The sequence below is a fragment of the Hyphomonas polymorpha PS728 genome, from assembly GCF_000685315.1.
Taxonomy (GTDB): Bacteria; Pseudomonadota; Alphaproteobacteria; order Caulobacterales; family Hyphomonadaceae; genus Hyphomonas; species Hyphomonas polymorpha.
Genome location: NZ_ARYM01000011.1, coordinates 55,410 through 152,903 on the forward strand (window position 1 = coordinate 55,410; position 97,494 = coordinate 152,903).

A 97,494-nucleotide genomic window follows, 5' to 3' on the forward strand; every position below is an offset into this window, starting at 1 on the left:
TGCCGCCGCGCCGGGGATAAGCCGCTGATAGGCACGGCGCGACAGCTCCGTTCCGGCGAGAAATGCCAGCATCGCCGCGCCCAGCGGTAGCCAGAGGCCGCTTTGTGAACGCAGGGCAAAACTGTACAGCCCGGCGGCTAGCGCGAACAGGATCAACCAGGGCGCGGTGGACACAAGAAGGCGGCCCGCGACGCTCCAGGCGGCCGAAATCAGGGGAAAAACGGCAAGGCGCGTCGTCATCTCGTCTCGTCTCATCTCGGGGCGCACACCTAAAGCCTCCCGCCCTGCCCGGCAAACGCTATCTTGACGCGCCGGAGCGGCGGCCTCATGTCCGCGGCATGACCCTGAAACCCATCCATGTTATCGGCGGCGGCATGGCCGGCTCCGAAGCGGCCTGGCAGATTGCCTCTGCTGGCGTGCCCGTGATCCTGCACGAAATGCGCGGCGTGCGCGGCACCGACGCCCACCAGACCGACAAGCTGGCCGAACTCGTCTGCTCCAACTCCTTCCGCTCGGACGACCACACGACCAACGCCGTCGGCGTGATCCATGAAGAGATGCGCCGCGCAGGCGGCATCATCATCACCACCGCGAAGGACCATCAGGTACCCGCCGGCAGCGCGCTCGCGGTAGACCGGGAAGGCTTCTCGGAGGCCGTGACGGCCAAGCTGGAAGCCCATCCCCTCGTCACCATCGTGCGCGAGGAAATCGCCGGAATTCCGCCCGAGGAGTGGGACAGCGTGATCGTGGCCACCGGGCCGCTGACCTCGATTGCCCTGGCCGAAGCGATCCGCGCCCATACCGGCGAGACGGACCTCGCCTTCTTCGATGCGATTGCGCCCATCGTCTATTTCGACTCGATCGACATGGACAAGGCCTGGCGCCAGAGCCGCTATGACAAGGCCGGCCCTGCAGGAGATACAGCCGCCTATATCAACTGTCCGATGACGGAAGACCAGTATAACGCCTTCCTCGATGCCCTGCTCGCCGCGCCGAAGACAGAGTTCCGCGACTGGGAAAAGGACACGCCTTACTTTGAAGGCTGCCTCCCCATCGAAGTGATGGCCGAGCGCGGGCGCGAGACGCTGCGCTTCGGGCCGATGAAGCCGGTCGGCCTCACCAATCCGCATAACCCCACCGTCAAGGCCCATGCCATCGTGCAGCTGCGGCAGGACAATGCGCTGGGCACGCTATGGAATATGGTCGGCTTCCAGACGAAGCTGAAATATGCAGCGCAGACGGACATTTTCCGGATGATCCCCGGCCTGGAGAAGGCCGAGTTCGCCCGCCTTGGCGGCATCCACCGCAACACCTTCCTCAACTCGCCCAAGCTGCTCGACCGGCAGCTCCGGATGAAGTCCATGCCGCGCCTGCGCTTTGCCGGCCAGGTGACCGGTGTGGAAGGCTATGTGGAGAGCGCCGCGATGGGCTTGCTCGCCGGCCGCCTCGCCGCCGCCGAACGCCTTGGCCTGAAGCTCGAGCCGCCCCCACCCACCACCGCCATCGGCGCCCTCGTCAACCACATCACCGGCGGGCATCTCGCCGAAGGCCAGACCTTCCAGCCGATGAACGTCAATTTCGGCCTCTTCCCGGACATCGAAGAGTATGACCGCAAGGGACCGGACGGCAAACGCCTGCGCGGCAAGGACAAGGGCCGCGCCAAGAAGGCCGCCCAGGCGATCCGCGCACTGAACGACTTTGACGCCTGGCTGGCGGGCGAAGCGGCCATAGCGGCGGAGTAGACATCATGGCCGACACCTCCCTCTCCCCCGTCCTGCCGCTGTTCGCGAATACGCCCTCCAGCGTCAGCTTCAAGAAGCTGCGCAAACGGCTGGTGCGCGGGGCGCTGGAGGTGATCGATGCCTATGGCCTGGTAGATCGCCGCGCCATCGAAACCGGCGAAAAGCCGCGCCCGAAATGGCTCGTCTGCCTTTCCGGCGGCAAGGATTCCTACGGGCTTCTGGCCGTGCTGCTGGATTTGCAATGGCAGGGCGCGCTTCCGGTAGACCTCATCGCCTGCAATCTCGATCAGGGTCAGCCGGGTTTCCCCAAACACATCCTGCCTGACTGGCTGACGAAAAACGGCGTGCCGCACAAGATCATCACAGAGGACACCTATTCCATCGTGACGGACAAGGTGCCCGAGGGGCGCACCTATTGTTCGATGTGTTCCCGCCTGCGCCGGGGCATCCTTTACCGCGTCGCGCGCGAAGAAGGCTGCGAGGCCATCGTGCTCGGCCACCACCGGGATGACGCGCTCGCCACCTTCATGATGAACCTCATCCATGGGGGGCGTCTTGCGGCCATGCCGGCCAAGCTGCTCAATGATGAGGGCGATGTACAGGTATTCCGCCCCCTGATCACCGCCGCTGAAGACGATCTGGCAAAGTTTGCCGAGGCGATGGAATTCCCGATCATCCCCTGCAATCTCTGCGGCAGCCAGGACGGCCTTCAGCGCGTGGCGATGAACCGCCTGCTGACGGAGTTGGAACAGAAGAAACCGGGCACGCGGCAAGTGATGGCCCGGGCGCTCACGAATGTGCGCCCGAGCCATCTGCATGATCCCCGGGTGTTCGACTTTGCCGGGCTGATGCTGGGGGGCAAAGGCGAAGACGACCCGAACGTCCCCTTTTGATCATGCAATCTCGCGCGCAGGCGGCCAGGCAATGCCAGTCTCCGGCCGGTGTGCGGGATAATCGGGCGCTTCCCGGTATTTCTTCAGTTCATTGCGGGCAATCGCGCGCAGGTGAACCTCGTCCGGCCCGTCCGCGAGGCGCAGCGTGCGGATACCGGCATAGAGTTCAGCCAGGCCGAAATCATCGGTAACCCCTGCCCCGCCATGGGCCTGAATGGCGTCGTCGATCACCTTCAGTGCGGCGCGCGGAGCGGCCACCTTGATCATCGCAATCTCGTTGGCCGCGCCCTTGTTGCCCACCGTGTCCATCATGTAAGCCGCCTTCAGCGTCAGCAGGCGCGTCATCTCGATGTCGAGGCGGGCTTCCCCGATCCTCTGCTCCCAGATGGACTGCTGATAAAGCGCCTTGCCGAAGGCAGCCCGCGTCAGCACGCGGCGGGAGAGTTTTTCCAGCGCCACTTCGGCGGCCCCGATGGTGCGCATGCAATGGTGGATACGCCCCGGCCCAAGGCGGCCCTGCGCGATTTCAAATCCCCGCCCTTCGCCAAGGATGAGGTTTGCCACCGGCACGCGGACATTCTCCAGCAGCACCTCGGCATGGCCATGCGGGCTGTCATCATAGCCAAACACAGGCAGCATACGGAGAATCTTCATCCCCGGCGCGTCCATCGGCACCAGGATCTGGCTCTGCTGGCGGTGGCGCTCAGCGGCGGGGTCTGTCTTGCCCATAACGATGGCCACCTTGCAGCGCGGATCCCCCACGCCGGAAGACCACCATTTACGCCCGTTGATCACATATTCATCGCCCTCGCGGACGATGGATGTCTCGATATTGGTTGCGTCTGAAGAGGCGACCAGCGGCTCTGTCATCAGGAAGGCCGAGCGGATTTCTCCGCGTAGCAGCGGCCCCAGCCAGCGCTCCTTCTGGAAGGGCGAGCCATAGCGGTGCAGCACTTCCATATTTCCTGTGTCAGGCGCCGAACAGTTGAATACTTCGGAGGCAAAGCCCACGCGCCCCATGATTTCCGAAAGCGGCGCATATTCGGCGTTCGTCAGCCCGGCGCCGCGGAACATGCCCTCATCATGATCCGCGTTCGGCGGCAGGAACAGGTTCCAGAGCCCTTCCGCCTTCGCGCGCTCCTTCAGCCCTTCGAGCACTGGATTGACGCCCCACCGGTCTTTCTCGTGATGAGCCTTGTAAGCAGGCACGGCGGGATAGACATGCGCGTCCATGAACTGGGTGACGCGGGCCATGTATTCCTTCGTCTTCGGGCTGTAGTCGAACTGCATCATCTTTCTCCGGTCTCACTGATCCGGATCAGCCTGCGCTGGCGGGGGAATGGGGGGAATACGGATGTTTGCGGATGCGCCCGCGTCAGCTCGCCGCTGCGCGCGGCGCCATCTGTCCCATCAGGCGCGGCCAGTAGAGCGCCAATGCCCCGGCGCGGTAGACATAGCTCAGCAGAAACGCCGTCCATACGCCCGCATTCGCGAAGGACGGCGCCAGCAGAAGATCGCTCGCCAGATAGGCGAGCATGGCCATCACGCCGGCATTGCGCACCGCCTCCCCCTGCGTGGTGCCCAGGAACAGCCCGTCCAGCTGCCAGGCCGCCACACCGATCAGCGGCACAGCTGCGCACCAGGGCAGATAGGTCAGGGCCGCTTCCCGCGCCGCCGGGTCCAGTATGAAGGCCTCGATCACGGCGCCCCCGCCCAGCCAGAAGATCAGCGAAAACGCCGCGCCGCAGACGACCGCGATCTCGCTCGTCACGCGCATCGCCCGCTTGAGCCTTGCCCTGTCCCGCGCGCCATAGGCGGCGCCTGCCTCCTTCTCCGCCACAAAGGCAAAGGCATCCAGCACGAAGGCGGAGACAGCGATAAACTGCAACAGCACCTGATTGCCCGCCAGTGCCGCTGTGCCCTGCCTTGCGCCGGAATTGACGAACCAGGCGAAAGTGAAGAGCAGCGCCAGCGTACGGATCATGATGTCGCGGTTGGCGTTAAACAGCGCCAGAAGTTTTGCCCGGTCAAAGAGGCGCGCGCCGGAGCCAAGGCCTTTGCGCACGATGACCAATCCGAAACCGAGCGCTGCCCATTCGGCAATCGCCGTGCCCGCGCCGATGCCGGTCGCGCCCCAATCCCAGATCGCCACGAAGGCATAGTCGAGCCCGGCATTGATGCCATTGAGCACGATCTGCATGGCCAGCAGGGCGCGCGTGCGTCCCGTGCCGATCAGCCAGCCGGAAATGGCATAACCCATCAGGATGGCCGGCGCGCCCCAGATCCGTGCCCAGAAATATCCCGATGCTTCGATCTCGACGGCGCTCTCTGCCTGGAACAATGCCAGCGCGATCCGGGAGGTCAGCGGAAAGGAGAGGACGAGGAGGACGCCAAGGCCTGCGCCCAGCATCAGCGCGCGCATCAGGATCGCGCGCACTTCCAGCCCATCCCCTGCCCCATCGGCCTGGGCGGTGAGGCCGGTGGTCGCCATGCGCAGGAAGCCGAAGCCCCAATAGAGGAAGCTGAACACCACCGCGGCCAGCCCCACGGCGGCCAGCTCAACCGCCGTGCCATAGCGCCCCATCACGGCGGTATCGACAATGCCGGTTGTCGCCATCGCCACCTGCGCCAGCATGATCGGCCAGGCAAGCGCCAGCACGCAGGAACGGGTGAGGATGGCGGCAGTCATGCGCTGGCGGGATTATCCGGTTTGTGCCGCGCAGGAAAGCCGCTCAGCCGCCCGCCTCCAGCATCAGCGTGTAGGGGATGAAGATTTCCAGTTCCAGCGGGCCGGAGGGCTGGGTGATGATACGGCTTTCAAGTCCCGTCAGCGTCACTTTCGATCCGTTCGGGCCAAACGCCGTCTGCAAGCCGGACACCTCCCGGGCGATGTCCGCGATCAGATCCGCGCGATGCTTGGCCACGTCGCGCGCCCCGATATATTGCGTATCGCCAAGATAGGCCTCCGCCCGGCCCTGGGCTTCGATAGACGTCACAAACTGCTGAGCCCGCTTCATCAGCGCCTCGAACGACTCCTCCGGTTTGGTGTCAATGCTCAGCGTCAGCGTGAAGCGGCCGGTGCCGGAATAATCACTGCCATAGACATCCGTAAACAGAACGGTATCGATATCTGCCATCGAGCGGCCCAGCGTGCCGCCAGCCAGGCTGAAGCCCTCGGTTCTGGAGGCGCGTGCCTTCAGCCGGTCAAACATCGTTTCCAGTTCCTTGCGCCGCTCGGCGGCGTCCCGCGTCGCGCTCTGATAAGTGATGGCGACCATAACGAAATCGGCCGGTATCTGCCGGTAGATGGCCGGCGCACTGATCCGCGCGCTTTCCTCCACCTGATTGGACGTCACCATCATCCGCTCCATACCCTGGGCGCTGACCGGCAAGGCCACCCCCGAAGCGATGGCGGCCAGCATCAGAAAACCAAACATCCTGCGCATGAAAAAACCCTCCCTGTGCGTACAGGGAGGGTCTGCTTCTTGGGTTTGCCTGTCAATCAGGCTGAAATCCTATTTCCGCCAGATTGCGGCCAGCGCCGGATCTTCCACGCCGCCTTCATACTTGCGCAGCTCGTGGCGGCCAACCACCATGTGGTGAACTTCATCCGGGCCGTCTGCCAGGCGCAGCGTGCGCTGGCTGGCATACATCCGGGCGAGCGGGGTCCACTGCGACACGCCGGTCGCACCATGGATCTGGATCGCATCGTCGATGATCTTGCAGACACGCTCGGGAACCATGGCCTTCACCATCGAAATCCAGATGCGGGCTTCCTTGTTGCCCAGAACATCCATCGCCTTGGCAGCTTTCAGAACCATCATGCGCATGGCTTCGATCTCGATGCGGGCGCGGCTGATGATCTCGGTGTTACCGCCGAGCTTGGCCAGCGGCTTGCCGAAGGCTTCGCGCGACAGGCCGCGGATGCACATCAGGTCAAGCGCGCGCTCGGCCTGACCGATGGAGCGCATGCAGTGGTGGATACGGCCGGGGCCAAGGCGCAGCTGCGAAATCTCGAAGCCGCGGCCTTCGCCGAGCAGCATGTTTTCCTTCGGCACGCGGACGTTCTCAAAGCGCAGATGCATGTGGCCATGCGGCGCGTCGGGCTCACCGAACACGTGCATCGGACCCACGATGGTCACACCCGGATGCGGCAGCGGCACCAGGATCTGCGACTGCTGGCGGTTGACGTCCGGGCCGTTGTTCGAGCGGCACATGACGATCATGATCTTGCAGCGCGGATCGCCGGCGCCGGAAGCGTAGTATTTCTCACCGTTCAGCACATACTCGTCGCCCTCCAGTTCGCACTTCATCGACACGTTCTTGGCATCCGAAGACGCCATGTGCGGCTCGGTCATCACATAGGCGGAGCGGATCTTGCCTTCGAGCAGCGGCTTCAGCCACTTCTCTTTCTGGGCCGGTGTGCCGACGCGCTCAAGCACTTCCATGTTGCCGGTATCAGGCGCCGAGCAGTTCATGGTTTCCGAGGCCATCGGGTTCTTGCCCAGTTCGGCGGCGATATAGGCATAGTCGAGGTTCGACAGACCCTCGCCGGTTTCGGCGTCGGGCAGGAAGAAGTTCCAGAGGCCCTGCTTCTTGGCTTCGTCCTTGGCCTTCTCGAGGCATTCGAGCTGGCCGGGGGCGTAGCTCCAGATGTCCTTGTTGCCTTCGCCAAGCTTGTGGAACTCGACGCTCATCGGGTTGACGGTTTCCTCGATGAACTTCTTCACATGGTCGTAAAGCGGGCGAACGCTTTCGGACATGCGCAGGTCGTTCAGCTCGGCATAGGCGTCGGGCGTGTGCTGGGTATCAGCCATGGCTGTGTTTCCTCTCTGGATGGGTGTGCTTGTTACTTTTCCCTGAGATCAGGGTAGCTGAGATGAGGGGGCGCGTGCAAATTCTTTCGCCCCCTCGTGAGGCGGAATAAAATGCGCTAAGGCGCGGAGCATGAGCCCGGTCACCGCCCTTGTCCTGCTGATCACCATACTGATCACATCGTTCATCTCGGGCGTTTTCGGCATGGCGGGCGGTCTGATCCTGATGGCCGTGCTGACCGCGATTGTGCCAGTGGCCACCGCGATGGTCGTTCACGGCGCGGTGCAGATGGTGTCCAACGGCTACCGCGCGATCCTCTGGCGCAAGTATATCGACTGGGCGATCTTCCGCCGTTACGCCCTCGGCTCGGTTGCGGCGATCCTGCTTCTGTTCGCCATTTCCTGGCGCCCGGAAGCCACCGCCGTTTACCTGCTGCTGGCAGCCGCCGCCTTCACCGTCTGGATTCCCAAGGCCTGGATCGACATTGACGTCCAGCGCCGGGGCCAGGCGGAAGTGGCCGGTTTCCTGCTGCAGGCCATGAATACGCTCGCCGGCGTCACCGGCCCGCTGCTGGATATCTTCTTCGCCCGCACCGTGATGGACCGGCGCGCGGTGGTCGCCACCAAGGCGATCACACAGGTGTTTGCCCATCTGGTGAAAGTGGCCTTCTGGGGCTCGGCCCTCTGGGCGGCTGAAACGATGAGCTCCCTGCCCCCGCTCTGGTTCTTTGTGGCGGCTGTGCCGCTGTCGATGCTGGGCACGACGCTGGGCGGCAAGCTGCTGGAAAGAATGACGGATATCGATTTCCGCCGCTGGATGCGCCTGCTGGTCACCGCGGTTGGCCTGTTCATGCTGGCGCGCGCTGCTGGCTGGCTCTGAGACAGGCATGGCGCCGCCTTCCGGCAGCCTTGCAGAGCAAACAGGCAGGGACATCCACATCACAGTTGCGATAATGCGCCCCGCAAGACTATTCGGCTACTTTATTTTATGAAACAATATCATCACTCACCGTGATAACTCTCCTGTTCCTCCCACAGGTTGGCCATGAACCTTCGCGCGCTTGATCTCAATCTCCTCCCCGTGCTGGAGGCGATCTATGCCGAACGCAGCCTGACCCGGGCGAGCGAGATGCTGCACATCACCCAGCCTGCCGTCAGCAATGCCCTCTCCCGCCTGCGCCTGCATTTTGAAGATCCTCTCTTCGTGCGCGAAGGCCGCGGCGTGAAACCCACCGCGATGACCGAAGCGCTGATGCCGGCGGTGCGCGAAGCACTCGACAAGCTGCGCAATGGCCTTGAGCCGCGCTCGGTGTTTGAGCCCTCACGCTCCACGCGCGTGTTCAACATCTCCTGCCGCGATGCCAGCGCGCTTATCCTCGCCCCGCCCATCGCCCGCCGGCTGGAAACCCAGGCCCCCGGCATCCGCATCGCCTGGAGCCAGCTTCACCGCTCGGCCATTTCCAGCGAGCTTGCCTCCGGCCGGCTGGACCTTGCCATCGACATCCAGGACCTGCGCGGGGCAGACCTTGAGCGCGTGCTGCTCTCGTCGACCGATTACACCTGTGTCCTGGCCGCCGATCATCCTCTTGCCCAGGCGCCGCTGACTGTCGAAGGCTTCTTCAGTATGCGCCATATCGCCGTTTCCAGCCGCCGGGAGGGGCGCAGCCTGATCGAGGAAATGGCGCGTTCCATGGGCCAGCGGATCACCCCGGTCCACCGCCTCCCCCATTACCAGCCGGCTCTGGAGATCGTCCGCTGCACCCAGCTTGCGCTTGCTGCGCCAAAGCCCGTTGCGGCCGGATCGGGTCTCGCCATGCTGGAGCTGCCCTTTGATTTCCACTCCCCCGGCTCGATGCTCTACTGGCACCGGGAGTTTGCCCAGGATCCGGCGCTCACCTGGCTGCGCGGCCTGATCCGGGATATTTCCGTCACGCTCTGAAGCCGGGTCAGGCCCGCCGGTATTCCTCGTCCCTTATCAGGGCGAGCCGGTCGCGCACGGTCTCTGGCTCATAGCCGAATGCCTCCAGCGACATGCCCCCCATCTGCAGGCCGGATTCTACCGCTTCGGGCACCACATGCCCCGCTCCGGCTGCTTCCAGCTTGTCGGCATGTTCCCCGTCATGCGCGCGCGCCAGGATGAGGATGTCCGGATGCAGCCCCCGCGCGCAGCGCACCATCGCCTCGGCCCGCTCCGGATCGTCTACGGTCACAATGAACTGATCGGCTTTGGCAATACCCGTCAGTGTAAGGATTTCCGGGCGAGAGGCATCGCCGACAAAGGCAGCAAGGCCGTCCAGCCGCGCGCGGTGGATCTTCTCCGGGTCACGGTCAAGGGCCAGCAGGGTGACGCCCTCCTGGCGCAGCACATGCGCCACCGCCTGCCCCACACGGCCATAGCCGGCGAGGATTACATGGTTCTGCAGCTCTGCAGCCTCGGTCAGCGCCATCTCGCTCGTCGCCTGGCGCCGGGAGGGCCGCCCGGCCAGCCGCCGCCCGAAATCGCCGAGCAGCGGGGTCAGCAGCATCGAGAGCCCGGCGATCGCCGCCACGAAGGCGGCCAGCTCCGGCGTCACCGCCCCGCCCGCCTGCGCGGCCGTCAGCACAACAAACGCGAACTCCCCTGCCGGCGCCAGCAGCAGCGCCGCCTCCAGTGAAACGGGATGCCCGCCGGCAAACACGCGGCAGGCCAGATAGGCAATCACCACTTTCAGGACGACCAGCCCCGCCAGCGCGGCCAGGATCCAGCCAATCTGACTGGCAATCTGCGGCAGGTTCAGGCCCATGCCCACCGTCATGAAAAAGAGGCCCAGCAGCAGCCCCTTGAAGGGCTCAAGGTCCACTTCGGTCTGATGCTTGAACTCGGTCTCCCCCACCAGCAGGCCGGCCAGAAACGCGCCCAGCGCCACCGAAAGCCCGGCGCTGTAGGTGATCGCGGCAGACCCCACCACGGTCAGCAGGGTCAGTGCCATCAGGAAGTCCCGCCCGCCGCTGGCCGCCGCCAGCCGGAATATCCGGTCCAGCAGGAAGTTCCCGATCACCCAGATGATGGCAATGGCAATCAGTCCACGGATCAGCGCGTCCAGCAGCACCCCGCCGATATTGGCCCCGCCTTTCAGCGCCGCAAAACCGACGAAGATCAGGATCGGCGCCACCATCATGTCCTGGAACAACAGCACGCCCAGAGAGGTGCGCCCAACAGGCTGGGCGGCCCGGCGCTCCTCCACCAGCACCTGCATCACGATGGCCGTCGAGGAGAGCGCCAGCGCAAGGCCGATGATCATCGCTACCGCCAGATCCAGCCCCAGCGCCCAGCCCACCGCGGCAATCGCCGCTGCGCTCAGCCCGGTCTGCACCGAGCCTGCCCCCAGCACCACCCGGCGCAGCGACCAGAGACGCTGGAAGGAAAACTCCACGCCCAGAAGAAACAGCAGGAACAGCACCCCCAGCTCGGCAAAGGGCAAGGCCGCTTCCGGCTCGGTAATCGAGAAATATTCGAGGATGGGATAAGCCTGCGCAAAATGCCCGAGCGCAAACGGCCCCAGCGCGATCCCCGCCAGCATGAAGGCAATGATTGTCGGCATCTTCAGAAGCCGCAGCACCGGCACAAGGATGCCTGCCGCCAGCAGGAAGACCAGAAGATCCTTGATCAGGGTCGGGCTCGGCCCGTGTGCTACGCCATGTTCCATAGGCAACCTGTCCCCTGCTTACCGGGTCCAGTAATGGCGCGCTGCTCGCGCCTTGTCAGCCCCGGCGTTGCCGGAAGAAATCGCGCAGCAGGTCTGCCGCCTCGGCTTCGTGCAGCGGGTCCTGCCGCCATTCGGGCCGCCAGTGACAGGTCGGCTGCTCGAAGAAACGGGGCCCATGCATCACCGCCCCGCCCTTGATGTCGGCCGCCGCAAAGATCAGCCGCCCGATCCGCGCAAAGCTGATCGCCCCGGCGCACATCGCGCACGGCTCCAGCGTCACATAAAGGTCCAGCCCCGGCAGCCGGTAATTGCCGAGCTTCTGCGCCGCCGCACGGATCGCCACGATCTCGGCATGGGCGCTGGGGTCATGGCTGGCGACGGGGCGGTTATACCCCTCGCCGACAATCTCCCCCGTCTCCGGATCCACAACCACCGCGCCCACGGGCACCTCGCCCGCTGCCGCCGCCTCACGCGCCAGTTCCACCGCGCGGGCCATCGCCTCAACCTGTATAGTCATAAGGCAGCAGATTGCGTCTCAGCCCCTGAAAGTAAAGGGAAATCCGTCAACGGATTGCAGCCGGGAAGGCCCGCCTCACCCCTCCAGCGTCGGCGCAATCAGGTCAATCGCCGGCTGGCGCGCCAGTTTCTTGTTGCGCCCATACGCATAATTCGCAATCGGCAGCAGGCGCTCGGCCTCGGCCATCGCCGCGCTCATCACCTCGCCCGGCTCCACCACCTGGTCCACCCAGCCCACCGGCACCGCCTCATCCGGCGTGTAGAGTTTCGCCTGCGCCAGCGCCTGCGTCAGATACATCGGGTTCAGCCGCGCCCGCGGCAGCTCCACCCCGAAGCCCGGCAGCGTCATGCCATTGACCGTCTCGTTCGCGCCGATCTTGTAGGCGCCGCGCGCCGCAATCCGGCTGTCCCCGCCCAGCAGGAGGAACGCCCCCATGGCAATCGCATGGCCCGTACACGCAATGACGATGGGCTTGTCAGAGGTAAACAGCCGGAAGGCCAGCTTGCCCCCGCCCATCACCAACCTGCGCACCTGTTCCGGCTCGGACGAAGCAAGAAACTTCAGGTCAAACCCCGCCGAAAACCGCTCCGGCCGCCCGGCCAGCACGATCACCTTCGCTGACGCTTCCGCCTCATCCAGCGCCGTATTCACCGCGTCCAGCATGGTCAGGCTGATGGCATTTGCCTTGCCATCATCCATGGTGATCACGGCAATCTCGTTCTCTATTTTAACGCTGGCGGTCATCGGCGGCACATCTCCCTGGTTGAATCCAAGATAAAACTCTAGTCAGAGTAGAAATCAAGCCTTCGCGTTAGGTCAGCAGGCGAGCGGAACGAGGAACAGCGCAGCGACCACGACCCCTTGAGCCAAGAACCACGCCGCAAGGCTCTTGCGCCTGTAATCCCGGACCACGCACACGAAAAATCCGTCAGCTGTTCCGTATTCCGGATTCTTCTCGATCACTTGGCTCATCACACCCGTGCCAGCCCCAGATAGGTACAACCGCAGCAAATGGGCCGCCACATATTGCATTCGGGTCTTGTGGGAGGCGCGTCTCAGCCACAATGTTTGAATGAGAACGGCTGCCATCATTGAAGCGAACCATTGCAACCACGCGATAGCGTGAGCTGACGTCAGCATTCCGGAGCCACACGCCCGGATGCCGCCCCAGAGCCAGACGGCGGCAAGATACACAAAAGGAATTAGGATTATCGCGAGCAGGAAAGTTGTTAAGGCCGAAACAAGCACCAACCCCGACCACGCACTAAACGCATCCTTCGATCGCGGAACTTCCGCTGCAATCTCGGCTGCCATTTCGCGCGGTATGCCGCTGTTGAGAAGCCGTTCTTCGACGCTAGGAAACTCGCCCATCCCCTTCCAATTCCCCGCCAGCTCGAATATGTGCCCCAACCATGCGCATCATAGCCGGACAGCACAAGGGCCGCGCCCTCTCCGCCCCCAAGGGCATGACCACGCGGCCGACCAGCGACCGGACGCGCGAGAGCATTTTCAACATCCTCGCCCATGCGCCTTGGGCCCCGCCGCTGGAAGGCGCCCGCGTGATCGACCTGTTCGCCGGCTCCGGGGCGCTCGGCCTTGAGGCGATGAGCCGGGGCGCCGCCTTCTGCCTGTTCGTGGAGACAGACCATGGCGCGCGCGGCGCCATCCGAGACAATATCGAAGCCCTCGGCCTTTTCGGGAACACCCGGCTTCACCGCCGCTCGGCCACAGACCTCGGCGAGAAGCCCGCCGGCGTCGGCAGCCCGTTCAACATCGCCTTCCTCGACCCGCCCTATCACAAGGGCCTCGTCGCCCCCGCGCTAGACTGTCTGATAAAAGGCGCCTGGCTCAGCGAGGACGCCATCGCCATGGTCGAAACCGGCTCGGACGAAACCCTGATATTCCCCGGCTGGGAGGCCATCGACACGCGCGACTTCGGCGCCGCCCGCGTGCAATTCCTCAGGCGCGCCTAGCCTACCAGATCACTCGTGATGCACTTCTTCACGCCGCGCTCGATCTTGTTGGCATGGAAGGCCGCCCCGCCGCCGACGGGCCGGAACATATAGCCCCTGGGCGCGCGCTGGCCGCGAAAGCAGGAGGTCCCGGTGCCCGGATAGGTGAAACAGGCCTCAGCCTTGTCGGTCACCTCCAGCAGGCCTTCAGACCGGTATCCCTCAAACTCATACAGCGTGCGCCCGCCCGGCTCGATACATTCGCTCCAGCGCTGGCCCGTCTGCACCACGATGCCGGACATCTGTATACCGAACAGCTCCGCCTTCATGGCCTCTGCCGTCAGCGGCTCGTTCCCCACAGGCTTGGAATCGGCAACGGCGCCGCCCGCAACCAGCCCGCCCAAAAGAAAAGACATCAGAAAACGCTGCATGGACGTATCCTTTCCGCGCCAACTCTACCCGAAACCCCAACACGGCCAAGCCGCTTATTCAGGCTCCGGCAAGCGGTGGTCTCCGCCTCACCCCTCCAGAAACTCTTTCCGGATATCAAAGCTCGACGTTTTCGTGCCCACATGCTGCGCGCAGCTGGAGAGCCACCGATCTGCCGCGGCCCGCCCCCTGTCGCGCAGTTCCAGCAGGAACCGCCAGCGCGCCTCATATTTGGTCGCCATCCCATAGCTCAGCAGATCCTGCCCGCCGCGAATGGCATGAACATTCAGCCTACGGTATTTCTTCAGCATCGGCTCTTTCAGCATCCCGTCATCAATCAGCCGCTGCACAAAGGCAATCGCCCGCAACTCGCCAATCAGCGAAGCATTGAAGCTGATCTCGTTCAGCCGCTCCTGAATTTCGGCGGCGCGCTTGGGCACGCCCGGCCGCACCAGCGGATTAAGCAGCACAAGGAGCACATCCTGCGGCGCCCCCGAATAGATCAGCGGAAAGAGGCTTGGATTGCCCATGAAGCCGCCATCCCAGAACACTTCCTCGCCTATCTCCACCGCCTGGAAAGTCTGCGGCAGGCAGGCCGAGGCTAGCACCGCGTCTGCAGTAATCTCATCCTTGGAGAAAACGCGCACCTTGCCCGTCTCCACATTCGTCGCCGAAAGGAAAAGCTTCAGGCCGGAGGCATGCACCGCCTCGAAATTCACCTGCCGCTCCACCACCCGGCGCAGCGGATTGAAGTTGAAAGGGTTGAAATCATACGGGCTGGCAAAGTTCTGCCACGCACTCGCCATCTGGAAGCCTGCCGCGCCGAACACATTCATGCCCGCCCCGGCATCGGATACAGCGCGCCATATCTGCTCCAGCGAGGCGCGCGCGCCCTCCGGCCCGCCCGCCGCGAGCCCTGCCGCATAAGCCACGGCGTTGAGCGCCCCGGCAGAGGTCGCCGAAATCGCCTCGATCGCCAGGCTCTCTTCCCCGCTCAGCCGGTCCAGAATGCCCCAGGTATAGGCCCCGTGCGCGCCCCCGCCCTGCAGGGCCAGGCTGACCGGCCGCGCTTTCCCGTTGCCATTGGCTTTTGCCATGTTGCGGCTCCTTCCGGCTGCGCCCTCTCCCTGCTAACGGAGGAAGCTGACAATCACCACCCCCACCCTTCCAGGAAACCGGATGTCCGCCAGCCCCGCCCGCACGCTGACCATTGATCATGCCGGTGCCCAGGGCGATGGCCGCGCGCGCGAGCAGGAACGTTGGGTGTCTGTACCTTTCACCCTGCCCGGAGAGAGTGTGGAGGTCAGCGGCGAAGGCGACCGACTGAAGCTCGAGCGTATCCTCACCCCCTCACCGGAGCGCATCGCCCCGGCCTGCCGTCATTTCACCCGCTGCGGCGGCTGCACGCTGCAGCATATGGCGCCCGCGCCCTATGCCGCCTTCAAGCGTGATCTGATGATCCGCTCCCTGAAGGCTCGCGGACTGGAGGCAGAGGTGGCAGACACATGGGTCACCCCGCCCGCCTCCCGCCGCCGCGCCGCCTTCGCCGCGCGCAAATCTGGCAAGGCCGTTATTCTCGGTTTCCATGGCCGCAAGAGCCATGATCTGATCGCGCTGGAAGAATGCCCTGTCCTGCGCCCGCCGATTGTCGCCGCCATCCCGAAGCTGAAAGACATCCTCGCCCTCCTCTTTACCGGCAAGGAAGAATTGAGCGTCCTCGTCACCGACACTGCCACGGGCCTGGACCTCCACATCACCGGCATTTCGAAAGAGGCCAAACCCCTCGCCCGCGCCGAGGCAAGCAGCGCGGCCCTGCGGGCAGGCTTTGCCCGCGTGTCGCTGGAAGGCGCAGACGTGCTGACCGAGCGCGCCCCGCGCCTTCCGGTTGGCGCCGCCAGCCTCCTGCCCCCGCCAGGCGGCTTCCTTCAGGCCAGCGCCGAGGCTGAGGCTGAAATGGCCCGGCTGGTTCTCGATCACATCAAAGGCGCAAAGCGCAGCGCAGACCTTTTCTCCGGCTGCGGAACATTTGCCCTGCGCCTGGCTGAGCATATGCCCGTCTATGCCGCCGAAAGCGGGCGCGCAGCTATCGACGCCCTGCGCGCCGGCGCCAGCGCTGCGCCGGGCTTGCATCCGGTCACCGCCGAAGTGCGCGATCTTTTCCGCAACCCCGTCTCCGCGCCGGAATTTGCCCGGTTTGACGCCCTGGTGCTGGACCCCGCCCGCGCAGGCGCGGCCGCCCAGTCTGCCGAAATTGCAAAATCCGCCGTGCCGCGCGTGGCCTATGTCTCGTGCGACCCGGCCACCCTGGCGCGCGATCTGCGCACGCTGGCCGATGGCGGCTACCGCCTGCTGCGCGTTCATCCCATCGACCAGTTCCTCTGGTCGGCCCATGTCGAAGCCGTCGCGCTTCTGGAGAAGCCATGACCGCCCCACCCTCTGCGCCCGCGCCCGGCCGCCCCACCCCCGCCGTCGGCACGGTCTGCTTCCGGGGAGACGACGTGCTGCTCATCCGGCGCGGCACGCCCCCGCTCGCCGGAGACTGGTCGCTGCCCGGTGGCCGTATCGAGTTTGGCGAGCGAACCGAGGCCGCTGCCCTGCGCGAACTCAAGGAAGAAACCGGGGTGGAGGCCCGCCTCATCGGCCTGGTCGATGTGGTTGACGCCCTCTTCACCTCCCGCCGCTCAGGCGAGGTCGCGCGTCATTATGTATTATTTGATTTCGCCGCCGTCTGGCTCTCGGGCGATCCCGTCGCGGGCGATGATGCGGCCCACGCCGAATGGATTTCGCCAGACCGCCTCGCCACCCTGCCCCTCTGGGACGAGACCCGCCGGGTGATCGAAAAGGCCCGCGCGATGGCCACCGGCCGCTGAAAAACGCCGCCCCGTTGGTTCGCCGTTGGAGTTTTTGCGCCATCGGTTGGAGGAATGGTTGGGGTTTTTTGCGGCCCTTATCCCCCATTTATTTTTCTTGACCCGCCCCTGCGTCAGGTCTGTCTGTACGCTCCAGTCATCCAGAAGATACCAGGGAGGAATCAGGTTCATGGTCTACAAACCCTTCGATTTGAGCGGCAAGGTCTGCGTCGTCACCGGCGGCAACAAGGGCATTGGCCTCGGCATGGTGGAGGCTCTCGCCGCCTCGAACGCCGATGTCGTGATCTGGGGCCGCAAGACGGCTGACAACGACGCTGCCGTGAAAGCTGCCTCCGGTCTCGGCACCGGCAAGGTCAAGGCCTGGGCCGTCGATGTCGGCGAAGAGTCTCAGGTTATCAAGGCAATGAAAGAGGCTGAGGAAGAGTTCGGCCGCATCGATTGCTGCATCGCAAACGCCGGCGTCGGCCGCGGCGCTGCCTCTTTCGAAACCATGACGCTGGAGACTTGGGAATATAACGCCCGCATCAACTCCGTCGGCGCCTTCTTCACCCTGCGGGAAGCGGCCAAGTCGATGGTTGCCCGCGCCAAGAAGGGTGACCTTGGCGGCAGCCTCGTCGGCACCGCCTCCCTCGCCGGCATCGAAGGCGCTGGCCGCAACCAGGCCTATGCCCACACCAAAGGCGGCCTCATCGCCATGATGAACGCCTGCGCCGTGGAATACGGCCGTTACGGAATCCGCGCCAATTCCATCCTACCCGGCTGGATTGCGACCGACATGACTGAAGGCGCCCAAGGCCAGGAAGTGTTCACGTCCAAAGTCATCTCCCGCGTTCCGATTCGCCGCTGGGGCGAGCCGGCAGACTTCGGCGGCATGGCCGTTTACCTTGCTTCCGACGCCTCGAAATACCATTCGGGCGACACGCTGGTTATCGACGGCGGCTACGCAAAATTCTGATTCTGCGCCGGGGCGCGGGGGCCACGCCCTTTGCGCCCCGAAGCGGTCCGTATAAGAATTAACCTTAAAAGAAAAAGGCCGCCTCCCGAGGGAAGCGGCCTTATCTTTTTAGCCGATCAAGCCGGCCCGCAGGTTACTGCGGAGCAACTTCTTCGACAGCTTCTTCGGTCGCTTCAGCAGCTTCTTCAGCAGCGCCTTCGACAGCGTCAGCAGCTTCGACAGCAGCTTCTTCAGTTGCTTCGTATGCCTCGACGACTGCTTCTTCAGTGGCTTCGCCAGCTTCAGCAGCAGCTTCTTCGACGGTCGCCGGCTCAGCTGCCGGAGCAGCTTCTTCGGTGGCGCCGCAAGCGGCCAGAACGAGCGCAGCAGCGCCGATCAGGAACAGATTTTTCATGTTGGTAGTACCCCTGTTGTGTTCTTGCGAACGGCCGGTGCTTTAGCACCATTGTCCCGTTACTGAAAGTTCATTCTTCAGATCGGGAAGGCCTTTCGCGGGTTGTTTACGGAAAAGCCCCCTCCCGCTACGGGAAGGGGCGATTATCGCAATCTTTGCCTGCTTATTCAGCAGTCTCGTCAGCGGCTTCTTCAGCTTCTTCGGCGGCCTCTTCGGCAACGTCAGCAGCTTCTTCAGCTTCTTCGGCGGCTTCTTCAGCCACCTCTTCAGCAACTTCAGCGGCTTCTGCGGCTGCTTCTGCTTCAACCGGCGGCTCGGCGGCAAAGGCCACACCGGCGACGAAAGCTGCAGCGGCAACACCTGCGAAAAGTTTCTTCATAAGAGCTTCCCCTCTTAAAGTTTATTGTCTGATGACACCCGTTACCCGGATCAACCCGGCCAACGTCCAAAACTCTGGCGGGCGATCACGGCCAGATTGCGGCAAAGTGGCGGCAAAAAAGGCAAGATTGGCACTTCGCTTCTGCTCTTGCGTTGACGCTGCGGCGGCAGTTTAGCCCTCAACCCAAGCATTCGCTCCGGTAAAGGGATAAAGAAGATGGCCATCAAGACACGCCTCACTGATCTGCTAAAAGTTCAGCACCCAATCATGCTCGCTGGCATGGGCGGGGTTTCCTATGCGGAAGTTTGCGCCGCCATGTGCAATGCGGGTGGCTATGGCGTCCTCGGCATGGCCGGCACCTCGCCGGATTTCATTGCCGGGCAGATGAAAAAGGTGCGCCAGCTGACCGACAAGCCGTTCGGCGTCGACCTTCTGGCCGCCAGCCCGGAAAGCCTCGAAGAATCGGTCGATGTGATCATCAATGGCGGCGCTGACAGCTTCGTTGCCGGTCTTGGCGTGCCGATGCCGATCATGGAGCGCCTGAAAAAAGCCGGCCTGAAAGTCATGGTCGTTGGCGGCGCCGTCAAACATGCCATCAAGGCCGAGCAGGCCGGGTGCGACGCCGTGATCCTGCAGGGCGGCGAAGGCGGCGGCCATACCGGCCTCGTCGGCACCCTTCCGCTCGTTGCCCAGGCCGTCGAAGCGGTGAAGATCCCGGTTATTGCTGCCGGCGGTATCTATGATGGCCGCGGCCTGGCCGCCTCCCTCGCCCTTGGCGCCCAGGGCGTCTGGATGGGCACGCGCTTCATCGCCTCGGCCGAAGCGCACGCCGCCAACATGTACAAAGACGCCGTCGTCACGGCAGACGACACCGACACCACCCGCACCCGCTGCTATTCGGGCAAACCGATGCGCTGCCGCACGAACGACTACATCAATGATTGGGAAAGCCGCCCGCAGGACATCAAGCCCTTCCCCTTCCAGGCGATCCACTCCACCCAGACCGGTGTTATCGGCGGCATTGGGGGGATCACGGATGAAGCCAAACTCTCGATGGACAAGTCCTGCTTCGCCATGGGCCAGTCGGCCGGCGGCGTGAAGGAAGTGAAGCCTGTTGCCGAAATCGTTGCCGACATCATGCGCGACGCGGAAGCCACCATCGACCGCATGTCAGCGCTCCGTGTGAAGACGACAGCCTGATCCCTTCAGGGCGCGGCGGGCCTAAAGCCAGCCGCGCCACTTGAAGAACTGGTAAGGCACGATGGCCGAGAGGATCATCAGGCCAATCGCCATCGGATAGCCGTAAGGCCAGGAAAGTTCCGGCATGTATTCGAAGTTCATGCCGTAGATCGACGCGATCAGCGTCGGCGGCAGGAAAACCACCGCCGCTACCGAAAAAATCTTGATGATGCCCGTCTGCTCGATATTGATCATGCCGAGCGTGGCATCGAGCAGGAAGTTGATCTTCTGTGTCAGGAAGGTTGTGTGATCGCTCAGCGACTGCACATCGCGCGACAGGGTGCGGATGCGCCCTTCATATTCCTTGCCCGGCTTACGGCTGGCGGCAATCTCGGCGCCAAAAGCCAGGAGACGCTGAAAAGAAACCAGGCTTTCGCGCACTTTCGACAAGAGATCCCCCTTGCGGCCAATCTGTTCGAGCACGGACTGGTAATTGCGCGGCTTGCGTTTTTCCGGCTTCGCAGGGTTTCTCGCTGGCGCAGCCTCTTTCGTCTGGGGCTGCGGGATAACGAAAATATTGTCGGAGAGATCGTCAAGCTCGTGCCCTGTCCGCTCAAGCACATCCCCGATCCGCTCGATCAACCCTTCCAGCAGGCCGGTCACCACGCCGTCTGCAGTATAGGTCGCGTTTTTCTGGCACCGCGCGATGAACGCGTCGATGGAGCGCGGCTCGGCATAGCGTACGGTCACCAGCTGTTCCCCCTTCAGGATGAAGGTGATGGGGGAGAGCATCACGTTGTCCCCATCGGTGTGCGACAGCATCATGGTGGTCATGAAGGTGGCCCCGTCCTCCGTGTAGAGACGGCTGGACACTTCAATCTCGCTCATTTCCTCGATGGTCGGCACATCAATGCCAAGCGCGCGCTCGACGGCGCTTTCTTCGTCCCTGCTCGGCCGCAGGATATCCACCCAGACGGCTCCATCCAGATGTTCGAGCGTATCGCCGGAATGGACGAAGCGGCCATCGGTATTGGTGAATGTGCGGATCATGGGCGGCCCCCGGGAACTGGTCCGCCCATGTCTGCTCAAAGTCGCGCCGGATGGCAACCGCCCGGCTAGTTGCTGGCAGGCGTCAGGCGGATCAGACGGCCATTATCGCCATCTTCCAGCACATAGATCGCCCCGTCCGGCCCTTCTTCCACCTCGCGGATACGCTTGTCCCAGCTATACCGCCCGCCTTCCGAAGCGCTCGCGGTCTCCTCATCGATCTCGACGCGGATCAGCGCCTGCGAGGAAAGGCCGCCGATGAACGCATTGCCGCTCCAGTCCGGGAACACGCCGCCATAATAGATGACGAGCCCAGCCGGGCTGATCGCCGGCACCCAATAGACTGCCGGCGCGGCAAATTCAGGCCGTGTGTCATGGTTGGGAATCTTGCGGCCATCATAGTGATCGCCATTGGAGACTTCCGGATAGCCGTAATTCTCACCGCGCACGATGAGGTTCAGCTCATCCCCATGCGCCGGGCCCATCTCCTGCGCCCAGAGGCGGCCGGAACTATCAAAGTCGATGCCCAGCGGGTTGCGATGGCCCAGTGTCCAGACCTGCGCAGCAACGCCGCCTTGATCGGCAAACGGATTATCCGCCGGCACACTGCCATCCAGATTGAGGCGGACGATCTTGCCCATATTGCTGTTCATGTCCTGCGCGGGCGTGAACAGCTGCCGGTCTCCCGAGGTGATGAAGAGGTGCCGGTCCGGCGAGACAACCATCCGGTGGGCGTAGTGCCCGCTGCCGGTATGCTTGGGCGTCTGCTCCCAGATGACCTTCCGCTCACTGAGCGCGCCGCCCGTTTCTGTCAGGCTCAGCCTGGCAAGCTCCACCACGGCATTCGACTGTTCCATGTCTTCGGGCTCGCGCGCCGAATAGGAAAGATAGATTTCGCCGGTCTCGGCAAAGTCAGGATGAAGGATCACGTCAGCAAGTCCGCCCTGCCCCCAGGGCTGGACTTCCGGCCCGCCGGTGATCTCGCCCGCCTTGGTGCCATCGCTGTTCAGCAGCCAGAAGGTGCCCGCTTTCTCGGTCACCAGCGCGCGCCCATCGGGAAGAAATGTCATCGCCCAGGGCGCATCAAAGGTTTCCAGCGGGGTGGCCGTCAGCTTTACCCGGTCAGAGCCTGTGACGGCAAAACTGCCCTCCCCGCCGGCAGCTGAGTTTTCTGCAGGTGTCGCGCAGGCGGCAAGTGCCATGCCCGCCGCAAGGGCCGCGGCGGAAACAAGTTTCAGATGTCGCATAGGGGTAACTCCTCTGTATCCGGATCAACCGGTCACAAAGGCAGACCGGTCTACGAGATGCTTCAACGTTTCATTGTCCAGATAGTGCCGCAGGTTGGCAAGAAAAGTCTCGTCCCCGCGCGCAATGGTTCCGGGCGTATCGGAGCTGTCATGCGGCGTGATCACGATCTTGTGATGTCGCCAGAGGGCGCTTTCAGCCGGCAGAGGCTCGATCTGCGTCACATCCAGCGCCGCAAAGGCCGGCCGCCCGGCGTCCAGCGCCGCCATCAGTGCCGCCTCATCCACCAGCGCGCCGCGCCCCAGATTGAGGAACAGGGCCTCGGGGTTCATCGCCGCAAAGAAGCCGGCGTTCGCCATGCCCTCGGTCTCCGGCGTATGCGGCGGGCAGAGCAGCACGACATCCGCCCCGGGCAATTCCGCCATCAGCGCATCTGGCGGCGCAATCCGCGCGGCGCCCTCGGCCGGTCCCGGCGTGCGCCGCATGCCCGTCACCACCCCGCCCAGCGCGGTCACCCGCTTGCCCACCGCCTGGCCGATCGAGCCATAGCCCACGATCAGCCAGCGCGAGCCGTTCATCTCCCGCACGCGAATGCGCTCCCATTTTGCGATGGCCTGGTTTGCCCGGTGCCCCGGCCCGTCCCGGAAGAAATCCAGCGCCTGCCAGAGTGCCCATTCAGCCATCGCTTCGGCCTGGGTATGGTTGGTTGTGTAGCGCTTGGCCTTCTGGCCGATGGCCACCAGGGCCGGGTTTTCAATGCCGGCGGCGGCCGACTGGAACCAGTCAAAGTCGGGACTCTTGAGGATCGCCGTCATGAATTCCCGCACAGACGGAGAATAGAAGGCATCAATGTTGCCAAACGCCAGATGCACCTCCGGCGGCGTCTCCAGGGCGGTGGAGGTCCAGGCATCATGGAAGCGTTGGGCGTCGTCCACCGTCACGATGTTCAGAGCGGCGTTCAACCCCTTGAGCCGGGGCGCGATGCGCGCGAAAGTCCGCGCATGAAGAAGAAGCGTTTTCATGCCTGCCTGCTTAGCTTGGCCCTTGCGGCCAGCACAAGCGCGCTGCCTGCCCTGCCGCAGGGAAACCTGCCCGTTCGGGGGCCAGATTATTTCCGCGACGCCGCCGATCTGGCAGGCGTTCTGGGCGGGGCCCATGCCATCCGCGTGCTCTGCAATGGCAATGAAGACCAGTACTGGCGCCGCTATATGGCCGACCTGCTGGCCGTGGAAGCGCCCGAGCCTGGCAATCTGCGCTCCTCGCTCGTTTCTGCCTTCAACCAGACTTACAGCCAGACCAGCGACCAGTTCCGCATCTGCGATGGCCGCGCGGTCGAGGCAGAAGCCCGCTTTGCCCGCACCGGTGAACAGATCGCCGGGCGCCTTGCCAGCCATTATTTCCCGAAAGACGCCCGCCGTGGCGGAGGAGGATTCGAGTGAAACCCGCCCTGTTGCCCACCCTCATCGGCGGCGCCTGCGCCTTTGCCCTTTCCGCCTGTGCCCAGACGCCGGCGCCCACCCCGGAAGCGGCCCCCGCCGCGGCTGTCAGCCCGGCGCCAGATGCTGCGCCCCAGCTCGACAACGCCGCCTTCCCGATGACCGGCCAGCGCCCCGAAAGCGGCCGCCCCATCGCCACCCGCTCTGCCGTGGTCGCCCCCAATGGCGCCGCCGCCACAGCGCACCCGCTGGCCACGCAAACCGCAATTGACGTGCTGAAAGCCGGCGGCTCGGCCGTTGACGCCGCCATCGCGGCCAACGCCATGCTTGGCCTGGTCGAGCCGACCGGCAACGGCATTGGCGGGGATCTCTTTGCCATCGTCTGGGATCCGCAAACGCAGAAGCTCTATGGCTATAACGGATCGGGCCGTTCCGCGATGGATGCCACACTGGCAGACGCTCAGGCCAAGGCAGACCAGTTCGAGGACGGAAAGAAACTGCCCAAATACGGTGCCATCACCGTCACCGTGCCGGGCACCGTCGATGGCTGGTTTGCCCTGCATGAGAAGTTCGGCAAGCGTCCGATGGCGGACAATCTTGCCCCTGTGGTCGGCTATGCCCGCAGCGGCGCCCCGATCCCCGAAATGATCGCCTGGTACTGGTCGCGCGGCGAGAGCCGTTTCGAGCCCGCCTTTGAGCGCGGCGAACTGGAAGAATACGCCAACGCGAAGAAAACCTATTTCAGCCCCGCCCCGGTGGCCGGCTCCCTGTTCCAGAATCCGGACCTCGCGAATACGCTGGAAACCCTTGGCGCCAAAGGCCGCAACGAATTCTACAAGGGCGTCATGGCCCGGAACATGGCAAACTATCTCGGCCGCGCCGGCAGCAAGCTCGACTATGATGATTTCTCCGCCCACAAGGGCGAGTGGATTGAGCCGATCTGTATCGAGTATCGCAGCGAAGTGAAGGTCTGCGAGCTTGGCCCCAATACGCAAGGCGTCGCCGCCCTGCAGATGCTGGAAATGCTGGAAACCTTTGATCTGAAATCCATGGGCTTTGGCTCCGCAGATACGGTCACGGCGATGGTCGAGGCCAAGCGCCTTGCCTTCGCCGACCGGGCGCTCGGATATTCAGACCCCGCTTTCTCCGGCGTTGATCCGTCAATCTTCGTGGCCCCCGGCTATAATGCCAGGAAAGCTGAGCTGATCGACCCTTCCCGCGCCATGCCGGAGGTTGCTCCGGGCACGGAAGTCACCGATGCCGTCCTGCGCCAGGGCGACACCACCTACCTCACCGTCACCGACAAGGACGGCATGATGGTCTCCCTGATCCAGTCCAACTATCGCGGCATGGGGTCCGGTCTCGTGGCCGATGGCATGGGCTTCATGTTCCAGGACCGGGGCGAACTCTTCAGTCTTGATCCGGATCATCCCAACGTCTTCGAGGGCGGCAAACGGCCCTTCCACACCATCATCCCGGCCTTCGCCTTCCGGAAAGACCTGCCTGGCTGCCAGGTCCGCGCCACCGCGCCGGAGCTTGCCTGCCCCTATGAGCCCTGGCTCAGCTTCGGCCTGATGGGCGGCGCCACCCAGCCGCAGGGCCATGTCCAGATCATCACCAACCTGATCGACTTTGGCATGGGCCTCCAGGAAGCAGGCGACGCGGCCCGTTGGGAACATGATGGCGGCTGTGAGCCCACCAACGCCCTCGGCGATGATTGCAACACCGGCGCCGGCAAGGTCATGCTGGAACGTGGCTTTGCCGGCATTGCCGATGACCTCGAAGCCCGCGGCTATGAAGTCGCCTGCTGCGAAGCCAATTATGGCGGCTACCAGGCCATCATGCGCGACTTCCGCTCCGGCGCCTGGATCGCCGCCACAGAGATGCGCAAGGACGGCAGCGCGGACGGATACTAACCCCTGAAACCCCTTCTCCCCCCGGGGAGAAGGGGTTAAGAGGCGGCCATGAAAAAAATCACCGCCGCCCCTGAAGCCCCTCGCGACTGCCCCCTCTGCCCGCGCCTTGTGGCCTACCGCGAAGCGGTGCAGGCCAAGGAGCCCACCTGGTTCAACGGGGCCGTGCCCAGCTTCGGCAAGGACAACGCAGAACTGCTCATCGTCGGCCTCGCCCCCGGCGTAACCGGGGCCAACCGCACGGGCCGTCCGTTCACGGGCGATTGGGCGGGGGATCTGCTCTATGCCACGCTCGACAAGTTCGGCTTCAGCGAAGGCACCTTCGCCGCCGATCCCAATGACGGCCTGAAGCTGACCGGCGCCATGATCACCAACGCCGTGCGCTGCGTGCCCCCGGAAAACAAGCCCGTCGGCGCCGAGATTAACCAGTGCCGCCCCTTTCTGGAAGCGCGCATTGCTTCCCTGCCTAAGCTCAAAGTGATCCTCTGCCTCGGCAAGATCAGCCACGATTCCACGCTGCGCGCGCTGGGTCTCAAGGTTGCTCAATATCCGTTCGGCCACGGAACAAAGTATGAGGTTGCGGCAAACGGCAAACCCGTCACCCTCCTCTCCTCCTATCACTGCTCCCGCTACAACACGAACACCGGCCGGCTCACCCCGGAAATGTTCGAAGCCGTCTTCGCTGAGGCCCGCAAGGCGGTGGCATGATCCTGCAGCTGCGCCCCTGCTATGAAGGCGAGAGCTATCCTGGCCGGCACACCCCGTTTCATTTCCTTGATGGCAGCATGCCCCCGGAAGCGCTGTCTGCTTTCCTCATCGCCCTCTTCGACTATGGCAAGGAACACGATGAGGAAACCCCCGCCACCCTGCCCGCCATCGCGGTCGGCCTGCTTGCCCGCGAGGAACAGATCCTTCCCGGCGGTCTTATCCTCCTGAAGGGCGATTACATGATCGAGCCGTCCTGCTGCTGCGGCCTGGAAAGCTGGCGGGAATGGTATTGGGCGCTGGAAGGCGAAGGCACGCCCTGGCTCGGCCATGATCCCTCTCCCGGTGTCGAGCCCCTGCCCAGCGGTCTCCTTCTGCATACGGACATGGACAATGAGGCAGAGGATGAAACCCTCCCGATCACCTATGATGAACTCGCCGCCGCGCTGGAACGGGCCGAAGAAACCTTCAGCGAATTTGCCCTGCGCCTTGACGCCTGGCTGACGGATATTTCCGGCGCCGAGGGTCAGGCGCTCGCGGTGAAGATATGTGACTGGTTCCGCATCGGCCCGGACCACGCCTGAGGCAGATCCCCCCGCCCTCAGGGCGCCCGCACGATCGCCACCATGGTTGCCACCAAATGCTGCAGGATCGCAGGCCGCGACCAGGTGGGATGGGCCCGGCTCGTATCGGCCAGCCGCGCCTCCCGCGCTGCCAGCACAGAGCCGAGATAGGATTCCAGAAACACGATCCGCTCGGTCTGCTTGGCCCGTGGCAGATGCCCCATGAAGCCACGCAAATGCTCAAGGCATCGCTTGAAGCCGGAGTTCCACTGTCCCCCCAGCGCCTCCATGAACAGTGCCCGGTGCGTCATCGAAAAGAGGACGATGAACCGGTTATAGCATTCCTCCTCCCCCTCCGGGGTGAGGTCCACGGACGGATAAACGATGATGCCCAGCACATCTTCCAGCGTCAGCGTCTCGCCAGACGCCTCCAGCGCGTCCAGCGCCGCGTTGCGCCGGTCGTTGATCAGCTTTGCCCCGTCCACGATCAGCGCCCGGATGAGATCAGCCTTCGAGCCGAAGTGATAGCCCACCGCGCCATGATTGCGCTGCCCTGCGGCGGCGGCGATCTCCCGCACGGTCACCCCGTCCACGCCCCGCTCGGCAAACAGCTTCATCGCGGCGCGTTTCAGCGCTTCAACGGCGTCACTCTCGGTTTTTTCGTGCAGGCGGACCATACGGCATGCTTGCAAAAAGCCGTGCTTTCAGTCAACCATATTATCCAATTGATTTAAAAGAATAACCGCGGGGAGGAAAATCGTGAGCAATCCTGTAGATCTCGCTGCGCTGGCGGCGTGGATGGACAGCCAGGGCCTCGGCAGCGGCCCCATCGAGAATGATGTTCGCCTCGCGGGCGGCACGCAGAACATCCTCCTGAAATTCATGCGCGCCGGGCGCACCTATGTGCTGCGCCGCCCGCCCCCCGTGCTGCGGGTCAATTCCAACGAAACAATGCGCCGCGAAGCCCGCATGCTGGCCGCCCTGAAGGGCACAAATGTCCCCCATCCCGGTCTGATTGCGGCGTGCCCGGACGAAACAGTCCTCGGCGCTGCCTTCTATCTGATGGAACCCATCGACGGCTACAACGCCACCACGGGCCTGCCCCAACCCTTCGCCTCCTCGCCAGAGCTGCGCCACCAGATGGGCCTCTCTCTGGTCGATGGCATCGCTGCCCTTGGCGCGCAGGACTATATCGCCCTCGGCCTTGAAGGCCTGGGCAAGGTCGACAATTATCTCGAACGCCAGGTCGGCCGCTGGAAGGCGCAGCTGGAAAGCTATGCCGAAATCCCCGAATGGGACGGCCGCAAGGACATTCCCGGCATAAACCGCGTGGGCGACTGGCTGGACGCAAACCGTCCCCGGAGCTTCCAGCCCGGCATCATCCATGGCGACTATCACCTCGCCAATGTCATGTTCCGCTTCGATGCCCCGCGCCTTGCTGCCATCGTCGACTGGGAACTGACCACGATCGGCGATCCGCTGCTCGATCTCGGCTGGCTCCTCGCCACCTGGCCGGATGAAGCCGACAGGTCCAGCGCCGGCACAGTCGCCGTCCAGCCCTGGGAAGGCTTTCCGTCAGCGGACGAACTCGTCGCCCATTATGCCGGGCAGACCACCCGCGACCTCTCAGGCCTCCACTGGTACAGCGTGCTCGCCTGCTACAAGCTCGGCATCATCCTTGAGGGCACCTATGCGCGCGCCTGCGCCGGCAAGGCCCCGAAGGAGACCGGCGACGATCTCCACCGCCGCACCATCTGGCTGCTCGAACGCGCCCTGCGCTGGATCAGCTGACACCCCTTCCCCACAAGAAACGAAAACGCAGACAGGATCACCCCATGCAGTTTGAACATAGTGCCAAGACCAAAGACCTGATTGCCCGCCTGGAGGCCTTCTTCGACAAGCACGTCTACCCCTCCGAGCAGGAACAGGTAGACTGGAACGATGATCCGGAAAATCTCTGGAAGCGCTGGCCGGGCATTGACAAGCTGAAGGATATCGCGCGCGGCGAAGGCCTGTGGAACCTCTTCCTGCCACATGAATATGGCGAGTTCAGCCCCGGCCTCACCAATCTGGAATATGCTCCGCTGGCGGAAATCATGGGCCGCGTGCCGCATTCCTCGGAATTCTTCAACTGCTCGGCGCCTGACACCGGCAATATGGAAGTCCTCGCCAAGTTCGGCTCGCCTGCCCAGCAGGAGCGCTGGCTGAAACCGCTGCTCGAAGGCACCATCCGCTCGGCCTATGTGATGACCGAGCCGCAGGTCGCCTCCTCTGACGCCACAAACCTTGAGCTCACCATCATGCCTGATGGCGACCATTACGTCCTCAACGGCCGCAAATGGTGGATCTCCGGCGCGATGAACCCCAATTGCAAGATCTGGATCGTCATGGGCAAGACGCTGCTCAACAATCCGCGCCACGCCCAGCATTCACAAATCCTGGTGGAGCCCACCACGCCGGGCATCACCATCGTCCGCCAGCAGACCGTCTTCGGCTCGAAGAACTCCCCCGGCGGCGAGTGCGAACTGCGCTTTGAGAATGTGCGCGTGCCGAAGGAAAACCTCATCCTCGGCGAAGGCCGCGGCTTTGAAATCGCGCAAGGCCGCCTCGGGCCGGGCCGCATCCACCACTGCATGCGCTCCATCGGCCAGGCCCAGCGCGCGCTGGAAATCATGGCCCGCCGCGTCGAAAACCGCGTCGCCTTTGGCCGCAAGCTCGCCGACCAATCCTCCATCCGCCAGGATGTTGCCAAAAGCTTCTGCGAAATCGAGATGGCCCGCCTGCTCACGCTGAAAGCGGCCGACGCGATGGACCGCTATGGCAACAAGGTCGCCAAGGATCTCATCGCCGCCATCAAGGTCATCGCCCCGCAGATGGCGCAGACCGTGTGTGACCGCGCCATCCAGGCTCATGGCGGCATGGGCGTCAGCGGTGATACGCCGGTGGCAGACTTCTTCACCCTCAACCGCTTCCTGCGCATCGCGGACGGCCCGGATGAAGTCCACATGTCCCAGCTCGGCAAGATGAAGATCCAGGAATACAACGCCCTTCCGGCGCGCTGATCCATCCGCTCAAGGAGAAGTTTCCCATGAAAGCCCTCGTCTATCGCGGCCCCCGCGACATCGCCTATGAAACGATGCATGACCCCGAGCTGCACGATGACCGCGACGCGATCATCAAGGTCGACAAATGCGCCATCTGCGGCAGTGACCTGCACATCTATCATGGTGAAACCTTCTCCGAGGATACCGGCTATTGCGTCGGCCATGAGGCAGTCGGCGAAGTGGTTGAGGCTGGCCGGGGCGTGCGCCAGCTGAAAGCCGGCGACAAGGTGATGATCTCGGCGGCCGTCGGGTGCGGCCAGTGCCGCGCCTGCCTCGCGGGGGTCGTCAACCGCTGCGAATACAATGCCAGCGGCTGTTACGGCCTCTCGTCAAAGCTGCAGGGCTGCCAGGCCGAATTCGTCCGTGTGCCCGCCGCCGATTTCAACGCCCAGAAAATTCCGGACGGTGTCAGCCTCGATCAAGCCCTGATGATGACCGATGCCCTCGCCACCGCCTGGTTCGGCGCGCGCAATGCCGATATCCAGCGCGGGGCTACCGTCGCCGTCGTCGGCCTCGGTCCCATCGGCCTGCTGGCGGCAGAAGCGGCCTTCATCATGGGCGCTTCGCGCGTCTTCGGCATTGACCTTGTGGAAGAGCGCCGCGCCGCCGGCCGCGCCATCGGCCTTGAAACGCCAGACCCGGCAGACGCACGCGCCATCATCCAGGAGGCCACAAAGGGCCGCATGTGCGACAGCGTCATCGAAGCGGTCGGCCACACCGCCACCATCCGCGCCGCCCTCGGCCTCTCGGGCAAACGCAGCACGGTCTCGGTCATCGGCGTCGCCCAGGATCGCACAATGGAATTCCCCATCTCGAAAGCCTTCGGCATGGGCCTCACCTTCCGTATCGGGACATGTTCAGTCCCGCAGGAATGGCCGGAACTCATCCCGCTGGTCCAGTCCGGCCGCATCAAGCCGGAAAAATACATCACCCACAACCTTCCGCTCTCAGACGGCGCCCGCGCCTACGACATCTTCGACAAACGCACCGAAGGTGCCATGAAAATGGTCTTCGACCTCACGCTCTGAGGCCCAGCCCAACAAATCATTGCCAGCGTGCTCTCTTCATATTCAGTAGTGATAACTACTGAATATGGGGAGGCAAGCTGCCATGTCCGACATTTCCTCGCTCACCAGCCTCGAATCGCTCGGCTTCCTGGGTGGCCGCGACAGTTTCCACGCCTTCTGCGCGCGGATTTTTGCCGATGACACGCATCGTCTCCTGCGCACCGAAGCGGGCGAACTCGTCGTCTTCCGCCATGGCGACCTGCGTGCTTTCGGTGCCCTGCCCGAGGTGGGCGCCCTGCCACCCGGCGTGATGTTTCCCGGCCTCCACCAGCTTCCCAATGGCGCGGCCCCGCCGCCCGGCGGGGGCATCGGTGGGGTCATCTCGCATCAGGTGTTCACGGCTAATCCGCCCGTCCACATGCCGGTGCGCATGACGCTGCTGCGCCAGCTCAATCCCAAACAGGCCACCCTGCTGGAGCCGGTTGCGCGCGAGGTTGTCCGCGAGCTTCTCGCCGCCGCTGAAACGCGCCCCGAGATCGACTTCGTGGAAGACATTGCCGAGCCGCTCACCGCCCATTTCTGGGGCCGCCTCATCGGCATGACGGATACGGAAATGGCCGAGACGATCATTGCCGTGCGCGGCATGACCGCCATGTTCCTGATACAGATGACACGGGAAGACCTGCATCTGGCAGACACCTCCACCGCCGCCTATGGCCGCCTCGTGGAAACCGCCGCCCTGCGCAGCCTGTCACAAGGCGCCCATCCTTTCGTCAGTGAACTGGCAGCAGACCTTGCCAGGGTGGACGCGTCCGACGATCCGGAAGAAGCGGGCATCGTGCCCCCCGATGTCGGCAAGCTGCTCGCAGGCAATCTCGTGGAAGGATTCCACACGGCCGCCGTCGGCGCCGTGAACACCCTCTTCGCCCTGCTGCATAATCCCGCCGCCTATGCAGACGTGCTCGCCGCGCCGGAAAAACTGCCCGCTGCCATCATGGAGGCGCTCCGCATCGAACCGCCGGTTGTCTTCCTCAAGCGCTACATCCTGCGGGACACAGGCTATGCCGGTGTCAGCATTCCGAAGGGCACGCCTGTCGTCATGCTCTGGGCAGCGGGTAATCATGATCCGTCCGTATTCACCGATCCGGCTAGTTTCCGGCTGGACCGTGACCATCGCGGCATCACCACCTTTGGCGGCGGCGCGCATATCTGCCCCGGCCGCCATGTCGCGATGATGCTCATCCGCCTGCTGCTGGAAGAAATCGCCGCCCGCAGGCTGGCCTTCTCCTTAACCGACGCCCCGTATGACTGGCTCGGCAACCACGCCATGTCCCAGCTGCCCCACATGCGGCTACAGGTTCAGCGGCAACACGCTGCCTGAGGGCTCAGCCCGCCTTCAGGATCCGTGCCTTCTGGCGTTGCCAGTCGCGCTTGGCTTCGTTCTCGCGCTTGTCATGGGCCTTGCGGCCGGTGGCGACGCCGATCAGCAGTTTCGCGCGGCCCTTGTCGTTGAAATAGAGTTTCAGCGGCACAATCGTGCGCCCGGCCCGCTCCACTTCCTGGGAAAGCTTTGCCAGTTCGCGCCGGGAAACGAGCAGCTTCCGCTTGCGCCGCGGCTCATGGTTAAAGCGGTTGGCCCCGCCATAGGTCTGGATCTCGGCATTGATCAGCCACAGCTCGCCCTGCTCCACCGAGGCATAGGCTTCGGCAATGTTCGCCCGCCCCTCGCGCAGGGATTTCACTTCCGAGCCGACCAGCATGATGCCGGCCTCCAGCGTATCCTCCACGGAATACTCGCGCCGGGAGCGGCGGTTCTCCGCCACCAGCCCGTCGGTGCGCCCTTTGATCTGCTCGTTCTTCTTCGTCGCCATACGCGCTACTTAGGGATTGATCCCCGCCAGCGCCATGGCGGCTTCGATCTGCGCGCGCGCAGCTTCATCCGGCCCGGTCAGCGGCAGGCGAACCTCCGGCGCGCAGAGGCCCAGGCGTGAGAGGGCATATTTCGCCGGCCCCGGCGAAGGCGAGCAGAACATTGCCCGGTGCAGGGCGATCAGCCGCCGCTCGATGGCGCGGGCGCTTTCCAGGTCGCCGTCACGGAACGCCGCATGCATCGCCGCGCACATTTCGGGCGCCACATTCGCGGTCACCGAGATGCACCCCGCCCCACCCATGGCCAGATGGCCCAGAGCGGACGGGTCATCGCCCGAGAGCTGAACGAACTGTTCGAGGTCCCCGATCAGCGCGGAGTGATAGGTCACCCGGTCCATATCGCCGGTGGCATCCTTGATGCCGACGATGTTGGGCAGCTCGGCCAGCCGCGCCACGGTTTCCGGTTTCAGGTCCACCACCGTCCGGGTCGGCACATTGTAAAGCACCACCGGCAGGGCGACCGCGTCGTTGATCGCGCGAAAGTGAGCGTACAGCCCATCCTGATTGGGATTGTTGTAATAGGGGCACACCACGAGGGCCGCGTCCGCCCCGGCAGCCTTGGCATGGGCCACGAGATCGATTGCCTCATCGGTCGAGTTAGAGCCCGCCCCGGCGATCACGGGCACGCGTCCTGCTGCCACCTCTACACAAAGCGAGACCACCCGCTTGTGCTCCTCGGTCGAGAGCGTCGAGGTTTCGCCCGTCGTGCCAACGGGCACAAGGCCGGCCGATCCGCCTGCGATCTGGCGCTCGACCAGCGCCGCAAACGCGGTTTCGTCGATCGCGCCGTTCTTGAAGGGTGTTACAAGGGCTGGGATTGAGCCGTGAAACATTTTAACGTGCCGTTCAGGGATTGGTTGGGATTTGCGTGCTAGGCTCTGTCTTCAGACTTGTCACGCTTTGGCGCAGAAATAAACTTGGGTGAGCCGAACCATGCTCCGCATTTCCGCTGTTTTTGTGGCGATTTCTTTCCTGATTGCGGGCACATCGGCCGCCTCCCGGCCCGAGAGCCCCAGTCTGAAGCCGCGCGCCGATTCTTCGCCCTCCCCGCCGGCTCCGGTTATCGCGCAGGCTGAGGAAGCCACGCCCGCCCCGGTGCTGCGCGCCCTCACCCCTGGTGTTCAGCTGCCCGGCGCCGCTCCGGCCAGCCCGGGCGCCGCCCCGCTCGCCACCCCCACAGGCGCGCCCGCCCCGCTGCCCGCCGCCATGCCCAGCCTGCTGCCGGCCCAGCCGGTCAGCCCGGCCAGCATTGCCCAGCTGCAGGCCGCCTTCACCGCCATCAATCGCGGCGCCTGGAGTGAGGCCTCCCGCCTCCAGTATGACGCTGCCGACCCCACCGTGCGCGACCTCATCCTCTGGAAGCGCGCCGCTGACGGTGTGCCCGGCACCACTTTCGACGAGCTGAACTTCGCCCTCACCACCCTCTCCACCTGGCCGCAGACCGACAAGATGCGCCGCCGCGCCGAGGAGATCATCGACGACAGCTCGCTCTCTGCCGAAGCCAAGGTCAAATGGCTCACCGAGTCCGGGCCCATCACCGGCGCCGGCAAGGTCGCCCTGGCCAATGCCCTGCGCCAGACCGGGCAGAGCGCGAAGGCCGAAGAGGTGATCCGCGATGTCTGGCGGAGCAACACGCTGGACTCCTCGCTTCAACGCACCGTGCTTGCCCGCTGGGGCCAGTCCCTCAGCCAGGACGACCACCGCGCCCGCGTCGATTTCCTCCTCTGGACCGGCCAGCGCTCGGACGCTGAAGCCCTTAAGCCTCAGCTCACGACCGACTATCGCCAGCTCACCGATGCGCGCCTCGCCCTGATGAAGCGCGCCAACAATGTCGACGCCGCCATCCGCGCAGTGCCGGCCAATCTCGAAAACCATCCGGGCCTGCTCTATGAGCGCGCCAACTGGCGCCGCGCCAAGAACATGGACGATGCTGTCGCCCCGCTGCTGACCCAGATCAACGGCAAGGACGTGCCTGCCGCCGGGCGCAGCCGTCTCTGGCGCGAGCGCGCCATCGCCGTGCGCAATGATCTCAAAGCCCGCAACTATGCCCGCGCCTACAGCCTCACCGCGCCGCATGGCATGTCCAGCGGCTCTGACTTTGCCGAGGCCGAATGGCTCGCCGGCTGGATCGCCCTGCGCCTGAACGGCGACGCCACCCGCGGCGTGAAGCATTTCGAGACGATGACCAACGGCGTCTCCTCGCCCGTCAGCCTCACGCGTGGCCAGTACTGGACCGGCCGCGCGCGCGACGCCCTCGGCCAGTCAGACCAGGCCCTGATCGCCTACAGCGCCGCCGCCGCTCATAAATACACCTATTACGGCCAGCTCTCGGCGGAGCGGATCGGGGACCGCAAGATCCATTTTGGCCCGCCAATCGTTCCGTCGCCGGAAGAAATCGCCGCCTTCGAGGCAAACCCGATGGTCCGCGCGCTGCGCCTCATCGGCGCCACCGGCGAGATGGGCACCTACCGCACCTTCTCCCACCATCTCGATGACGTGCTCTCCACCCCGGCGGAGTTCGAGCTGCTCGCCCAGCTCAATCACCAGATGGACCAGCCCGATACCGCCGTGCGCGCCGGCAAGGCGGGGCTGTTCAAGGGCGTGCTGGCGCCCGAAGCGGCCTATCCGGTGCTGATGCATCCCCTCTCGCGCCAGCCCCAGGTGGAGCGCGCCTTCATGCTCGCCATCACGCGCCAGGAGAGCGAGTTCAACCCCAACGCCCGCAGCCCCGTCGGCGCCCTCGGCCTGATGCAGTTCATGCCGTCCACCGCGCGCAACGAGGCCCGCCTGCGCGGCATGCCCTATCAGCAGTCCTGGCTCACCACCGACCCCGCCTACAACATGACCCTGGGCGGCCTGCACCTCGATACCCTGCTCAGCCAGTTCGGCGGCAGCTACATCATGACGGCGGCCGCCTACAATGCCGGCCCCTCCCGGCCCAACCAGTGGGTGCGCGATTATGGCGACCCCCGCACAGGCCAGATCGACCCGGTTGACTGGGTGGAGTTCGTCCCCTTCTCCGAGACCCGCAATTACATCCAGCGCGTCCTCGAAAACATCCAGGTCTACCGCCACCGCATCTCCGGCCAGGAAGCCGACATCCAGATCACCGAAGACCTGAAACGCGGCCGCCGCTGACCCCCTGCTAGCCCCCTCTTCCGGGGGAGAGGGGGTTGGGGGTGAGGGAGCGCAAGATAACGACAAAACACCCCGCACGTGGTAATCTCCTGCGCATGTCCCGCAGGCCCATTATCCACAGTGCCAGACGTCTGAGACAGTCGGCAAATCCCCCGGAAGACATAGCCTGGCAAGCGCTCCGGGAGCTGAGGAAATATGGATACGCCGTCCGGCGGCAGCATCCTATCGGACCTTACATTGTCGACTTCGCCGTTCAGAAGACCATGCTGGTGATAGAAATAGATGGCGGCATTCATAATCATGATACCGTGCAGCTCCGCGATGACCTGCGTCAAGCAGATCTCGAGCTACGCGCCCGGCTGACAGGCAGCGTCCCCTCACCCCCGGCCCCTCTCCCAAGGGAGAGGGGAGATAACGCCCCTGATCGGGTCAGATACCTTCTCCCGCGCGCCCTTCCCGGCCATCAGTGCTTGCGCCCTCGCCCCGGCGATGCTCAGAAACAGGCAGGGTAAGCCGGGAGCCAATCCATGTCCTTTCTGAAATCGCTTTCCGCGCAAGTCCTCGCCGCCTTGCTGCTCGGCCTTGTCGGCGGCGCGCTGGTCGCGGGCACGGGCGATGTGCCCGAATGGCTGCCCGAAGCGGCCCAGGCCGTCGGCTCGGTCTGGCTCGGCTGCCTTCAGATGACGGTCATCCCGCTGGTCTTCTCCCTGCTGGTGGTCGGCGTGGCCGCCGTCTCCGATGCCATGACCGCCGGGCGCCTCGCCATGCGGGCCATCCTCTGGTTCTCGCTGCTGCTTGCCGGGGCCACCGTGCTCACCTTCATCGGGGTCGAAGCGGCTCTCGCGGCCTTCCCGGTGGATGAGGCAAGCGCCAGCGCCCTGATCGCCGGAGCCACCGGCGGCGAAGTGGCCGCGCCCCAGACAATCAACTTTGCCGCCTGGCTCACCTCGCTCATCCCGTCCAACCCGCTCGCGGCCGCCGCCAGCAATGCCATCCTGCCGCTGGTGATCTTCGCCCTCTTCTTCGCCTTCGCCGTCACCCGCCTGCCGGAGGAACAGCGCGTCCTGCTGGTGAAGTTCTTCGATGCGGTGGCCGATGCGATGATCGTCATCGTCAAATGGGTGCTGCTCGCCGCGCCCATCGGCGTCTTCGCCCTCGCGCTCACGCTCGGCCTGCGCGGCGGCCTCGGCGCCACCGGCGCGCTCTTCCATTATGTGGTGCTTGTGTCGGCAGGCTGTATCGCCGTGGTGCTGATCTGCTATCCGCTCGCCGCCCTCTTCGGCGGCGTCGGCCCGCTGCGCTTTGCCCGCGCCGTCTCCGAAGCGCAGGTCGTTGCCTTCTCCACCCAGTCCTCCATCGGCACCCTGCCGGTCATGGTGGAAACTGCCCGCCGCAATCTCGGCGTGCCCGAACATGTCGCTGGCCTCGTCCTGCCGCTCTCGGTCGCCGTCTTCCGCCTCACCAGCCCGGTGGCCAATCTCGCCGTGGTTCTCTTCATCTGCCATGTCTCCGGCATCACGCCATCGCCCGGCCAGATGATCGCCGCCGGCCTGGTGGCCTTCGCGGTCTCCATTTCCTCGGTCGGCCTGCCCGGCCAGGTCAGCTTCTTCGTCTCGATCGCCCCCATCTGCTTCGCCATGGGCGCCCCGATCGAACTCCTCCCTCTCCTCCTGGCCGTAGAGGTCATCCCCGACATCTTCCGCACGGTCGGCAACGTGACCGCAGACCTCGCCGTCACCACCATTCTGAATAAGAACGACAAGGGCGTGCGCACCATCGCCTCCGAAACGGCCTGAGCTCTCCGCGCAAAAAAGCGCCGGCAGGTCTCCCCGCCGGCGCTTCCGATATAATCAGCTTACGGCTTATTTCTTCATCCGGCCCTTCACCTGGGCGCGATACTTGTCGCCATAGGGCGGGCGCATCATGGCCAGAAGTTCGCTCTTGGTCTGGGTGTAGATCGCCTTCTTGTGGCTGAATTCGAGGAAGCCCTCCCGGCCATGATAGGAGCCCATGCCCGACGGCCCGATGCCGCCGAAGGGCAGCTCTTCCTGCGCCACATGGAAGATCACATCATTCACGGTCACACCGCCCGACGTGGTGTTGTTCAGCACAAAGCTCTTCTCGCTCTCGTCCTCACCGAAATAATAGAGGCCCAGCGGACGGTCATGCTTGTTGATATAGGCCACCGCGTCCTTGGCATCGCCATAGGATTTGATCGGCAGGATCGGCCCAAAAATCTCATCCTGCATAACCCGCATGTCATCGGTCGGGTCCACGATGATTGTCGGCGGGATCTTGTGGTGGGGCTGCTGGGAGAAGTTCTCGCCCTTGGGGTTGATCTCGATCACCTGGGCGCCCTTGGCGCGGGCATCTTCGACATAGCCGTTGATCCGGTCATAATGGCGCTGATTGACGATCGAGGTGTAGTCGTCATTGTCCTTGAGGCCGGAGGCATACATCGTCTCCACCGCCTTGGTCGCGGCCATCACGAAGTCCTGCGTCTTCTCCTTCGGCACGAAGGCATAGTCCGGGGCCAGACAGATCTGACCCGCATTCAGCGTCTTGCCGGCCATGATCCGGTTGGCCGCCTTCTGAAGATCGGCCGAGCGGCCGAGAATCACCGGGCTCTTGCCGCCCAGTTCCAGCGTCAGCGGCACCAGATTGTCAGCCGCCGCCCGCATCACATGCTTGGCTACCGAGGTCGCCCCCGTGAAGAGGATGTGATCGAAGGCGAGCTTCGTAAACTCCGCCCCCACATCCGGCCCGCCGGTGACGACGACGCATTCCTCGGACGTATAATATTTCGCGATCAGCTCTTTCATCAGCTCCGAAGTCGCCTCGGTGAATTCGGACGGCTTGATCATGCAGCGGTTGCCGGCGGCAAACACGCCCGCCAGCGGCGTGAAGGTCAGGTTCACCGGGAAGTTCCACGGGCTGATCACGCCGATCACGCCCTTGGGCTGGAACTGCAGCTCCGCCTTTGAGCCCAACAGCCCCAGCGGAAACTCCACCTTGCGCTTCTCCGGCTTCACCCATTTGGCCACATGCGCCTTGGCATGTTTCAGCGCGCCGATGGAGCCGGCAATGTCGGTCAGGTTAGACTGATCCTTGGAGCGGTGGCCGAAATCAGCCGCCATCGCATCGTTCAGCGCGGCGCCATGCGTGGCCAGAAGATCAATGGACTTGTCGAGCCATTCGATCCGTTTCTGCACCGACGGAATCCCGTCCCGCAGATGCGCGGCCTTCTGTTTCGCGAGCAGTGCATTCATGCCGGAAGCCGGCGCGGCGTCGAGGGCCATGTGTTGATATCTCCCAATCCCTTGTGTTCGTTGAACAGTGTAGCGCCTGTTCAGCGTTTCCCCAAGAGGCATCGAAAACCGCTTACCCGGCGTGAGGCGTTCACGGACGCAAAGCTTGCCTCTAGAACCTTGCCAACAAGACCGGATTTACAGAGGGAGACGCCAATGGCGACGTACGAAAAGATTTCCTATGAGCGCAATGGCGACACCGCGATCATCGCCTTCAACGATGACAAGACGCTGAATGCCTGCGGCGTCGACACGGCCATCGAGCTGCTGCACGCCTTTGAAGTGGCCGCCAATGAAGCCCGCTGCACCATCTTCACCGGCAAGGGCCGCGGCTTCTGCTCGGGCGCCAATCTCGGCGGCATGGGCTCTGGCCCCGAAATCGCCTACCCCGGTTCCAAACCCGACGCAGGCAAGGCGCTGGACGCTTTCTACAATCCGCTGGTCACCGCCATTCGCGAACACCCCCATCCGGTCATCACGGCGGTCAATGGTGCCGCCGCTGGCGTCGGCTGCGCGCTCGGTCTGATGGGCGACCTCGTGATCGCTGGCAAGAGCGCCTACTTCCTCCAGGCCTTCCGCCGCATCGGCCTTGTGCCCGATGGCGGCTCCACCTGGCTGCTCGCCCGCACCATCGGCCGCGTCCGCGCCATGGAAATGGCCCTCCTCGGCGAGAAAGTCTCCGCCGATCAGGCGCTGAGCTGGGGTCTCGTCAACCGGGTCGTCGATGACGCCGAACTGCTGCCGACGGCGCTGGACTTTGCCGGCAAGCTCGCCGCCGGCCCGACGGTGGCCCTCGCCCTCACCCGCAAGATCATCTGGGACGCCAGCGAGGCAGACTTCGGCGCCGCCCTGCACAATGAGCGTGTTGCCCAGCGCACGGCTGGCCGCACGGACGACTTCAAGGAAGGCGTCAGCGCCTTCCTCCAGAAGCGCCCTGCGGAGTTCAAAGGCAAGTAACCTTTGATTGCTTAAATTAAATCTGTTGCACCTTAAGGATTATGCAACCTTGTCCCCATAGGGTTCGCGAAAAATCGAACCTCTTGGGGACGAGATAAGATGGATTTCAGGCTGTTACACTTCAATTGCGTGCGCCCGCTCGGGTCGTTCACGCTTGAAAACCCTTATGTCGTGACCTTCCTGTCCATTCTGCCGCGCATCTTTGCAGATGCCGATCAGTTTGAAGGCCTGCACTATCACGAACACGGCCTGCGCTGCCCGGATCAGAGCTGGCGGACGTACAAGGACGCCTTCCCCTACCCCGATGACTGGCGCTCGCCTGAAGTCTCGACCATGGCCGTCTGGCGCTCGCTCGAAGACCTGAAAGCCTTTACCTATAATGGCCGCACCCACCCGCCGGGCATGCGCCGCCTTGGTCAGGAGATCGACCGCAGCGACGGCCCCGGCTTCGTCATGTGGTGGGCCCGCAAGGGCGAGCGCTTCACCCTGGAAGACGGCTTTCAGCGCCTGCAGCATCTGCGCCGCCACGGATCGTCCGACCACGCATTTTCCCTGGATCAGCCCGCCCTGCGCCCAGCCGTCGCCTGAGCTTACGCCGGTTTCGGCTTGCGCTTCTTCGGCGGGCTCTTGGCCTTTGCTGCCCGCGCCGCGCTCAGCGCCCGGCGCGCCCAGAGGGCGGCCTCATCCGGATCATCCATCGCTGAAGACGGCAGGCTGACATAGCCAAGGTCTATCGGCCTGGCATCGCTTGAGCGCAGATAGAGAAAAGGCGCGCCCCCTTCCGCCGACAGATCATCCCGCAGGGCCGGATCTACCTTCAGGAAGATCTGGTCATCGGCGAGAAGCGCGAACATCACGCCATCCTGATAGACGCCTGCCCCGCCGAACATACGCCGGATGTTGACCGGTCCAACGCCGGAAAACAGTTCCAGCACGAATTCGTGAAACGGGTCGGGCGGCTTCGGCATCCTCAGCCTCCGGAAGCGGCGCCGATCACCTTGCCCGGCAGGCCGATCCGGTAGACGCCCTTGAAGGTCTCGGGGTCCACCGGCTTGCCCTTCCGGTAGATCGCGATCACGCCATCTTTCGCAAGGCGCACAGCCTCGGCGCGCACATCCGGCAGCAGCTTCTGCCACCGGTCTGCGCTCACCGCCTTGGCCGCATCTTCCGGCGCAATCGTTCCGCCCACGCCGCGTTCGGCCGTCAGCTCAAGGATGGCTTCCCGAACAGGGTTTTTTGCTTCCTCGCTCACCAGTCGATCGCCGCATAGACAAGTTGCTGAAGCTGCATCCGCATCGGATAGGTCGATGACGGCATCAGCTGGGTGGCCTGGACCGCGATCAGCTCCTCTTCCGGATCGATCCAGAAGAAGGTGGAGGCAAGGCCGCCCCAGCTGAATGTGCCATCGCTACCCGGCTGGCGGGTCTGCACGATATCGGTGACAACCGATCCGCCCAGCCCGAAGCCTACGCCTTCGGCCATCACCTCGGTGAATGCCGAGCGCCCCATGCCGCGCATGGTCTGCCCGCCGGGCAGATGGTTCTGGCGCATGAACTCCCACGTCTTGGGACTGATGATCCGCGCGCCGTCCAGCGTACCCCCGCGCAGCAGCATCAGGGCAAAGCGGTGATAATCCCGCACCGTGGAAGCAAGCCCGCCGCCACCATTCAGCTGAACCGGGCGCTTGGCATAGAGTTTCGAGGCCGCGCCGCCGGGATCAGCCAGCGTGGTTTCGCCGGTCTTGGCGTCTTTCTGATAGCAGGCCATCAGCCGGCCGATCTTGTCTTCCGGCACCCAGAAATCGGTATCGTTCATCTGCAGCGGACCAAAAATCCGCTCCCGGAAGAACACGTCCAGCTCTTGCCCGGTGATGATCTCCACAATCGCGCCGAGCACATCGATCGAATGGCTGTAGCGCCATTCGGTTCCCGGTGAGAAGGCCAGCGGCAGGCCCGCCATTTGGCGCGCCATTTCCTGCAGCGTCTGCTTGTGATTGCCAACCTTTTCGCGGCGGTAGATCTCGTCGCTTTCATCCTGCATCAGGAAGCCATAGGTGAGGCCCGCCGTGTGCGTGATCAGATCAAGGATCGTCATCTCGCGGTCTGGATCCTTCAGCTTCGGCGCCGCCGCCGTGCCGCCCGCCCAGACCTTCACATCCTTGTATTCAGGAATGTACCGGCTGACGGGATGTTCGAGGCGCAGCCTGCCCTCCTCGAACAGCATCATGATGGCCAGCGTGGTGACCGGTTTGGTCATCGAATAGATGCGGAAGATCGTCTCGGAATTGATCGGCTGGCTGCCGCCCATCTCGGTCGCGCCGATATAGCTTTCATGGGCAATCTCGCCCCCGCGCGACACCAGCGTAGCCATGCAGGGGATCTTGCCGCTGTCGATATAGTTCTTCTGGAAGAAGTCCGGAATCGCGTCCAGACGCTCCGCATTCAAACCAACTTCACTTGGATCAGTCAGATCATGTTCAAACATCAGAGGCTCCCCGCTTTGGCCGCGCGGGCCAGTTCACGCGCGATGATTATCTGTTGAATCTGGCTGGTGCCTTCATAGAGGCGGAAGATGCGCACATCGCGGTAGAACCGCTCGATGCCGTAATCGGCCACATAGCCTGCCCCGCCGAAAATCTGCACGGCGCGGTCGGCCACGCGGCCGCAGGCCTCGGTGGCAAAAAGCTTCGTGCACGAAGCAAGCATGGTGATGTCCTCGCCCGCGTCGCGGCGGCGCGCGGCGTCCAGGATCATGCATTCGGCGGCATAGGTTTCTGCCTGGCTGTCAGCGATCAGGGCCTGCAGCATCTGATGCTCGAAGATCGGCTTGCCGAACTGGCGGCGCTCGAGGGCGTAATTGACCATCTCGCGGATCAGGCGTTTGGAAACGCCGGTCGCCACGGCCGAGATGTGCAGCCGGCCTTTATCCAGCACACTCATGGCCACCTTGAAGCCCTCGCCTTCCTTGGCGATCATGTTGGCGGCGGGCACGCGGGCGTTCTCGAAGATCACGTCGCAGATATGGGCGCCCTGCTGGCCCATCTTCTTCTCCGGCTTGCCAACCGAGAGGCCGGGCGTGCCGCGCTCCACGATGAAGGCAGAAACCCCCTTCGCGCCGGGCTCGTCCTGATTTGTCCGTGCCATGACGGTGAAGAGATCGGCCTTGTTGGCGTTGGTGATATAGCGCTTGGTGCCATTGAGGATGTAATAGTCCCCATCCCGCACGGCTTTGGTCTTCAGGCCGGCCGCGTCAGAGCCGGCTTCGGGCTCAGTCAGGGCGAAAGAGGCGATCAGGTCGCCCGAGGCGATGCCGGGGAGCCATTTCTGCTTCTGCTCAGGGGTGCCGAAAAGGACGAGAGCCTGGCTGCCGATGCCGATATTGGTGCCGGCAACGGAACGGAAGGCTGGCGAAGTCTGGCCGAGTTCCATGGCGACCAGGCATTCGGTTTCCATGTCGAGATCGAGCCCGCCGAACTCCTCCGGTACGGCAACGCCGAACAGGCCAAGCTCCTTCATGGCGTCAACCACATGCTGAGGCACTGCGTCTTCTTCTGAGACCTGGGCCTCCACGGGCACGCAGGTTTCGGTCACAAAGCGGCGCACCTGCTCGATCAGGGCGGCGCGGGTTTCAGCATCAAAGGCCATGGGTTTCTTCTCCCGTCATTTCTCTTCGGCGCGCACTCTATGCCCCAATGCGGCGCTTGTCGAAGGGGCGCATGACGGTAAGGTGCCGCAGTCAAAAAAGAGATGGAGCCCCATGTCCACAACGATTGTCGAGAGCGGTGAGTTTGCAGGCTGGACTACATGGGCCGAGGAGCCCTTCGAGCATGAAACGGCCGGCCCGTTCTATTTCCGGGTCGATGAGAAAGGCCCGGTCGCCGCGTTCCGGGTGGCGCGCAAGCATATGAATGCCGGGGGCGTGGTGCATGGCGGCTGCCTGATGACCTTTGCCGACTTTGCCCTGTTCGCGATTGGCCATGAGGCCATGGAAGGCTCTTACGGGGTCACGGTGGCGTTTACCGCCGAATTCATCGACGGGGCACTGGAAGGAGAACGGCTGGAGGCGCGTGGGGACACGCTGCGCAAAGGCGGGTCTCTCAGCTTTGTGCGCGGACTGGTGACAGGCCAGGATGGCCGGCCAGTGCTGAACTTTTCGGGCACTATCAAGAAGCGGAGGAAACAGGCATGAGCCGGATTGGCGCTCTGCTGGCAGGACTTGTGCTGCTGATCTCGCCGGCGACCGCTGCGGCCCAGGACCTGTTTGCTGGCATCCCCGATCTTGCCGATCACGGCGTTGTCGATGGATGGCGGGCCGGAAAGATCGACAGCGACGATATCTGGCTGGGACAGGCCTGCGTCCTTTACAAGACACTCACCAAGGACCCCAGCCCTATTTATGTCACCTACAGGTTCGAGCCGGGTGAGGAGGAGACGGCGGTTGTCTTCGCCGTGCCCCGGGCTGAGTCCGTGCCTGATCCTGATGAGATTGACTGGGGTTACCTTGAACCCACCGATCTCATCTATGCCCTCAACGGCACCGATGCCCGCAGGGCGCCCGGCCATGTGGGCTGGGAGTATATCGACGCCAATTCGGTCTATGTGACCCTGTCGATGGACGCGGATCGGGCGATGGTGGACCAGATCGCCGCCGCTGACTGGGTTGGGATCGCCGTAGACGGCGCCGCCGAAGGGATGCGGTTCGATACCGGCAAAGCCACAGGGGCGGTGGCCTGGGCCCGCCAATGCCTGGCGGGATTCAACTAACCAGCAGGATCAATACGGGGAGGATGGCCGGCCAGTGCGGACCTCCTCCGGAAACATAACGAAACGGAGGAAACAGACATGCGAGAGCAGCCACCCTATCAGGAATTATCCAGAAGCATCAAAGGCAAGACGGCGCTGATCACCGGCGCGGCCAGCGGCATGGGGCGGGCGACGGCCCACCTCTTTGCCCGTGAGGGCGCGAATGTGGCGGTGACCGACCTGCGCCAGGAAAACGTCGACAAGGTCGTCAATGAAATCAAGGCAGCCGGCTTCGATCATGTGAAAGGCTGGGCCCTGGATGTGGGCGATGGCGCCGCGATCAAGCGGGTGGTGGATGAGGCGGCGGCGCATTTTGGCGGGATGGATATCCTCGTCAACAATGCAGGGTTCGCCATCCCCGGCCAGGTTGGAGAGGAAAGCTATGAGGACAGCTGGGGCCCCTCGATCAACGTCATGCTGACCTCGCACCAGCGGGCGATCCGGGCGGCCCTGCCCTATATGCGCAAGAATGGCTGGGGGCGGATTGTGAACATCGCGTCCACCGAAGGGCTGGGGGCAACGCCGGGCAATTCCCCTTACGTGGCGGCCAAGCATGGCGTGATCGGCCTGACGCGCGGCCTGGCGGTGGATCTGGGCCGGGAAGGCATCACGGTCAACTGCATCTGCCCGGGCCCGATCATCACCGGGATCACCGCCGGAATCTCCGATGAACACAAGGAGATATATGCCAAACGCCGGGTGCCGCTGCGCCGGTATGGCATCCCCGAAGAGGTGGCGCACATGACGCTTTCCCTCGTGTTGCCGGCGGCGAGCTTCCTCAACGGTGTCCACATTCCGGTGGATGGCGGACTGACGATCAAGAACGCCTGACCCCGCGCCCAACCGGTGTCATCCCGTGTCAAAACGCGGACACGGGATGACATCCAGCGGACAAATCCGGACATTTCCGGACAGTCCCGGACAGATCAGGGACGCGCCAGGACAGGCAGGATCATCGCGCGGGCATTCTCTCTCTGCGCGGCGCAGAGCGTCAGATATTCCTTCGTTTCGCCCAACGCGCGTTCATGCCCGGCAAGGTCGCGGCTGCCGGCGGCAAAGAGGGCTTCCAGATCCGGGATCATCGCAGGGTCGCAGAAGGCCCGTGCCAGGCGCGGCGTGTTGCGGCGCAGCTGGGAAGGCACCCGGGCCGTGAAGCCGGGGAAGTCTCCGGTGAGGCGGGCCCAGGTCCTGTCGCGGTGGGCCGGATTGTTCATCAGGCTCTGGGCGAGGGAGAAGGTGACCTGCTGGCTGATGCCGCCCTCATAGATGAGATCGAGCGCGCGGGCAGCATCATCCGGCGAAGCGGCGCTGCCGAGGCTGTCGGCAGCGGCCTGGAGAAAGACGGCATCGTCCAGGCGGGTGATGGCGGCGAGCACCTTGTCTAACATCGCCGTGCCCCCCTCCTCCAGCGCGGCGCGCAGGGCGTAGGTGTAGAGGTCGCTGGAGAGCTCGCCCGTGCCTGAGAGGAACGCATCGGCCTCGGCGACAAGGGCGGCGCGGGCCTCAGGCTCGTGCAGGGAGGCGGCCCGGAAACCGCGCAGGCGCATCCCGGCTTCCAGCTCGGACGGGTCATCCCGCCGGGCGAGCGCGGCAGACGCGCGGGCCTTTGCCGGCTCTGCCTCTTCGCCAAGCTGGGCCAGAAGCGCGTCCCAGGCGTTCAGCGCAAAGATCAGCACTGTGCCATGTGGATGGGCGAGGCTGGCTTCGAGAAGGCCGAGATACTCCGCCCCGCCCATCGATCCGGCATTGAAGGCGGCCTGGGCGCTGTCGATGGAGACCAGAGCCTCGCGCGGCTCAAGCGCGGCGAAATCATCCGTCAGGGCGCGCCAATATTCCGCTGGCAGATCAAACCGGTAATAGCCTGCCCCCTTGGCATTGGGCACGACGACTTCCGGGCAGATGGCGCCGCGCACATCCACCGTGCGCTGGGGCGCGCTGAGCAGCGTGCAGACTTCGCCCGTATTGGCGCCATCCTTCCAGGCGGCGCAGACCGGAATGTTCCACAGGCCGCCGGGGGTAATTTCCGAACCGATGGGACGATAACGTGTCTGGCTGAACTCTATCTTGGCAGACGTGCCGCTGCAGATCGGCTGGGCCGAGACGAGCGGCACACCAGGCTGGGTGACGAAGCTTTCGAAGACAGTGCCGATGGCGCGCTGGCCGCTGGCCTTGCCGATGGCGGAATAGAAGCGCGCGCTGTCGGCCTCACCATCTGCATACTGCGCAATGTATCGCCCGAGCGCCGGGCGCAAGACATCCGGGCCGAAATAGGTGTCGATCATCCGGATGACCGACTGGCCCTTGGAATAGGTGATCGCGTCATAGGCATTGCGCACATCTTCATTGCGGCTGATCGGCTCTGCCACGGCGCGCACGCCTTGCAGGCTGTCGAGCGACATGGCGCGGATACCATCGACCACGGCGGCCAGATCATGATTGCCCTGGGGCTCCATGATTTCCAGCACGGCGGTTTCACTCCAGGTGGCGAAGGCTTCCTTCAGCCAGAGATCATCCCACCAGGGCGGCGTGACCAGATTGCCAAACCACATATGGGCAATCTCATGCGCATGGATTTCCTTGACGCTGCGCAGGAGGGACGGCCCGGTATTGGGGCCGACAAGAATGCGGCCTTCGCGATAGGTGATGGCGGCGGCCAGCTCTGTTGCGCCCGAGGGCCATTGCGGGGCGGCGATGATATCGAGCTTTTCATAGGGGTAAGGCTGGCCCAGCATTTCCTCAAAGACGCGCATCATTTCCGGCGTCAGGTCCAGCGCGAAGGCAAGCTCCTCCCCCTTCCCGGCGCGGGCATAGCCCGTGAGCGGAATTTCCGTGCGCCGCACATCATTTGGCGGGAGCGGGGCGCGATCGACCTTGTCGAAATTGCCGACGGCGGTGGAGAGCAGATAGGTGGAGAGCGGACGGGTGGGCGCGAAGGTGATGGTTTCAAAGCCGGGCTGAGCCGGCGCGCGGGAGACCTCCGGCGTGTTGGCGATGGCGTGCATGCCTTCGGGCACGGTGATTGCCACTTCAAAGGGCGCCTTCAGGCCCGGCTCGTCAAAGCCCGGCAGGAAGCGGCGCGCCTGAATGCTTTCGGACTTGGCAAGGGCATACCAGTTGCCTTGGGATTCGACGCGGAAGAGACCGGCCAGGCCCGTATCGAAGGCGGCGGTATAGTCGATCGCCAGCGTGACGCGGCGCGCTTGCAGACGGCGGGGAAAACCGACCCAGACGACGCCGGTATCGAGGACTTCCGCCCAGCTCGCCTCGACCGTTTCGCCCCCGGCCGTGGCCGTGACGCGGGAGACGGCAAGATCATCGCCGTGCAGCCAGATGCCATTGGTGGCGGCGGCGAGCTCTACATCGATCTCGACATAGCCGGAGAAATGGGTTTCGCGCGGATCGAGATCGAGAGCGACGCGGTAGGCCTTGGGCCGGGCCATGGCCGGCAGGCGGCCCGCCGGGGCCACGCGCGCCAGGGCGGCTTCGTCCACAGGCTGGACCGGGACTGTCCAGGCAGAGCGCTGGGCACAGGCCCCCAGAAGGCAGACGCCCGCCGCAATCGCCACCATCAGAAACCGCATGAATACTCCCCGGCTGCCCGTATTCTTCTGAATACCGCATCAGGCGCGGGAGGGAACCCTTGATCGATGGTTTAAGGGGGATTGGGACCTGCAGGTTTTTTTTAGGTTCGGGCTCGCGACGAGCCTCCCAAGGGGGCGCTGGGGACGGGTCAGGATCAGCCGGAACTGACCCTGCCGGCTTTTCCGAAGTATCATTGGGTCGTCGCCCTCGGTGCGCGCCGCGCATCTGAGGGCCTATCTCCGGGCCGAGAGGCGCGCGCCTGGGGATGTGGCGGGAGATAGGCACTCAGACGGGCTGCGCCCGTCGAATGTGACGAGGACGAGAGCGAACGGGTTGGATTTCGCGCAGCACGCTTGGCCGGACGCAGCTTGGGCTGGCCGGGGGATGGGGCTGAGTTCGGGGGGATTGTGGGGGCTAGGAGGTGTCGGGGCGCGCAGTGAGGGCGCAGGCCCGGTTCATTCCTTCTGGCGGCGTTTGCAGGCCAAACGTTTTCCTCGAAGCCCCCGTTAGCACGGGGGCAGAAAAGAAGCCGCGCTTTAGGGAGAAGGCCAGCCGGGATCGCTGAGGACCAGCTTGGATCACCCCACGCCTTGCGTTTGGGCTGTGCTGGTCTGTAGGCGGAAGGGTTGGGCCTCTGGTCGCCGAGATATTCGACGCGCACCCTGCCCCACCAGCTGATGCGGATGAGCGCGCCTCTGCGGCCAGCGGCCTGCAGGTGTTTTGCGGCGATCCGCATCTGCCAGATGAACACCCACCAGAAGAACGGATGCATGAGCCCGGAATACTCCGCGAGCGCTGGTTCCTTGCTGAGGCAGGCGATACTCATCATGGGACGGAGCATACGACCGACGCGCCAGTAGGCGTTGCGTGCCCGCTCTCCCAGAGGGAGAGGGGTTGGGACTTCGCGGCGAGCGGAACACCAAACTTCTAGACGAGATACCGCGCGAGGGTTTCGGCAAGGCGGGGGATGTCGCTGGCGTGGAGGCCGGCGATGTTGATGCGGCCGGAGGATGGCATGTAGATGCCATCGGCTTCGCGTGCCTTGGCGGTGTCCTCTGCCGAGATCGGCAGCTGCGAGAACATGCCGTTCTGCGTCTTGAGGGCGGCGAGCAGGTTTGAGCCGGTATGGCTGACCAGGGCATCGGAGAGCGCCGTGCGCAGGGAGATCATCCGGGTGCGCATCGCCGCCAGCTCGGCTTCCCATTCGGCGCGCAGATCCGGATCATCCAGCACTGCGGCGACGATGCCCGCGCCATGGGCGGGCGGCATGGACCAGGTGGCGCGGCCCATATCGGCAACATGGGTGGTGGCCGCCGCGATGCCTTCGGCGTCCTTGCCGATGGCGAGGAAGCAGCCGGTACGCTCCCGGTAAAGGCCGAAATTCTTCGAGCAGGAATAGGAGACAAGCGCTTCGCCGGCCTCCTCGATGAAGGCGCGCACGCCGTCCATGTCCTTGTCGAGGCCGGAGGCGAAGCCGTGATAGGCGACATCCAGAAGCGCGATGACGCGCTTCTCGCGGCAGAGCCTGCCCAGCGCACGCCAATCGTCCGTTGACGGATCGATACCGGTGGGGTTGTGGCAGGGACCCTGCAGGATAATGCCGTCGCCGGGCTCGGCGGTGGAGAGGTCTGCCAGCGCGCCGAGCTTGTAGAAGGCGCCGTCGCGGGCATAGGCATAATCCTTGACCTCAAGGCCGAGGGATTTGACGACGTTGGGATGGTTGGGCCAGGTGGGCTTGGACACCCAGACGCGGCGGGTGCCCATGCGGCGCATCAGGCCGACGCCGAGGAACAGCGCGCCGCAGCCGCCGGGGGCGGTGAAAGACAGGACGCGGTTTTCCTTCAGCGCCGGATGATCGGCGCCGAACACGAACTTCTCGATATGGGCGCAGAAATCGGTGTTACCGCGCGGGCCCTCATAGACCTTGGTGGTCTGGGCGGCGAGGAGCTTGGCCTCGGCCTTGCGCACAGCGGAAAGGATCGGGGTTTCGCCATGCTCGTCCTTGTAGACGCCGACGCCGAGATCGAACTTCTCCGAGCGCTCATCGGCGCGGTAGGCGGTCATCAGGCCCAGGAGGGCGTCGGGCGGGAGCGTGGAGAGCGGCGAGAAATGCGACATGAGGAGGGCCTTCCCTTTTCTTTCGCGCTGACCCGTATCGGCTTTCCGCCGCATAATAAACCCCGCCCGCTGGCATCTGCGCGCGAGGATTATGCAGAATGCTTCAGGCCGCGCACGATCGCTTCGAAGCCGGCGAAGAGTTCTTCGCGGGTGACATCCCGGTAGCTGGAGGCAAGGGCAAAGCCCGCGCCATTGAGGGCCGACTGGAGCAGGACAGCAGCCGGGCGGATGCGGTCTTCCGGGACGAGGCCCTGGCTGGCGAGATAGGCGGCGCCGCGCGTCATGTTGTTCATGCCGAGCTGGAAATCGAGCTCATGCCAGCGGGCCATGCCGAGGACCGAGGGGCCGTCGATCAGGACGATCGACTGGTAATCGGGCCGCATGGCCCAGTCGAGATAGACCCGGCACCCGGCCAGAAAGGCCGCGTAGGGGTCTGTTTTCGAGCGGGCGGCCGCGGCAGCGTCACGCGCGGCGGCGTCCATTTCCAGCTGCAGCGCGGTCCAGACCTCGAGGAAAATGTCTTCCTTACTGCTAAAATAGTGAAACAGCGCGCCCTTGGTCGTGCCTGCAGCCGCGACGATGGCGGCGATACTGGTCGCCGCAAAGCCTTGATTTGTAAACAATTCCCTGGCCGCGCGCAGCAAGGCTTCACGCGTTTCGGCCGCCTGTTCTTTTGTGCGTTTCGGCATCCCCACACCTCTTGCGTCTCACCATACCAGTGGTATGTAAAAAGGGTAACCTTTTTTGGTTGCGGGTCTTACGGGGCCCACGCTGCTCACTTGATACACTGCAGGCTGGGTGACGCCGGTGGACGGCACGGACTGCATTGCACAGCCGCGAAGCGCTTCGGGAGGAGGAGCCTTCGCGGCTTTTTTTTGCGCTGAACCAGCGGCCTGAGCGGGCATGACGGGCCCCGGGCGGGCGGGAAAGTATTCTGAACGCGCCGTGCGCAGATTGTTATCAAACGTTCAGACTGGCACTATTACTCATATTTTAAGGGCGGAAGGGCAAAGCTCACAAGGCGGCGCGCTTCCACGATGGGGAATGGCCCTTGGCGGCCCTCGCTTTGCGGCGGGGGCCGTTTTCAGTTCAGCTTTCCGCAGCGGCGCTCATATTCGGCGATGGCTTCGGGCATCCATTTGCGGAAGTTTTCGGCCCGAGTGGCGGAGGCCGGGTGGGTGCTCATCCATTCGGGCGGGCGCTGGCCGCCGCCGATCTCGCCCATCCGCTCCCACAGCTCGGGCGCTTCGCGGGGATCGTAACAGGCGCGCACGAGCAGATCGAGGCCGATCTTGTCAGCCTGGGTCTCGTGTTCGCGCGAGAAGGCAAGGAAGCCGCCCTGGGCAGCGACCCCGAAAGCCTGCAGGACCGCCTGACGCTGGCCCGCATCCATATCCCCTACCCCGACCGCGAGGGCGACCTGGCCGATCTGCAGCATCTGCTGGGTGCTCATCCGCGCGGCGCCGTGATGGGCCAGGGCATGGCCGATCTCATGCCCCATGACGACGGCGAGCTTGTTGACATCGGCGACATCCTCCAGCGTGACGCGGCCATCATAATTGCCGGTGATGTCGAGAATGCCGGTATAGACCGCCACATAGCCACCCGGCAGGCAGAAGGCGTTGGGGGTGGGCGAGTCCACGACATAATAGGTCCAGTCGAACTGTTCGACGACGCCGGGCATCCGGTAGCCCTGCGTGCGATAGTCGTTTTCCAGTTCCAGCGCGGCGCGCTCCAGCCGGGCGCCGATTTCGCGAACCGTTTCCGTCAGCCGGCGCGCATCGCCCCGGCAGCTGGCCTCATCGGCGCAGAGCACGGTGTTGCCCTGGCTGTGTTCCTGCTGGAGGATCTGCAGATAGGATTGCTGGCCGAGCTTGATCTCGTCAGCCACCGACAGGGTGTTGAACTGTTTCTTGCCGGGCGCGAAGGGCACCTCTTTCTGGTTTGACTGCCAGTAGATGAAGAGGCCGATGAGGGCGATTAGGATGATCCCGCCGCGCCCTCCGATGTCTCCAAGGCCGTTGGCCCGTATGGGCTGTCTGGACTGCTGCATCGCCGGGCGCTCCTGAAGATATATCGCTGCAATAGTTAACCCAGCGTCTGGCAGGCGAAAAGACAGGAAGCGCCGCATTGCGAAGCGGGCCCGGATCGCTATGTTTGCCCCCATGACCGAACAAGCCCCTGCCCCGAAACTCGAGATCCGGATCATTCCGGTGACGCCGCTGCAGCAGAACACGTCGATGATCTGGTCCACCGAGACCAAGGAAGGCGTTTTTGTCGACCCCGGCGGCGAGGTGGACAAGCTGATGCAGGCGGCCGACCATTTCGGCGTCAAGATTGTCGGCGTGTGGCTGACCCATGGGCACCTTGATCATGTGGGCGCGGCAATGGACGTGAAAGAACGCACCGGCTGCCCCATCATCGGGCCGCACAAGGACGACCAGTGGCTGCTGGACGAGGTGGAAGCCAGCGGCGCGCGCTATGGCATCCGCGACGGGAAGAATGTGCAGCCTGACCGCTATCTGGACGATGGCGACGAACTCGACCTGGCCGGCAACACATTCGGCGTAGCCCACTGCCCCGGCCATACGCCGGGCCATGTGGTGATCTATCATCAGGACGGGGCGCTGGCATTCGTGGGCGATGTGCTGTTCCGCGGCTCTGTGGGGCGCACGGATTTTCCGCGTGGGAACCATCAGCAGCTGATCGATTCCATCACCGGCAAGCTGTGGCCTCTGGGCGATCAGATGCGGTTTGTGCCCGGCCATGGGCCAATGTCGACCTTTGGCCAGGAACGCCAGGACAACCCCTTCGTGGCCGATGCGGTGACCGGCTATAACGGCGCAGAGCGCGGCGACGCCGATGAAATGCTGCAGCGCCTGTCCAAGCGCTATACCTGAACTCCATGTAATTTAAGGAACCGATGCGGAAAGCCGGCGTTTCCAATCCACTAACAGGAAAGGAACGACCCATGATCGGATACGTGAAACTTGCTGCGATCGGCGCCAGTGCGCTGGCCATGGCCGCGTGCACCTCTTCAGGCACGGCAGAACGCAACGCAGCTGCAGGCGCCGCCCTTGGCGCAGCCGCCGGCGCTGCTATCGGCAACAATGTGGGCGATGGCAATGCCACACGCGGCGCCGCCATTGGCGCAGCAGTCGGCGGCGTTGCCGGCGCAGCCCGCGGCTGCAGCCAGGCCGGGGATTGCGGCACGGGCAACCGCCCCGCCAATTATGATCCGTACAATTACGATAGCGATGGCGACGGCGTGGTCGATGCGCGCGACCGCTATCCCGACGATGCCCGCCGCTGGTAAGCCCCATGCGGCGCACTTCCGGCGAACCTGAGCGCGCCGACAGCCCTGCCCCCTCATCCGGGGGCGGGGCTTCCAGCATGATCGGTCCACAGACAAAAGATGAAGACGCCCCTCACCGGCAGGAGCCGATGAAAGGGCCGAGCCCGTTCCGGCGCTGGATGGAGCAGTCCGGCCAGGCCCGTTGACGGGCTAGGGCGTTTCCCCCTCCAACTCCGCAATCTTGCGGAGATTGGTGTTACGCAGCACGTCATGCAGCCAGCCCGGCATACCGGGCAGGTCGGCTGTTTCCGTCGTGCGGATATCCCCCGACTGGAAAAGGTCCAGTGCCTCATTGATCATCAAGCGTCCGGCGATCCCCTGTCCGGCGGCATCTGCCTCGGCCGACATCTCGCTGACTGCGCGCAGGAAGGCGGACCGGGCAGGCCCGGTTTCCTCAACGGTCGGCGCGCCAATGCCGGCCGCTTTCGGGGTCCAGTTGCGGCTGATTTCCAGGGCAACCGAAATCTTGGCCGACTCGGTGCCGATCACGCCCGGCGCAAACCAGTCTTCCCTCGCAACATGCTTCAGACTGTCCGGGTCATACAGGACGCGGCTGACGCCATGCTCGTCCAGCAATTTGTCGAGCAGCGCCTGATCCCGCGTCTGCCAGAGACCGAAGGGCGCCGATTTGCCTTCCAGATATTGCGAGACATCGCGCAGCGCTCCGCGCAGGTAGATATGGACATCGACCTTCCCGGCTATTTTCTTGTCTTGAACCTGCTGCGTGATCGCCTTGGCGCGCTGGACCAGGGGGCTCCAGTGCGCCCTGTCCTGGGAGCCGCGGCAGGCATCCGCCAGTCGGTCCAGCAGCTTCAGCGAAGCTGGCCGGCCAATCGTCTCATAGGCCGCTGCGGCGGTCGCCATCGCCATTGTGACCTCGTTACACGTGAGCGGCGGGCGCGTCTCCGTCAGGACCGGATGAACGTCATGGCCTGCTTCCGCATAGCTGGTCATGGATTTGACGGCCTCTTTGACGATCCCGTACCAGTCTTCATAGCGTAGATTGAACTGCGCAGTTCTAAGGTATTTCGGTGCATCCTGCTGGGCGGCGAGGATATGGTCCATGGCTTGGGTAACATACGGGACATGCGCCGCCTTGCGGCCCTCGCCGGGAGGCGTATCGGCTTCAAGCCGTTCAACCCATTTCAGCTCGGCGCCCGCAGCGATGATCCGTACCCAGCCTGTCTGCGGGCATTGGCCGGCATCCAGACGTATCTCCGCGAGCTTCTCCGCAAAGACTTCATCGGTGACCGGCGTGCGGCCGGCAAGCGCCGCCTGGACGGGCGACTCGCCGAGCGCGTTATAGGCCGTGGCAGCCTTGACAATCCGATCCGGGCCGCAAGGCGCAGGCGAAGCCAGCGCCGGGGCAGCGCCGAGCATTGCCGCGAAGGCGAGACCGGCGATTCTGAAACAAGGCTGCATCCTACTCCTCCGCTTTCTGGGGCCCATAAACCTTCTTCAGCATGTCAAACAGCCAGGGCGGCGGAAGATCGTAGCCATCCATCGTATGCGCGCGCGTCCGGCTTTCCTGCACATTGGTCAGGGCAAAGAGGATGGCGGCGCGCGTCTCGGCCTCCAGCCCGGCGGCGCGGCCTTCGGCCACGATGCCGGAAACGAAATTCGTATAGGCCGTGCCAGCCTCCGCGAGTGTTTTTGTGCCTGCCGCCATCTCGGCAGCAAGACCGGCCCATGTATCGCTGAGGGTCCAGGCGAGGGTGAAGTTCACCTCATCGCCGCTCATGCGCTTACCCGCGAACCACTGATCCCGAGGCAGGAGACCCGCCTGCGGATCAACCCCATGCTTGCGCAACTGGCTGTCGAGTTCGCCAGAGGTGATCTTCGATAACAGGATGCCGAACTGGCCGTGATTCATCTCGAAATAGGTGTCGCGCGCCGCACGCGCGGCAAGCAGCAAATCCCTGACCTGCGCCGGATCGGTGATCGCCCCTGTCCGCACAAGATTGGTGTAGGAATAAGCCAGAGCGCCGGCCGGGGTGTCGTTTTTACGGGTCTGATCCGTGCTGCACGACTTTGCTGCGGCCTCCAGGAAAGGCCGGAAAATCAGGTCTGCCTCTGTCTTCATGGCATAGGCGACGGTCTGGGAGTCCGAGGCGATCCAGCCATTGCAGGCCGGGGGCGCTTCGGCCGCGAGATAGGGATGCACCGTGCCCAGCTTTGCAATCTGCATGAGCGCCGTGATGATGGCTTTCCGGTTATCGGCCGCAGCGCTGTAGGTGAGGTTTCCCCTCTGCGCGCCGGCCTGGACCCCGAAACGGTCTTGCCGGTCTTCAGACTGCACGGCGATGTATTTGCTGGACCGGCCATAGGCGCGGATCAGGTAGTCCACCGCTGACTGGTTGACCTGGTTGTTGTTGCCCCGCACCAGAACATCATAGGCGCGCATATCCATCAGCGCGCCCATCATGTTCAGCCAGGGATGGTCCGGGCAGCGGGAGACCTGCCCGTCAATTTCCGTCAATGCCTGCTGAAACTGCTCGGCGGTATTGGTCTGCCTCAGGCTGGCTTCCAGCGCCTTGGGCAGATGCACCGTCTCGCAGGGGTCTGCTTCGGCCTGGGCCGCGCCGCCTATCAGAGGCGCGGCCAGCAGGCACAGAGCCGCGAGGCGGTATGCGACCGCCCCGATCATTCCACTTCCGACACGATGATGAATTGGGGCGCCTCAACAAAGCCCATGAATTCGCCCATCACGGCCTGGACGGTCTCGCCGGCCATGTCCTCATTGGTGAAGCCATCGAGGTCGGGGATGGCGAAGGCTTCGATATAGGCGACGCCGGGGGCGCCCTCGCCCATCAGCAGGCGCTCGGCCCGGTAGGTGCGGAAGGACTGGACGCGGGCAAGGCTGCGCATGGCCGGCTGGTCAGTGACGCGCACCCATTCCTCGAACTGCTCGGGGCTGACGCCCTCTTTCAGCGTGTAGAGGATGAAGAGGTTGGTCGTAACCTCGGCCGGGGCTTGCCTGACGGCGTCCACTGTGCTGGCCGGGGCGTCTGCGGCGGGCGCGGGCGCCGGGGCATTGTCACAGGCGGCCAGAAGCAGGGCCAGGGCGGCGGCGGCGAACGTGGTTTTCATGGGTCTTCCCTCCTGAAGCAGTTGGCAGATGTCACCTGATCGGCGGCCTGCGTTCCCCTTCCGGGCCCGTGCGGCGATAAGACCGGGCAGAAGCGGAACGAAACGCGCGTGATTCATCTGGATTTCCTCCGCTTCAGCCCGTAGCACCGCGCCAGACGCAGCGCTTCCCCCCGAAGAGGGGTATTGAGCGCACCTTGCGCCTTGCCCCCGCGCCCGACTCCCTGCTATCGGGCAGCCGTTTGACCGCCTGTGAGGAGACCACGACCCATGCCCAAGCGCACAGATATCTCCTCGATCCTCGTTATCGGCGCCGGCCCGATCATTATCGGCCAGGCCTGCGAGTTCGATTATTCCGGCGTTCAGGCTGTCAAAGCCCTGAAGGCGGAGGGGTACCGGGTGATCCTGGTGAACTCCAACCCCGCCACGATCATGACCGATCCGGAGCTGGCGGACGCGACCTATATCGAGCCGATCCTGCCCGAAGTGGTCGAAAAGATCATTGAGGCCGAGCGCCCGGACGCGCTGCTACCGACGATGGGCGGACAAACGGCGCTGAACTGCGCGCTGGACCTGCATTATGCCGGCATCCTCGAGAAATACGGCGTCGAACTGATCGGCGCGAAGGCCGAGGCCATCGAGATGGCCGAAGACCGCAAGCTGTTCCGCGAGGCGATGGACCGGCTGGGCCTGGAAAACCCGCGCGCAGCGATCATCGCCTCGCCAGAGCTGCCCGCCGAACCGGGCAAGCCCAAGCGCTATGACCGCCTGACAGGCCTGAAACAGGCGATGGACGCGCTGGAAACGGTCGGCCTGCCCGCGATCATCCGCCCGGCCTTCACCCTGGGCGGCACCGGCGGGGGCATTGCCTACAATGTGGAAGAGTATGAAGAGATCTGCCGCTCGGGCCTGGCCGCCTCGCCCAACGCCCAGATCCTGATCGACGAGAGCCTGCTCGGCTGGAAAGAGTATGAAATGGAAGTGGTCCGCGATACGGCGGACAATTGCATCATCATCTGCTCGATCGAGAATATCGACCCGATGGGCGTGCACACGGGCGACTCCATCACCGTGGCCCCTGCCCTGACGCTGACGGACAAGGAATATCAGGTGATGCGCAACGCCTCGATCGCGGTGCTGCGCGAGATTGGCGTGGAGACCGGTGGCTCCAACGTGCAGTTTGCGGTGAACCCCAAGGATGGGCGCCTTGTCGTCATCGAGATGAACCCGCGCGTGTCGCGCTCCTCGGCGCTTGCCTCCAAGGCGACCGGCTTCCCGATTGCCAAGGTCGCCGCCAAGCTTGCCGTTGGCTACACGCTGGACGAGCTGGACAATGACATCACTGGCGTGACGCCCGCCTCGTTCGAGCCGACGATTGATTATGTCGTCACCAAGATCCCGCGCTTTGCCTTCGAGAAATACAAGGGCGCCGAGCCTGTGCTGACCACGGCGATGAAATCCGTGGGCGAAGCAATGGCGATTGGCCGCAGCTTCCAGGAGAGCCTGCAGAAGGCGCTCTGCTCGCTGGAGACGGGGCTTTCGGGCCTCAATGAACTGCCCTTCGAAACCGAGAGCGCGCTGCGCCAGGCGCTCGGCATCCAGTCTCCCGACCGGCTGCGCGTGATTGCGCAGGCCTTCCGCATGGGGCTGAGCGTGGAAGACGTGCAGGCTGTCACCTCGTTTGACCCCTGGTTCCTGCGCCAGATCGAAGAGATCGTGAAGACCGAAGCCCTGATCGTGGCCAACGGCCTGCCGGGCAATGTTGCCAGCATGACCGAGATCAAGGCCATGGGCTTCTCCGACAAGCGCCTGGCGGAGCTGACCGGCAATACCGAAGACGGCGTGCGCGCCCATCGCCACGGCCTTGGCGTGCGCCCTGTCTATAAGCGGATTGATACGTGCGCGGCAGAGTTTGCAGCCAAGACGCCTTATCTCTACTCCACCTATGAGCACGCCCCCTTCGGCCAGGCGGCCGCAGAATGTGAAGCCGGGCCCTCTTCGCGCAAGAAAGCCATCATCCTGGGCGGCGGGCCCAACCGCATCGGCCAGGGCATCGAGTTCGACTATTGCTGCTGCCATGCGGCCTTCGCGATGGAAGACCTTGGCATCGAGTCCATCATGGTGAACTGCAACCCGGAAACGGTGTCTACGGACTATGATACATCCGACCGCCTCTATTTCGAACCGCTGACCATCGAGCATCTGCTGGAGATTATCCATGTGGAGCAGTCCGCCGGTGAACTCGCCGGCGTGATCGTGCAGTTTGGCGGGCAGACGCCGCTGAAACTGGCAGGCCCGCTTTTCCATGAGCAGGTACCGATCCTGGGCACGAGCCCGGAGTCCATCGATCTCGCCGAAGACCGCGAACAGTTTGCGGCCCTGCTCGACAAGCTGAACATCCAGCAGGCGCCTTCCCGCACCGCGCGCAGCGTGGAAGAGGCCGAGGTGAAGGCCAACGAGATTGGCTATCCGGTGATGCTGCGGCCTTCCTTCGTGCTGGGCGGCCGGGCGATGGAAATTGCCCGCAATGATGAAGACCTGCGCAAGTTTGCCGCCGAGGCCCTGAAGGTTTCAGGCGACGCTTCCCTCTTCATCGACCGCTATCTGGCCGATGCCATCGAAGTGGATGTTGATGCCATCTGTGACGGCGTGACCGTGCACGTGGCCGGCATCATGGAGCATATCGAGGAAGCGGGCGTGCATTCGGGCGACTCTGCCTGCGCCCTGCCGCCCTTCACGCTTTCGGCTGACCTGCAGAAACGCCTGGCCGAGCAGGCCGCTCAGCTTGCCATGGCGCTCAACGTCCGAGGGCTGATCAACATCCAGTTCGCGGTCAAGGATAACGAGATCTATGTGCTGGAAGCCAACCCGCGCGCCAGCCGCACCGTGCCCTTCGTGGCCAAGGCTGTCGGCGCGCCGATTGCCGGCATTGCGGCCAAGGTGATGGCGGGCGAAGCGCTTTCCAGCTTTGACCTTTCCAACGCCCGCCCGCGCCGGATCGCGATCAAGGAAGCGGTGTTCCCGTTTGCCCGCTTCCCCGGCGTTGACCCGCAGCTTGGCCCGGAAATGCGCTCGACCGGGGAAGTGATGGGCTGGGATGATGATTTCGGCATGGCCTTCCTCAAGAGCCAGCTGGGCGGCGGCGTGCGCCTGCCCGAAGAAGGCACCGTGTTCATCTCCGTGCGCGACAGCGACAAGAAGGGCGCCGAAGAAGCCGCCCGCAGCCTCGCCCAGCTTGGCTTCACCATCCTGGCGACCAGCGGCACGGCCGACCATCTCGAATCGAAGGGCATTCCGGTCAAACGGGTCAACAAGGTGCTGGAAGGCCAGCCCCATATCGTGGACGCGATGATCAACGGAGACGTGCAGCTGGTGTTCAACACCACCGAAGGGGCCGCCTCGCTGTCGGACTCTGCGTCCATTCGCCGGACGGCGGTGGCCAGAAAAATTCCTTATTTTACAACGCTCGCAGCGTCTCTGGCAGCGGTCAAAGCCATTGCCAGCATGAAATCACAGGAAATCTCCGTACGCGCCTTGCAAAGCGCCTGAATGGCTCCCACTTGACGCCCTTGATTTTTGCGACAACGTTTTTTGCCGCTAAGAATGAGGGATACTCTCGATGGAACGCATTCCGATGACCGCTGAAGGCCATGCCGCGCTTCAGGCCGAACTGAAGGTGCTCAAATCCGTTGAGCGCCCGAGCATTATTGCGGCCATTTCCGAAGCCCGCTCGCATGGCGACCTGTCGGAGAACGCTGAATACCATGCCGCCAAGGAGAAGCAGAGCTTCATCGAAGGCCGCATCAGCGAGCTCGACGACAAGCTGGCGCGCGCCGATGTGATCGATGTGAGCAAGCTCAGCGGCGGCAAGGTGCGTTTTGGCGCCACGGTGACGATTGCCGATGTCGATACCGAGGAAGAGCAGACCTACAAGATCGTCGGCGAAGACGAAGCGGATGTGAAACAGGGCAAGATCTCTGTGACCTCCCCCATCGCCCGCGCCCTGATCGGCAAGGAAGAAGGCGACGAGGCCGAAGTGGCCGCGCCCGCTGGCGCCCGCGCCTATGAAGTGATCAAGGTCGTCTACAAGTAAGCCCAACTGCAGACAAAGGACCGGCCAGCATGGCCTCCCTCGGCCCATCGATCTGGGCGGTCTCTGATGGCCGCGCCGGCAATGCCGCGCAGGTGCGCGCGCTGACGGCGGCGCTGGGCGCGACCAGCCGCTGGATGAAGATTGCGCACATCGCCGGAGAGGCCCACCGGCATGAACCGCTGGTGCTTACCCCCCGCGCGCCCTGGCGCTGGCTGCCGGCGGACCGGTGGCCCTCCCTCCTGCACGCCTTGCCGAAGGATCAGCGCGCGCTGCTGACCCCGCCCTGGCCGACAGTCTGGATTGCCGCCGGGCGGCGCTCGGCGCCGATGACGAAATATGCGCGCGCGGCGTCGGGCGGGAAAACCTTCACGGTACAGATCCTGGACCCTTATGTGGACCCGTCGAACTTCGACCTGCTGGTGGTGCCTGAGCATGACGCGGTGAGCGGGCCGAATGTGGTGCGCACGGTGGGCTCGCCGGCCTATTTCTCGCCCGAGGCGCTGGAAGAAGCGGCGCAGGCCTTTGCCGACCTTGCCGATGAAACGCGCCGGTCTGCGATTGTGATCCTGGGCGGGGATTCGCGGGTGCACACCTTCACCAACGCCGCCGCTGACCGGCTGGAAGGGCAGATGCGCGCGCTGGCGGCCGATGGCTGGCGCCTGCGGCTGACGAGTTCGCGGCGCACGCCGGTGCCGGTTGCCGCGCGCTTCCGCCAGATGGCGGGCGATATCGGCGCCGCTTTCTGGGCCGGGCCGCAGGACGGGCCCAACCCCTATCTGGCCTGGCTGCTCTTCTCCAATGCGGCCATCGTGACCGAGGACAGCTCGAATATGCTGTCGGAGGCCGCCTGGCATGGCCTGCCGGTGCATATCGCGCGGCTGGAAGGGCGCGCTGACAAGTTCGATCGGTTGCATGACAGCCTGATCCAGCGCGGGGTTGCCCGCTGGTTTGGCGGCCAGCTTGATCAGTGGTCGTATGAACCGCTGCGGGAGGCAGACCGCGTGGCCGATCTCATCGTGGAGAAGCTGCTGGAGCGCTACCCGCCGCCGAGCTTTTCAGGCAGCGTGAAGGCGCCGGACTGGCTCAGCTGAGCCACTGGAACCTAGAGTTCAAACCTTTTTGCAATGACCTCTGCGGCCTGTGCGGGCGTGGCTTCAGTGGTGTCGACCTCAAGATCATATCGCGCATTTACATGCACTCTGGCGTGCTGCCAGCGCGCCTGGCCCAGGTCCCGGTCTCCCCGCGCCCGCTCCCTTGCCTCACAGGCCTCAAGCGAGGCGTACACCCCGACAAAATGAACCGTATGCTCACGGAGGAGCGCTTCGTAGGCCTGCTGCTCACTCCCCTGCAGCCAGACATCGTCCACGACAAGATCCAGCCCCGCATCGGCAAGGGCTTTGACTGACCGGCGCATACCGTCTAGCAATTGCTGGCAGAAAGCCCCTGTTTCAATGGCGATCTCCGGCGGATCAGCGCCCTCGACAGGCCGGAACACAAACGCATCGGGATGATTATTCAACCGGCGCGGCTGCATGCCAAGGAAAGCGTCCATCTGCACATGCAGCAAATTCCTTGCGGCAGCCTGCTGCAAAGCGCGGGCAAGCGACGACTTGCCCGCGCTGCTGGTGCCGTTGAGAACAACGATAGCCGGCATCAGGCCGCCGCCACGCGTTCATCGGCCGGCAGGGGCCGGGCGATGAAGCCGCCGCCGAGGATGCGGGTGCCGCCATCGGGGTCATAGAGCACAGCCGCCTGGCCGCGCGCGACGCCTTCTTCGGGCGCATCGAAAAACACCGCCGGGGCGCCGTCTTCATAGCCGAGCCAGCCGGGCACGGGCGGACGGGTGGACCGCACACGGATCAGCACACGCGCGCCTTGGGTGGCGGCTTCTTCGAGGCTGCCCTGCCCCAGCCAGTTGAGTTCTTCCAGCAGCAGGCCGCGCGTCATCAGCGCTTCGCGCGGGCCAACGATGACCCGGCGTTTCGGCGCGTCGATCTTCACCACGAACAGCGGATCGCCGGTGGCCACGCCAAGGCCCCGGCGCTGGCCGATGGTGTAGTGGATGACGCCGTCATGATTGCCGAGGATGCGGCCATCAAGATGCACGATCTCGCCGCCGCGACCCGAACCGGGGCGCAGCTTTTCGACGACCTTGGCATAGGAGCCATCGGGCACGAAGCAGATGTCCTGGCTGTCGGGCTTGGCGGCGACCTGCAGGCCGAATTTCTCGGCGAGGTCGCGAACCTCCGTCTTCGGAAGACCGCCCAGCGGAAAGCGCAGGAAATCGAGCTGTTCGCGCGTGGTGGCGAACAGGAAATAGGACTGGTCGCGGCTGGCATCATGGGCGCGGTGAAGCTCCGGCCCATCGGGGCCGTCCACGCGGCGGATGTAATGGCCGGTGGCGAGGCAATCGGCGCCGAGTTCCTTCGCGGTGGCGAGGAGGTCTGCGAACTTGACCGTCTGATTGCAGCGGATGCAGGGGATGGGCGTGGAGCCGGAGAGGTAAGTGTCGGCAAAATCCTCCATCACCTGCTCGCGGAAGCGGGATTCGTAATCGAGCACATAATGGGGAATGCCGATGGCATCGGACACGTTGCGCGCGTCGTGAATGTCCTGGCCCGCGCAGCAGGCGCCCTTCTTCTCGATGGCTGCGCCATGATCGTAAAGCTGCAGCGTGATGCCGATCACGTCATAGCCTTCGGCTTTCAGCATCGCGGCCACAACGGAGCTGTCCACGCCGCCAGACATGGCCGCCACAACGCGGGTTTCATGGGGAGGCTTGGCAAAGCCAAGCGAATTGACGCGGCCAGCGGGCCACGCAGCGGTATCGGTCGTCATCTCTCACTCCCACCGGGGTCAAGGCCCGGAGCAGCTGGTTGGTTGGTGGGGGATATAACGGTTCCGGCGCGGAAATGCGAGAGGCTTCAGGCCGCTGCCCGGTTCGCCGTGCCTGCCGCCACCCAGCCCTGGCGGATGTCGCGGGCGGGTTCGAGGCTTTCGGTGAGGCCCTGGAAGGTTTCCCCTTCCCCGAGAATGATGACGGCGCCGGGCGCCATCTGGGCCACCAGGACTTCGGCGACGCGCATCCGCGCGGCCTTGGACATGCCCGAGAGGACATGACGGCAGAAGATCAGGTCGAACTTGCCGAGGCCCGAGGCGGTTTCCATGAGGTTGTGCTGGCGGAAGCTGACACGGGAACGGATCGTCTCGTTTGCCTGCCAGTCTCCACTGTCCATCCGGTTGAAGTGTTTCATCAGCCGGAAGATCGAGAGGCCGCGCTGGGCCTCATAGTGATTATAGACGCCGAGACGGGCCTTTTCGGTCGAATATTTGCAGTAATCGGTCGAGAGGATCTCTATCTTGGCGCTGCGCAGGCTGGAACCGGGCTCGTCCTCCAGCAGCATGGCGAGGGAGTAGGCCTCCTGGCCGGAGCTGCCCCCGGCGCACCAGACGCGCAGGCGGCCGGACTGGGTGGTCTCCAGACGCTCGGGCAGGATGGTGTTGATGACGGTGTCGAAGACGGCGCGTTCCCGGAAAAACCAGGTGTCATGCGTCAGCAGGGCCGAGGCGACTTCATTGCGGAAGACCGGATTCTGGCGGGATTCCAGGCAATGGACGAGATCTGCCAGCGTGCCGAAGCCTTCACGGCGGGCAAGCGGGGCCAGGCGCGCTTCCATGAGATAGGCGCGTGACGGCGAGATCGCCTGACCCGTGGCCTTCAAGGCCAGGTCTGCGAGCACGTTGAACACCGTCTCCTGCATATCCTGCTCCGCCACGAGGCGCGGGCGCCCCAAAGGTTACCGTTAGGCCGCTTTTTATTAAGAAAGGCTTCAGATCAGCCCAACTTCAGCGAATTTGCTCTCCAGGATGTCCGCATCAAATGGCTTCATGATGAATTCATCCGCGCCGGAGCGCAGGGCTTCATTGATGTGTTCGGGATCATTTTCAATCGAACAGAACACAATGCGCGGCACCTTGCCGCCCTCTTCCCGGCGGATCGCGCGCAGGAAGTCGATGCCATTCATGGTGGGCATGTTCCAGTCCAGCAGGATGGCATCGGGCATGGATTCCCGGCACATTTTCAGCGCTTCAGCGCCATCCCCAGCCTCGGTGACCGAGAAACCGAGATCCCGGACGATGCGGGAGGCCACTTTGCGGACAACGCGGGAATCGTCGACGATGAGGCAGGTGCGCATGGGCGGCGGGGCTCCGGATGGGCGGGAATGCGGCTAACCGGCCACATGCCTGCCTGAAGCGGGTTAACAAAGCCTGACCGGGCGGGATCAGCCCTGAGGTTTGAGGCCGGTGGCCATGAACACGACGGTGCCATCGGCCATCTGGCGCGCGTGCAGCGTGCCGCCCAGGCTGTCGCAGGTGAGCTTGGCGAACAGGGGCTGGATATTCTCCGGGCGCCAGCCATGGTCTGGCTCATCGCCCTTGAGGGCCTTCACCACATCTTCCTTGAGCTTCAGCCGGTCGCCCTTGCAGGTCAGTGTCAGCGTCTTCTGGCCGTTGTCCTCGCGGACATTCACATGAATGATCCCGCCTCGCACGGTGGCGGTGAGGCAGACCATGACGAGGTTCATGATCAGCCGGGCTTCGGCAAAGCTGAGCTCGGGCGCGCCCAGATCCCAGTCGATGCTGGGCTTCTGGAAGCGGAGATAGTCGTCGGTCAGCTTCTTGAACTGATGAACATCTGCGGTGCCGGCCTGAAGGCCCATCGAACCGAAGGCGTAGCGCAGGAACTGCAGCGTTGCGGTCACCCCATGAGCGCCTTCGCGGAGCATCCGTTCGGACTGCTCCTTTTCCTCGGCGCTGCCGGGGCTGTCGAGCATTTCCAGCGAGAGCGACATCGTGGCTGCAGGAGAGACGATGTCGTGACAGAGCCGCGCGGAGAGGAACGCGGCAAATCGCGCATGATCGAGGTTCATTGGTTCAGCCCGTGTGTTGTCAGCATGTGCTGCAGGATCAGGTGAGCCGCCGGGACTGTCAACAAATGAGCGATGACACTCCGGTAACAGCCCAAAGGCTCAGGTGCTGGGGCCATCAATATCATCGTGACCATGGCGGGCGCTGTGGAATGTCAGCAGGAACAGACCCATCGAGAGCGCCAGGGTGAACACGCCGCCCAGAATGAAGGCAAACCAGCCATGGCCGCTGATGCCGATTCCCATTCCCTGCCAGAAAATGGCCAGGCCCCAGAGCAGGGCGCCCAGGGCGACAAAAGCGGCGGCAATCCAGAAGATCAGGCGGAGCGACATGGGGTCATAACCAGGACAGGTCCGGATAGTTCCGGACAATTTTGGACATTTCCGGACACCGGATGGACAGCCTGGCGCCCGAAAAGGCAAGCCCCGGACGGCTTTCGCCATCCGGGGCCATGCTGTTGCCGAAGCTTACTTCCGTTTCCAGGAACCGGACTCGTCCATGTAGAACTCACCCGGCTGGACGCGCTCGGCGAGCTGCTTCTCGCCGGCGATGCGGGCGACCTGCTGAACGGTTGTGCCGGTTTCAGCCGCCGTCCTCTCATAGAGGGCGCGGCGGCGGTTGTTGATGTCCTGCACCTTGCGGACGATTTCAGCGTCAGCCGAGCCGACCACGCCGAGATAGCCGTCGATACGCTCGCCGATGACGCCGGTTGACCGGGCGGTCTGGATCTGCGGGTCGCCTTGCGCGAAGGCCTGGCTGGCCGTGATGCCACCGAACACCAGAACAAGGCCGAGGATCAGAGTACGAAGAATGGTCATGTGTATCTCCCCAGGGGACCTGGCTATCAGAACAGGTCAGGGTTGTTCGCGATCAGGTCGGACACTTCACGGTCCAGCTTGATGCGCACTTCCTGCGTGATGTTGACGTTAAGGTCGATCTTGATGGGCTTGTCCGACGGCTCGAGCTTCACGACGTGCGTGCAGGCCGACAGGGCGATGGCCCCTGCCGCGGCAAGTATGACTGGCTGGAACCTCATAAGGCGAAAACTCCTCATATTGCAGGCGGACAATGACATGCCCGTTCTTAACGTCAATCGACGCAGCTGTTGCCTGTCATTCAGGTGGCGGCTGGCCGCCCTCTTCCAGGCCGGTGGCAATGTCGATCAGCGTGCTGGCATTGGCTGACTGGAGACCCTGCTCGATCAGCTGGGTGAGCGGCAGGTTGAAGTTCATGGAAAACTCGAAGGCCTGGCCGGGCGGCATGGTGATGGCCCCGCCCACAGGTACAGAGCGGATATTGCGCCCGGCCAGAATGATGCCTGCCTGCATCTGGTCTGCCAGATCTCCCGACAGGCTGACTTCCAGTACATAGAATTCAAGATCCCGCAGCGCGTTGAAGGCCATGGCCGCGGTGGGATCGTTCTCGGCGGCGGCATTCACCGCCCCGCCGGTATAGGAGAGGCGCCCGCCCTCATCGGCCCGCAGGCGCGCATCGCGCACATAGACGGAGGTAGGCGTGAACTCGATCGGGAAGGAACCGCTGACCGTGCCTTCGGCGGCCGTGTCGGGCAGTTTCAGCACTTCGATCAGCTGGGTGAGGTTGATCCGGCTGGCGGTGACCTCGACACGCTGGTCTGCGCCTTCGCTAAGCGACCAGTCAAGCGGGGCAAGCGCCAGCTCTCCCCCGGCGAAGGGGAAGGACACCTCGTCCAGATGCAGGGTCTTGCCCTCTTCCAGATTGAACAGGACCCGGCCATTGGAGAAAGGAATGCCGGGATTGACGCTGCTGATGGTGATTTCCTGCTGCGGCGCCGTGGTGAGCTTCATCACATCGGTGAAGCGGACATTGCCGGCGATGCCGCTGACCCGGCCAAGACGGGTGGTCTGGAAGCCGAAATTGCTGAGCGTGAGATCCGCCGTACCCTGAATATCTCCGCCATTGATGGTGAAGGCCGCGTCGCCGTTGAACTCGCCTTCAGCGGCGGTGAAGAGACCGACGAGGCGGCGGGAAATCATCGACGGCTGAATGCCGCCGGGGAAGAAGACCAGCCGCTCCGAATTGATGGCGGCGGTGCCTTCCAGATCGAAGATGTTTATGTCGGCGCGGGCTTCGGCGATCTGCGTGCCGGACATTTCCAGCCGCAGGGGGCCGGAGGCCACCAGGCGCTGGCCTTCGATGCGGCCGGCAAAATCCCCCAGCACAGGCTCATAGATCGGGTCTTCCAGCGTGTCGGCAATCCGGACGCTGCGGACCGAGACATCGCCCGACAGACCGCCAGGGGCGCTGGTGCCTTCAAAGCCGAAATGCGCCGCCGAGACATTCGCCGGGATCATGCCGCCGCCAAACTGGGTCTGGCCGAGGCCTGCCAGGATGCGCACCGGCCCGGAGCCGGTGGCGAGGCGGATTTCCGGCGCGCCGCTGTCGATGGTGAGCGTGTTCTCGCCCAGCGTCATCGGCATACTGAGCGTATCGGCACCGACAATCATCTGGAAGCCGTTTGAGAGCGTCCAGTTCACCTTGGCGCTGCGCAGGGCGAGTGTGCCCTCGCCTCCGGAAAACTGCATCGGGACATCGACATTGCCGAGGCTGGCAGCGCCGCTGAGCGGGGTGCCCTGGCGGATGAACCGTCCGTCTACGGGGCAAATATTGAAAGCGGCGCGCGGAATGGTGATGCCGCCGGTGACGATGCCATCAGAGGTGACGGCGAGGCATGGCTTGCCATCGGACTGAACGCGCAGGCCGGCTGCATCCTGCACCGCGCTGAGCCCGCCGGCGAGGCGCGTGCGCTGGAGCGTGACGCCTTCCAGCTCTCCGGTGAGGGTAAATTCCCCCTGCCCGCGCGCCTGGTAGCCGCCCGCTTCTGCGGTGTAGTCAAAAGCGCTGAAATCTGCCGCGATGGTGCGGCCGCCAGCCGACCAGGGGGCGAGGTTCAGCGAGGCGCCTTCGAGGCTGAGCGAGGTCTGGCTGAGCCGCGTGGTGCCGAGGTCTGCCGCCATGCGGGGCATACCTCCGCCGGAAAGGCGCAGGCTGCCGCTCATCAGCACGTCCCCGCCCTGCACGCGCAGCCAGCTGCCGCCATCTGGACCGTCCGCCTCCAGACGAAGCCCGGAAGCCGCCGCCAGCGCGGAAGGCCCATCCGCATCCACGCGCAGATCGCCGTCCCGCAGGGTGGCGCGCAGGCCGAAGGCGGTGTCGAAATCCTTGGAGGCGCGCGTCAACGCGCCGGAGAGGGCCGCGCCATGCGCCTCAAGAACGCCCGGCAGCTTGAGGGCATTCGTGACCGGGGCGAGCGTTTCTGCCGTCAGCGCGGTGCCATTAAGCTGGACGCCCCCGGTGAAATCGACGCGACGGTCAGCCGAGCGGGCCAGATCGCCGGCGAGGCGCCATTCAGTGGCCGTGCCGGGCGGGCCAGCGAGATTGCTGGCCTCCAGCGAGACCGGGCCCTGGAAGGCGCCGCTGCTGCCTTCAAGCTCGGTATTGAAAGCGCTTTCGCCGACCGACCAGCCGGAGGCTTCAGCCCGGTCGAACTCGACCTGCGCAACGGCAAGAGTGAGCGCGTCGAGGATACTGCCGGCGGACATATCCGGGAGGACGTCAAACTCCGCCCGGCCGCGCGTGCGCAGACCGCTGAGGCTTGCCTCAGGCGAGGCCCCCTGCGCCAGGCGGGCGGACCATTCAAACGAAGTGGCGCCGTCGCCGCTGAGCGGGAAACTCGTTTCTGCCGCAAGGCTGAAGCCCGAAGCGGTATAGCCGCCAGCCTGCGCCGAATCTGACGCCAGACGCAGCTCGCCGGTGACCTCGCCGCCGGTGATCCGGGCTTTCAGCAGCGCTTCGCCCAGCACCATCCGCGCGTCACCCAGCGCCAGACGCGCCGGATCAAGCGCCAGGGAGGCGGTGGCATTCTCCGGAAAGCTGCCGGAGACGTTCAGCGTGGCAGCCGCCGCGCCAAAGGGTGTCTGAAGGTAAATGCGGGCGTCGCGGATATCGATGGGGGGCGCGGCGGCGCCGCCCTCACCGGAGGGCGCGGCCAGACGTTCCAGCCCATAAAATTTCAATCCTGTGGCATCCAGAGTGCCCCGCATTTGGAGGCCGGTGATCGAAATTCCATCAATCCGGGGGGTAAACAGCTTCGGCCAGGAAAGGCGCGCAATGATCTCCTCGGCTTCTGCCGGCACGTCTGGACCCGACGCGATGCGCACGCCTGTCAGGGTGGCGCCGCCAAGGCCGATACGGGTAAAACGGGCGTCGCAGATCAGATCCCGCTCGGCGCACCATGCGTCAAGCGCTTGTTCTGCAAGGGGTTTTCGTAGCATCCAGACAAGGCCGGTGGAGGCTACGACGAGGATGGCAGAGCCATAGAGCAGCCGTCTCGGCCAGACATGCTGGCGAGGTGACGCCTCCCCTGAGAGGCGCTTCATTTCTGAAGAGTCGACAGGCTTCACTGGTCCGACCGGCTTGCTTCTTGCTTCCACTACGCCATAAAGTCCTAAAGTGGCATGTAATTCAGGCGTTCCAACCTCTCGAATCCTTAAGTTGATCAGGAGACGAAAATAGGGCGCTGAAGTTCCATTCCAGCCCGAAGGGCCGGGGGGCGTCAGAAGACAGGATACCGAGCTTGAACCAGGACGACTTTCCCATCGCCCCGGCAAACCCGCCGAAACGCAACCTTTCCCAGGGCATGAAAAGCCTCGTTGTGCTGGGTGTTCTTGGGTCAGCTTCCGCGCTGGCAGGACTGGTGATGGCCGGGCGGCCGGACGCGGCGATAGTGCATACGGCAGACGCGGCAGTGCCCCTGCCCCTGGCCGCGCGGCTGGTGTCAGCGGTGGACGTGGCCGATATGCCGCGCCAGCTGGTGAAGGCTGAAGGCAAGCTGGAGCGGAACGAAACCCTGACGGGCCTGGTCAGCCGGCTGGGCGCGCCTGTGGGCGAAGCCAATGCCGCGCTGCAGGCTGTCTACAGCAAGGATCTGATCGATCACCGCCGCCTGCGCCCCGGCCTGCAAGCGGAAACCTTCGTGGAAGACGGCCGGCTGACGGCGCTGGCGATCAAGGCGGACGCCGATCGCAGCCTGCTGGTGACGCGCACGCTGGAGGGCGGCTGGCAGGCAACACAGCTGAACGCGAAACTGATCCCCAGCTACAAGCGGGTGGCCGCAGAGATTGACGGATCGATCTATAACGCAGCCCTGAAGCTGGGCGCGGGGGATCAGCAGGTCGTCGATTTTGCCAGCGCCTTTGCCTATGACATTGACTTTCAACGGGAAATTCACCCCGGCGACCGGTTCGAGATTTTCTTCGAGACCTTCGTGGATGAGCGCGGCAACCCCGTGCGCCATGGCGAGGTGCTGTATGCGGCGCTCGACGGGAAGGCGCTGAAGCGCGGCTTCTACCGCTTTGCGCCCAGCGATGACGGCGTGCCGGATTATTTCGATGAAAAGGGCGAAAGCGCCACGAAATTCCTGATGAAGACGCCGATCAACGGGGCACGCATCTCCTCCAATTTCGGCACGCGGCGCCACCCCATCTCGGGCTATACCCGCCTGCACAAGGGTACCGATTTTGCCGCCCCCACGGGCACGCCGATCTACGCTGCCGGCTCGGGCACCGTGCAGCGGGCAAGCTGGAATGGCGGCTATGGCAACTTCATCAAGATCAAGCATACGCGCGGTTATGAGACCGCCTATGCCCACCTCTCGCGCTATGCCAAGGGCCTGAAGCCGGGCATGAAAGTGCGCCAGGGGGATGTGATCGGTTATGTCGGCTCCACCGGCGCTTCGACCGGCCCACACCTGCATTATGAAGTGTATGTGGACGGCAAGCCGGTGAATGCGATGTCGCTGAAACTGCCGACGGGGCGGAAGCTTTCCGAAGAACCGGCCATGCTGGCCGAGTTCATGCAGTACAAGCAGAGCATCGACTCCCTGCGCAATGGCGGGACCGGGCCGATGGCTCAACTGATGCCTCAGGAAGTGCCTGTAAGCCCCTGAACAGCCATCAGAATTCTTAACCCACAGCGAGACTGGCTGCGCAAGAATCTCTCCTCTGGGGCGATTCTGGTCCCTTTCTTGCTTCCTGACTGCCAGACCTAGGCCCTTCTCGGCCCCTGGATGGGAGAAACGGCATGAAACGAACGCGAAAGCCGCCTCGGATTCCTGTCGCCGTACGGCGTCTGGACATGACTTCCCGTACCGCCGAACGCATCGGCGGCGGCGCGGTCATTCTCATCATACTGGCGCTTTTCCTGCTGGTGCGGGCCGAACCGGAAACCCTGAAGCCGCTGAGCCTGCTGCAGATCAACGATTTGCGCGCTGAAGCGGGGCAAACTGAAACCGTGACCCGCAATGGCACGGTAACGGCCAGTGTTTCGGCTATGGATGTGCTCGAAGTGCTGGGCGCGAGCCCGGAAGATGCCACGGCCGCGGCCGTTGCGCTGCGCGACGCCTCGCCCACGCGCGGCCAGCGCCTGCGCCCCGGCACGGCGCTGTCGGCATGGTTCGAGGCGGGCGAAGACGGGCGCGAGCGCCTGGCCGGCGTCAGCGCCAAGCTGAGCCCCAAGGCCACCCTGGTGGCCAGCCGGAGCAGCGATGGCCGCTTCAAGGCCAATCTTCTATCCGCCCGCACGACCACAGCCCTGCACCGCGTCGCGGGCCGCATCGACACGAGCCTCGCCGACGCCATCATCGCCGGAGGCGGTACCCGCCAGCATGCCGACATGTTTGCCGGCCTCTTCCCCGAAGACCCTGCCCTGGCCAAAGGCGGGCGCAAGGGCGAGCGGTTTGATGCTGTGATTGAAGTGGTCACCGATGAGCGCGGCAATTTCCTGGAGGCAGGCGATCTTGTCTTTGCCGCCTTCAATGGCGCCAAAACCTCCGGCAGCTGGTACCGGTTTACGCCGGAAGATACGGGCCTGCCCGAATTCTTCAGCCGCAGCGGCGTTGCAGGCGACGAATTCCTGCTGCGCGATCCGGTGCGCGGGGGCGAGATGAGCTCCGGCTTCGGCAACCGCATGCACCCCATCACCGGCGAAATGCTGCTGCATGCCGGTATCGATTTCCGTGCGCCGGTGGGTACGCCGATCCGCGCGGCCGGCTCGGGCCTCGTGACCGACATGCGGTATGGCGAAGGCTATGGCTGGTTTGTCCGCATACGGCATGAGCGCGGCTATGAAACCGTCTATGCGCATATGTCCGGATTTGCCGAAAACCTGACACCGGGACGCACCGTCATGCGCGGCGAGGTGATCGGCTATGTCGGCTCCACCGGCTCCAGCACCGGCGCGCATCTGCATTACGAAGTGCTACGCAACGGCTTCTATGTGAACCCGGAAACGCTGGCGCTGCCGACAGGCCGCGACATTACCGGCAACAAGACGGTGCTTGCCGCCTTCGAGGCCCAGCGCGACGCGATCGACACTTTCCGGAATGAAGCGGCTGGCGGCCAGCTTTTCGCCGCCACCGCCAGCACCGCCCGGATGACAAACGCCCCGGCGCCCTGAGGGACGCCGAGGCGATTATTCCGCTTACGATCCAATAAGCCCGATCAGTTGAGCGCCGTCTTGCCTTTGGCGAAGGTGTTGGGCACGCCGTTGATGGAGAGGCCATCGCCTTCGACGCCGACATGGATTGTCTCGCCATCGAGGATGCGGCCTTCCAGCAGGAGGCGCGCGAGCGGGTCCTGCAGCTCTTTCTGGATCACGCGCTTCAGGGGCCGCGCGCCATAGACCGGATCATAGCCGCGCGCGGCCAGCCAGTTGCGGGCGTCCAGGCTGAGGTCGAGCTTCATCTTCCGGTCCTTGAGCAGCTTTTCGAGGCGGCTCATCTGGATGTCGACGATATGGTCGATCTCGCCGCGGCCCAGCCGCTTGAAGAAGACGATCTCGTCGATCCGGTTGATGAATTCCGGGCGGAAATGACGGCGGATGGCGGCCATCACATGCTCGCGGGCGCTCTCGGAGACTTCGCCCTCTTCCCCGCTCGCCAGCGCGTCTGCGCCGAGGTTCGAGGTCATGATGATGATCGTGTTCTTGAAATCCACCGTGCGGCCCTGGCCATCGGTGAGGCGGCCATCATCGAGCACCTGAAGCAGCGTATTGAAAAGGTCCGGATGGGCCTTCTCCACCTCGTCGAACAGGACGACCTGATAGGGCCGGCGCCGGACAGCCTCGGTCAGCACGCCGCCTTCATCATAACCGACATAGCCCGGAGGCGCGCCGATCAATCTGGCCACGGAGTGTTTCTCCGAGAACTCGGACATGTCGAGCCGCAGGATGGCGGTGTCGTCATCGAACATGAATTCGGCGAGCGCCTTGGTCAGCTCCGTCTTGCCGACGCCCGTGGGGCCGACGAAGAGGAACGAGCCGATGGGACGGTTCGGATCCTGCAGGCCGGCGCGGGCCCGGCGCACGGCATTGGAGACGGCGACGAGCGCGTCTTCCTGGCCGACGACGCGGCCCCGCAGGGAATCTTCCATGCGCAGCAGTTTCTCGCGCTCCCCTTCCATCATCTTGTCGACGGGGATGCCGGTCCATTTGGAGACGACGCCCGCGATATGCTCTGGACGGACGACTTCGGACACGAGGCCGCCTTCGGCGTCCCCCTTGGCCTCGACTTCCGCAATCATCTTTTCCAGCCGCGGGATGGTGGAAAATTTCAGCTCAGAGGCCTTGGCAAGGTCGCCCTGGCGCTGGGCCTCGGCCATGTCGGAGTAAGCCCGGTCGAGCTGTTCCTTGGCAGAGGCGGCGCCTTTCAGCTTGTCCTTCTCCGCGCTCCAGGCGGTGGTGAGTTCGCGCGAGCGGGTTTCGAGGCCCGCGATCTCGCCTTCCAGCGTTTTCAGCCGGTCCTGCGAGGCGGTGTCCTTTTCCTTCTTGAGGGCTTCAGCCTCGATCTTCAGCTGCAGCAGGCGGCGATCGATCTCGTCGAGTTCCTCAGGTTTTGAATCCACCTGCATGCGCAGGCGCGAGCCGGCTTCGTCCATCAGGTCGATGGCCTTGTCGGGCAGGAAGCGGTCCGTGATGTAGCGGTTCGAAAGCGTGGCGGCAGCAACAATTGCCGCATCCGATATGCGCACACCGTGATGGGCCTCATAGCGGGCCTTCAGGCCCCGGAGGATCGAGATTGTGTCTTCCACAGTTGGCTCGTCGACATAGACGGCCATGAAGCGGCGGGCGAGCGCCGGGTCACCTTCGACATATTTGCGGTATTCGTCCAGCGTCGTGGCGCCGATACAATGGAGTTCGCCGCGCGCGAGCGCCGGTTTCAGGAGGTTGGACGCATCCATGGCGCCTTCCGATTTGCCGGCGCCGACAAGCGTGTGCATCTCGTCAATGAAGAGGATGATGCCGCCTTCCGCCTGCTGAACTTCGTTCAGCACGGCTTTCAGACGTTCTTCAAACTCACCGCGGAATTTGGCGCCCGCGATCAGCGCGCCCATGTCGAGCGCGAGAAGTTTCTTGTCCTTCAGGCTTTCGGGCACGTCGCCATTGACGATGCGCAGGGCAAGGCCTTCGGCAATGGCCGTCTTGCCGACGCCCGGCTCACCGATCAGGACGGGGTTGTTCTTGGAGCGGCGGGAAAGCACCTGGATCGCGCGGCGGATTTCCTCATCACGCCCGATCACCGGATCGAGCTTGCCTTCGCGGGCGTCCTTGGTCAGGTCGCGGGCGTATTTCTTGAGGGCTTCATAGCCTTCTTCCGCATTCTGACTGTCTGCCGTGCGGCCCTGGCGCAGCTGGGCGATGGCGCCTTCCAGCGTCTTGGGCGTCACGCCCGCATTCTTCAGAACGTCAGCAGCCGGGTCTCCGGCAAGGCCGGCAATGGCGAGCAACAGGCGCTCGGCGGTGACGAAAGCGTCACCGGCTTTCTTGGCGCCCGCCTCAGCGTCCTGGAAGAGTTTTGCGCCCGATTGTTCAAGGCGCAGGCCGCCTGCGCCGGCGCCGGAAACCTTTGGCAGTTTGCCAAGGGCCGTGTCGACGCCCTGCACGGCCAGCTCCGGCCGGCCACCGGCCGCGCGGATGAGGTTCACCGCGAGCTGGTCACGGTCTTCAAGCAGGGTTTTCAGAATGTGCGCCGGTGTCAGCACCTGATGGCCAGCGGCCAGCGCGGAAGTTTGCGCGCCCTGGATGATGGCGCGGGCACGTTCGGTGTATTGGTCAAGGTTCATGGGTTCATCCCCTTCTGGAGGCAGATTGTAATGCTTGCCGGCCCCGCTCAGCGGCAGCCGTCTCGATGAAGCCGATGTGGGAATGCCGGGCGAAAGCTGCAAGCACTTGCCGCGCAAAACGAAACGCCCCGCTGGAGGGCGGGGCGTCGCAGTAGATTTACGTAGACCGGTGGCGGATCAGTCGGTTGTCTCGGCTGGCGCGGTTTCCTCGGCCGACGGGCGGCGGCGGCCGCGCGAGAGGGTTTTCATCACGCCATCGGTTTCGGAAACAGCCTCGGAGGCGCCGTCTTCTTCCTTCTGGCGGGGAGCGCGCTCCTCGCGGGCCTTGTAGGGCTTGCGGCGGCCTGCGCTGCGGCTGCCCCGCTCTGCGCGGTCGCGCTCAGCCGGGGCGGCCTCTTCGGCAGCGGCTTCCTCGGCCTGCTCAGCAGACGAATCATCGGCCTCGTCATCGGTATCGATCACGCGGAGCGAATCGGCGCGCTCGCCTTCATCCTCGTGACGGGAATGGGTGGAAGTGACAACGACGGCCTCGCCCGCATCCTCTTCGCCGGTATCGGCGCCTTCGGAGGGCTGGTTGCCGCGATAATCCCGGTCACCGTTCGGGCGATTGTCGCGATCATCGCGCCGGTCGCCCCGGTTCTGGTGCTGCTGTTGCTGCTGGTTACGCGCTTCGAGCTGCTTGGCGACGATGCGCTGATAATGCTCGGCGAACTGGAAATAGGCTTCGGAGAGAATGCGGTCGCCGCTGGTCTGCGCGTCACGGGCGTATTGAAGGTATTTCTCCAGAACCTGCTGGGCGGAACCGCGGATCTTCACGTCCGGACCGACACTCTCATAGTGGCGGTTGGGATTGTTGAAAGCATTCTGCGGATTGCCGCCTGAGCGTCTGTTGCGCCCGCGTGAGCGTTTCATTCGGGATATCCTGTTTCAAAGTGTGCCTAAAATTGCCGGCAAGCAGTTGTCAGAACCGTCAGCTTCTGCGTGCAGGTGGGGCCTGAGTATCGACGCTGCCGTTTCAACCGATCCCTGGCGGGAGCTTGCATCTACACCCGCAGGAAATTGCGGGCGGCCCCTCACCGAACCCTTATGTAACGTGGAATGCGGGGTCCGCCAAGGGAAAATGTAAGCAGAATTAACGGGGTCTGCAGCCCGCCACCCAGCGGTCATTGCTGCCCAGATCCTGACCGGAGGCGAGGCTTTCAAAGCCCGCCAGCGCCATCAGGCCCAGAACGGCCTCTTTCTGGTCATAGCCGATCTCCAGCACCAGCCAGGCGCCGGGCTTCATGCCGGCCGCGCCCAGCGCGATGATCTCCCGGTAGCAGTTGAGCCCGTCCTGGCCGCCATCAAGCGCCATCAGCGGCTCATGTTTGCGCACTTCCGGCTCAAGCCCGGCAATCACATCCGAGGCGATATAGGGCGGGTTGGAGATGATGAGGTCCGCCTTGGGCCAGCCTTGCCAGTTTGCCCAGCTGCCGATGAAGATGGCGGAGCGATCCGTCAGGCGGTGCTTTTCCAGATTCGCGCGGGCGAGCTGCGCGGCTTCCGGGCTTGCTTCCACCCCCTCCCCGCTGGCCTCCGGGCGCTGGGTGAGCAGCGCGGCGAGGAGGCAGCCGGTGCCGGTGCCGAGATCTGCCAGCCAGAGCGGGCCATCCTTGGGCAGGCGATCGAGCGCCGCAGTGACGACGCACTCGCTGTCGGTGCGCGGAATGAGGGCGCGCGCATCGGTAACGATGTCGAGGCCGTAGAAATGCGTCTCGCCCATGATGTGCTGGGCCGGCTCGCGCGCGGCCCGGCGCGCAACGGCGGCGAGGAAATCTTCTTCCACCGTTTTGGGCACCGGCGAATTTCCGGCCGAAATCAACGCCAGATGCGACCCGCCGAAGGCATGGATCATCAGCATCATCGCTTCTGACCGCGCGCGGTCCAAGCCCGCTTCCCGGAAGCGCCGGGCCGCCAGGCTGATCAGTTCGTCATAGGTGGGCGGCTTCACGCACGCGGCTCCAGCCAGATCCGGTTGCCTTCATAATCGACGACAATGCGGAAATGGCGCAGCACCGAGACGCCGACATTGGCATCTGCCCCCTTCTCATGAGGGGAGACGGCCGCCGTCACATCCTTCAGCGTCAATCCGCCAATCTCAAGCGTCTCTATACGGACGAGCGTGCGTTCGACATCTCCGCCAATGCCGCCGCCCATCTTGGTGCCAAGGATGTTATCCGGCGCCAGCAGGCCGGCGCGCTCAGCAAAGGCCCGGCTGAGCAGAACTTCATTGCCATTGCCAAGATCAAAATCGGCCAGCACCGGAACCCCGTTGATTGCCGCGCCGAGCTGCTTGATGCCGTGGGCGTCCTGCAGCGACAGCGGATCGGACGCGGGCAGAGCCTCCGCGCCGGTCTCTTCGATGCGGCCAGCCTCAATGTCCATCGCATAGATGCCGGCGTCAAAAAATTCCCGGCCGAGCACCACGGTCAGCGGCGCGCCGACGACGCGCTGCGAAATATCCGTCAGGTCAAGGATGGCCACCATCCGGTCCTGCAGCGTCTTTCCCGCCGCCTTCAGCGTGACGCCTTCTGCAAACTGAACGCTTTGCGTGCCCGCGCCCGTGCCCCTTGCCTCTTCCTCGCCGAAGGCGGCGAGACCGGCAGTGGCGGCAAAGGCGGTGTCCAGCAGGGTCATCTCCGCGCCGGAATCCAGAAGCGCCTCCGTGGCGATGCCCTGAACGTCAACCGGCAGGAAAATCCTGTTGCCCACCACGCGCAGATTGGCCTGCGCTGCGGCCAGCGAGGGTGTTGCAGCCGGAACGGCCGCAGGCGCGCTGGCGCAAGCGGCGAGACCGGCCATGCAGACACCAAGCCAGGCAAAGCGCGGACGCATCAACTTGACTCCAGCGCGGCCAGACGGCGCGACTGATCTTCCGTGATCAGAGCTTCGATTACATCGCCGAGCTTGTCGCCGGCAATGATCCGGTCAAGCGAATAGAGCGTCAGGCCGATACGGTGATCGGTGACGCGGTTTTCCGGATAGTTGTAGGTGCGCACTTTCTGGCTGCGGTCACCGGAACCGATCTGGCTGGCACGGGCCTCTGCGCGGGCGGCGTCCTTCTCGGAGCGTTCCTTTTCGTAGAGACGGATCTTCAGCTGCTGCATCGCCTTGTCGCGGTTCACATGCTGGGATTTCTCAGAGCTCGTGACCACGATGCCGGTGGCAAGGTGGGTGATGCGCACGGCCGAGTCGGTCTTGTTGACGTGCTGGCCGCCTGCGCCGGAGGCGCGCATCGTATCGATACGGATGTCTTCGGGGCGCACCTCGATCTCGATATTTTCCGGGGCCGGGAGAACGGCGACCGTGGCCGCCGATGTATGGATGCGGCCCTGTGTTTCGGTGGCGGGCACGCGCTGGACGCGGTGGACACCGCTTTCCCACTTCATCCGCCCGAACACGCCGTCGCCGGACACATTGGCGATGATTTCCTTATAGCCGCCCGCGTCCCCCGGAGAGACGTCCACGATCTCTACCTTCCAGCCCATGATCTGGGCGAAACGGGTATACATGCGGAAGAGGTCGCCCGCGAACAGCGCGGCTTCATCCCCGCCGGTGCCCGCGCGCACCTCCAGCACGATGTCGGCCTTGTCGTCGACATCCTTGGGCAGAAGCAGGATCTGCATTTCCTGTTCGAGCGCCGGCAGGCGCTCGCGCAGATCCTCAATCTCCATTTCGGCCAGTTCGGCCATTTCCCTGTCGCCGGAGGCGAGCATCGCTTCGGCTTCGGCCAGCCCCTTGCGGGCCGACATCAGGTCGCGCGCCTTCTCGACCACCGGGCGAAGCTCGGCGTGTTCCTTGGAAAGGGTGATGATCTCCGAGGAGTCGGAGGTTGCGCCCATCCGGGCCTCAACCTCCTCGAACCGGTCGATCACCTGCTGAAGGCGCATCTGGGACAGGGCTGACATGCCCGCCCTTTAATCCGCTTTCAGGCGGCATGGAAGCCCGCGCGGCTGTCAGGCGAAGATACGCAGAGCTTCCTTCCCGGCCAGAAAGAACAGGCAGAAGGTGCCCAGCGAGAAGACCAGGAAGCGCAGCGGCACCGAGCCAATCACGATCTGCACGAAGGAATGCACCACCCGCAGCGCCACATAGGCCCAGGCGACCAGGGTGGAGAGATTGTCCCCGCCCCCGGTGAGCGCGGCGAAGAACATGAGGGCGTAGAAGATCGTCGGCTGTTCGTGCAGGTGGTTGTAATTGTCCGCTGCCGAGCGGACATGCGGGGGCAGCTTTTCAGAATAGGTGCCCGGATGGCGTGCCTCGTCCGGCTTGATGCCTGCCTTGCTAAAGGCTGGCAGGCGCAGCGCATACATCCAGATCCACATTACGCAGGTCCAGATAACCAGCGCCAGCACGGGTTTCAGGAATTCGATTTCAGGTATTGCCATTGTTGTTGCCTCCCACAGCAGTGTTGTTGCGGGAGAGATTAGGGCGCTGTCACCTGGCTTGGCAACTGAGCTGTTTTCTGCAGATGCGCCTTCAGGAAGGCCACAAAGGCCTCAATGTCATCGTCGACGATGCTGTGGCCGCCGGGACGCAAGAAGAAGGCAATATCGGCAGCCGGATCGAAATGGGTCATGTCGTCCTTCAGGCCCGTCTCGCCATGGGCGCGCCAGACGGCGCTGGCCGCATAAGCCGCCCGATAGCTGGAATTGGGGTCGGCCCAGACATCCCGGCGCGCATTGCCGAGGAAGAGCGGACGGGGCGCGATCAGCGCCAGCAGGTGATGCTGATCGAAAGGCAGCGTGGCGGGATCCGCCGCATACGGCGCCGCGCTGGGGGCCAGCCAGTGAGGATAGGATTTCACCATCCGGTCCAGCCGCTCGCCAGAGGGCGACCGGGAAAGCGCCGCGCCGCCAAAGCCGGTCTGGTGGGCGATCACCGCATCGACACGCCGATCCCAGGCGGCCGCCAGTAGCGCGGCCTTGCCATGGCGGGAATGGCCGAGGATCGCCATGCGTTGATTGTCTACCCGGTCATCGGCTTCCAGCGCCGTGATCACGGCGGAATAGGCATAGGCCCAGGCCATCAGCGTGCTGCCGGGATTGGGGTTTCCGCCAAGCGCCTCGATCGCAGGGCCGGCTTCGTCCTCGTCATCGGGCACGAAATCGCTCGCATGGAAGCTGGCATAGGCAAGGCCGGCGTCGAAATAGAGGTCGATGGGCGCCTCGGCGATATACTCCCCGAACACGGCGGAAATGACCATGCTGGCAAACTTGCCGAAATCCCGGACGGTGCAGGCATCCCCATCCATGCTGGTGACAGGTTGCTCCGGAAAGGTGGCGCAGTTGGACCCGAAGGTCTGCGCGATGACGACCGGCACCTGCACCGCGCCCGAAGGGAAGGCCGCCACGAGTTGGAAAGTGCGCGCGCCGGGGCCTGCGCCGATGGTGATGTCGAGTTCTTCCAGCGTGCCGCGGCCTTCCAGATAGTCCGGAACGATCACCCGCCAGTCGCCAAAGCTGACCGGCAGGCCTTCGGGCCAGGCGCCATACAGCGTGTCCTGCAGCAGCCCCTTGAGGCGCGCCCGCTCGCCTGGATCGGAAACCAGCGCGGCGACATCGATGGGCGGGGTAGCGGCGGGCTTGTTGGCGGTATCCAGGCTCGCATAGTTCAGGCCGAGCATGGTGCAGCTTGACCCGACAAGGAGCATCACACCCGCCAGAAGGCTGAGGCCGATCCAGCGCAAAACTCTCAACACCATGAACAAACCTGGAAAGATGCCCGCTAAGGCATGTGTTGCTAGCGCATTGCGGGGGCGCCTCCCAGCCCCCTTCTGTTTTCCTCTTGCAGGCGGCTGCAGTCACGATAGCGTGACCGGATGCGGATTGTGGTTCTTCTGATTGGTGGTGTGCTGGGCTTGGCGGCGGGGGCGGTTACGGCTCTCTTTGCGGCTGGCATGTTCGGCGCGGGCGCGGGTTTCAGCGATGAGATCAATGTAAACGGCTGGAAAAGCGACTGGACCATCGGGTCCACGGCGGCCAATCCCTGGACGCGGGCGCGGGTCGCCCGCCACGGCCTCCTGGCCCTGACCAAGGAAGAAGCGGTCTATTTCACCAAGGGCGTGGACGAGGACGGCCAGCGTCTCTCCGAAGACTGCCGCTATGAAGTGAGCGGCGGCGACATGCCGGGGCTCTGGTGGTCGGTGACGCTCTATGACGCCAAGAGCTACCTGCCGCTCAACAAGGACAACGCCCTCTCCTTCGACAAGACAAAGGCGGCAGCCACCAGCGCCGGCAGCGCCTGGTCCTTCACCGTGGCGGCGGATGGGCCGGAGACCGGGAACTGGGTGTCCAGCCAGAATGCCGGCACCTTCGATCTGATGCTGCGCATCTACAAACCCACGCCGGAGCTGATCGCGACCCCTGAGGACGTGCTGCCCGCGCCGGTTATCAAACGCCTTTCCTGCGGAGGGGCTGTCTGATGCGTGCCTTCCTCACCGGGCTTGCCGCCTTTGCCATCACCTTTCTGATTGCGCATTTCGTGGTGCTCAGCGCCCTGCCGGGCAAGATCATGTCCACGGTCCGTGGACAGATGGTCGAGCGGGGCATGCCCGTGCATGCCTGGGCAATGAGCCCGCGTGTTACCCCGGAAAGCCAGCCCGTGGTGCGCCCCTCCCCCGATCTGGCCTATGCCATCTGCCTGATTGACCTCTCCAACGGGCCGGTGGAGCTTTCCGTGCCAGCCTGGCCGGAATATGGTTCGCTCTCGATCTTTGAGGCGGATACGGACAATGTCTATGCTGGCTCTCTGGATGCGCGCGCGCAAGGCACGCCGGGCATTCGCCGGGTGATCGTGGCCCTGGAGGGGCAGGATCTCTACCAGTATGGCGAGGCCGAGCAGGTGATTGTGTCAAAGCCCGAAGCCCTCGCCCTGATCCGCAGGCTGGCGCCTTCACAGGCGGCCTATGAGGCGGCCGCCGCGCTGATCCCGGCAAGCCGCTGCGCGCCGCTCTGACCTGACTTTTATTCGGCAGGCACTTCCGCTGTTTCGGCTTCGCGCTGAGCCTGGAGGCGAGCGGCCTTTTCCTCTACCAGCTTGACGATGTGTTCCACCATATCGGTGTTCGAGACGTTATGGTCAGCCCGTCCGTTGACGAACATCTTGCCGCTTTCCTTGCCGCCGCCGGTGAAGCCGAGATCGGTCATCGCCGCTTCGCCGGGGCCGTTGACCACGCAGCCAATGATGGAGAGCGAAATCGGCTCGGAAATATGCGCCAGCCGCTTCTCCAGCGTTTCGACCGTGCGGATTACGTCAAAGCCCTGGCGCGCGCAACTCGGGCACGCCACGATATTGACCCCGCGTGTGCGCAGGCCGAGGGATTTCAGCATCTCGAACCCGACCTTCACTTCCTCTTCCGGCTCAGCCGAAAGCGAGACGCGGATCGTGTCGCCGATGCCGGCCCAGAGCAGCGCGCCCATGCCGATCGAGGATTTGACCGTACCCGTACGAAGGCCGCCCGCCTCGGTGATGCCAAGGTGCAGCGGCGCATCGGTGGCTTCGGCAAGCGCCTGATAGGCGGCGACGGTGAGGAACATGTCCGACGCCTTCACCGAGATCTTGTAATCATGGAAGCCGAGATCATCCAGGATACGCGCGTGATCAAGCGCGCTTTCCACCATCGCGTCCGGGCAAGGCTCGCCATATTTCTCCAGCAGGTGGCGCTCAAGGCTGCCGCCATTGACGCCGATCCGCATTGAGCAACCATTGGCGCGCGCCGCAGCGACGACTTCCTTCACGCGCGCGGGCGACCCGATATTGCCGGGATTGATCCGCAGGCAGGCCGCGCCCGCATCCGCCGCCTCGATGCCGCGCTTGTAGTGGAAATGGATGTCGGCCACGAGCGGCACGGGGCTCGCCTTGACGATCTCGCGCATGGCCTGCGTCGACTCTTCGGTCGGGCAGGAGACGCGCACGATGTCGGCGCCCGCTTCGGCGCAGCGCAGGATCTGCGCGATGGTGGCGGCCGCGTCCTCGGTCGGGGTGTTGGTCATCGTCTGCACGGCGATGGGCGCGTCCCCGCCCACCAGCACATTCCCCACCCGCACCTGACGGGACTTGCGGCGCTCGATATTGCGCCAGGGACGGATCGGATTGTGGCTCATGAGGCGTCTCGCACGGGCTTGGGCTCATCGGCAGATGAGATCAGGCCAGATGTGGCGCGTGGAACGCGCGCCGTAAAGGCCTCAAGGTGTCGCCTTGGTGCTCTCGGTGGCAGCCACTTCCGGCGGCGCGAGAAGTTCGGCGGCGCGCGGCAGCTGTTCATCGACCGACAGGGAGAAGACCTGCGCGCCTTCCGGCCCGACCGTTCCGACCACCACATCGCCCACACGCCACTGGAAATCGCCGCCATTGCGGGCCGATACGGTCCAGCCGGCATTCAGGCGCGGGAAGAAGGTTTCGCCCTCTGCCAGAGTGCGGCTGAGGAAGATCGTGCCATCGGCGCCGCGCACTTCCAGCCAGCCCTGACGGACGGCCACGATCTCCAGCGGCAGATCGACCGCCGGGCGCGTTTCGGTGCGCACATTGTCAAACAGGCTGTCCCGCGCGCCGGAAACGGCCACCGGGGCCTCGCTCAGCGGCTCCTCGGGGGCATTGTTCATCATCACCATGGCAGTGACGCCAGCCGCGATCACAGCGGCCAGCATGGCGGCGCCCGCGACGATCAGCGGCCATTTGGTACGCTGTTTCTGGATCTGGCCGATCTTGGGCACCGGCGCGGCCGTCTTGACCTCATCCACGCCGCCACATTCGCGGGTGTAGCGCTGCACCACTTCCTGCTCGGGCAGGCCCAGATAGCGCGCATAGGTCAGCAGATAGGCTTTCAGATAGCCCGGCGCGATGGATTGCACCTCCATCCGCTCAATCCCCATCAGGAAGTTCTCGCGGATGCGGGTTTCCTTGGCGATGTCGGTCAGCTGGAAGCCGAGGGATTCGCGGACGCGGCGCAGCACCTGCCCCATGCGAAGGGCTTCGCCTTCATATTCGGCGGTGCGGAAAATCTCTTCGGCGCGGACACGGCCCTCGCGCACTTCCAGCTCCCGCGCGGCGCGCGGCGAGATGGGCGTAACGTTAGAACGGTCCGTTCCGTTTTCAGCCACAGTTGCTTCGGACTTCTGTCCGTCCTCTACCGGTTCAGGCGTCATGATGTGTGCCATATTCTACCAGTCTCTTCGACCGCTGCCATATGGGTGTCAAATTTGGCAAAAAACGGTCCAGGCCAAGAAAAATCCGCCATCATCCCGTCATAATCCGGCTTCAGGCGTCCGGTATATCCGCCCCATGCTCCAGTGCTATCCTTAACACTTGGTTACGGAACGCGTCGTTTGGTTCATTCAGGGCCTGATCCAGCCCGCGCCGGAACCCTGCCAGATCAATGGAGCGGAGGGCCTGTTTGACCGGGCCGATCGAGGAGGCCGACATCGACAGGCTGGTATAGCCGAAAGCGGCAAAGCAGAAGGCCGCCAGCGGCGTGGCCGTCGCCTCACCGCAGACCGACAGCCGGATACCGGCGGTCTGGCAGGTCTCCGCCACCATCCGCAGGAAACGCAGCGCCGACGGGCTGATCAGGGCGTACCGGTCTGACACAGACGGCGTCATCCGGTCTGCCGCGAAGAAGAACTGCAACAGGTCGTTGGTGCCGACCGACAGGAAATCGACCTCCCCGGCGAGATCCGGCAAGGCAAAGGCAAGGGCGGGCGTTTCCAGCATCACCCCGATTTCCAGCTTCGAAGGCTTCTGGCCGGTCCGCTTCAGGGTCCAGGCCACTTCTTCCTCGAGCAAGGCGCGCGCTTCGCGGAACTCTTCCGGAGTGGTGACCATCGGGAACATGACGGTCAGCGCCCCCTCCCCCGCCGCGCGGACGAGCGCACGCAGCTGGCGGCGGAAAAGGCCCTTGTGATCGAGCGCAAACCGGATCGACCGCCAGCCCAGCGCCGGATTTTCCTCGCGCAGCTGGTTGAGGATGGGGAGCACCTTGTCCCCGCCGAGATCGAGCGTGCGGAAGATGACGGGCCGGCCCGCTGCCCGGTCCAGCACGCGGCGGTAGAGCGCGATCTGATCTTCCAGGCGCGGCAGGGTTTCGGAGACGAGGAACTGGAACTCGGTGCGAAAGAGGCCAACGCCGTCTGCCCCGGCCTGATCCATCATGTCGAGGTCAAGATCGAGACCGGCATTGAGCATCAGCGAAACGGTCTTGCCGTCTTTCGTCTGCGCCGGGAGGCCACGCAGGCTGGCATAGACGGCCTGACGCTCCGAGCGCAGCGCCACACGGGACTTGTAGGCGTCATACACCGCATCATCGGGGCGGATATGCGCCTGCCCCTGCTCGGCATCGACGATCACATAATCGTCCTGCTCGATCAGCGTGGTCAGCCCCTCAATGCCGCCGATGGCGGGAATGGACAGCGCGCGGGCCACGATCGCGGCATGGGATGAGGCGGCGGCCTCTTCCATCAGGATGCCCTTGAGGCCCAGCTTGGCATATTCCAGCAGCTCTGCCGGGCCGAGGCGCCGGGCCACGAGCACGCTGCTCTCGCCGGTGATCTGGGGCTTGCTTTCTTCCCCCCCGAGAACGCGCAGCAGGCGGTTGTCGAGATCTTCCAGATCATGCAGCCGCTCGCGCAGGTACGGATCGCGTGCGGCCTGCAGCTTGGCGCGGTGTTCGCGGCGGGCCCGGTCAACCGAGGCTTCTGCAGACAGGCCCGAACGCACGCCTTCCTGCAGCTTCTCGGCCCAGGACGTGTCATGCGCCAAGAGACGATAGGCCTCCATCACATCGCGCGGGTCTTCGCCCAGCGCGGCGCCATCGATCAGCATCATCCGGTCAATGCTGGCGCGCAGATCTTTCAGGCCCTGCTCCAGGCGGAGGGCTTCCTGTTTCTGGTCTGCCGCAAAGAAACGGGCAGCGGGAACCACCGGATCGTGTAGCACGGCGCGGCCATAGCCGAGGCCTTCGCAGAAGATACGCCCGCGCAGATTGCCGCCATTCTGCCCGCGCGCGCGGCGGTCAGGCTGGGCACTGGACTGGTCTTCGCTGATCCGGTGGACGATCTCGGCCAGCACCATGGCGATGGTCTGGAGGGTTTCGACCTCTTCATCGCGGTAGACCCGCTCGGTGCGGTTCTGCACGACGAGGACGCCGATCACCCCGCCGGTGCGCAGGATCGGCACACCCAGGAAAGCGTGGAACGGGTCTTCCCCCGTTTCCGGACGATAGGAGAAGGCCGGATGGCGCGGGGCGTCCTCGATGGCGATGGGCTCGGCCGTTCGGGCGACATAGCCGACAAGGCCCTCACTTGAGCCCATGCGCGTCTTGTTGACGGCTTCAGGCTTCAGACCTTCGGTGGCGATCAGCAGCAGGGTGCCGTCGGCTTCACGGTGGTAGATCGAGCACACATCGGCGACCATGGTGGACGCGATCAGATGCACGACCTGATCAAGGCGCGAACGGGTCTCTCCATCCTCCGCCATAACCTGGCGAAGGCTGTTCATCAGAACTCGGGTGGCCGGCAGGTTATACGGCATGTTCCCCCGGTCTACGGTGACCCGTCAGTCTGCGTCCAGCCCGAATGCTGTGTGAAGTGCCCGGACCGCCAGTTCTGTATAAGGCGCCGCGATCAGAACGGAAATCTTGATCTCGGAAGTGGCGATGACATCGATGTTGATGCCTTTCTCGGAGAGGGCAGTGAACATCTTTTCGGCAACGCCGGTATGGCTCTTCATGCCAACGCCGATAATCGAGATTTTCGACACGTCGCGGGCAACCTCGATCCGCTCGTAACCGACTTCGGCCTGGAGCTTCTCCAGCGTCTCGCGCGCAAACGGGCTGTCACGGTCGGTGCAGGTGAAAACGAGGTTTGCCTTGGAGGCTTCGCGCGAGGACGCCTGGACGATCATGTCCACGTTCACGCCAGCGCGGGCCAGCGCGGAGAAGATCTTCGCCGAGGAGCCGGGCTTATCGGGCACGCCATACAGCGTGACCTTGGCCTCATCCCGCGAATAGGCAACGCCGCTGACGACCTGTTTTTCCACGATCTCTTCCTCTGAACAGACGAGGGTGCCGGGGCTCTCCTCGCCGGGTTTCACAAAACTGGACAGCACGCGCACCGGCACGCCATGGTTCATCGCCAGCTCCACCGAGCGGGTCTGAAGCACTTTGGCGCCGAGCGAGGCCATTTCGAGCATTTCCTCATAGGAAATCTTGTCGATGCGCTGGGCCTTGGGAACGATGCGGGGATCGGTGGTGTAGACCCCGTCCACATCGGTATAGATGTCACAGACCTGCGCGCCGAGGGCGGCGGCGACGGCCACGGCGCTGGTATCAGACCCGCCCCGGCCGAGCGTGGTGACGCGAAACTCGTCGGTCACACCCTGGAAGCCGGCGACCACGGCGATTTCGCCGCTGTCGATGGAATCGGGCAGCGAGCTGTCGTCAAAGCCCATGATGCGGGCGCGGCCATGGCTGTTATCGGTCTTCAGGCGGAGCTGCCAACCAAGCCAGGACCGGGCCTTCAGGCCGCGGCGGCGCAGGGCCAGCGCGAGGAGGCCAGCGGTCACCTGCTCGCCAGAGGCGACGACCACATCATACTCGTCGTCATAGAGGTGTCGGGGCAGATCCTTGCCGGCAGCGCCGTCTGCCAGGGCGACAAGCTTGTTGGTCTCGCCCGACATGGCCGAGACGATGACAGCCATCTTCTCGCCTTTCGCCGCCCGCGCGGCTACGATCTCCGCCACATTCGCAATACGGTCGAGATCGCCGACCGAGGTGCCGCCGAATTTGAGTACTGTCCGCGCCATTTCGCCCCAAATACCTTCTGGCCCCTTGAGGCCCGCTCATTTATCGGCCCCTCTAGAAGAAAGTTCGGCCGGGATCAAACAGGATTGCTAAACAATGGCGAGAACAATTGACGCGTCTGATGCCCCGCCGGTGACCCCCAGCATAGACCCTGCGGAAGTTGCAAAATTTTCGGCCATGGCAGCCGATTGGTGGAACCCCGACGGCAAGTTCAAGCCGCTCCACCGGTTCAACCCCACCCGGCTCAAGTTCATCCGGGAGACGGCCGAGCAGCATTTCAGCCTGCCGCCCCGGCAATTGCGCCCGCTGGAAGGGCTACGCCTGCTCGATATCGGCTGCGGCGGGGGCCTCGTCTCTGAACCGATGGCGCGGCTGGGCGCGTCAGTGACCGGGGTGGATGCCTCCGAGGTCAACATCAAGACCGCCCTGACCCATGCCGCCGAACAGGGGCTCACAATCGATTACCGCGCCGGCACTGCCGAGGGCCTGCTGGCCGCTGGCGAGGCGGCGTTCGATATCGTGCTGAACATGGAAGTGGTCGAGCATGTGGCCGACCCGGCGCAGTTCCTGATGGATACCGCGCGCCTCGTGCGCCCCGGCGGGCTGATGATTGTCGCGACGCTCAACAAGACCGCCAAGGCGCTCGCCACGGCTGTCATCGGCGCTGAATACATCCTGCGCTGGCTGCCGCCGGGCACGCATGACTGGTCGAAATTCCTGGCGCCCGAAGACGTGACCGGCCCGCTGGAACGCGCCGGCCTGGAAACCGAGCCGGCCATCGGGGTGAGCTTTCAGCCGCTGAGCGGCGCGTGGAAACTCTCCGGGGACACCAGCGTCAATTATATGGTTGTTGCCCGGAGGCCCGCCGCATGATCGCCCTTCCCTCCCCCGCGACCGTCCACGGCTTCTGGTTTGGCGGATCGGCGTCGTCCCCCGACGTGCTCGAGACCCATGCCCCGCTCTGGTTCAATGGCGGGGAAGCCTTTGACCGGTTGCTGACCGCGCAGTTCCAGCCGCTGCTGGAAACGCTGTCGGCCGGGCCGCTGGCGCATGACTGGGCCGCGCGCGGGGCACGTGAGCGCCTGGCGGCAATCATCGTGCTGGACCAGATGAGCCGTAACATCTTCCGGGGCAGCCCGCGCGCCTTTGCGCAGGACATGCTGGCGCTTCATCTGTGCAAGGAAGGCCTCGCCGCCGGGGAGGATCGCGCGCTGTCTGAAGTCGAGCGGGTTTTCTTCTATCTGCCGCTGGAACATTCCGAAGCGATGGGCGATCAGGAGCAGTCGGTGGCCCTCTTCACCCGCCTGGCAGACGAGGCACGCGACCCGTTCCGAGACTTCACGAAGACCACGCGCGACTATGCCCAGCAACATCTCGACGTGATAGCCGAGTTTGGCCGCTTCCCGCACCGCAACAAGGCTGTGGGCCGCGAAAGCACAGACGCGGAGAAGGAATGGCTGGCCGAGGGCGGCGGTTTCTGAGCTCAGATGCTCGCGGTGCCTTCTGCCGGGCCCGAGGCAATCTCGACACGGCCCTCCAGCTTGCGGGCGGTTTCTTCCTGCACGGCGCGGGTGAGCGGATACCGGCGCGCCAGCTGGCCGGCCAGCAGATAGAGAAGTCCGGGAAGGAAACCGAACACCAAGACGAGGCCAAAGGTTGCCCCGTCCGAATTCTCCTGCCCCGGACGGAAGCCCGCAATCCGGCCAACCAGGAAATACCCCACACCGAAGGCAAGGCTGGAGCCGACCTTGTTGAAGCTGGTCAGCAGGGCGTAGAAATTGCCCGCCCGGTTTTCGCCGGTCTGGGCGGCCTGCCATTCAACCACATCTGCCGTCATGGCGCGCGACAGGAAGATCGGCGCGCTGAACGGAATGCCCGCAATCAGAGACGCAATCAGGAAGGTGGTGAAGTTGCCGAAGGGCGCCAGCGGAATGAAGGCGATGAAGGCAACGCCGGAAAAGGTGGTGGCAATGAAGAAGGCGTTGCGCTTCTCCGTCCTCTTCGCCAGCCAGAGCCAGAAGGGCAAGGCGAGGATCGCCATGACGAAGAAAAGCATCAGCGTCATGCTGGTCTGCGCGTCGTTTGCGCCAAAGGCATATTCGGCCACGAAGAGGAAGTTTGCCGCCGTCACCGAGATGGCCGTGGAAACGAGCAACTCCATGGTCACCAGGCGGCTGAACATCGGCCCGCGCAGGGCTTCGATCAGTGGGCGGATTTCAAACTTCTCGACAGACTTTGACTCCCCCCGCAGGCGCGGATCCGGCACGAAGAAGCAAGAGAGCGCCGCGGCAATCGGCAAGGTGAGGATCATCATCCAGCCCATCACGGCAACCTGGCCAAACCGGTCTGCCTCCACGCCGAGGGTGGAGAGGATCAGCGGAACGGCGAGCAGAATGAGCATCGAGAAGACCGAGATGATCTCCGGCCAGAGGAAGAGGCGCGAGCGGTCGTCATAGTCACTCGCGATTGCCGGCACCCAGGAGGAGCGCGACGTCTGCAGCAGCGTGAAGCCGACATAGAAGACCAGCATCCAGCCGATGAAATAGCCCGGACCGGCCCCGACAGGCGGCATGTAGACGAAGAAGGTGGAGATGCCGAGGATCGGAACGCACAGGATGATCCAGTGGCGCACCCGGCCGAGCGGCGTGCGGTAGCGGTCGACCATGTAGCCCATGACCGGATCGGTCACGATGTCCCAGAAGCGCAGGAGCATGAACAGGAGACCCGTCAGCTCCAGGCCGAGGCCAACGCCATGGGGCGCTTCATTGGCGTAGAGCGGGGCGAGATATACGCCCAGAGGCAACCCGACACCGGCGATGGGTATACTGAGGGACGCGAACGCCAGTACGCGCGGAAACGACAAACGCTTTGACTGTGATTGGGACATGCCGCGCACAGTGCCTTGGGCGAAGGTGACGGCCAAGTCATTTTTTAACTGTCCGGTCGCTTGACGTGGCGGCGATGCCACGCAAACTGCAGCGCCAAAAGCAGAGGGAGGATGCGGCGCCATGATCCGCAACATAGTGATCGGCCTCGGAGCCATCATCGGCATCATCGTTGCCGTCGTCCTGTTCCGCACGGCAAGCTATGGCGCCGAGCCGGTTGGCGGGCGGGTTGAGCTTCCGCAAGCACCGGCCATTTCCTCTGAACGCGGCGCACAAAATCTTTCCGCCGCGATCCGCTTCCGCACCATCACGGTGGCCCCCGGCGATCCTCGTCCGGGTCAGGAGGAACCGTGGATCCAGCTTCATCAATGGCTGGAGGAGACCTACCCCGCCGCGCATGCTGCAATGCAAAAGGAACTGGTGCCCGGCACGCTGACGCTGCTCTACACTTGGGCCGGATCTGACCCCACGTTGAAGCCAATTCTTCTGATGGCGCACCAGGATGTGGTGCCGGTAAATATCGGCACCGAGGGCGACTGGACGGGTGCGCCCTTCGATGGCGATATCGTGGACGGCTATATCTATGGGCGCGGAACGATTGACGACAAAGGCTCGCTGGTCGCGCTGATGGAAGCGGCCGAGGCGCTGGCCGCATCAGGCTTCGAGCCACGCCGCACCGTGTATTTGATGTTCGGCCATGACGAGGAAGTTTCCGGATCAGGCGCGGAGGCGGGCATTGCCCTGCTCAAATCGCGCGGCGTCGAGCCGGAAATGGCGCTGGATGAAGGCTTCATGATCGTTGACCCCTCCCCGCTGACAGGCAAGCCGATGGGGTTCATCGGGATTGCCGAGAAGGGGTATCTGACGCTGGAAATCATCGCCACCGGCGAGGGCGGGCATTCTTCCACGCCGCCGCGTGATTCGGCAGCCGTGCGCCTTGCCCGCGCGGTGGTGGCCCTGGACGACAATCAGATGAAAGCGGATTTCAGCAAACCTCCGGTGTCTGACCTTTTCCGCTCTGCGGCCAATGACATGCCCTTCATGCAGAAGATGGCGTTTGCCAATCTCTGGCTCTTTGAAGGCATGATCGATCAGCAGATGAGCGGGATTGCTGCGGGCAATGCGATGATCCGCACGACCACGGCCCCAACGATGCTGGCGGGATCGGCGAAGGAAAACGTTCTGGCCCAGCGCGCCAGCGCGATGGTGAACTTCCGTATACACCCCAACAATACCGAAGAGGACATTATCGAACATGTCCGCACGGTGACCGCCGGGATCGAGGGCATCGAGATCAAGGTTGGCCAGCAGGGCATCCGCGGTGAGGGCGCTTCGCCGGTTTCGCCTACGGACAATCTTGCCTATGCGGTTCTGGCCAGCGTGGCCGAGGCAACGTCTGGCGGCGCGCCCGCGGCGCCGGGCCTGGTGCTGGGGGCGACGGATGCGCGCTATGCCAGCGCCATCACGCCGAATGTCTATCGCTTTGCCCCGGCGATCATGTCTCCCGACGATCTGACCGGGTTTCACGGCACGAACGAACGCCTGGCGGTGGAGAATATGGGCCGGCTGGCCACGGGCTATGCCCAGATCATCCTGGCAATGGACGCCGGAGAATAAGCCGGCAGGTTTGGCCGGATTTTTGTTGGATCGGGCGGGTGCATCAAGGCACCAGAACGACCTTGCCGACAACTTGCCGGCTGCGCATCATGTCGAAGGCGCGGCGCCAGTCTGCCAGGGGGACTTCGGCGTGAATGCAGGGTTTCACCTTGCCTTCCTCGGCCCATTTCCAGATGGCTTCGAGATTCTGCCGGCCTTTTTCCGGGAACTGACGGCCATATTCACCGGCGCGGACGCCGACGACGGAGAAGCCCTTGATCAGCGGCATGTTCACACTGACGGTGGGGATGCGGCCCGAGGTGAAGCCGATGACGAGCAGGCGGCCATCAAAGGCGATGCAGCGCACGCTTTCATCGAACACATCGCCGCCGACCGGATCGTAGATCACATCTGCCCCGCGCCCGCCGGTGAGCGCCTTGACCTCTTCGCGGAAGCCGTGCGTGACATTGATGACGTGATCGGCGCCGCGCGCCTTCACGACTTTCAATTTTTCATCCGAGGCCGAGGTGGCGATGACGGTGGCGCCGAGCAATTTGCCGACCTCAACTGCCGACATGCCGACGCCGCCGCTGGCGCCGTGGACAAGCAGGGTTTCGCCCGGCTGGAGATTGCCGCGGATGGCGAGCGAGACATAGGCAGTGAGATAGGCCGCGCCGTAGGCTGAGGCTTCAACGAAAGTGAGCGCGGCGGGCTTTTTGCGCAGGCCGGCGGCGGGCATGGCGATGTAGTCTGCGAAGGCGCCGATGCGGCTGCCCCCGGCGACTTCATCGCCGGGCTGAAACTCCGCTACCCCCTCCCCCACAGCGTCGACCACGCCGGCAAGCTCCATGCCGAGGGTGAAGGGAAGCTCCGGCTTCAGCTGGTATTTTCCTTCCGTCATCAGAAGGTCTGGGAAGTTGAGGCTGGCGGCCTTTATGGCCACGCGCACCTCGCCCGATTTGGGCTGAGGCAGAGGCACTTCTTTCAGGCCCGTACCAGCGAAGTCGGGGGCCAGTTCACTGACAACAAGAGATCTCATTATTTTTTGGCCGCATACATATCATGAACCATCCGGGCGATTTCGGCGCAGGCCGCGCGCGAGCCTGGCGAGAGGAAGGTGAAGGCGGTAAAGGCGTGAGCGAGCGTGTCGTAGCGCTTGTGTTTCACTTTCACGCCGGCGGCCTTCAGGCGCTCGGCATATTCATCCCCCTCATCCACCAGCGGATCATGCCCGGCGGTGATGACGACGGCAGGCGGCAGGCCGGTGAGATCCTGCTCCTGACCGGGCGAGACGTTGAGGTCGGTATAGTCAAACCCTTCGGGCAGATATTGTTTCATGAACCAGTCCATCGTGTCCTGGCTGAGGGAGAAGGTGTTTCCGAAGGCGGTCTTGGAGGGATAGTGCTTCGAGATGTCGATGGCCGGATAGATGAGCAGCTGGAGCGCGGGGATCGGGCCGCCCTCCCGTTTCATCCGCTGGCTGATGATAGCGGAGAAGTTACCGCCCATGCTGTCGCCGCCGACGGCCGCCTTGCCCGCCGGAGCGCCGTATTTCTCCGCATTCGCCACGCCCCATTTGTAGGCGGCAAAGCAATCGTTGAGGCCTGCCGGATAGATATGCGGAGGGGCCAGACGATAATCGACCGAGAGGACAGGCGCCTGGGCGCCCTGGGCGAGCATGCCGCAGAAGGCGTGGCAGGTATCCATGTCTCCGATGACGCCGCCGCCCATATGGAAATAGACGATCAGGGGGTGACGCGGATCCTGCGAGGCGGGCGTATAGAGGCGCACGGGGATCTCGTTTGCGTCCGGCCCCGGAATGGTGAACTCCTCAACGCCGACGCCGCCGGGCAGCTTGTCCTGGAAGAGGGCAAGCTGGGCTTTCACCGCCTGCTGGACCAGCTCTGCCGGGAGGGTGGACATGGGCGGGGCGTTGCGGCCGTTCCAGGCGACGAGCTGGAGCTGTGGCTCCAGCGTGCGGCCTTCGACGGTCACGGGCTTGCCGCCGGCCATATTGACGATCATGCCGCCGGGCAGGCTGGCGATCGCCTTGGCGATCACGCGCTGAAGGCTCATGGAACTTCCTCCCTCTTGTCTCTCTGGGGCAAGAAGGTGACGGCATTTTCGCCCGCCGCCAAGGGGTTCCCCGGCGGCGGGAGACTTATCTCTGCGCGTCGAGCGTTTTCATGCCTGAAAGCAGCAGCGTGCAGGCAAAATGCGTGGCGCCTTCGACATCGATGGGCCGGCGCTTCAGCATATAGTCGCCCATCTCGCGGGCGATGCCGATGGCAGCGGCGGTGAGATATTCGGTGTCGACAGTCGGCTTGATGCCCTGTTTTTCAAGGATGTGCTCCAGGTCTGCCCGGATTTCCTGGGCCACGGCCTGCATTTCGGGCGTATCGACACGCACGCCGATCAGGGCGATATGGGGGGCGCCATTGTCGATGGCCTCTTCATTCTCCCGCGCGATGAAGCCGAAATAGGCGCGGTAGGCGTGTTCCATATAGTCTTCGAGGCTTTCGGCGCGGGCGCGGACATCGGCCAGCCGGTCGCGGAAACGCTGGGTGGAATCTTCGGCGATGGCCTGGAAGACCTCCTCTTTCGACTTGAAATAATTGTAGAAAGTGCCCGAGGCGAGCTGGGTTTCGCGGATAATGTCGCGCACCGTGGTGGCCTCAAACCCGATGCGGGCGAAGACCTGGCGGCCGGCCTGCAGGATGGCGCGGCGGTTGGCAGCCTTGGTGCTGGCCCGCTTGCCGGAGAGGGGGGCGGGGAGTGTGGTATCGGCCATGGAGGGTCTTCCCGAGTGATGTGGGCTGACACTGCACCCGGCGTCATCTCGCGTCAACTTTGCGATCTCGTAGAGCAGCCATGCGTCCGGCACTGGTCAATCTCCGCCCTGCCCGCGCCCGACACAGGCCATATCGCGGCCCGAGCGGGACAATCCATGAACCCCTCCCAGCGCAGGATGGGACACATTGCGCCCGAAAGGCGCAAGTCCGGGGAATTACGTATTGCCTACAGGATTTCGTCCGAGGGGCGGCCGGGGCGGCTTTTATAGCCGGGGATGGACCAGCCGAACTTCATGGCCCCGCCCCGGATGGCGAAGGCGACGAGCGCGGCGGGGATGGCGGCGGCCATGACAGGCAGACCGGCCAGGTGCAGCCCGGTATAGGTGGCCGCGCCGGCCAGCGCCGCGGTGATGTAGATCTCCGGGCGCAGGAGGATGCAGGGCTCGCCGGCGAGCTGGTCGCGCAGGATGCCGCCGAAGCTCGCCGTGATGACGCCCATGACGACGGCGATGACCGGGGAGCCGGTCGCCTCCAGCGCCTTCCACGCGCCGAACACGCAATAGGCACCAAGGCCAATGGCATCGAGCCAGAGGAGGAGCTTGAAACGGGACTCGAAAAGGTGGGCGGTGAAATAGACCAGGACGGCGGTGACCAGGCAGATCATCAGATAGTCGTGATTGACCACCCAGAAGACGGGGACATCGAGGATGAGATCACGCACCGTGCCGCCTCCTACCCCGGTGAAGGCGGCGAAGAACAGGAAGCCGATAATGTCGAGCTGCTTGCGCGAAGCGGCCAGCGCGCCAGTGGCGGCGAAGACGGCGATGCCGGCATAGTCAAGGATCAGGATGGGGTTCATGGCGCGCTCCCTGTGCTTGAGGGAGAGGGATGGGGGAGAGCGGCGGGGGCGTCAATTGGGGGGAACTTTTGATTCCACGTCTTGTCAAATTCAAACTACCAAAGGAACCTTCCAACATTCTCTCAACTTTTTGAGCGCCTTTATCCGAGGTCGGAGCGGAAAATGATATCACCTGTAGGATTTATTCCGCTAAGCGCACTTTATGAGCGGGCCTTCGATGGGTAATCATCCCATTTTTAAGC

General features: G+C 64.1%; 93 protein-coding genes (1 of these 93 cut by a window edge). 37 read left to right on the forward strand and 56 right to left on the reverse strand.

What is annotated here, in order from left to right:
• Positions 1-240 carry the 5' portion of a hypothetical protein gene (locus HPO_RS10575; RefSeq protein ID WP_035598205.1) on the reverse strand. It extends 576 nt beyond the left edge of the window, so the window shows 240 of its 816 coding nt (coding positions 1-240); the start codon lies at positions 238-240; its stop codon lies off the left edge, out of view.
• 98 nt (positions 241-338) lie between these two features.
• On the opposite strand from HPO_RS10575, the gene trmFO reads away from it, so the two are divergent.
• Both trmFO and ttcA read left to right on the forward strand, forming a co-directional pair.
• Positions 339-1,742 carry a methylenetetrahydrofolate--tRNA-(uracil(54)-C(5))-methyltransferase (FADH(2)-oxidizing) TrmFO gene (trmFO, locus tag HPO_RS10580; RefSeq protein WP_035598207.1) on the forward strand — a complete coding sequence of 468 codons (1,404 nt, stop codon included), beginning with the start codon at positions 339-341 and terminating at the stop codon, positions 1,740-1,742.
• A gap of 5 nt (positions 1,743-1,747) precedes the next feature.
• Entirely contained in the window at positions 1,748-2,635 is an 888-nt protein-coding gene (gene ttcA, locus HPO_RS10585) for a tRNA 2-thiocytidine(32) synthetase TtcA (RefSeq protein ID WP_035598210.1), read from the forward strand.
• Here the strand turns inward: ttcA and HPO_RS10590 are convergent, their stop codons facing one another.
• From HPO_RS10590 to HPO_RS10605, 4 genes are all read right to left on the reverse strand, one after another.
• Positions 2,636-3,925, reverse strand: coding sequence for an acyl-CoA dehydrogenase family protein (locus tag HPO_RS10590; RefSeq protein WP_035598212.1), 1,290 nt, complete (start codon positions 3,923-3,925; stop codon positions 2,636-2,638).
• 85 nt (positions 3,926-4,010) lie between these two features.
• Positions 4,011-5,324 carry an MATE family efflux transporter gene (locus tag HPO_RS10595; protein WP_035598214.1) on the reverse strand — a complete coding sequence of 438 codons (1,314 nt, stop codon included), beginning with the start codon at positions 5,322-5,324 and terminating at the stop codon, positions 4,011-4,013.
• A gap of 43 nt (positions 5,325-5,367) precedes the next feature.
• Positions 5,368-6,081 carry a hypothetical protein gene (locus HPO_RS10600; RefSeq protein ID WP_035598215.1) on the reverse strand — a complete coding sequence of 238 codons (714 nt, stop codon included), beginning with the start codon at positions 6,079-6,081 and terminating at the stop codon, positions 5,368-5,370.
• 69 nt (positions 6,082-6,150) lie between these two features.
• The gene (locus HPO_RS10605) at positions 6,151-7,452 is read right to left on the reverse strand and encodes an acyl-CoA dehydrogenase family protein (protein ID WP_035598217.1); all 1,302 of its coding nucleotides are present in this window, start codon (positions 7,450-7,452) and stop codon (positions 6,151-6,153) included.
• 130 nt (positions 7,453-7,582) lie between these two features.
• On the opposite strand from HPO_RS10605, the gene HPO_RS10610 reads away from it, so the two are divergent.
• Complete coding sequence (locus HPO_RS10610; protein ID WP_035598219.1) at positions 7,583-8,329, forward strand: sulfite exporter TauE/SafE family protein; 747 nt, start codon at positions 7,583-7,585, stop codon at positions 8,327-8,329.
• 165 nt (positions 8,330-8,494) lie between these two features.
• The gene (locus HPO_RS10615; protein WP_035598226.1) at positions 8,495-9,388 is read left to right on the forward strand and encodes a LysR family transcriptional regulator; all 894 of its coding nucleotides are present in this window, start codon (positions 8,495-8,497) and stop codon (positions 9,386-9,388) included.
• A gap of 7 nt (positions 9,389-9,395) precedes the next feature.
• Here HPO_RS10615 and HPO_RS10620 read toward each other — a convergent pair whose 3' ends face one another.
• From HPO_RS10620 to HPO_RS10635, 4 genes are all read right to left on the reverse strand, one after another.
• The gene (locus HPO_RS10620) at positions 9,396-11,135 is read right to left on the reverse strand and encodes a cation:proton antiporter domain-containing protein (RefSeq protein WP_051612520.1); all 1,740 of its coding nucleotides are present in this window, start codon (positions 11,133-11,135) and stop codon (positions 9,396-9,398) included.
• Between the two features lie 55 nt (positions 11,136-11,190).
• Complete coding sequence (locus tag HPO_RS10625) at positions 11,191-11,652, reverse strand: nucleoside deaminase (protein ID WP_241767899.1); 462 nt, start codon at positions 11,650-11,652, stop codon at positions 11,191-11,193.
• 75 nt (positions 11,653-11,727) lie between these two features.
• Positions 11,728-12,396 carry a crotonase/enoyl-CoA hydratase family protein gene (locus HPO_RS10630; RefSeq protein ID WP_035598231.1) on the reverse strand — a complete coding sequence of 223 codons (669 nt, stop codon included), beginning with the start codon at positions 12,394-12,396 and terminating at the stop codon, positions 11,728-11,730.
• Between the two features lie 72 nt (positions 12,397-12,468).
• The gene (locus tag HPO_RS10635; protein WP_157532776.1) at positions 12,469-13,023 is read right to left on the reverse strand and encodes a hypothetical protein; all 555 of its coding nucleotides are present in this window, start codon (positions 13,021-13,023) and stop codon (positions 12,469-12,471) included.
• 41 nt (positions 13,024-13,064) lie between these two features.
• On the opposite strand from HPO_RS10635, the gene rsmD reads away from it, so the two are divergent.
• Positions 13,065-13,625 carry a 16S rRNA (guanine(966)-N(2))-methyltransferase RsmD gene (rsmD, locus tag HPO_RS10640; protein ID WP_035598236.1) on the forward strand — a complete coding sequence of 187 codons (561 nt, stop codon included), beginning with the start codon at positions 13,065-13,067 and terminating at the stop codon, positions 13,623-13,625.
• Here the strand turns inward: rsmD and HPO_RS10645 are convergent.
• Together HPO_RS10645 and HPO_RS10650 are read right to left on the reverse strand one after the other, a co-directional pair.
• The gene (locus HPO_RS10645; RefSeq protein WP_051612521.1) at positions 13,622-14,035 is read right to left on the reverse strand and encodes a hypothetical protein; all 414 of its coding nucleotides are present in this window, start codon (positions 14,033-14,035) and stop codon (positions 13,622-13,624) included. The two genes, rsmD and HPO_RS10645, sit on opposite strands and share 4 nt — an antisense overlap.
• Positions 14,036-14,122: 87 nt before the next feature.
• Complete coding sequence (locus tag HPO_RS10650; protein ID WP_035598239.1) at positions 14,123-15,130, reverse strand: patatin-like phospholipase family protein; 1,008 nt, start codon at positions 15,128-15,130, stop codon at positions 14,123-14,125.
• An 82-nt stretch (positions 15,131-15,212) separates the two neighbouring features.
• Here HPO_RS10650 and HPO_RS10655 point away from each other — a divergent pair, with 82 nt between their 5' ends.
• The 3 genes from HPO_RS10655 to HPO_RS10665 all read left to right on the forward strand — a co-directional run bounded on the left by HPO_RS10655 (position 15,213) and on the right by HPO_RS10665 (position 17,858).
• The gene (locus HPO_RS10655; protein WP_035598241.1) at positions 15,213-16,457 is read left to right on the forward strand and encodes a class I SAM-dependent RNA methyltransferase; all 1,245 of its coding nucleotides are present in this window, start codon (positions 15,213-15,215) and stop codon (positions 16,455-16,457) included.
• Entirely contained in the window at positions 16,454-16,903 is a 450-nt protein-coding gene (locus tag HPO_RS10660; RefSeq protein WP_035598244.1) for an NUDIX hydrolase, read from the forward strand. The genes HPO_RS10655 and HPO_RS10660 overlap by 4 nt, the downstream gene beginning before the upstream one ends.
• Positions 16,904-17,072: 169 nt before the next feature.
• On the forward strand, positions 17,073-17,858 hold the full coding sequence (locus HPO_RS10665) for an SDR family NAD(P)-dependent oxidoreductase (RefSeq protein ID WP_035598248.1): 786 nt from the start codon (positions 17,073-17,075) through the stop codon (positions 17,856-17,858).
• Between the two features lie 133 nt (positions 17,859-17,991).
• Here HPO_RS10665 and HPO_RS10670 read toward each other — a convergent pair whose 3' ends face one another.
• On the reverse strand, positions 17,992-18,252 hold the full coding sequence (locus tag HPO_RS10670; protein ID WP_035598252.1) for a hypothetical protein: 261 nt from the start codon (positions 18,250-18,252) through the stop codon (positions 17,992-17,994).
• Positions 18,253-18,415: 163 nt separating this feature from the next.
• Positions 18,416-18,631 carry a hypothetical protein gene (locus tag HPO_RS10675; protein ID WP_035598255.1) on the reverse strand — a complete coding sequence of 72 codons (216 nt, stop codon included), beginning with the start codon at positions 18,629-18,631 and terminating at the stop codon, positions 18,416-18,418.
• A gap of 216 nt (positions 18,632-18,847) precedes the next feature.
• On the opposite strand from HPO_RS10675, the gene HPO_RS10680 reads away from it, so the two are divergent.
• Positions 18,848-19,831, forward strand: a complete 984-nt coding sequence (locus HPO_RS10680) for an NAD(P)H-dependent flavin oxidoreductase (protein WP_035598258.1) — start codon at positions 18,848-18,850, stop codon at positions 19,829-19,831.
• A gap of 21 nt (positions 19,832-19,852) precedes the next feature.
• Here HPO_RS10680 and HPO_RS10685 read toward each other — a convergent pair whose 3' ends face one another.
• From HPO_RS10685 to HPO_RS19755, 3 genes are all read right to left on the reverse strand, one after another.
• Positions 19,853-20,860, reverse strand: a complete 1,008-nt coding sequence (locus tag HPO_RS10685) for a magnesium transporter CorA family protein (protein ID WP_035598261.1) — start codon at positions 20,858-20,860, stop codon at positions 19,853-19,855.
• Positions 20,861-20,925: 65 nt separating this feature from the next.
• Entirely contained in the window at positions 20,926-22,104 is a 1,179-nt protein-coding gene (locus HPO_RS10690) for a PQQ-dependent sugar dehydrogenase (protein WP_035598264.1), read from the reverse strand.
• A 24-nt stretch (positions 22,105-22,128) separates the two neighbouring features.
• Positions 22,129-23,124 carry a D-2-hydroxyacid dehydrogenase gene (locus tag HPO_RS19755; RefSeq protein ID WP_051612522.1) on the reverse strand — a complete coding sequence of 332 codons (996 nt, stop codon included), beginning with the start codon at positions 23,122-23,124 and terminating at the stop codon, positions 22,129-22,131.
• On the opposite strand from HPO_RS19755, the gene HPO_RS19760 reads away from it, so the two are divergent.
• The 4 genes from HPO_RS19760 to HPO_RS10715 are packed head-to-tail and all read left to right on the forward strand — an operon-like array spanning position 23,104 to position 26,740.
• Positions 23,104-23,541, forward strand: a complete 438-nt coding sequence (locus HPO_RS19760) for a TIGR02301 family protein (RefSeq protein WP_051612523.1) — start codon at positions 23,104-23,106, stop codon at positions 23,539-23,541. The two genes, HPO_RS19755 and HPO_RS19760, sit on opposite strands and share 21 nt — an antisense overlap.
• Positions 23,538-25,454, forward strand: a complete 1,917-nt coding sequence (locus tag HPO_RS10705) for a gamma-glutamyltransferase family protein (protein WP_035598267.1) — start codon at positions 23,538-23,540, stop codon at positions 25,452-25,454. Before HPO_RS19760 ends, HPO_RS10705 begins: the two co-directional genes overlap by 4 nt.
• Positions 25,455-25,502: 48 nt before the next feature.
• Positions 25,503-26,159: a uracil-DNA glycosylase gene (locus HPO_RS10710; RefSeq protein WP_035598270.1), complete on the forward strand. Its 657-nt coding sequence runs from the start codon at positions 25,503-25,505 to the stop codon at positions 26,157-26,159.
• On the forward strand, positions 26,156-26,740 hold the full coding sequence (locus tag HPO_RS10715) for a hypothetical protein (RefSeq protein WP_035598272.1): 585 nt from the start codon (positions 26,156-26,158) through the stop codon (positions 26,738-26,740). The genes HPO_RS10710 and HPO_RS10715 overlap by 4 nt, the downstream gene beginning before the upstream one ends.
• 17 nt (positions 26,741-26,757) lie before the next feature.
• Here the strand turns inward: HPO_RS10715 and HPO_RS10720 are convergent, their stop codons facing one another.
• Positions 26,758-27,396, reverse strand: coding sequence for a TetR/AcrR family transcriptional regulator (locus HPO_RS10720; RefSeq protein ID WP_035598275.1), 639 nt, complete (start codon positions 27,394-27,396; stop codon positions 26,758-26,760).
• A gap of 61 nt (positions 27,397-27,457) precedes the next feature.
• Between HPO_RS10720 and HPO_RS10725 the strand changes: the two genes are divergently transcribed.
• The 4 genes from HPO_RS10725 (at position 27,458) to HPO_RS10740 (ending at position 32,211) form a co-directional block, all read left to right on the forward strand.
• A complete protein-coding gene (locus tag HPO_RS10725; protein WP_422120093.1) occupies positions 27,458-28,510 on the forward strand; it encodes a phosphotransferase family protein in 1,053 nt (350 codons plus the stop codon).
• A 44-nt stretch (positions 28,511-28,554) separates the two neighbouring features.
• Positions 28,555-29,781, forward strand: coding sequence for an acyl-CoA dehydrogenase family protein (locus HPO_RS10730; RefSeq protein ID WP_035598281.1), 1,227 nt, complete (start codon positions 28,555-28,557; stop codon positions 29,779-29,781).
• Between the two features lie 26 nt (positions 29,782-29,807).
• Entirely contained in the window at positions 29,808-30,851 is a 1,044-nt protein-coding gene (locus tag HPO_RS10735; protein ID WP_035598284.1) for an alcohol dehydrogenase family protein, read from the forward strand.
• 82 nt (positions 30,852-30,933) lie between these two features.
• Positions 30,934-32,211: a cytochrome P450 gene (locus HPO_RS10740; RefSeq protein ID WP_051612524.1), complete on the forward strand. Its 1,278-nt coding sequence runs from the start codon at positions 30,934-30,936 to the stop codon at positions 32,209-32,211.
• 4 nt (positions 32,212-32,215) lie between these two features.
• On the opposite strand, the gene smpB is transcribed toward HPO_RS10740, so the two are convergent.
• Together smpB and dapA are read right to left on the reverse strand one after the other, a co-directional pair.
• Positions 32,216-32,701, reverse strand: coding sequence for an SsrA-binding protein SmpB (gene smpB, locus HPO_RS10745; protein ID WP_035598287.1), 486 nt, complete (start codon positions 32,699-32,701; stop codon positions 32,216-32,218).
• Between the two features lie 9 nt (positions 32,702-32,710).
• A complete protein-coding gene (dapA, locus tag HPO_RS10750; RefSeq protein ID WP_035598289.1) occupies positions 32,711-33,592 on the reverse strand; it encodes a 4-hydroxy-tetrahydrodipicolinate synthase in 882 nt (293 codons plus the stop codon).
• 100 nt (positions 33,593-33,692) lie between these two features.
• Between dapA and HPO_RS10755 the strand changes: the two genes are divergently transcribed.
• From HPO_RS10755 to HPO_RS10765, 3 genes are all read left to right on the forward strand, one after another.
• Entirely contained in the window at positions 33,693-35,897 is a 2,205-nt protein-coding gene (locus HPO_RS10755; protein ID WP_051612525.1) for a lytic transglycosylase domain-containing protein, read from the forward strand.
• Positions 35,898-35,992: 95 nt separating this feature from the next.
• Positions 35,993-36,409: an endonuclease domain-containing protein gene (locus HPO_RS21220; RefSeq protein ID WP_084324273.1), complete on the forward strand. Its 417-nt coding sequence runs from the start codon at positions 35,993-35,995 to the stop codon at positions 36,407-36,409.
• A 15-nt stretch (positions 36,410-36,424) separates the two neighbouring features.
• Positions 36,425-37,693 (forward strand): dicarboxylate/amino acid:cation symporter, encoded by a 1,269-nt coding sequence (locus tag HPO_RS10765; RefSeq protein ID WP_035598290.1) that lies wholly within the window; start codon positions 36,425-36,427, stop codon positions 37,691-37,693.
• Positions 37,694-37,759: 66 nt separating this feature from the next.
• Here HPO_RS10765 and HPO_RS10770 read toward each other — a convergent pair whose 3' ends face one another.
• Positions 37,760-39,196 carry a coniferyl aldehyde dehydrogenase gene (locus HPO_RS10770; RefSeq protein WP_035598291.1) on the reverse strand — a complete coding sequence of 479 codons (1,437 nt, stop codon included), beginning with the start codon at positions 39,194-39,196 and terminating at the stop codon, positions 37,760-37,762.
• A 165-nt stretch (positions 39,197-39,361) separates the two neighbouring features.
• On the opposite strand from HPO_RS10770, the gene HPO_RS10775 reads away from it, so the two are divergent.
• On the forward strand, positions 39,362-40,162 hold the full coding sequence (locus HPO_RS10775) for an enoyl-CoA hydratase/isomerase (RefSeq protein ID WP_035598292.1): 801 nt from the start codon (positions 39,362-39,364) through the stop codon (positions 40,160-40,162).
• A 99-nt stretch (positions 40,163-40,261) separates the two neighbouring features.
• The gene (locus HPO_RS10780; protein ID WP_035598295.1) at positions 40,262-40,750 is read left to right on the forward strand and encodes a DUF3291 domain-containing protein; all 489 of its coding nucleotides are present in this window, start codon (positions 40,262-40,264) and stop codon (positions 40,748-40,750) included.
• A 2-nt stretch (positions 40,751-40,752) separates the two neighbouring features.
• On the opposite strand, the gene HPO_RS10785 is transcribed toward HPO_RS10780, so the two are convergent.
• Genes HPO_RS10785 through HPO_RS10800 form a run of 4 tightly spaced genes read right to left on the reverse strand, consistent with a single transcriptional unit; the run spans position 40,753 to position 43,806 of the window.
• The gene (locus tag HPO_RS10785) at positions 40,753-41,130 is read right to left on the reverse strand and encodes a TfoX/Sxy family protein (protein WP_035598298.1); all 378 of its coding nucleotides are present in this window, start codon (positions 41,128-41,130) and stop codon (positions 40,753-40,755) included.
• Between the two features lie 2 nt (positions 41,131-41,132).
• Positions 41,133-41,414: a DUF3253 domain-containing protein gene (locus tag HPO_RS10790; protein WP_035598301.1), complete on the reverse strand. Its 282-nt coding sequence runs from the start codon at positions 41,412-41,414 to the stop codon at positions 41,133-41,135.
• On the reverse strand, positions 41,411-42,646 hold the full coding sequence (locus HPO_RS10795) for a serine hydrolase domain-containing protein (RefSeq protein WP_035598305.1): 1,236 nt from the start codon (positions 42,644-42,646) through the stop codon (positions 41,411-41,413). The genes HPO_RS10790 and HPO_RS10795 overlap by 4 nt, the downstream gene beginning before the upstream one ends.
• Complete coding sequence (locus HPO_RS10800; RefSeq protein ID WP_035598308.1) at positions 42,646-43,806, reverse strand: acyl-CoA dehydrogenase family protein; 1,161 nt, start codon at positions 43,804-43,806, stop codon at positions 42,646-42,648. Before HPO_RS10800 ends, HPO_RS10795 begins: the two co-directional genes overlap by 1 nt.
• A 112-nt stretch (positions 43,807-43,918) precedes the next feature.
• On the opposite strand from HPO_RS10800, the gene HPO_RS10805 reads away from it, so the two are divergent.
• The 3 genes from HPO_RS10805 to HPO_RS10815 all read left to right on the forward strand — a co-directional run bounded on the left by HPO_RS10805 (position 43,919) and on the right by HPO_RS10815 (position 45,795).
• Positions 43,919-44,350, forward strand: a complete 432-nt coding sequence (locus HPO_RS10805; RefSeq protein WP_035598311.1) for a PaaI family thioesterase — start codon at positions 43,919-43,921, stop codon at positions 44,348-44,350.
• Positions 44,347-44,925 carry a hypothetical protein gene (locus HPO_RS10810; protein ID WP_035598315.1) on the forward strand — a complete coding sequence of 193 codons (579 nt, stop codon included), beginning with the start codon at positions 44,347-44,349 and terminating at the stop codon, positions 44,923-44,925. The genes HPO_RS10805 and HPO_RS10810 overlap by 4 nt, the downstream gene beginning before the upstream one ends.
• 78 nt (positions 44,926-45,003) lie before the next feature.
• Positions 45,004-45,795, forward strand: coding sequence for an SDR family NAD(P)-dependent oxidoreductase (locus tag HPO_RS10815; RefSeq protein ID WP_035598317.1), 792 nt, complete (start codon positions 45,004-45,006; stop codon positions 45,793-45,795).
• 95 nt (positions 45,796-45,890) lie between these two features.
• Here the strand turns inward: HPO_RS10815 and HPO_RS10820 are convergent, their stop codons facing one another.
• The 4 genes from HPO_RS10820 to HPO_RS10835 all read right to left on the reverse strand — a co-directional run bounded on the left by HPO_RS10820 (position 45,891) and on the right by HPO_RS10835 (position 52,717).
• Positions 45,891-48,545 (reverse strand): M1 family metallopeptidase, encoded by a 2,655-nt coding sequence (locus tag HPO_RS10820; RefSeq protein WP_051612528.1) that lies wholly within the window; start codon positions 48,543-48,545, stop codon positions 45,891-45,893.
• Between the two features lie 928 nt (positions 48,546-49,473).
• Positions 49,474-50,664, reverse strand: coding sequence for an amino acid aminotransferase (locus HPO_RS10825; protein WP_035598477.1), 1,191 nt, complete (start codon positions 50,662-50,664; stop codon positions 49,474-49,476).
• A gap of 89 nt (positions 50,665-50,753) precedes the next feature.
• A complete protein-coding gene (locus HPO_RS10830) occupies positions 50,754-51,353 on the reverse strand; it encodes a TetR/AcrR family transcriptional regulator (protein ID WP_051612529.1) in 600 nt (199 codons plus the stop codon).
• Positions 51,354-51,748: 395 nt separating this feature from the next.
• Positions 51,749-52,717, reverse strand: a complete 969-nt coding sequence (locus tag HPO_RS10835) for a M48 family metallopeptidase (RefSeq protein WP_051612530.1) — start codon at positions 52,715-52,717, stop codon at positions 51,749-51,751.
• Between the two features lie 112 nt (positions 52,718-52,829).
• On the opposite strand from HPO_RS10835, the gene HPO_RS10840 reads away from it, so the two are divergent.
• Positions 52,830-53,564 (forward strand): MBL fold metallo-hydrolase, encoded by a 735-nt coding sequence (locus tag HPO_RS10840; protein ID WP_035598484.1) that lies wholly within the window; start codon positions 52,830-52,832, stop codon positions 53,562-53,564.
• Positions 53,565-53,635: 71 nt separating this feature from the next.
• Positions 53,636-53,980, forward strand: coding sequence for a YMGG-like glycine zipper-containing protein (locus tag HPO_RS10845; RefSeq protein WP_035598320.1), 345 nt, complete (start codon positions 53,636-53,638; stop codon positions 53,978-53,980).
• Between the two features lie 189 nt (positions 53,981-54,169).
• Here HPO_RS10845 and HPO_RS10850 read toward each other — a convergent pair whose 3' ends face one another.
• From HPO_RS10850 to HPO_RS10860, 3 genes are read right to left on the reverse strand one after another with little or no spacing between them, the layout of a single operon-like run.
• Complete coding sequence (locus tag HPO_RS10850) at positions 54,170-55,441, reverse strand: hypothetical protein (RefSeq protein ID WP_035598323.1); 1,272 nt, start codon at positions 55,439-55,441, stop codon at positions 54,170-54,172.
• A 1-nt stretch (position 55,442) separates the two neighbouring features.
• Positions 55,443-56,666: a hypothetical protein gene (locus tag HPO_RS10855; protein WP_035598325.1), complete on the reverse strand. Its 1,224-nt coding sequence runs from the start codon at positions 56,664-56,666 to the stop codon at positions 55,443-55,445.
• Entirely contained in the window at positions 56,663-57,109 is a 447-nt protein-coding gene (locus tag HPO_RS10860; protein WP_241767900.1) for a hypothetical protein, read from the reverse strand. The genes HPO_RS10855 and HPO_RS10860 overlap by 4 nt, the downstream gene beginning before the upstream one ends.
• Before the next feature lie 267 nt (positions 57,110-57,376).
• Here HPO_RS10860 and carB point away from each other — a divergent pair, with 267 nt between their 5' ends.
• From carB to HPO_RS10875, 3 genes are all read left to right on the forward strand, one after another.
• The gene (carB, locus tag HPO_RS10865; RefSeq protein WP_035598327.1) at positions 57,377-60,655 is read left to right on the forward strand and encodes a carbamoyl-phosphate synthase large subunit; all 3,279 of its coding nucleotides are present in this window, start codon (positions 57,377-57,379) and stop codon (positions 60,653-60,655) included.
• Positions 60,656-60,725: 70 nt separating this feature from the next.
• Positions 60,726-61,199 carry a transcription elongation factor GreA gene (gene greA, locus HPO_RS10870; protein ID WP_035598329.1) on the forward strand — a complete coding sequence of 158 codons (474 nt, stop codon included), beginning with the start codon at positions 60,726-60,728 and terminating at the stop codon, positions 61,197-61,199.
• 29 nt (positions 61,200-61,228) lie between these two features.
• Positions 61,229-62,290: a mitochondrial fission ELM1 family protein gene (locus HPO_RS10875; protein ID WP_035598332.1), complete on the forward strand. Its 1,062-nt coding sequence runs from the start codon at positions 61,229-61,231 to the stop codon at positions 62,288-62,290.
• An 11-nt stretch (positions 62,291-62,301) separates the two neighbouring features.
• Here HPO_RS10875 and HPO_RS10880 read toward each other — a convergent pair whose 3' ends face one another.
• From HPO_RS10880 to HPO_RS10920, 9 genes are all read right to left on the reverse strand, one after another.
• Positions 62,302-62,853, reverse strand: a complete 552-nt coding sequence (locus HPO_RS10880) for a chloramphenicol phosphotransferase CPT family protein (protein ID WP_035598336.1) — start codon at positions 62,851-62,853, stop codon at positions 62,302-62,304.
• Positions 62,853-64,037 (reverse strand): tRNA 2-thiouridine(34) synthase MnmA, encoded by a 1,185-nt coding sequence (gene mnmA, locus HPO_RS10885; RefSeq protein WP_035598339.1) that lies wholly within the window; start codon positions 64,035-64,037, stop codon positions 62,853-62,855. Before mnmA ends, HPO_RS10880 begins: the two co-directional genes overlap by 1 nt.
• An 86-nt stretch (positions 64,038-64,123) precedes the next feature.
• Positions 64,124-64,960 carry a CheR family methyltransferase gene (locus HPO_RS10890; protein WP_035598342.1) on the reverse strand — a complete coding sequence of 279 codons (837 nt, stop codon included), beginning with the start codon at positions 64,958-64,960 and terminating at the stop codon, positions 64,124-64,126.
• Positions 64,961-65,029: 69 nt separating this feature from the next.
• Positions 65,030-65,395 (reverse strand): response regulator, encoded by a 366-nt coding sequence (locus HPO_RS10895; protein ID WP_035598345.1) that lies wholly within the window; start codon positions 65,393-65,395, stop codon positions 65,030-65,032.
• 87 nt (positions 65,396-65,482) lie between these two features.
• The gene (locus HPO_RS10900) at positions 65,483-66,130 is read right to left on the reverse strand and encodes a histidine phosphotransferase family protein (protein ID WP_035598348.1); all 648 of its coding nucleotides are present in this window, start codon (positions 66,128-66,130) and stop codon (positions 65,483-65,485) included.
• Between the two features lie 99 nt (positions 66,131-66,229).
• Positions 66,230-66,460, reverse strand: a complete 231-nt coding sequence (locus HPO_RS10905; RefSeq protein WP_035598350.1) for a hypothetical protein — start codon at positions 66,458-66,460, stop codon at positions 66,230-66,232.
• A 135-nt stretch (positions 66,461-66,595) separates the two neighbouring features.
• Entirely contained in the window at positions 66,596-66,946 is a 351-nt protein-coding gene (locus tag HPO_RS10910) for a YdbL family probable chaperone protein (protein ID WP_035598352.1), read from the reverse strand.
• A 26-nt stretch (positions 66,947-66,972) separates the two neighbouring features.
• A complete protein-coding gene (locus tag HPO_RS10915; RefSeq protein ID WP_035598353.1) occupies positions 66,973-67,164 on the reverse strand; it encodes a YnbE family lipoprotein in 192 nt (63 codons plus the stop codon).
• A 76-nt stretch (positions 67,165-67,240) separates the two neighbouring features.
• Positions 67,241-70,546: an intermembrane phospholipid transport protein YdbH family protein gene (locus tag HPO_RS10920; protein ID WP_035598357.1), complete on the reverse strand. Its 3,306-nt coding sequence runs from the start codon at positions 70,544-70,546 to the stop codon at positions 67,241-67,243.
• 197 nt (positions 70,547-70,743) lie between these two features.
• Here HPO_RS10920 and HPO_RS10925 point away from each other — a divergent pair, with 197 nt between their 5' ends.
• Positions 70,744-72,114, forward strand: a complete 1,371-nt coding sequence (locus tag HPO_RS10925) for a M23 family metallopeptidase (protein ID WP_035598360.1) — start codon at positions 70,744-70,746, stop codon at positions 72,112-72,114.
• 188 nt (positions 72,115-72,302) lie between these two features.
• Positions 72,303-73,622 carry a M23 family metallopeptidase gene (locus tag HPO_RS10930; protein WP_051612531.1) on the forward strand — a complete coding sequence of 440 codons (1,320 nt, stop codon included), beginning with the start codon at positions 72,303-72,305 and terminating at the stop codon, positions 73,620-73,622.
• Positions 73,623-73,666: 44 nt separating this feature from the next.
• On the opposite strand, the gene clpB is transcribed toward HPO_RS10930, so the two are convergent.
• The 7 genes from clpB to HPO_RS19775 form a co-directional block, all read right to left on the reverse strand.
• The gene (clpB, locus tag HPO_RS10935; protein WP_035598362.1) at positions 73,667-76,285 is read right to left on the reverse strand and encodes an ATP-dependent chaperone ClpB; all 2,619 of its coding nucleotides are present in this window, start codon (positions 76,283-76,285) and stop codon (positions 73,667-73,669) included.
• Between the two features lie 177 nt (positions 76,286-76,462).
• Positions 76,463-77,197, reverse strand: a complete 735-nt coding sequence (locus tag HPO_RS19770) for a DUF4167 domain-containing protein (protein ID WP_051612532.1) — start codon at positions 77,195-77,197, stop codon at positions 76,463-76,465.
• A 220-nt stretch (positions 77,198-77,417) separates the two neighbouring features.
• Positions 77,418-78,275 carry a peptide chain release factor N(5)-glutamine methyltransferase gene (prmC, locus tag HPO_RS10945; RefSeq protein WP_051612533.1) on the reverse strand — a complete coding sequence of 286 codons (858 nt, stop codon included), beginning with the start codon at positions 78,273-78,275 and terminating at the stop codon, positions 77,418-77,420.
• Entirely contained in the window at positions 78,272-79,159 is an 888-nt protein-coding gene (locus HPO_RS10950; protein ID WP_035598369.1) for a retropepsin-like aspartic protease, read from the reverse strand. The genes prmC and HPO_RS10950 overlap by 4 nt, the downstream gene beginning before the upstream one ends.
• The gene (gene prfA, locus HPO_RS10955; RefSeq protein WP_035598372.1) at positions 79,159-80,232 is read right to left on the reverse strand and encodes a peptide chain release factor 1; all 1,074 of its coding nucleotides are present in this window, start codon (positions 80,230-80,232) and stop codon (positions 79,159-79,161) included. The genes HPO_RS10950 and prfA overlap by 1 nt, the downstream gene beginning before the upstream one ends.
• 48 nt (positions 80,233-80,280) lie before the next feature.
• The gene (locus HPO_RS10960; RefSeq protein ID WP_035598374.1) at positions 80,281-80,712 is read right to left on the reverse strand and encodes an MAPEG family protein; all 432 of its coding nucleotides are present in this window, start codon (positions 80,710-80,712) and stop codon (positions 80,281-80,283) included.
• A 38-nt stretch (positions 80,713-80,750) separates the two neighbouring features.
• Entirely contained in the window at positions 80,751-82,028 is a 1,278-nt protein-coding gene (locus HPO_RS19775; protein ID WP_157532777.1) for a glucuronyl esterase domain-containing protein, read from the reverse strand.
• A 117-nt stretch (positions 82,029-82,145) separates the two neighbouring features.
• Between HPO_RS19775 and HPO_RS10970 the strand changes: the two genes are divergently transcribed.
• Both HPO_RS10970 and HPO_RS10975 read left to right on the forward strand, forming a co-directional pair.
• Complete coding sequence (locus tag HPO_RS10970) at positions 82,146-82,748, forward strand: DUF1214 domain-containing protein (RefSeq protein ID WP_035598377.1); 603 nt, start codon at positions 82,146-82,148, stop codon at positions 82,746-82,748.
• The gene (locus tag HPO_RS10975) at positions 82,748-83,281 is read left to right on the forward strand and encodes a DUF1254 domain-containing protein (RefSeq protein ID WP_035598380.1); all 534 of its coding nucleotides are present in this window, start codon (positions 82,748-82,750) and stop codon (positions 83,279-83,281) included. Before HPO_RS10970 ends, HPO_RS10975 begins: the two co-directional genes overlap by 1 nt.
• An 8-nt stretch (positions 83,282-83,289) precedes the next feature.
• Here HPO_RS10975 and ispG read toward each other — a convergent pair whose 3' ends face one another.
• From ispG to HPO_RS10995, 4 genes are all read right to left on the reverse strand, one after another.
• Positions 83,290-84,429, reverse strand: a complete 1,140-nt coding sequence (gene ispG / locus HPO_RS10980) for a flavodoxin-dependent (E)-4-hydroxy-3-methylbut-2-enyl-diphosphate synthase (protein WP_035598382.1) — start codon at positions 84,427-84,429, stop codon at positions 83,290-83,292.
• Between the two features lie 81 nt (positions 84,430-84,510).
• A complete protein-coding gene (locus HPO_RS10985; RefSeq protein WP_035598385.1) occupies positions 84,511-85,482 on the reverse strand; it encodes a helix-turn-helix domain-containing protein in 972 nt (323 codons plus the stop codon).
• Between the two features lie 100 nt (positions 85,483-85,582).
• Positions 85,583-87,850, reverse strand: a complete 2,268-nt coding sequence (gene ptsP, locus HPO_RS10990) for a phosphoenolpyruvate--protein phosphotransferase (protein ID WP_035598388.1) — start codon at positions 87,848-87,850, stop codon at positions 85,583-85,585.
• Between the two features lie 24 nt (positions 87,851-87,874).
• The gene (locus tag HPO_RS10995) at positions 87,875-89,122 is read right to left on the reverse strand and encodes an aspartate kinase (protein ID WP_035598391.1); all 1,248 of its coding nucleotides are present in this window, start codon (positions 89,120-89,122) and stop codon (positions 87,875-87,877) included.
• Between the two features lie 94 nt (positions 89,123-89,216).
• Here HPO_RS10995 and ubiG point away from each other — a divergent pair, with 94 nt between their 5' ends.
• Both ubiG and HPO_RS11005 read left to right on the forward strand, forming a co-directional pair.
• Positions 89,217-89,993, forward strand: coding sequence for a bifunctional 2-polyprenyl-6-hydroxyphenol methylase/3-demethylubiquinol 3-O-methyltransferase UbiG (gene ubiG, locus HPO_RS11000; RefSeq protein ID WP_035598394.1), 777 nt, complete (start codon positions 89,217-89,219; stop codon positions 89,991-89,993).
• Entirely contained in the window at positions 89,990-90,601 is a 612-nt protein-coding gene (locus HPO_RS11005) for a DUF924 family protein (RefSeq protein ID WP_035598397.1), read from the forward strand. The genes ubiG and HPO_RS11005 overlap by 4 nt, the downstream gene beginning before the upstream one ends.
• A 2-nt stretch (positions 90,602-90,603) precedes the next feature.
• Here the strand turns inward: HPO_RS11005 and HPO_RS11010 are convergent, their stop codons facing one another.
• Positions 90,604-92,007: an MFS transporter gene (locus HPO_RS11010; protein WP_162174036.1), complete on the reverse strand. Its 1,404-nt coding sequence runs from the start codon at positions 92,005-92,007 to the stop codon at positions 90,604-90,606.
• 121 nt (positions 92,008-92,128) lie between these two features.
• Here HPO_RS11010 and HPO_RS11015 point away from each other — a divergent pair, with 121 nt between their 5' ends.
• Positions 92,129-93,622 carry a M20 family peptidase gene (locus tag HPO_RS11015; RefSeq protein ID WP_035598401.1) on the forward strand — a complete coding sequence of 498 codons (1,494 nt, stop codon included), beginning with the start codon at positions 92,129-92,131 and terminating at the stop codon, positions 93,620-93,622.
• A 43-nt stretch (positions 93,623-93,665) separates the two neighbouring features.
• Here the strand turns inward: HPO_RS11015 and HPO_RS11020 are convergent, their stop codons facing one another.
• The 4 genes from HPO_RS11020 to HPO_RS11035 all read right to left on the reverse strand — a co-directional run bounded on the left by HPO_RS11020 (position 93,666) and on the right by HPO_RS11035 (position 97,252).
• Positions 93,666-94,640 (reverse strand): NADPH:quinone oxidoreductase family protein, encoded by a 975-nt coding sequence (locus HPO_RS11020; protein ID WP_035598403.1) that lies wholly within the window; start codon positions 94,638-94,640, stop codon positions 93,666-93,668.
• A complete protein-coding gene (locus HPO_RS11025) occupies positions 94,640-95,677 on the reverse strand; it encodes an alpha/beta hydrolase (protein ID WP_035598405.1) in 1,038 nt (345 codons plus the stop codon). Before HPO_RS11025 ends, HPO_RS11020 begins: the two co-directional genes overlap by 1 nt.
• Before the next feature lie 85 nt (positions 95,678-95,762).
• Positions 95,763-96,392 (reverse strand): TetR/AcrR family transcriptional regulator, encoded by a 630-nt coding sequence (locus HPO_RS11030; RefSeq protein ID WP_035598407.1) that lies wholly within the window; start codon positions 96,390-96,392, stop codon positions 95,763-95,765.
• A 227-nt stretch (positions 96,393-96,619) separates the two neighbouring features.
• Complete coding sequence (locus HPO_RS11035) at positions 96,620-97,252, reverse strand: trimeric intracellular cation channel family protein (protein WP_035598410.1); 633 nt, start codon at positions 97,250-97,252, stop codon at positions 96,620-96,622.
• Positions 97,253-97,494 lie beyond the last annotated feature (242 nt).

Bases quoted from the DNA above. Each gene is read 5' to 3' on its own strand.
- trmFO (WP_035598207.1), top strand. From the start codon at position 339: ATGACCCTGAAACCCATCCATGTTATCGGCGGCGGCATGGCCGGCTCC.
- ttcA (WP_035598210.1), top strand. From the start codon at position 1,748: ATGGCCGACACCTCCCTCTCCCCCGTCCTGCCGCTGTTCGCGAATACG.
- HPO_RS10590 (WP_035598212.1), bottom strand. From the start codon at position 3,925: ATGCAGTTCGACTACAGCCCGAAGACGAAGGAATACATGGCCCGCGTC.
- HPO_RS10595 (WP_035598214.1), bottom strand. From the start codon at position 5,324: ATGACTGCCGCCATCCTCACCCGTTCCTGCGTGCTGGCGCTTGCCTGG.
- HPO_RS10600 (WP_035598215.1), bottom strand. From the start codon at position 6,081: ATGCGCAGGATGTTTGGTTTTCTGATGCTGGCCGCCATCGCTTCGGGG.
- HPO_RS10605 (WP_035598217.1), bottom strand. From the start codon at position 7,452: ATGGCTGATACCCAGCACACGCCCGACGCCTATGCCGAGCTGAACGAC.
- HPO_RS10610 (WP_035598219.1), top strand. From the start codon at position 7,583: ATGAGCCCGGTCACCGCCCTTGTCCTGCTGATCACCATACTGATCACA.
- HPO_RS10615 (WP_035598226.1), top strand. From the start codon at position 8,495: ATGAACCTTCGCGCGCTTGATCTCAATCTCCTCCCCGTGCTGGAGGCG.
- HPO_RS10620 (WP_051612520.1), bottom strand. From the start codon at position 11,135: ATGGAACATGGCGTAGCACACGGGCCGAGCCCGACCCTGATCAAGGAT.
- HPO_RS10625 (WP_241767899.1), bottom strand. From the start codon at position 11,652: ATGACTATACAGGTTGAGGCGATGGCCCGCGCGGTGGAACTGGCGCGT.
- HPO_RS10630 (WP_035598231.1), bottom strand. From the start codon at position 12,396: ATGACCGCCAGCGTTAAAATAGAGAACGAGATTGCCGTGATCACCATG.
- HPO_RS10635 (WP_157532776.1), bottom strand. From the start codon at position 13,023: ATGGGCGAGTTTCCTAGCGTCGAAGAACGGCTTCTCAACAGCGGCATA.
- rsmD (WP_035598236.1), top strand. From the start codon at position 13,065: ATGCGCATCATAGCCGGACAGCACAAGGGCCGCGCCCTCTCCGCCCCC.
- HPO_RS10645 (WP_051612521.1), bottom strand. From the start codon at position 14,035: ATGCAGCGTTTTCTGATGTCTTTTCTTTTGGGCGGGCTGGTTGCGGGC.
- HPO_RS10650 (WP_035598239.1), bottom strand. From the start codon at position 15,130: ATGGCAAAAGCCAATGGCAACGGGAAAGCGCGGCCGGTCAGCCTGGCC.
- HPO_RS10655 (WP_035598241.1), top strand. From the start codon at position 15,213: ATGTCCGCCAGCCCCGCCCGCACGCTGACCATTGATCATGCCGGTGCC.
- HPO_RS10660 (WP_035598244.1), top strand. From the start codon at position 16,454: ATGACCGCCCCACCCTCTGCGCCCGCGCCCGGCCGCCCCACCCCCGCC.
- HPO_RS10665 (WP_035598248.1), top strand. From the start codon at position 17,073: ATGGTCTACAAACCCTTCGATTTGAGCGGCAAGGTCTGCGTCGTCACC.
- HPO_RS10670 (WP_035598252.1), bottom strand. From the start codon at position 18,252: ATGAAAAATCTGTTCCTGATCGGCGCTGCTGCGCTCGTTCTGGCCGCT.
- HPO_RS10675 (WP_035598255.1), bottom strand. From the start codon at position 18,631: ATGAAGAAACTTTTCGCAGGTGTTGCCGCTGCAGCTTTCGTCGCCGGT.
- HPO_RS10680 (WP_035598258.1), top strand. From the start codon at position 18,848: ATGGCCATCAAGACACGCCTCACTGATCTGCTAAAAGTTCAGCACCCA.
- HPO_RS10685 (WP_035598261.1), bottom strand. From the start codon at position 20,860: ATGATCCGCACATTCACCAATACCGATGGCCGCTTCGTCCATTCCGGC.
- HPO_RS10690 (WP_035598264.1), bottom strand. From the start codon at position 22,104: ATGCGACATCTGAAACTTGTTTCCGCCGCGGCCCTTGCGGCGGGCATG.
- HPO_RS19760 (WP_051612523.1), top strand. From the start codon at position 23,104: ATGAAGAAGAAGCGTTTTCATGCCTGCCTGCTTAGCTTGGCCCTTGCG.
- HPO_RS19755 (WP_051612522.1), bottom strand. From the start codon at position 23,124: ATGAAAACGCTTCTTCTTCATGCGCGGACTTTCGCGCGCATCGCGCCC.
- HPO_RS10710 (WP_035598270.1), top strand. From the start codon at position 25,503: ATGAAAAAAATCACCGCCGCCCCTGAAGCCCCTCGCGACTGCCCCCTC.
- HPO_RS10715 (WP_035598272.1), top strand. From the start codon at position 26,156: ATGATCCTGCAGCTGCGCCCCTGCTATGAAGGCGAGAGCTATCCTGGC.
- HPO_RS10720 (WP_035598275.1), bottom strand. From the start codon at position 27,396: ATGGTCCGCCTGCACGAAAAAACCGAGAGTGACGCCGTTGAAGCGCTG.
- HPO_RS10730 (WP_035598281.1), top strand. From the start codon at position 28,555: ATGCAGTTTGAACATAGTGCCAAGACCAAAGACCTGATTGCCCGCCTG.
- HPO_RS10735 (WP_035598284.1), top strand. From the start codon at position 29,808: ATGAAAGCCCTCGTCTATCGCGGCCCCCGCGACATCGCCTATGAAACG.
- HPO_RS10740 (WP_051612524.1), top strand. From the start codon at position 30,934: ATGTCCGACATTTCCTCGCTCACCAGCCTCGAATCGCTCGGCTTCCTG.
- smpB (WP_035598287.1), bottom strand. From the start codon at position 32,701: ATGGCGACGAAGAAGAACGAGCAGATCAAAGGGCGCACCGACGGGCTG.
- dapA (WP_035598289.1), bottom strand. From the start codon at position 33,592: ATGTTTCACGGCTCAATCCCAGCCCTTGTAACACCCTTCAAGAACGGC.
- HPO_RS10755 (WP_051612525.1), top strand. From the start codon at position 33,693: ATGCTCCGCATTTCCGCTGTTTTTGTGGCGATTTCTTTCCTGATTGCG.
- HPO_RS21220 (WP_084324273.1), top strand. From the start codon at position 35,993: ATGTCCCGCAGGCCCATTATCCACAGTGCCAGACGTCTGAGACAGTCG.
- HPO_RS10765 (WP_035598290.1), top strand. From the start codon at position 36,425: ATGTCCTTTCTGAAATCGCTTTCCGCGCAAGTCCTCGCCGCCTTGCTG.
- HPO_RS10770 (WP_035598291.1), bottom strand. From the start codon at position 39,196: ATGGCCCTCGACGCCGCGCCGGCTTCCGGCATGAATGCACTGCTCGCG.
- HPO_RS10775 (WP_035598292.1), top strand. From the start codon at position 39,362: ATGGCGACGTACGAAAAGATTTCCTATGAGCGCAATGGCGACACCGCG.
- HPO_RS10780 (WP_035598295.1), top strand. From the start codon at position 40,262: ATGGATTTCAGGCTGTTACACTTCAATTGCGTGCGCCCGCTCGGGTCG.
- HPO_RS10785 (WP_035598298.1), bottom strand. From the start codon at position 41,130: ATGCCGAAGCCGCCCGACCCGTTTCACGAATTCGTGCTGGAACTGTTT.
- HPO_RS10795 (WP_035598305.1), bottom strand. From the start codon at position 42,646: ATGTTTGAACATGATCTGACTGATCCAAGTGAAGTTGGTTTGAATGCG.
- HPO_RS10800 (WP_035598308.1), bottom strand. From the start codon at position 43,806: ATGGCCTTTGATGCTGAAACCCGCGCCGCCCTGATCGAGCAGGTGCGC.
- HPO_RS10805 (WP_035598311.1), top strand. From the start codon at position 43,919: ATGTCCACAACGATTGTCGAGAGCGGTGAGTTTGCAGGCTGGACTACA.
- HPO_RS10810 (WP_035598315.1), top strand. From the start codon at position 44,347: ATGAGCCGGATTGGCGCTCTGCTGGCAGGACTTGTGCTGCTGATCTCG.
- HPO_RS10815 (WP_035598317.1), top strand. From the start codon at position 45,004: ATGCGAGAGCAGCCACCCTATCAGGAATTATCCAGAAGCATCAAAGGC.
- HPO_RS10820 (WP_051612528.1), bottom strand. From the start codon at position 48,545: ATGCGGTTTCTGATGGTGGCGATTGCGGCGGGCGTCTGCCTTCTGGGG.
- HPO_RS10825 (WP_035598477.1), bottom strand. From the start codon at position 50,664: ATGTCGCATTTCTCGCCGCTCTCCACGCTCCCGCCCGACGCCCTCCTG.
- HPO_RS10830 (WP_051612529.1), bottom strand. From the start codon at position 51,353: ATGCCGAAACGCACAAAAGAACAGGCGGCCGAAACGCGTGAAGCCTTG.
- HPO_RS10835 (WP_051612530.1), bottom strand. From the start codon at position 52,717: ATGCAGCAGTCCAGACAGCCCATACGGGCCAACGGCCTTGGAGACATC.
- HPO_RS10840 (WP_035598484.1), top strand. From the start codon at position 52,830: ATGACCGAACAAGCCCCTGCCCCGAAACTCGAGATCCGGATCATTCCG.
- HPO_RS10845 (WP_035598320.1), top strand. From the start codon at position 53,636: ATGATCGGATACGTGAAACTTGCTGCGATCGGCGCCAGTGCGCTGGCC.
- HPO_RS10850 (WP_035598323.1), bottom strand. From the start codon at position 55,441: ATGCAGCCTTGTTTCAGAATCGCCGGTCTCGCCTTCGCGGCAATGCTC.
- HPO_RS10855 (WP_035598325.1), bottom strand. From the start codon at position 56,666: ATGATCGGGGCGGTCGCATACCGCCTCGCGGCTCTGTGCCTGCTGGCC.
- HPO_RS10860 (WP_241767900.1), bottom strand. From the start codon at position 57,109: ATGAAAACCACGTTCGCCGCCGCCGCCCTGGCCCTGCTTCTGGCCGCC.
- carB (WP_035598327.1), top strand. From the start codon at position 57,377: ATGCCCAAGCGCACAGATATCTCCTCGATCCTCGTTATCGGCGCCGGC.
- greA (WP_035598329.1), top strand. From the start codon at position 60,726: ATGGAACGCATTCCGATGACCGCTGAAGGCCATGCCGCGCTTCAGGCC.
- HPO_RS10875 (WP_035598332.1), top strand. From the start codon at position 61,229: ATGGCCTCCCTCGGCCCATCGATCTGGGCGGTCTCTGATGGCCGCGCC.
- HPO_RS10880 (WP_035598336.1), bottom strand. From the start codon at position 62,853: ATGCCGGCTATCGTTGTTCTCAACGGCACCAGCAGCGCGGGCAAGTCG.
- mnmA (WP_035598339.1), bottom strand. From the start codon at position 64,037: ATGACGACCGATACCGCTGCGTGGCCCGCTGGCCGCGTCAATTCGCTT.
- HPO_RS10890 (WP_035598342.1), bottom strand. From the start codon at position 64,960: ATGCAGGAGACGGTGTTCAACGTGCTCGCAGACCTGGCCTTGAAGGCC.
- HPO_RS10895 (WP_035598345.1), bottom strand. From the start codon at position 65,395: ATGCGCACCTGCCTCATCGTCGACGATTCCCGCGTTGTCCGCAAAGTG.
- HPO_RS10900 (WP_035598348.1), bottom strand. From the start codon at position 66,130: ATGAACCTCGATCATGCGCGATTTGCCGCGTTCCTCTCCGCGCGGCTC.
- HPO_RS10905 (WP_035598350.1), bottom strand. From the start codon at position 66,460: ATGTCGCTCCGCCTGATCTTCTGGATTGCCGCCGCTTTTGTCGCCCTG.
- HPO_RS10910 (WP_035598352.1), bottom strand. From the start codon at position 66,946: ATGACCATTCTTCGTACTCTGATCCTCGGCCTTGTTCTGGTGTTCGGT.
- HPO_RS10915 (WP_035598353.1), bottom strand. From the start codon at position 67,164: ATGAGGTTCCAGCCAGTCATACTTGCCGCGGCAGGGGCCATCGCCCTG.
- HPO_RS10920 (WP_035598357.1), bottom strand. From the start codon at position 70,546: ATGAAGCGCCTCTCAGGGGAGGCGTCACCTCGCCAGCATGTCTGGCCG.
- HPO_RS10930 (WP_051612531.1), top strand. From the start codon at position 72,303: ATGACTTCCCGTACCGCCGAACGCATCGGCGGCGGCGCGGTCATTCTC.
- clpB (WP_035598362.1), bottom strand. From the start codon at position 76,285: ATGAACCTTGACCAATACACCGAACGTGCCCGCGCCATCATCCAGGGC.
- HPO_RS19770 (WP_051612532.1), bottom strand. From the start codon at position 77,197: ATGAAACGCTCACGCGGGCGCAACAGACGCTCAGGCGGCAATCCGCAG.
- HPO_RS10950 (WP_035598369.1), bottom strand. From the start codon at position 79,159: ATGCGTCCGCGCTTTGCCTGGCTTGGTGTCTGCATGGCCGGTCTCGCC.
- prfA (WP_035598372.1), bottom strand. From the start codon at position 80,232: ATGTCAGCCCTGTCCCAGATGCGCCTTCAGCAGGTGATCGACCGGTTC.
- HPO_RS10960 (WP_035598374.1), bottom strand. From the start codon at position 80,712: ATGGCAATACCTGAAATCGAATTCCTGAAACCCGTGCTGGCGCTGGTT.
- HPO_RS19775 (WP_157532777.1), bottom strand. From the start codon at position 82,028: ATGGTGTTGAGAGTTTTGCGCTGGATCGGCCTCAGCCTTCTGGCGGGT.
- HPO_RS10970 (WP_035598377.1), top strand. From the start codon at position 82,146: ATGCGGATTGTGGTTCTTCTGATTGGTGGTGTGCTGGGCTTGGCGGCG.
- HPO_RS10975 (WP_035598380.1), top strand. From the start codon at position 82,748: ATGCGTGCCTTCCTCACCGGGCTTGCCGCCTTTGCCATCACCTTTCTG.
- ispG (WP_035598382.1), bottom strand. From the start codon at position 84,429: ATGAGCCACAATCCGATCCGTCCCTGGCGCAATATCGAGCGCCGCAAG.
- HPO_RS10985 (WP_035598385.1), bottom strand. From the start codon at position 85,482: ATGGCACACATCATGACGCCTGAACCGGTAGAGGACGGACAGAAGTCC.
- ptsP (WP_035598388.1), bottom strand. From the start codon at position 87,850: ATGCCGTATAACCTGCCGGCCACCCGAGTTCTGATGAACAGCCTTCGC.
- HPO_RS10995 (WP_035598391.1), bottom strand. From the start codon at position 89,122: ATGGCGCGGACAGTACTCAAATTCGGCGGCACCTCGGTCGGCGATCTC.
- ubiG (WP_035598394.1), top strand. From the start codon at position 89,217: ATGGCGAGAACAATTGACGCGTCTGATGCCCCGCCGGTGACCCCCAGC.
- HPO_RS11005 (WP_035598397.1), top strand. From the start codon at position 89,990: ATGATCGCCCTTCCCTCCCCCGCGACCGTCCACGGCTTCTGGTTTGGC.
- HPO_RS11010 (WP_162174036.1), bottom strand. From the start codon at position 92,007: ATGTCCCAATCACAGTCAAAGCGTTTGTCGTTTCCGCGCGTACTGGCG.
- HPO_RS11015 (WP_035598401.1), top strand. From the start codon at position 92,129: ATGATCCGCAACATAGTGATCGGCCTCGGAGCCATCATCGGCATCATC.
- HPO_RS11020 (WP_035598403.1), bottom strand. From the start codon at position 94,640: ATGAGATCTCTTGTTGTCAGTGAACTGGCCCCCGACTTCGCTGGTACG.
- HPO_RS11025 (WP_035598405.1), bottom strand. From the start codon at position 95,677: ATGAGCCTTCAGCGCGTGATCGCCAAGGCGATCGCCAGCCTGCCCGGC.
- HPO_RS11030 (WP_035598407.1), bottom strand. From the start codon at position 96,392: ATGGCCGATACCACACTCCCCGCCCCCCTCTCCGGCAAGCGGGCCAGC.
- HPO_RS11035 (WP_035598410.1), bottom strand. From the start codon at position 97,252: ATGAACCCCATCCTGATCCTTGACTATGCCGGCATCGCCGTCTTCGCC.